We start from the raw sequence: 113722 nt of genomic DNA, 5'->3' as shown, positions 1-113722 counted from the left end.
GCGAGGACGAGGCCGTGCAGTACGCCCTGAAGAAGGGCGTGGTCGTCGTCGCCTCCGCGGGCAACGGCGGCGACAAGGGCGACCACGTCTCCTACCCGGCCGCCTACCCCGGCGTGATCGCCGCCACGGCCGTCGACAAGTACGGCACCCGCGCCTCCTTCTCCACCCGCCGCTGGTACGCCGCGGTCAGCGCGCCCGGGGTGAACGTGGTGATCGCCGACCCCGACCACAAGTACTACGAGGGCTGGGGCACCAGCGCCGCGTCCGCCTTCGTCTCCGGCGCCGCCGCCCTGCTCAAGGCCGCCCACCCGGACCTGACGCCGGTCCAGGTCAAGAAGCTCCTGGAGACCACCGCGAGGAACGCCCCGGTGGGCGGCCGTGACGACTCCCGGGGCTTCGGCATGATCGACCCGGCGGCGGCCCTGGCGGCGGCGGCCCGCCTCAGACCCGAGACCCTGCGCCCTGCGGCCTACGGCGACACGTACTTCGGCCCGGGCCCGGACACCCCGAAGTCCGGCGGCGGCGCGTCCGACTGGGCGGGCCCGCTGGCGGGCGGCCTCGGGGGTGTCCTGCTGGTGGCGGGCGCCGTCCTGTGGCGCGGGCGCAGGCGGCACCTGTAGACCCGCGCCACCCCCTTACGACGCCTGCGCGAAGCCCCGTACCGCCGCCTTCGCCGCCGCCTCCACCAGCGTGATCCCGCGCGCCTGACTGGCCGTCCCCTCGGACAGCACGGCCACCAGGTACACGGCCGAGTCCACCGTCACCCGCCCGATGCTGTTCACATCCCAGAGCCCGGTCGTGCTCCGCGCCAGCCAGCCGTTCTTGAGCGCCCACGAGGACCCCTGCGCCGCCGCGGACACCCCCCACTGCTGGTCCGCCTCGACCCTCTTCATCAGCGACCGCACATACGTCCGCGAGGCCGCGCTCAGCTTCGAGTCCTCCCCGAACACCTGCCGCAGCAGCACCAGTTGGTCCGCAGCCGTGGTCTGCGTCAGCCCCCACAGGCCGTCCGAGCCGCCGGTGGTCGCCGTCATCCCGAACCGCTCGTTCGCCGCGTCGAGACCCTTCGCGCCGCCGATCGCGTGCCACAGCTCGGTCGCCGAGGCGTTGTCGCTGTTCTCGATCATCTTCGTGGCGTACGCCCGCTCCGCCGCCGTCAGCCCCCGCCCCGCGTCCTGCGCCTGGAGCAGCAGCGCGGCCAGGATGTCGACCTTCACGATGCTCGCCGTGTCGAACGCCGCCTGCCCGTACCCGGCGCTCTCGCCCGAGTCCAGGGACAGCACCGCCGCCGACACCCGGGCGCCCGACGGCACGGCCACCTTCTCCAGCACCCGGCGCAGCGACGCCTCCCGGTCCACCGCGGCGGGCTCCGTCACGGGTTCCACCGTCGCCTCCTCACCCGCCCCGGCCGTGGCCGATGCCGAGGGCGACGCCGCCGACGATACGGCCCTCGGACTCCCGTGCGCCTGGGCCTTCACATACACCGTGCCGCCCGCCGTGACCCCGGCCACCGCGACGACGGCGAGCACGGCGTGCAGCGGGGAACGGCGCCGGGGCGGGTGCGCACGGCGCCGGGCGCGACGTGGTCCGGGGAAGTCCATGCCGCGATGCTGGAGGCGCCGACTGTGCGCTCTGTTGGGCGGAGGTGAGAGACGGGTCAGGGAAGACTGAGATTCCCCTGAAAGCGGTGTCACCGGTGTTTCCGGCCCCGCACGAGCGCGGCGGCATCCCCTCGATAGGGTCGGTGACCGTGGCGAACATGAACATCCCCGACCCCGGCTACTCCGACGACGACGGCTCCGCCGACCCCCGGCTGAGCGCGGCCCTCGCCGCCTGGTCCGCGGACCGCACCGCCGTCACTCCCGTGCTGGCGGCGCTCAAGGGCGCCCGCCTGCTGGTGCCCGTCGTCGCCGTGCTCGGCGAGGTCGAGGAGGACGCGAACGGTCTGCGCCGCGAGAAGACCAGCGAGATGGCCGTACCCACGCTGAAGGCCGGCGAGCGCACCGCCCTGCCCGCCTTCACCTCCACCGACTCGCTGGCCCGCTGGGACCCGGGGGCCCGGCCGGTCGCCGTACCGCTGCACCAGGCGCTGGAGGCCGCCGCGCACGAGCGGGCCGACACGGTCGTGCTGGACCTCGCCGGGCCCGTGGCCTTCGAGCTGACCGGACCGGCGCTGCTCGCCCTGGCCGAGGGCCGCACCAGCACCGACCCGCTCGCCGACCCGGCCGTCCGCGCCGCCGTCCGGGCGGCGGTGGCGGCGGAGCCGGCCGTCCTGCGCGCCCACCTCGGTGCCGGGCGGGCCGACGGCACCCTCGCCCTCGTCCTGGACCCGGCCGCCCCGCCCGCCGAGGCCGCCCGCGCGGTCGCCGAGCGCCTGGCGGCCGACGAGACGCTGCGGGCCCGCCTGGTGCGCGGTCTCGACCTGGCACTGCTGCCGGCCGGGACCACGCCTCCGGGCGAGCCCCTGTACGCGAAGGAGTGAGCGGGACGGGTCGGACGGATCAGCCGTAGATCGGGCCCGTGTACTTCTCGCCCGGGCCCTGGCCCGGCTCGTCCGGGACGATCGACGCCTCGCGGAACGCCAGCTGGAGCGACTTCAGGCCGTCGCGCAGCGGCGCGGCGTGGAAGGAGCTGATCTCGGTCGCGCCGCCGTCCAGCAGACCGGCGAGGGCGGTGATCAGCTTGCGGGCCTCGTCCAGGTCCTTGTACTTCTCGCCCTCCTCGCTGAGCCCGAGCTTCACGGCGGCGGCGCTCATCAGGTTGACGGCGACCGTCACGATCACCTCGACGGCGGGGACCTCGGCGATGTCGCGGGTCATCGCGTCGAAGTCGGGGGACTCGGCAGGGGTGTCACTCATGTCCCACACCCTAAGCGGCCCTGGTCCGGGCCGGGCGGACGGCTCCGATTAGCGGTACCCCGGGGTTGCTGCTAACCTTGTGTAACGACCGGCCGGACACGACTGTGCCCGGCCCACAAGTGGAGGCTCCGATCTCCCACCTGACCGTCCTTGGGGGCGGCGGGTCTCCGGTCAGGCGGCCCCCATCGTTCCGTACGGACGATGGAGCCGCCCGATAGCGCCCCGCGGTCATCGCGGCGGTGCTCCGGTAGTCATTGGAGCCCGCCTGTGATCGTCCGGGGCATTTTTTGTGCTTCGGCGCGGTTAGGTCTAACGAACAGAGTTACGCGGCTGTCCGCCAGACCGTCGCGTGGTGCTATCGAGGAGGATCCATCAGCGCCGAGCCCCGCATCAACGACCGGATTCGCGTTCCCGAGGTGCGACTTGTCGGTCCCAGTGGCGAGCAGGTGGGCATCGTCCCGCTCGCCAAGGCACTGGAGCTTGCACAGGAGTACGACCTGGACCTGGTCGAGGTCGCGGCGAACGCCCGTCCGCCCGTGTGCAAGCTCATGGACTACGGGAAGTTCAAGTACGAGTCGGCCATGAAGGCCCGTGAGGCGCGCAAGAACCAGGCGCACACGGTCATCAAGGAGATGAAGCTCCGGCCGAAGATCGACCCGCACGACTATGACACCAAGAAGGGTCACGTCGTCCGGTTCCTCAAGCAGGGCGACAAGGTCAAGATCACGATCATGTTCCGTGGTCGTGAGCAGTCCCGGCCCGAGCTGGGCTACCGACTGCTCCAGCGCCTCGCGGAGGACGTCCAGGACCTCGGGTTCGTCGAGTCGAACCCGAAGCAGGACGGCCGCAACATGATCATGGTCCTCGGTCCGCACAAGAAGAAGACCGAGGCGATGGCCGAGGCCCGTCAGGCGCAGGAGGCCCGCAAGGCCGACGCGAAGGCGAACCCCGGCAAGTCGCAGAACCCCGCCGAGGCTGAGGCGCCGTCCGAGGAGCCGTCCGAGGAGCCCGCCGAGGCGTGATCCCGGGGGACCCCCAGTCCCCAGGATGTAACCGAAACAAGAGAGCGACGCTCCACCGTGCCCGGTTCTCGCGACCGGGCACCGGAGCGCCACTGACGAGGAGAGAACGGCGCTATGCCGAAGAACAAGTCGCACAGCGGTGCCAGCAAGCGCTTCAAGGTCACCGGCTCCGGCAAGGTGCTCCGTGAGCGCGCCGGCAAGCGCCACCTGCTCGAGCACAAGTCGTCCCGCGTCACGCGTCGCCTCACCGGCAACGCCGAGATGGCCCCGGGCGACGCCGCGAAGATCAAGAAGCTTCTCGGCAAGTGACGTACCCGCGCTCACCACGCGTCGAGCGCCGTACGCCCACACCGGGACCCAGTCGTTTCCGGGTCGTGTGAGCACCCACCACGACCCCGCTACAAGGAGTTAACAAGTGGCACGCGTCAAGCGGGCAGTCAACGCCCACAAGAAGCGCCGGGCGATCCTCGAGCAGGCCTCCGGCTACCGCGGTCAGCGTTCGCGCCTGTACCGCAAGGCCAAGGAGCAGGTCACCCACTCGCTGGTCTACAACTACAACGACCGCAAGAAGCGCAAGGGCGACTTCCGTCAGCTGTGGATCCAGCGCATCAACGCCGCTGCCCGCGCCAACGGCATCACCTACAACCGCTTCATCCAGGGTCTGAAGGCCGCGAACGTCGAGGTCGACCGCAAGATCCTGGCCGAGCTGGCCGTGAACGACGCGAACGCGTTCGCCGCGCTCGTCGAGGTCGCGCAGAAGGCGCTGCCGTCGGACGTCAACGCGCCGAAGGCCGCGTGACGCTGCGCTGGCTTTAGCCGACGCTCACTGGGCCCGCAGGCTGTCATGGCTTGCGGGTCCTGTTGTTGGTGTGAGGGGTTCTCGTTCGGCTGCGAATTCGTTGTGGCTGGGCGCGCAGTTCCCCGTGCCCCTGGCGGGGCGCACCCCCCCCTGTCTCGGGAAGTGTGAGGATGGCGTTCGTTTCTCCTGAGTTGATCTCTTCGCGGTCCGCGCGGGTCGTCGCCGCTCGGCGGCTGGCCAAGCGGAACTTCCGGGGGAAGGAGCGGCTGTTCCTCGCCGAGGGGCCGCAGGCCGCCCGGGAGGCCGCCGGGCACCGGGGCGCGGACGGGACCGCGACTCTCGTCGAACTGTTCGCCACCGTCGAGGCCGCGGAGCGGTACGCCGACATCGTCGGGGCGGCCCGCGAGGCCGGCGCCCGGGTGCACCTCGCCTCCGAAGAGGTCATCGCCGACATCTCCACCACCGTGACCCCGCAGGGCCTGGTCGGGGTCTGCCGGTTCCTGGACACCCCGTTCGCCGAGATCATGGCCGCCCGCCCCCGGCTCGTCGCCGTCCTCGCCCATGTGCGCGACCCCGGCAACGCCGGCACCGTGCTGCGCTGCGCCGACGCCGCCGGCGCCGAGGCCGTGATCCTCACCGACGCCTCCGTCGACCTGTACAACCCCAAGGCCGTCCGCGCCTCCGTCGGTTCCCACTTCCACCTGCCCGTCGCCGTCGGCGTCCCCGTCGAACAGGCCGTACGCGAGCTGAAGGACGCCGGGGTGCGCGTCGTCGCCGCCGACGGCGCCGGGGACCGGGACCTGGACGAGGAGCTGGACGAGGGCACCATGGGCTGCCCCACCGCCTGGGTCTTCGGCAACGAGGCGTGGGGCCTGCCGGAGGAGACCCGCGCGCTGGCCGACGCCGTCGTCCGCGTCCCCATCCACGGCCGGGCCGAGAGCCTGAACCTCGCGACCGCCGCGGCCGTATGTCTCTACGCGTCGGCCCGTGCACAGCGCGCCGCCCAAGGGTGCCGGTCCGTCACCCGGAGCTAGTAGGGTGACCAGCTCGGACCCCTGCACCGTAGGAGAGGTGGGGTACGGGGATGACGGTGGCCGGCACCAGCACCACGCCCGATGACAGGGGCGCGCGGCAGGCACCCGCGCACCGGCACGGCGAGGCCGGCCCGGAGGCCGACGCCCACGGACTGCCCGACAGGCTGCGGATCGCCGATGAACTGCCTGACGGGCTGCTGATCGCCGACGAACTGCCCGACGGACTGGTGATCGCCGACGAGCGCGGTCTGGTCGTCCGGTTCAACGCCGCCGCCGCCCGCATCACCGCCGTACCGGCCGAGGCGGCCCTCGGCCGGCCGCTGGAGTGGGCGCTGCCCCTGGAGGACCTGGAGGGGCGCCGCTGGTGGCAGCTCACCGACCCCTACGGCGGCCTCGCCATCCGGGTCCGCCAGCCCGAGCGCAACTTGCTGCTGCCCGGCGGCCGGGAGGTGCTGGTCTGCGCCCGGTACGTGCGCGAGCGGCCCCTCGGACCGGTCCGGCGCGTGATCGTCTCCCTGCGGGACACCGAGGCCCGGCGCCGTACCGAGCGCAGCCACGCCGAGCTGATCGCCACCGTCGCCCACGAGCTGCGCTCCCCGCTGACCTCCGTCAAGGGCTTCACCGCCACCCTGCTGGCCAAGTGGGAGCGCTTCACCGACGACCAGAAGCGGCTCATGCTGGAGACCGTCGACGCCGACGCCGACCGTGTCACCCGGCTCATCGCCGAGCTGCTCGACATCTCCCGGATCGACTCCGGGCGTCTGGAACTGCGCCGGCAGCCCGTCGACATCGGCGCCGCCGTCTCCCGGCACATCCAGGCCTACGTCGCCGCCGGCCAGCCCGCCGACCGCTTCCTGCTCCGCGTCGAGCAGCCGCTGCCCGCCCTGTGGGCCGACCCCGACAAGGTCGACCAGGTGCTCAGCAACCTCATCGAAAATGCCGTGCGGCACGGCGAGGGAACCGTCACCATTGGTGTCACGCCCGCGCCCTCACCGCGCGAGGGCGAGGAAACGGCCACGTCGGTCACGGTGAGCGACGAGGGGCCCGGCATCCCGGAGGAGTCCATGAACCGCGTCTTCACCCGCTTCTGGCGGGGCAGCAAGCGCGGCGGCACCGGCCTCGGGCTCTACATCGTCAAGGGCATCGTGGAGGCCCACGGCGGCACCATCACGGTCGGCCGGGCTCCCGGCGGCGGCGCCGAGTTCCGATTTACGCTGCCCGTGGCGACCCCGGCGTATCTCGCCTGACGGCCCACGGGCTCTTCGTCCACCCCCACCCCGTTAGACTCGGCCTTTGGCACCTTTGTGTCCTTCACGCGGCCCTCACGAGTCGGTGGCTCACGAGTCGATGACTCATCAGTCGGTGACGGGGACCATCCGCCAGCCAATCGGAAGCACGGGAAGAGATGTCGGCACCCAATAAGTCGTACGACCCTGTCGAGGTCGAGGCGTTGAAACCGGAAGAGATCGAGCGCATGCGGGACGAGGCGCTCGCCGCCTTCGCCGCCGCGGGCTCCCTCGACGCGCTCCACGAGGCCAAGGTCGCCCACACCGGCCCGGCCTCCCCGCTGGCCCTCGCCAACCGCGAGATCGGCGCCCTGCCCCCGCACGCCAAGGCCGAGGCCGGCAAGCGGGTCGGCCAGGCCCGCGGCGCCGTCAACAAGGGCCTCGCCGGCCGCCAGGCCGAACTGGAGGCCGACCGGGACGCCCGGGTGCTGGTCGAGGAGGACGTCGACGTCACGCTGCCGTACGACCGCGTCCCGGCCGGCGCCCGGCACCCGCTGACCACGCTCTCGGAGCGCATCGAGGACGTCTTCGTGGCCATGGGCTACGAGGTCGCCGAGGGCCCCGAGGTCGAGGCCGAGTGGTTCAACTTCGACGCCCTCAACATCGGCCCCGACCACCCGGCCCGCGGCGAGGCCGACACCTTCTTCGTGCGGGGGGAGGACGGCACCGCCGACTCCGGCGTCGTGCTGCGCACCCACACCTCGCCCGTGCAGATCCGCTCACTGCTCAACCGCGAGCTGCCGGTCTACGTGATCTGCCCGGGCCGCGTCTACCGCACCGACGAGCTGGACGCGACCCACACCCCCGTCTTCCACCAGGTCGAGCTGCTCGCCGTGGACGAGGGCCTGACCATGGCCGACCTCAAGGGCACCCTGGACCACATGGTCCAGTCGCTGTTCGGCGCGGGCATGAAGACGCGGCTGCGGCCGAACTTCTTCCCGTTCACCGAGCCGTCCGCCGAGATGGACATGGTGTGCTACGTCTGCCGCGGCGAGTCCGTCGGCAACCCCGACCGGCCCTGCCGCACCTGCTCAAGCGAGGGCTGGATCGAGCTGGGCGGCTGCGGCATGGTCAACCCGCGGGTGCTGGCCGCCTGCGGCGTCGACCCGGAGAGGTACAGCGGCTTCGCCTTCGGGTTCGGCATCGAGCGGATGCTGATGTTCCGCCACAACGTCGAGGACATGCGAGACATGGTCGAGGGTGACGTCCGGTTCACCCGGCCGTTCGGGATGGAGATCTGATGCGGGTCCCGCTTTCTTGGCTGCGGGAGTACGTCGACCTGCCGGCCACCGAGACCGGCCGTGACGTCCAGGCCAAGCTCATCTCGGCCGGTCTGGAGGTCGAGACCGTCGAACTGCTCGGCGCCGACCTCAAGGGCCCGCTGGTCGTCGGCCAGGTGCTGACCATCGAGGAGCTGGAGGGCTTCAAGAAGCCGATCCGCTTCTGCACGGTCGACGTCGGTCAGGCCAACAGGACGGGCGAGCCGCAGGAGATCGTCTGCGGCGCCCGCAACTTCGCCGTCGGCGACAAGGTCGTCGTCGTCCTGCCCGGCGCCACGCTGCCCGGTGGCTTCTCCATCGCCGCCCGCAAGACCTACGGCAAGGTCTCGCACGGCATGATCTGCTCCGGCGAGGAGCTGGGCATGGGCGACGACGGCAGCCACGGCATCATCGTGCTGCCGCCGGAGACCGAGGTGGGCAAGGACGCCATCGAGCTGCTGGAGCTGGTGGACGAGGTCCTGGACATCGCCGTCACCGCCAACCGCGGCGACTGCCTGTCCATCCGCGGCGTCGCCCGCGAGACCGCCATCGCCTACGGCCTGCCGCTGCGCGACCCCGCCCTGCTGGACGTGCCGGCCCCGAACGCCTTCGGCTACCCGGTCCAGGTCACCGACCCGGCCGGCTGCGACCGCTTCACCGCCCGCACCGTCACCGGTCTGAGCCCCGAGGCGCGCTCCCCGATCTGGCTGCGGCGCCGCCTCCAGAAGGTCGGCATGCGCCCGATCTCGCTCGCCGTCGACGTCACGAACTACGTGATGACCGAGCTGGGCCAGCCCCTGCACGCCTACGACCGCACGCTGGTCCAGGGCGCCATCGGGGTGCGCCGCGCCGAGGAGGGCGAGAAGCTCGTCACCCTCGACGGCGTCGAGCGGACCCTGCACGCCGAGGACCTGGTCATCACCGACGAGCGCGGCCCGATCGGCCTCGCCGGCGTGATGGGCGGCGCCAACACGGAGATCGCCGACCACGACGACACGGCGAACGCCACGACCGACGTCGTCATCGAGGCGGCCCACTTCAACGCCGTGTCGATCGCGCGGACGGCCCGCCGGCACAAGCTGTCCTCCGAGGCCTCCCGCCGCTTCGAGCGGGGCGTCGACCCGGCCGCCGCCGCTGCCGCCGCCCAGCGCAGCGTGGACCTGCTGGTGCTGCTCGCGGGCGGCACCGCCGAGGCCGGTGTCACCGAGATCATCGCGCCCTCCGCCCCGCACACCATCACCACGGCGGCGGACCACCCGGACCGGGTCGCGGGCGTCACCTACGGCCGGGAGACCGTGGTGCGCCGCCTCCAGGAGATCGGCTGCGACGTCTACGGACAGGACGAGCTGATCGTCACCGCCCCGTCCTGGCGGCCCGACCTCGCCGAGGCCAACGACCTCGCGGAGGAGGTCATCCGCCTGGAGGGTTACGAGAACCTGCCCTCCACGCTGCCCAAGCCCCCCTCCGGCCGCGGCCTCACCCACCGCCAGCGGCTGCACCGCAGGATCGGCCGCGTACTGGCCGGTGCCGGTTACGTCGAGGCGCCGACCTACCCCTTCCTCACCGAGCAGGTCTTCGACCAGCTCGGTCTGGCGGCGGACGACCCGGCCCGCCGCGTGGTGAGGCTCGCCAACCCGCTCAGCGACGAGGAGCCCGCGCTCCGCACCACGCTGCTGCCGGGCCTGCTGGGCGCGCTGCGCCGCAACGACGGCCGCGGCTCGCACGACCTGGCCCTCTTCGAGACCGGCCTGGTCTTCCGCCCCCGCGCGGAGCGGCGTGACGCGGTGCGCCTGCCGGCGGACCGCCGTCCCACCGACGAGGAGATCGCCCGGCTGGACGCCGCGCTGCCCGAGCAGCCGCGCCATGTCGCCGTCGTCCTCACCGGCGCCCGCGAGCAGGCCGGCTGGTGGGGCAGGGGCCGCCCGGCCGACTGGGCCGACGCGGTGGAGGCGGCCCGTGCCGTCGCCCGCGAGGCCGGCGCCGAGCTGGTCGTCCGCAAGGGCCAGTACGGTCCGTGGCACCCCGGCCGCTGCGCCGAGCTGGTACTCGCGGCCGACGGCACCGAGCGGGTCGTCGGCCATGCCGGTGAGCTGCACCCGCGTGTCCTGAAGGCCCTCGGGCTGCCCGAGCGCGCCTGTGCGATGGAGCTGGACCTGGACGCCGTGTCGGCCGCCGGCGACGGTGTCCCGCAGGCGCCGGGCATCTCCACGTTCCCGGTCGCCACGCAGGACGTCGCCCTGGTCGTGGACAAGCCGGTCCCGGCCGCCGAGGTCGAGGCCGCGCTGCGCGAGGGCGCCGGTGAACTGCTGGAGTCCATCCGGCTGTTCGACGTCTACGAGAACGCCGAGCAGCTCGGCGAGGGCCGCAAGTCCCTCGCCTACGCCCTCCGGTTCCGCGCCGGGGACCGCACCCTGACGGTCGACGAGGCCTCGGCGGCCCGCGACGCGGCGGTGGCCCTCGCGGGCGACCGCACCGGGGCGGTGCTGCGCGGCTAGCCCGCGCGTCGCAAGGTCAGGTGGGCGCCCGGCCGGGGATTTCCCGGCCGGGCGCCGCTGTCTGCCTGCATAAATGCGAGCCCGGCCGGGATGTGCTCACTCGTTCGGGTGGGAATCGCGGCCGACCCGGCCCTCCCGGACCATGCCGTGGACAGAATCGGACCGGCCTCTCGGGGCCGGTCCGTCCGCTCTGTCAGGGCCCAGCATGGGGGACCAAGGCATGATCCGTATCAAGGCACGGGCGCCCACCGGGCGGGGCTCCACGCTCCCCGCCCTCTGGGGAGCCGTGGCGGTCGGCTACAAGTTCGGCTGCCCCCTCGCCCAGCAGAACGGGCTCGGCGCCCGCATCGTCACCAGCGTCGTGTTCCTCGTCGTCGGCACCGGGCTGATCTGCCACGTCCGGCACGCCCTGCTCCGTGAGCTGCGGCTCGCCCGCCGGGTGGCGCGGGCCGCGCAGAGCGTGGTCCTGCGTCCGCTGCCGCCCCGCCTGGACGGGCTGGCCGTCGCCGCCGCCCAGCTCTCCGCCGACCGGGGCGCGAGCATCGGCGGCGATCTGTACGAGGCGGTCGTCACCGAGCACGGGGTGCGGGTGGTGATGGGCGACGTGCGCGGACACGGGCTGGCCGCGCTGGGCACCGTCGCCGCCCTCCTCGGCAGCTTCCGCGAGGCCGCCCACGACGAGCCCGAGTCCGCCGGCGTCCTGCGCCGACTGGACCGTGCCCTCGCCCGTCACCTGCGTGAACGCGCCCGCGCCGAGCACCCCGCGCACGCCGGCCGGGAGCCCGACCACCCGGTCGCCGAGGAGTTCGTGACCCTGCTGCTCCTGGAGATCGGCAAGGACGGCTCGCTCACCGCCCTCAACTGCGGTCACCCCTGGCCGTACCTGGTGAGCGGGACGTCCGTGGAACCGCTCGGGTCGGCCGAACCGCTCCCGCCGCTCGGCCTCTTCCCGCTCCCGGCGGACCTGGCGGCCCGGCCCTGCGGACACCTGCTCCCGGGCGAGAGCCTGGTCCTGTTCACCGACGGCGCGGAGGACGCGCGGGACGCCCGGGGCCGGTTCTTCGCCTTGCCGGAGGCGCTGCGCGCCGCCGCCGTACGCGAGCAGCCGGTGTCGCCCCCGTCGGTGCTGCGCACGGTCTTCTCGGCCCTGCTCGCCCACACGGGAGGCCGTCCCACGGACGACGTCGCGGTCCTGGTCCTGCGCAACGACCGGGCCAGACCCGGCACGCCCCGCCCGACGGCCCCGGGCACCGCCCGGACCCCGTCCACCCACCGCCAGCGCGCGGTGGAAGCCGGGCCGCCGCTGTTCGAGGGGGAGCCGACGGCCCGGCCGGCCTCTTGACGAGGCATCTCAGTCAACCGGAACCGGCACACTCCGCGACAGCGCGCACACGCACCGGATGCGGGCACTCCGTTCACACCCCGTGTGATAGCGGACGCACTACGCTGACGGCACCAGGCGACTCGGGGGGCACCCATGCAGCCCAACACTCTGCTCGACGCCATCCTGGACGAGGCGGGGATCTCGCACGCGGGTCTCGCCGCCCATGTGAACCAGGCCGGCCGGAGACGCGGCCTCGCGCTCCGCTACGAACACACCGCCGTGGCGCGGTGGTTGAAGGGCCAGCGGCCCCGCGGCCAGGTACCCGACCTGATCTGCGAGGTGCTGGCCGCCCGCCTGCACCGGCCGGTGACCCTCGACGACATCGGCCTCGGGGTGCCCGGCGAGCCGAGCACCCCGCACGCCGGCTCGCTGAACGGGTTCGTGGAGCGGGCCACCGCCCTGTGGCGCTCCGACGAACAGCAGCGCCCGCACGTGCTCGGCGCGCCCGCCGTCACCGGCACCCCGGCCGTCATGCCGGTGTGGGAGTGGGAGAACCCGCCCGAGGACGTGGACGTCTCGCGCGGCGGCCGGCACCGGGTCACCGCCGCCGACATCCAGATGCTGCGCGCCGCCCGCACGCACTACGAGCAGATGTACCGCAAGGCCGGCGGCATCGCGACCCGCACCCGGATCGTCGGCTTCCTCAACGCCGAGGCCGCGCCCCTGCTGCGGGGCAGCTACACCGACGCCAGCGGACGCCAACTGCACCACGCCACCGGCGGGTTGGTCGCCGTCGCCGGTATCTGCGCCTACGACTCCGACGCCCACGGCCTCGCCCAGCGCTACTTCCACCAGGCGCTGCGGCTGGCCAAGGCCAGCGGGGACCGGGGACTCGGCGCCTACGTGATAGCGCTGCTGGTCAACCAGGCGCTGTTCATGCGGGAGTTCCGGCAGGCCGTCGCCTTCGCCGAGGCCGCGCTGCGCGCCGCCGGCCGGCACATCACCCCGGCGCTCGCCTCCGACCTGTACGCGATGCAGGCCAAGGCGTACGCCCACCTCGGCGACGCGAGCAGCGCGCTGTCCTGTATCCAGCGGGCCGAGAAGGCGGCCGACCGGATCATGCGCGGGCACGAGCCCGACGAGACGGGTTACGTCCAGCCCGGACTGGTCAACGTCCAGGTGGCGGAGGCGCTGCTGAGCCTGGGCGAGCTGGCAGCGGCCCGGGAGCACGCCGCCGCCGCGGTGGACAATCCCGCGCACGACCGGGGGCGGGTGCACCGGCTGGCCATGCTCAGCACCATCGAGCTGCGCCAGGGCAACGCCGACGAGGCGGTCGCCACCGCCGTACGGATGACGGAGCAGGCGCGCGGGATGGAGTCGCAGCGGCTGCGCGACCGGCTCCGGGCGGTGCGTGAGCACCTGGTGCGCTGCGGCTCGGCCGGCACCGCGGAGGCCGCCGAACTCATCGACGGCGCGCTGCGCGTCCCCATGTAGTCCGGGCGGGCCCGGCAGGCCCACTGTGGCTCCACGGTCACTGCTGCGATATTGCCACTTACTCGCAGGAAGGTGGCAGAACCGTGCAGTGGACGAAACAGAACGAACAAACTGTCTATGAAAACCGCTGGTTCAGCGTCAATCTCGCGGATGTCGAGCTGCCGGACGGCCGGCATCTCGACCACTTCCTCATCCGGCTGCGGCCCGTGGCCGTGGCCACCGTCGTCAACGAGGCCAACGAGGTCCTGCTGCTGTGGCGGCACCGCTTCATCACCGACAGCTGGGGCTGGGAACTCGCGGCGGGCGTGGTCGAGGACGGCGAGGACATCGCGTGCGCGGCCGCCAGGGAACTGGAGGAGGAGACCGGCTGGCGGCCGGGACGTCTGCACCACCTGATGAGCGTGGAGCCGTCCAACGGGCTCACCGACGCCCGGCACCACATCTACTGGTCCGACGAGGGCGAGTACATCGGGCACCCCGTGGACGACTTCGAGTCGGACCGCCGGGAATGGGTCCCGCTCAAGCTCGTTCCCGACCTGATCGCCCGTGGGGAGGTCCCGGCCGCCAACATGGCGGCCGCGTTACTGCTGCTGCACCACCTCAGGCTCGCCGAGGGCTAGCGAACCGAGGCCGGCGACATGCGCCTAGTGGGCCGGCAGCACCTGCCAGACCGTCACGACGAGGGCGCCGAGCGCCGTGAGCGCGGCGAGCGAGGGCAGCGGCCAGCGGGCGTGTTCCAGCGAGGCCAGGCGGGTGTTCAGCTCGTCCAGCTCCTTGGCGGTCTCCTCGGTGCGGTGCCGCAGCAGGGCGATGCCGCCCTCGACACGGACGTAGGACACGTCCAGGCGGCGCCGTAACTCTGCGAGTTCACCATGGACCACGGGATGCTGCGGATCGGCGGTCACGGATCCGCTCCTTTCGGTAGTCGGTACGGATGGTTCCGCTTCCCTTGCATGCGCATGCAGAGTCAACTCGCCTGGTGAGCGCGTGGGGAGCGTGTGTGACGGGCATATGCGTGCCCGGCGCGCACACGGTGTGTGAAACGAACGGGCCCGGCTCCGTTTACGGTGCCGGGCCCGCGAGCGTCGCTCTGCGTGAGGGAAGGCGGTGACCGCCGGACGATCAGGCGTAGCTGTAGAAGCCCGAGCCGGTCTTCCGGCCCAGCCGCCCCGCCTCGACCATGCGCTGGAGCAGCGGGGGAGCGGCGTACAGCGGCTCCTTGTACTCGGCGTACATCGAGTTGGCGATGGAGACGATCGTGTCCAGACCGATCAGGTCGGAGAGCCGGAGCGGGCCCATCGGGTGCGCGCAGCCCATCTCCATGCCGTTGTCGATGTCCTCGCGGCTGGCGATGCCCGACTCGAACATTCGGATCGCGGACAGCAGGTAGGGCACCAGCAGCGCGTTCACCACGAACCCGGAGCGGTCCTGGGCGCGGATGGCGTGCTTGCCCAGCACCTTCTCGGCGAAGACCTGGGCGCGGCTGAGCGTGCCCTCGGAGGTGGTGAGCGCCGGGATCAGCTCGACCAGCCGCTGCACCGGGGCCGGGTTGAAGAAGTGGATGCCGACCACGTGGTCGGGGCGGGAGGTGGTGACCGCCAGCTTCACCAGCGGGATCGAGGAGGTGTTGGACGCCAGGATCGCGTCGGGACGGGTCACGACCTGGTCCAGGACCTGGAAGATCTCCGTCTTGACCTGCTCGTTCTCCACGACGGCCTCGATCACCAGATCCCGGTCGGCGAACTCGCCCAGGTCGGTGGTGAAGCCGAGCCGCGCCTGGGTGGCGTCCCGCTCCGCCTCGCTGATCTTGCCGCGCTCGGCGGCCTTGGCCAGGGAGCTGAACAGCCGGGTACGGCCGTACTCCAGAGCCTCGCCGGTGGTCTCGGCGACCTTCACGTCCAGGCCGGCGCGGGCGCACACCTCGGCGATGCCCGCGCCCATCTGGCCGCAGCCCACGACTCCGACGCGCGCAATGTCTCCCCCTGGGATGCCCGTCACATCGTCCCCTTCGCTGGATTCTCCGGCTCGCTGGCAGACCTCCGGGTGCGGCGCCTGCTCCGATCGTGCACGTTACCGCCAAGTATCGATGATCGATCGCGCGGGGCGAGGCATTCTTGGCCGCGGAACGATCCGTGACCCGGCGGATCCGGAGGGTAGGCGGTGCGCGGATGACGCGGATGACCCGGCGGGCCTTCACCCTCACCGCCCTCTCGGCGCTCGGCACGGCGGCCCCCGGCTTCCCGACCGCGCTCCCGGAGCGGCCGGTCACGGCGGCCGCTCCCGGCGGCCTCGCGGGGACGCCCGGCGGGACCGGGATGCGGGGCGTCTGGCTCGCGACCGTCCTCAACCGCGACTGGCCCTCCCGGCCCGGCCTCGCCCCGGCCGCCCAGCGCGCGGAGCTGACCGCCCACCTCGACCGGGCCGTCCGCCGCCGGCTGAACACGGTCTTCCTCCAGGTCCGCCCCACCGCCGACGCCCTGTGGCCCTCGCCGTACGAGCCGTGGTGCGCGTACCTGTCCGGCACCCAGGGCGAGGACCCCGGCTGGGACCCGCTCGGCACCGCCGTCGCGGAGGCGCACGCCCGGGGCCTGGCACTGCACGCCTGGTTCAACCCGTACCGGATCGCGAACCACACCGACCCGGACCGGCTCGCCGCCTCCCACCCCGCCCGCGCGCACCCCGACTGGGTGGTGTCCTACGGCGGCCGGCTCCACTACAACCCCGGCCTGCCCGAGGTGCGGGCCTTCGTCCAGCGGGCGATGCTCGACGCGGTCGCCCGCTACCCGGTCGACGGCGTCCACTTCGACGACTACTTCTACCCCTACCCGGAGGACGGCCAGACCTTCGACGACGACGAGGCCTACGACCGCCACGGAGACGCCTTCACCAGCCGGGCCGCCTGGCGGCGGGACAACATCGACCGACTGGTGCGGGAGACCGCCGCCGGCGTCGCACGGGTACGGCCCGGCACCCCCTTCGGGATCAGCCCCTTCGGGGTGTGGCGCAACGCCTCGTCCGACGCGCGCGGCTCGGACACCCGGGCGGGCGTCCAGACGTACGACGATCTGTACGCGGACACCCGTACCTGGGTCAGGAAGCACTGGATCGACTACGTCGTGCCCCAGCTGTACTGGCACATCGGCGACGCCGACGCGGACTACGCGACCCTGGTCGACTGGTGGGCCGACACCGTCAGCGGCACCGGTACCCGGCTGTACGTCGGCGAGGCGCTGTACAAGGCGGGGGCGGCCGACGAGCCGTCGGCCTGGCAGGACCCGGTCGAGCTGTCCCGGCACCTCACGCTCGCCGCCCGCCGGCCCGAGGTGGACGGGCACGTGTTCTTCGCCGCCAAGGACGTCGCGGAGGACCCGGTGGGGGCGATGGCACGGGTGGCCGCCGACCACTACCGGTGATCGGCTCAGCCACCCCGGCTCAGGGCTCCCGCCGGTCCTGGTACCTGATGTCCTGGTGCCTGACCTGGCAGTCGGGTCCCGGGGACATGATCGCCTCGTGCCCGTCCTCGAACCGGACCCGGTAGGGCGGACTTCCCTCCTGCCCCATCACCTCGACCACTTCGGAGACCTGGTCGTGCTGACCGACCACCCGGCCGTGCTGAACCAGGTGGTCGCCCTTGGACGCGCGCATCTGGGGCCCTCCTCACGATCACGACCGCTGAGTGACGGCGATGCACACGAGCACGGCGACGGCGGTCACGGGAGCGGCCGCCGTGAAGTGCTCGCCCAGCAGCAGCGCCGACCACACCAGTGTGAGCAGCGGCTGAGCCAACTGCAACTGGCTGGCGCGCGGGATGCCGACGGCCGCCAGGCCCCGGTACCAGACGACCAGACCGAGGAACTGCGAGCCCAGCGCCACCCACAGCAGACCGGCGACGCCATGCCCGGTGAGGTGCGCCGGCTCGTACGCCAGCGCCACCGCCGCGCCCGGCAGGCTCAGCGGCAGGCACAGCACCAGCGCCCAGCCGATCACCTGCCAGCCCGGCATCACCCCGGCCAGCCGGCCGCCCTCGGTGTAGCCGGCCGCGCAGACCAGCAGGGCGCCGAACAGACAGCCGTCGGCGGCCGTGAGCGCGCCGCCGCTCTGCGCCACGGTGAAGGCGAGCACGGCCGCCGCGCCCGCCGTCGCCGCCGTCCAGAACCGGCGCGAGGGCCGGTGGCCCGTGCGCAGCGCCGAGCAGGCGGCCGTGGTCAGCGGCAGCAGGCCCACCACCACGGCCGCGTGCGCGGTGCTGGAGGTCTCCAGGGCGAGCGTGGTCAGCAGCGGGAAGCCCAGCACCGTGCCCAGGGCGACGACCGCGAGCCCCGGCAGATGCCGCCGCTCGGGCAGCGGCACGCGCAGGGCGAGCAGACAGCCGCCGGCGACGAGCGCGGCCAGCGCGCTGCGCACTGTCACCAGCGACCAGGGGCCGAAGCTCTCCAGACCCCAGGCGGTGGCCGGGAAGGTCAGCGAGAAGGAGGCGACACCCAGGGCGGCCAGCCCGGTGCCGAGCGTCCGGCGCTCGCGCGGGGCGGTGACCGCTATCGAGGTCGGCAGAGTAGCGCTATTGTCAGTCTTCATGAACGAGCGTAGCAGCGTGGGCGAACTGGCGGAACAGCTCCGCCGGGACCTGAACCGCTACTCACCCGGAGGAAAGCTGCCGTCGAGCCGAGCACTGGTCGAACGGTTCCGCGTGAGTCCGGTGACCGTCTCCCGGGCCCTCGCCCAGCTCTCCGCCGAGGGGCTGGTGGTGACCCGGCCCGGCGCCGGCGCCTTCCGGGCCGACCCGCGCCCGGACACCCCCACCCCGGCCGGCGACACCTCCTGGCAGGAGGTCGCGCTGAGCGCCGACGGCGCCGCCGACCTCGTACCGCGCACCGTCGACGCCTCCGGGGTCACCGTCTCGCTGGCCGCCCCGCCGCCGGGGGTACTGGAGTTCAACGGCGGCTATCCGCACCCCTCGCTACAGCCGGAGCGGGCCATGGCCGCCGCGCTGGCCCGTGCCGGGCGGCGGCCGGGTGCCTGGGGGAGGCCCCCGCTGGAAGGGCTGCCGGAACTGCGGGAGTGGTTCGCGCGCGACATCGGCGGCGCCGTGACGGCCGCCGAGGTGCTGATCGCGGCGGGCGGCCAGGCCGCGCTGGCCACCGCCCTGCGCGCTCTCGCCCCGCCCGGCGCCCCCGTCCTGGTCGAGTCGCCCACCTACCCGGGCATGCTCGCCCTCGCCCGAGCGGCCGGCCTGCGCCCGGTCCCGGTCCCGGTGGACGCCGACGGGGTACGGCCCGGTCTGCTGGCCGACGCCTTCCGGGCCAGCGGCGCCCGGGTGTTCGTCTGCCAGCCGCTGTTCCAGAACCCGACCGGCGCCGTGCTCGCCCCCACCCGGCGCGCCGAGGTGCTGCGGATCGCCCGCGAGGCCGGCGCGTTCGTCGTCGAGGACGACTTCGTACGGCGCCTGGTGCACGCCGACGCGGGCCCGCTGCCCCGGCCGCTGGCCGCCGACGACCCGGACGGCGTGGTCGTGCACGTCGGCTCGCTCACCAAGGCGACCTCGCCCAGCTTCCGGGTGTGCGCCCTCGCCGCGCGCGGCCCGGTGCTGGAACGGCTGCGCGCCATCCAGGTCGTGGACAGCTTCTTCGTGCCCCGCCCGCTCCAGGAGGCCGCCCTGGAACTGGTCGGCTCCCCGGCCTGGCCCCGCCATCTGCGCGCCCTCTCAGTCGAGTTGAAGGCCCGCCGGGACACCATGACCGGCGCCCTCGCGGCCCGGCTGCCCGAACTGGCCCTGCCGCACGTGCCGTCCGGTGGCTACCACCTCTGGCTGCGCCTGCCCGACGGCACCGACGACACGGCCATGGCCGCCGCCGCCCTGCGCACCGGCGTCGCCCTCACCCCCGGCCGCCCCTACTTCAGCGCCGAACCCCCGGCCGCCCACCTCCGCCTGAGCTTCGCGGCGGTCGCCGGCCCCGGGGAGATCACGGAGGGGGTACGACGGCTGCGGGCGGCTTGCGACGAGATGCTGTGAGCGGCCCTTGTGCGGACGCCGAACGCGGCCGGAGGTGCCGGGCGGGGTGTCCGCCCGTGTGCGTGACCGCGTACCGCCGGTAGCTCACAGGCGGCAGCTCTTGACCTGGGCACCCGGGCGGCACACCATCACCGCATGCCACTGAGGGTGACGTTCGTCGCCGCCGCGCGCGGTGCCCCGCTGCTCGCCGAACGCTTCGAGGACGACCGGCCGCTGGACCAGGCGGGGTGGGACGAGGTGCAACAGGTCGTGGGCGGGCTGCTGCCCCTGGCGGCGGCCGAGTTGCGCTACTGTTCGCCGACCCCGCGCAGCCGGGCCACCGGCGACGCCCTGGGGTACGCCCCGTTGGCCCAACTGGCCCTGCGCGACTGTGACATGGGCCGCTGGCGCGGGCTGACCCTGGGCGAGGCGATGGCCCGGGAGCCGGACGCGGTGGACGCCTGGCTCGCCGACCCGCGAGCCGTCCCGCACGGCGGTGAGTCCCTGCTGGCCTTCATCTCCCGGGTGGGCGGCTGGCTCGACACGCGCCCCGGGGACGACACCGGCCGGATCGTGGCGGTCGCCGAGCCGTCGGTGATCCGCGCGGCCCTGGTCTACGCCCTGAAGGCGCCGCCCGCGAGCTACTGGAACATCGACGTCCGCCCGCTGTCCGCGACCACGGTCACCGGCCGCGCGGGCCGCTGGAACCTGTGCCTGGACGGCATACCCGCGCAGCGCTCCCGTACCTGATGCCTAGAGGGCGTCCTCGCGGACGTACGACGTCGTCAGCACCAGGTCCTTCGCCGGTCCGCCGACCCGCCACACCGAGCGCCAGCGGCCGGCGTCGCAGACGGTGAACTCGCCGCGGTAGAGGTCGGCCGCGCAGGGGTGGTCGGCGAGGAAGCGGCCCGCGGAGAGGTCCAGCTCGTGGAAGTGCCGTCCGTCCGCGAACCGCACGTCGGCCGTCCCCGGCGCCCGCCCGGGCAGGAACCGCAGGGTCCGGGTCGCCGGCCGGGCCACCCCCTGCCAGCGGAACGTGCCGGACTCCTCGTGCAGCAGCCCGCCGCCCGCCAGCGCCCCGAAGACGGTCACCCCCTCGAAGCGTCCCTCGTCCCCGCTCGCCAGATCCCGGACGTCCCGCTCGACGCGCCACCGCCCCGCCAGGAACGCCAGCACGTCGGACACCGGCCACACCTCGTCCGTCACCACGCGCTCCGTCACCGTGCCCTCTGTCACCGTGCCCTCCGGGGCCAGCGGCGGGGCCCGTCGGGCGACTCGGCGGGGGACAGGCGCTCGGCCTCGGCCTGAATTTCCTGGTAAGCGGCGTGACCGTAGGCCCGGAACGCCTCCTCGTAGGCCGCCGGCGCCCCGCTCATCCCGCCCCGGCGCCGTATCGCGCGGGCGAGCCAGGTGAGCAGCCCGAGCGCGACGGCGAAGAAACCGAACACGACGACGTACGGCGGCAACCCCTGCATGCCCCGAGCCTACGTGCCGCTCAGGCGGAGGCGTCACCCGCCGGCCGCTCCCCGGTCACCGGCAGCAGCCCGCGCTCGGCGAAGACCTTCTTCGCGACGAACGTCGCGTTGAGCGCCTTGGGGAAGCCGCAGTACCCGGCCGAGTGCAGCAGCGCCTCCACGATCTCCTCGGGCGTCAGCCCCACGTTCAGCGCCGCGTTGACGTGCACCTCCAGCTGGGGCTCGCAACCGCCGAGCGCGGTCAGCATGCCGAGGGTGACCAGCTGGCGGTCCCGGGGCGCCAGGGCGGGCCGGGCGTAGATCTCGCCGAAGCCCCAGGCCACGATCTGGTGCCCCAGCTCGGGGCTGATGTCGGCGAGCGAGTCGATGACCCGCTGCCCGGCCTCCCCGTCCACGGACCGCAGGACCTCCAGGCCGTGGGCGAACCGCTCATCACGTGTGGTGCTCTGCTCGTTGCTCATGCACAAGACCGTAGGAGTTGGAGCACACTCCAGGTCAAGCGCGGCGCGGCCCCGGGCGCGAGGCCGTCTCAGACCCCGAAGTACCGCGCGCGTGGGCGACGAGGCTGATGCCCTCGGTGGTGTTCCGGGTGTAGACCACCTCGTCGTCGGCGGAGCCGATGAACCGGGCGACGGTGTGCCCGGCCCCCTCGTAGGCCTCTGTCGCCTCGCCCGCGAGCTGATGCGCCCCGCAGTGCACGGCCGCGTTGCGGCTGAGGCAGAAGTCCCGTTTCACGCGGCCACGTCGAAGGCCCGGCCAGGTCGACCTGCTGGGCGACACCGAGGCCGCGCACCTGTGGCTGGTCCGGCACGGCCTGCTGTCCGACCGGGTCGCCCTGAACGGCCGGCAGTCCGGCCGGCTCCGCGCCCTGCGCGAGGCGCTGCGCGCCCTGTTCGCGGCCCGGTCCGGCGCCGAACCGCCGCCGCCCGGCGCCCTCAACACCCTCAACACCGCCCTCGCCGCCGCTCCCGCCACACCTCGGCTCGCCTGGGGCGCCGACGGCCCCCACCGGGCCGACGCACCGGACACCGGCAACCCGGCCGCCGCCGCGCTCTCCCAGCTCGCCGAGGACGCCACCGACCTGCTCACCGGCGCCGACGCCGGCCAGCTCACCGAGTGCGCGGCCCAGGGCTGTGCCCGCTGGTTCCTGCGCTCCCACGGCGCGCGCCGCTGGTGCACGACGCGGTGCGGCAACCGGGTGCGCGCGGCCCGCGCCTACGCCGCCCGCAAGGGCGACGCCCCCTGAGGCGCCGTACCGTCGGCCGACGCGCACTCCTCCGGATATGCCACGATCGACACCGCAGCCACCACCCCTCCGAGATGAAGAGCCCCCGATGCCGAGTCGACCGCTGGCCCGCCAGATCGCCACGTTCGCCGCGGTCGGCGTGGTCAACACGGCCGTCTACTACGCCCTTTACCTGCTCTTCCTCACCCGGCTCCCGTATCTCGCCGCGCACGTCCTGGCGTTCGTGCTCAGCATGATCGGCTCCTTCTTCCTGAACGCCCGCTTCACCTACCGGACCCGGCCCACCTGGCGGAAGTTCCTCCTGTTCCCCCTGACCAACGCCACCAACTTCCTGATGACCACGGCCGGCGTCTGGCTCATCGTCGACGTCCTGCACGCCGGCAACCGCTTCGCCCCCCTCCTGGCCTCGGCCGCGGCCATCCCCGTGACCTTCGCGATCTCCCGCTGGGTGATGCTGCCCGGCCGCCCGGCCGCCCGGACGCCGCCACGGCCCGCTAGCCGGCCGGTCGCCGTGGTGGGGCTTGGTCAGCCGGCGCTCAGCCAGGTCACGGCGGCCAGAACGGCCGGGACGGGACAGGCCGTCGCGGCCAGCAGCAGCCGGCGCCCGCCCGGTGTCATGCGGCGCACCGGGGGCGCGAAGGCGAGCGCGGTGAGCAGTCCGGCACCGATGGCCGCGCCCGACGCGTACCCCACGACCAGACCCCCGACGGCCATCTCCGCCGCCGCACCCCACAGCGTCACCAGACCCACCAGAAGCGTCAGCCATGCCATCGACAGCGCGGTGGCCGCGCCGAGCAGGACTGTCAGCAGCGTGACCGCCGGATGTGCCGAGGCCGGCGGGGCCGGTCTCCAGGGGCCGTAGAGCCTCTTGTGTGTCTCGGGATCCATGATCCGATGGTCGTCCGCGGTCCTTCCGTGCGGCATGGGGCGTCCTGCTCAGGCGGGCGCGCAGGCGTACTCACTCCGGGAATGCATTGCATAAAAGTGCATAGCTGCGTATAGTCATGCCCTTCAGAGGAGGGACGGACATGACGGTACGCGCGGCGGTGGCCGGTGCGAGTGGGTATGCGGGTGGAGAGGTCCTGCGGCTGCTCCTCGGGCACCCGGAGGTGGAGATCGGGGCCCTGACCGGCAACTCCAGCGCCGGGCAGCGGCTCGGTGGGCTGCAGCCGCATCTGCTGCCGCTGGCCGACCGGGTCGTCGCCGAGACCACGGCCGAGCACCTCGCCGGTCACGACGTGGTCTTCCTCGCGCTGCCGCACGGGCAGTCCGCGGCCGTCGCCGAGCGGCTCGGGCCGGATGTCCTCGTCATCGACATGGGCGCCGACTTCCGGCTGACGGACCCGGGTGACTGGGAGCGGTTCTACGGTTCCTCGCACGCCGGTAGCTGGCCGTACGGCCTGCCCGAACTCCCGGGTGCCCGCGCCGCGCTGGCGGGGGCCAAGCGCGTCGCGGTGCCCGGTTGCTACCCGACCGCCGCCTCCCTCGCCCTGTTCCCCGCCTACGCGGCCGGCCTAGCCGAGCCCGAGGCGGTGATCGTCGCCGCGTCCGGCACCTCCGGCGCGGGCAAGGCGCCCAAGCCGCACCTGCTGGGCAGCGAGGTCATGGGCTCCATGACGCCCTACGGCGTCGGCGGCGGCCACCGGCACACCCCCGAGATGATCCAGAACCTCAGCGGCGTGGCCGGCGAGCGGATCGCCGTGTCCTTCACACCGACCCTCGCCCCGATGCCGCGCGGCATCCTCGCCACGTGCAGCGCCAAGGCCGTCGGCGGGGTGACCGGCGAGTCCCTGCGCGCCGCGTACGACAAGGCCTACGCCGACGAACCGTTCGTCCACCTGCTCCCCGAGGGCCAGTGGCCGGCCACGGCGTCCGTCCAGGGTTCCAACGCCGTTCAGGTGCAGGTCGCGTGCGACGCCGAAGTGGGCCGCATCATCGCGATCAGCGCCATCGACAACCTGACCAAGGGCACCGCCGGCGGTGCCGTACAGAGCATGAACCTCGCCCTCGGTCTCGACGAGACCACGGGACTTTCCACGATCGGAGTCGCACCGTGAGCGTCACGGCAGCCAAGGGATTCACGGCGGCGGGCATCGCCGCCGGGATCAAGGAGAACGGCAACCCGGACCTGGCCCTCGTGGTCAACGACGGGCCCCGCCGTGCCGCCGCGGGCGTCTTCACCTCCAACCGCGTGAAGGCCGCGCCGGTGCTGTGGTCCGAGCAGGCCCTCAAGGGCGGACAGGTCTCCGCCGTCGTCCTCAACTCGGGCGGCGCCAACGCCTGCACCGGCCCCACGGGCTTCCAGGACACCCACGCCACCGCCGAGAAGGCCGCCGAGGTGCTCGGCCGGGGCGCCATCGAGGTCGCCGTCTGCTCGACCGGTCTCATCGGCGTCCTGCTGCCCATGGACAAGCTGCTCCCGGGCATCGGGACGGCCGCCGCCCAGCTCTCCGAGCACGGCGGTGAGAAGGCCGCCATCGCCATCAAGACCACCGACACCGTCCACAAGACCTCGGTCGTCAGCCGGGACGGCTGGACCGTCGGCGGCATGGCCAAGGGCGCCGGCATGCTCGCCCCCGGCCTCGCCACCATGCTGGTCGTCCTCACCACCGACGCCGACCTCGGCGACGAGACCCTCGACAAGGCCCTGCGCGCCGCGACCCGGGTCACCTTCGACCGCGTCGACTCCGACGGCTGCATGTCCACCAACGACACCGTCCTGCTGCTCGCCTCCGGCGCCTCCGGCGTCACCCCCGGGTACGACGACTTCGCCGAGGCCGTACGGCAGGTCTGCGACGACCTCGGCCAGCAGCTCGTCCGGGACGCCGAGGGCGCCAGCAAGGACATCAAGGTCGAGGTGGTCAACGCGGCGAGCGAGGAGGACGCCGTCGAGGTGGGCCGCTCCATCGCCCGCAACAACCTCCTCAAGTGCGCGATCCACGGCGAGGACCCCAACTGGGGCCGCGTCCTGTCCGCCATCGGCACCACCCGCGCCGTCTTCGAGCCGGACCGGCTGAACGTCGCGATCAACGGCGTGTGGGTCTGTGAGAACGGCTCCGTCGGCGCGGACCGCGACCTGGTCGACATGCGCTACCGCGAGGTGCACATCGTCGCCGACCTGGCCGCCGGCACCGCGACCGCGACGATCTGGACCAACGACCTGACCGCCGACTACGTCCACGAGAACAGCGCCTACTCGTCATGACCTCCACCCGCAAGCACACCGCGCTGCCCAAGGCGCAGACCCTCATCGAGGCGCTGCCCTGGCTCACCCGGCACAACGGCCGCACCGTCGTCATCAAGTTCGGCGGCAACGCCATGGTCGACGCCGAGCTGAAGGCCGCCTTCGCCCAGGACGTGGTCTTCCTCCACCGCGCCGGGCTGAAGCCGGTCGTCGTCCACGGCGGCGGCCCCCAGATCAGCGCCGCCCTCGACCGGCACGGCATCGTCAGCGAGTTCAAGGCCGGCCTGCGCGTCACCACCGAGGACGCCATGGACGTCGTCCGGATGGTGCTCGCCGGACAGGTGCAGCGCGAACTGGTCGGGCTGCTCAACCAGCACGGCCCGCTGGCCGTCGGCCTCACCGGCGAGGACGCGCACACCATGACCGCCACGAAGCACCAGCCCGAGATCGACGGCTCGCCCGTCGACATCGGACGGGTGGGCGAGATCACCGCGATCGACACGGGCGCGATCGAGGCCCTGCTCGCCGACGGCCGCATCCCGGTCGTCTCCTCCATCGCCCGGAGTCAGGACGACGGACATGTCTACAACGTCAATGCTGATACGGCGGCTGCGGCACTCGCTGCGGCACTGGGCGCCGAGACCCTCATGGTCCTCACCGACGTCGAGGGCCTCTACGAGGACTGGCCGCGCTCCGACGAGGTGATCAGCCGCCTCACCGCATCCCAACTGGAGAAACTCCTGCCGGAGCTGAGCGCCGGCATGGTGCCGAAGATGCGGGGCTGCCTGTACGCCGTACGCAACGGCGTGCGCAACGCCCGCGTCATCGACGGCCGGGTCCAGCACTCGATCCTGCTGGAGATCTTCACGGACGACGGGGTCGGCACCATGGTCGTGCCCGACGCCACCGAGGGGGAGCACGCATGACAGGCAAGCAGGGCACTACGGACGTCGAGGGCAACGCGGACCTGACCACGCGCTGGCAGGGCGCGCTCATGAACAACTACGGCACCCCGCGCCTGCCCCTGGTACGCGGCGAGGGCACCCGGGTCCGGGACGCCGCGGGCCGCTCCTACCTCGACTTCGTCGGCGGCATCGCCACCAACGCGCTCGGCCACGCCCACCCGGCGATCGTCGAGGCCGTCAGCACACAGATCGCCTCCCTCGGCCACATCTCCAACTTCTTCATGGCCGAGCCGACCGTCGCCCTCGCCGAACGGCTGCTCCAGCTCTTCGGCCGGGAGGGCCGGGTCTTCTTCTGCAACTCCGGTGCCGAGGCCAACGAGGCCGCCTTCAAGATCGGCCGGCTGACCGGGCGCACCCATGTCGTCGCCACCGAGGGCGGCTTCCACGGCCGCACCATGGGCGCCCTCGCGCTCACCGGCCAGCCCGCCAAGCAGGACCCGTTCCGGCCGCTGCCCGGCGACGTCACGCACGTGCCCTACGGCGACGCGCAGGCGCTGGCCGCGGCCGTCACCGAGGACACGGCGCTCGTCGTACTCGAACCGGTCCAGGGCGAGAACGGCGTCGTCGTACCCCCCGCCGGCTACCTCAAGGCGGCCCGCGCGATCACCGCCGCCACCGGCGCCCTGCTGGTCCTCGACGAGGTGCAGACCGGCGTCGGACGCACCGGGGACTGGTTCGCGTACCAGGCGCACGAGGGCGTGCTGCCCGACATCGTCACCCTCGCCAAGCAGCTCGGCGGCGGACTGCCGCTCGGCGCGACCGTCGCCTTCGGCCGGGCCGCCGAACTGCTCCAGCCCGGCCAGCACGGTACGACCTTCGGCGGCAACCCCGTCGCCTGCGCCGCCGGACTCGCCGTGCTCGACACCATCGCCGGGGACGGGCTGCTGGACAACGTCAAGCGGCAGAGCGCCGCGCTGCGCGACGGGATCGAGGCGCTGGGCCACCCGTTGACCGACCATGTCCGGGGTGCGGGCCTGCTCCTGGGTATCGTGCTCACCGGGCCGCTCGCACCACAGGTGCAGCAGGCGGCCCAGGAGGCCGGGTTCCTGGTGAACGCGCCCGCCCCCGACGTCGTACGGCTGATGCCTCCGCTCAACGTCCGCGACGACGAGGTGGCCGCGCTGCTCCAGGCGCTGCCCGGCATCCTCGACGCAGCGAACGGGGCAGGACGAGCCGGGGAATGACCAACCGGGGAATGAGACGACGATGAGCCAGGCGCAGGACCACGAGCAGGCGGCGGGCGCCGGGCCCGCGGTGCCGCAGACCCGCACCGCTCGGCACCGCCGGATCGTGGACATCCTCAACCGGCAGCCGGTGCGGTCGCAGAGCCAGCTCGCCAAGCTGCTCGCCGACGACGGGCTGAGCGTCACCCAGGCGACGCTCTCCCGGGACCTCGACGAGCTGAACGCGGTGAAGATCCGCAACAACGACGGCGACCTGATCTACGCGGTGCCGAGCGAGGGCGGCTTCCGCACACCGCGCGCGCCGCTGGGGGAGTCGGCGAAGGAGGAGCGGATGCGGCGCCTGTCCCAGGAGCTGCTGATCTCCGCGGAGGCCTCGGCGAACCTGGTCGTCCTGCGCACGCCGCCCGGTGCCGCGCAGTTCCTCGCCTCGGCCATCGACCAGGCCGAGCTCCACGACATCCTGGGCACCATCGCCGGCGACGACACGCTGCTGCTGATCAGCCGCAACCCCACCGGGGGGCAGGCCCTCGCGGACCACCTCCTCCACCTGGCGCAGAACGGCCACTGAGCGCCGACGGCTTTTCGGTTGCCGGGCGCTGGGTCCGGTCGTGGCCGCTTCCGAGCGGGGCACCGGGGGAGCGGCCATCGGCTCGTTGCCGGGCGCGGGTCCGTCGTGGCTTGTCGCGCAGTTCCCCGCGCCCCTGCGGGGCGTTGTCGGCGGGCCGCGTTCAGCCCAGGCGGGTGGCCAGGCCCGCCGTGCAGCGGACCTCGTCGCCCGCCGTGACGAGGAGGGCCTCGGTGTCCGGGAGGGAGTCCAGCCAGGCGAGCCCCGCGCGGGAGCCCATCGCGAAGGCCGCGGTCGCCCAGCAGTCCGCCCAGGTCAGGCGGGGGGCGACGACCGTCACCGACACCAGGTCCGTGACGGCGGTACGGCCGGTGCGCGGGTCGGTGATGTGGGCGCCGCGCTCCGCCGTGCCGGAGGTCGCCACCGCCAGCTCCGGGGCACCGGCCGCGGAGACGACCGCCGCGAGACCGCCGGGCCGGAGCGGATCGGCGACCCCCACCCGCCACGGCCGCCCCGGCTCCGGAGTGCCGAGCAACTGGATGTCGCCGCCCCCGTTGACGCTCACCCCGCACACCCCGTCGACCGAGGCCAGCAGCCGGGCCGCCCGCTCGGCCGCCCAGCCCTTGACGACGCCGGTGGGGTCGACGGACCCCCGGTACCGGGTGCTGAACCACCCGTCGCTCACCCGCTCCGCCTCGGCCCCCAGCTCCAGCACCTCGGCGACCTCGGGAGCGCACGCGGCCACCGTCAGCTCACCGCGCGCCAGCCGGGACACCTCGCTGTCCTCGCGGTAGGTGCTGAACACCGCGTCGGCCCGGTGCAGCCCGGCGACGGCCGCGTCCAGCGCCGCCCGGACGGCCTCCGGCGCCCCGCCGCGCACGTCGAAAGAGAACACCGTCCCCATGACTTCCTCGGCGTGCCGCACGACGCCGGGCGCCTTCGCCGCCCCGGCCACCGCCTCAGCCACCGGCCTGGTCCAGCGCGGACTGGAGGGACTTGAGGTACCCCTCGCTGGTGTACGTCGCTCCGGACACGGTGTCGATCCGCGCGCTCCCCGTGGCCACGGCGGCCTGGTTGAGGCGGGGTACGGCGAGTGCGGTCTTCTGGTCGCTGGTGCCGCCCTTGGGTGCCTGGACGGCTTCGGCCTTGGTGATCTTCCCGCCGCTGACGGTGATCCGCACCTGCACCGGCCCGTACTGGGTCCGCGCCACCTTCCCGGTGAGCACCCGCGAGGCGGACGGAGCGCTCCCGCCCTTCGGCATCCGGTCCAGCGCGGACTGGAGGGACTTGAGGTACCCCTCGCTGGTGTACGTCGCCCCGGACACGGTGTCGATCCGCGCGCTCCCCGTCGCCACGGCGGCCTGGTTGAGGCGGGGTATGGCAAGTGCGGTCTTCTGGTCGCTGGTGCCGCCCTTGGGTGCCTGGACGGCTTCGGCTTTGGTGATCTTCCCGCCGCTGACGGTGATCCGCACCTGCACCGGCCCGTACTGGGTCCGCACCGCGTCGCCGGTCACCGTGCCGGCGGCTGGGGCGCCCGCGCCGCCCTGCGGCTCCTGCTGTCCGGCCGCCGACGGCGGCGGCGCACCGGCCGCCGCGGAGGCAGGGTCGGAGGCCGGCTTCAGCGTCAGCAGCAGTACGACCCCGGAGACGGTCGCGGCGGTGGCCAGCACGACCCGCCGTACCGGATGGCTCTTCCTCATGACTTCCGCTCTCACATCTCGAACGACTCGTGGTGGATACGGCGGGCGGGGACGCCGGCGCCGCGCAGTGCCTCGAACACCGACTGCGCGAACCCGGGCGGCCCGCACATGAAGACGTCGTGGCGGTCGATGTCCGGGATCTTCCGCCGGAGGTTCTCCACGGAGATGTCCGGCCGCTCGCCCTGGGGGCTGTTGACCGCGTACATCAGCCGGGCGCCCCGCGCCTCGGCGATCGCCGCCAGCTCGTCCCACAGGGCCAGGTCCTGGGTGGTGTCGGCCCGGTAGAGCAGCGTGATGTCACCGGCCGCCCCCGGCAGCGTCTCGAACAGCGCCCGCATCGGCGTGATCCCGACCCCGCCCGCCACCAGTAGCACCTTGCCCCGGCTGCGGCGCTGCGCGGTGAGGGCGCCGTAGGGTCCCTCCGCCCACACCTTCGTGCCGGGCGTCAGCTCGCGCAGCCGGGCGCTGTGGTCGCCGATCGCCTTCACGGTGATCCGCAGCATGTCGGGCCGGGGCGCCGCCGACAGCGAGTACGGGTGCGAGCTGAACCGCATCCCCGGCGCGAGGAAGCGCCAGCGGAAGAACTGTCCCGCCTCCGCGCCCATCCGGTGCAGCCGCCGCCCGCCGATCAGCACCGACACGATGCCCGGCGTCTCCTCGACGACCGCTTCCACCCGCATCCGGTGCCGCAGGTTGAGCCGGACCGGCGTCAGCACCCGGTACCAGAGCACCAGGGCGGTGACCGAGCCGTAGAGCGCGTACCAGAAGGTTCTGGCGACCGGCTCGACCGCGAAGTCGTTACCGGTGCTGATCTGGTGCCAGAACGTCAGGAACACCGCCGCGTAGGTGAGCAGGTGGACGTGGTACCAGGTGTCGTAGGGCAGCCGGCGCCGGATCCCGCCGACCGAGATCAGCCCGATGAGCAGGAACAGGCCGGTGCCGATCGCCGCCTTGCCCATGTCCGGCAGCTGCTCGACCGAGTCGACGGTCTGCGCGACGATGTCCCCGAGGGACCGGCCGGCCTGGAGCGCGTAGCCCCACATGATCAGGAAGACGTGCGCGAGGACCAGGCAGAGCGTGTACCGGCCGCTCATCGCGTGCCAGCGGGCCACCCGGTCGGAGCCGACCCGCCGCTCCAGCGCCGGCACCCGCGCCATCTGGAGCACGACGAGCGCCATCAGATAGCCGGCGAGCAGCCCCGTGATCCGGCCGGCGTTCAGAATCCTGCCGCCGTCGTCGGCGATCGACGGCGTGTCGCGCCACCACAGCCACAACACGGCTGCCGCGCCCGCCCAGACCGCCAGCAGCAGCGGAACGGCCGGCGAGCGGCGCGGGCGGATGCGGCGCATCGTCTGGCGGCGGGCGGCGCGTCCGCCCGCGAGCGTCGTGGTCACGGTTCCTCCGTCGGGACTTGACCGGTGGCCCACAGATACGTCCCGCGCCCGCGGAGTGTTCAGTCGCCGGCCGTCACCGCGGTCGTACCGGCCCGGCACCGAGGCCATCAGGCGCGGATCGGCCTCGGCGGGCTCGTCCAGTGGCTCCGGCAGTCCGTCGGTGGCGGGCGCGGCGGGGAGCCGGCGGAAGCCGCGGCCACCGCCGTCCTCAAGGGCGATCCCGACGGCGGCTCTCAGTACCGCGTGATCCCCGTCCCCCCCGACTCCGTCCCGATCGCGATGTGCGGTGCCCGGGCCGGATCCGCCCAGCGCAGGAGCCGCCGCATGGCGTCCCCCGGTACCGACACGCACCCGGCCGTCGCCCCCTCCCCGTTGACGTGCAGGAAGATGCCCGCGCCGCGTCCCCGTACCGGGCGGTCGTAGTTGAAGCCGATGGCCAGGGCGTGGGCGTACTGCGTGGGGTGGTCGGACAGGTGCTCGGACTCGGTGGCGCGGCAGTCGGCGGGCAGCGGGTCGGTCCAGCGGTTGTAGGAGGCGGAGTCGTTGTCCTGGCACCACCAGGCGGCCGGCGTCACCGCGCGGTACTCGGCGCGGGTGCCGGCCGGTGCCGGGGCGTTGCCGAAGGCGAAGGGGAGGTCGTAGAGGCCGGCCGGGGTGGTGTTCGTGCCCTGGGTGCGTGCGGTGCCCTCGACCAGGCCGCCCGCGCCGAAGCGGGTCGGGGCCGAGCCGGTCGCGGACCACTCGCCGCCGCGCAGGTCCCACCAGGTGACCGTGCCCGTGGTCGAGGCGGTGGCCGGGGCCTGCGCCGTGATGAGCTGGGTGCCGCCACCCGTGTCGGCCATACGGGCCGGCAGCGGGGCCGGTGCCAGGCCGAGCAGGGCGAGGGAGGCCAGGGACACGAGGGCGAGGGCGGCACCGGGGCGCATGGCTCAGACGGTAGAGGGCGGCAGCGGCAAGGGCAGTCCGGGCAGGCCGTCCAGGCTCGTCGCGATGTGCTCCTTCTTGGTGAAGTAGGCGCTCAGCGAGGCGTCGTCCTCGCGGGAGAAGCGCCTGCCGTGCAGCTCGCGGTCCTCCTCGTACGCCATGTGGGGGACGGCGTATCCGCAGCTGTCCCGCACCACCTCGGCGTGCACCACGATGATCGCGCGCAGCCCGTGCCGGGTGTGGTCGATGTCCGGGAACCGGGCGAGCAGCCCCGGGAAGCGCGGGTCGTCGCGGAAGACCGGTTCGCCCCGGCCGTGCACACGGACGATGTTCGGCGGGCCCTGGAAGGCGCACCACATCAGGGTGATCCGTCCGTTCTCCCTGAGGTGGGCGATGGTCTCGGCGTTGGAGCCGGCGAAGTCCAGGTAGGCCAGGGTGAGTTCGTCGAGCACGGCGAACGATCCCCTGAGGCCCTTGGGGGAGAGGTTGACCGTGCCGTCGGCGGTGAGCGGCGCGGTGGCGGTGAAGAAGACGGGCTGTTCCTCGATGAAGGCGCGGAGGCGGCCGTCGATGCGCTCGTAGGTCTTTCCCATGTCCGTCGAGTATTGCCGCGATTCGTTCGCCTGTCTAACGATTTGCCGCCCAGGGGTCGCCCAGGGGTCGCCCAGGGGCCGCCCAGAGGCCGCCCGGAGACCGCCCAGAGACCGCCCGGAGTGCAGGCCCGCGCGCTTCATCCGGAGGGGTGATTGACGAATCATGCGGAACCCTGCATACTCATGCATGTCAGCGAATGCACTGTGAGGAGAAACCCGTGACCGAGCGCGTCGTACTCGCCTACTCAGGCGGTCTGGACACCTCCGTCGCCATCGGCTGGATCGCCGAGGAGACGGGCGCCGAGGTCATCGCCGTTGCGGTCGACGTCGGCCAGGGCGGCGAGGACCTGGACGTCATCCGCAAGCGCGCCCTCGCGTGCGGCGCCGTCGAGGCCGAGGTCGCCGACGCCAAGGACGAGTTCGCCGACGAGTACTGCCTCCCGGCGATCAAGGCCAACGCCCTCTACATGGACCGCTATCCGCTGGTCTCCGCCCTCTCCCGGCCGACGATCGTCAAGCACCTCGTCGCCGCCGCCAAGAAGCACGGCGCCACCACGGTCGCCCACGGCTGCACCGGCAAGGGCAACGACCAGGTCCGCTTCGAGGCCGGCATCGTCGCCCTCGCCCCCGACCTGAAGTGCATCGCCCCGGTCCGCGACTACGCGATGACCCGGGACAAGGCGATCGCCTTCTGCGAGGCCAAGCAGCTCCCGATCGCCACCACCAAGAAGTCCCCGTACTCCATCGACCAGAACGTCTTCGGGCGCGCCGTCGAGACGGGCTTCCTGGAGGACATCTGGAACGCCCCGATCGAGGACATCTACGAGTACACCTCCAACCCGGCCACCCCCCGCGAGGCCGACGAGGTCGTCATCACCTTCAAGGAGGGCGTCCCGGTCGCCCTCGACGGCAAGCCCGTCTCCGTCCTCCAGGCCATCCAGCAGCTCAACGAGCGCGCCGGCGGCCAGGGCATCGGCCGGATCGACATGGTCGAGGACCGCCTCGTCGGCATCAAGTCCCGCGAGGTCTACGAAGCGCCGGGCGCCATCGCCCTCATCACCGCCCACCAGGAGCTGGAGAACGTCACCGTCGAGCGCGAACTGGCCCGCTACAAGCGGCAGGTCGAGCAGCGCTGGGGCGAGCTGGTCTACGACGGCCAGTGGTTCTCCCCGCTCAAGCGCGCCCTGGACGGCTTCATCGACGAGGCCAACCAGCACGTCTCCGGTGACGTCCGGATGACCCTGCACGGCGGCCGCGCGGTCGTCACCGGCCGGCGCTCGGAGTCGTCCCTGTACGACTTCAACCTCGCCACCTACGACACCGGCGACACCTTCGACCAGGCGGCGGCCAAGGGCTTCATCGACCTCTACAGCCTGTCCTCGAAGATCGCCGCCAAGCGCGACCTGGCCTGACCCCTCCGGTCACCTCGCCCGCATCCGCCTGACAGCCGCCTCCTCACCTGCAAGGGTGGGGAGGCGGTCGCACAGAGACACCTCCCGAGGAGCAACGCAGTGAGCAGCAACAGCGGTGACGTACGGCTCTGGGGCGGCCGTTTCGCCGACGGTCCCGCCGAGGCCCTGGCGAAGCTGTCCGCGTCCGTCCACTTCGACTGGCGGCTCGCCCCCTACGACATCGCCGGCTCGCGTGCCCACGCGCGCGTGCTGCACAAGGCGGGCCTGCTCACCGAGGACGAGCTGAGCCGGATGACCGACGGCCTCGACCGGCTGGAGGCCGACGTCGCCGACGGCTCCTTCACCGGCACCATCGCCGACGAGGACGTCCACACCGCGCTGGAGCGCGGTCTGCTGGAGCGCCTCGGTGCCGACCTCGGCGGCAAGCTGCGCGCCGGCCGGTCCCGGAACGACCAGGTCGCGACCCTGTTCCGGATGTACCTGCGGGACCACGCCCGGATCATCGGCGGCCTGATCGCCGACCTCCAGGACGCCCTGATCGGCCTCGCCGAGGCCCACCCGGACGTGGCGATGCCCGGCCGCACCCACCTCCAGCACGCCCAGCCGGTGCTCTTCGCCCACCACGTCCTCGCCCATGCGCAGTCCCTGTCCCGGGACGCGGAGCGGCTGCGCCAGTGGGACGAGCGCACGGCCGTGTCGCCGTACGGCTCCGGCGCCCTGGCCGGCTCCTCGCTGGGCCTGGACCCGGAGGCGGTCGCCCGGGACCTCGGCTTCGAGCGCGGCAGCGCCGGCAACTCCATCGACGGCACGGCCTCCCGTGACTTCGCCGCCGAGTTCGCCTTCGTCACCGCGATGATGGGCGTGAACCTCTCCCGGATCGCCGAGGAGATCATCATCTGGAATACGAAGGAGTTCTCCTTCGTCACCCTGCACGACGCGTTCTCCACGGGCTCGTCGATCATGCCGCAGAAGAAGAACCCGGACATCGCCGAGCTGGCCCGGGGCAAGTCCGGCCGTCTGATCGGCAACCTGACCGGTCTCATGGCCACGCTCAAGGCGCTGCCGCTCGCCTACAACCGCGACCTCCAGGAGGACAAGGAGCCGGTCTTCGACTCCTGCGACCAGTTGGAGGTGCTGCTCCCGGCCTTCACCGGCATGGTCGCCACCCTCACGGTCCACCGCGAGCGCATGGCGGAGCTGGCCCCGGCCGGCTTCTCGCTCGCCACCGACATCGCCGAGTGGCTGGTCAAGCAGGGCGTGCCGTTCCGGGTGGCGCACGAGGTCGCGGGGGAGTGCGTCAAGGTCGCCGAGTCCGAGGGCAAGGAGCTGGACGAGCTGACGGACGAGCAGTTCGCGAAGATCTCGGCCCACCTCACGCCCGAGGTGCGCAGCGTCCTCGACGTCCCCGGCGCCCTCGCCTCCCGCGACGGACGCGGCGGTACGGCGCCCAGTGCGGTGGCCGTTCAGCTCGCCGAGGTCAAGGCGGACGTGGCCGGGCAGCACACCTGGGCGGCGGCGAAGAAGGCGGGCTGAGGGCGGCGTCCTGAGGCGAAGGTCGTCTCGGGTTAGGTTGGTCGCAAGCCGGACCTGACCGACCGAACGGAGCCCGAGATGCCCTTCGCCCGTCTCGCGAGCGCGACGACCCCCACCTGCCACATCGGACTGGGTCTCGCCGCCGTCGGCCGCCCCGGCTACATCAACCTCGGCCGGGACCAGGACCTCGGCGCCGACCGCAGCGTCGACGCCCTGCGCACTCGCACCCACGAACTGCTCGACGCCGCCTACGCCCAGGGGGTGCGGTATTTCGACGCGGCCCGCTCCTACGGCCGCTCGGAGGAGTTCCTCGCCGACTGGCTGTGCGCCCGCCCCGGCCTCGACGACCTCGTGGTCGGCAGCAAGTGGGGCTACACGTACACCGCCGACTGGTCCACCGATGCCGAGCGGCACGAGGTCAAGGACCACGGCCTGGCGACCTACGAGCGCCAGCGCGCCGAGACCGACGCCCTGCTCGGCGACCGGCTCGACCTCTACCAGATCCACTCGGTGACCCCGGACAGCCCCGCCCTCACCGACGAGGAACTGCACGCCCGGCTCGCCGAGGCCGCCGCCGGGGGCCTCACCGTCGGCTTCTCCACCAGCGGGCCCGCCCAGGCCGACGCCATCCGCGCCGCCCTCGCCGTGACCGTGGACGGCGCGCCCCTGTTCCGCACCGTCCAGTCGACGTACAACGCGCTGGAGACCTCCGCCGGGCCCGCGCTCGCCGAGGCGCACGACGCCGGGCTCACCGTGATCGTCAAGGAGGGCATGGCCAACGGCCGGCTGGCCGGCCCGGGCGCCCCCGAGGCGCTGCGGGCGGTGGCCGCCGAGACCGGCCTCGGCTGCGACGCCGTGGCCCTCGCCTGGATCCTTCGCCAACCGTGGGCCGGCGTGGTCCTGTCCGGCGCCGCGACTCTCCCGCAGCTCGCCTCCAACCTGCACGCCCCCGCCGTCGACCTCGACGTGGACCAGCTCACCCGCCTCGCCACCCTGAAGGAAGACCCCCGCGCCTACTGGGAGACGCGCGGGCAGCTGCCCTGGCACTGATCCCGCACCCCCGCCGACCAGCGGAAATGAGTCACGTATGCCCAGAGTGAGACAATCGTGTCTCACGTGGGTTACCCTTGTTTCATGGCCCTCGACCGTGACCACGTGCTGCGCAGCGCAGCCGCCCTGCTGACCCGCAAGTCCACCGCGACCATGGACGAGGTCGCCAAGGCCGCCGGGATCAGCCGTGCCACCCTGCACCGGCACTTCGCCGGCCGTGACGCGCTGGTCCGAGCCCTGGAGGCGTTGGGCATCGCCGAGTGCGAGGCGGCGCTGGAGCGGGCCCGGCCCGAGGAGGGGTCCGCGACCGACGCCGTCCGCAGGCTGGTCCGCGAGATCCAGCCGGCCGCGGGCCTGCTCGCCTTCCTGTACGGCGAGAGCCAGCTCTGGGAGGGCGACCGGCAGAACGCCGGCTGGCAGCGCCTCGACACCCGGATCGGCGCCCTGTTCCAACGCGGCCAGCAGAGCGGTGAGTTCCGTATCGACCTCACCCCGGTCTGGCTCACCGAGGCGCTGTACGGCCTGACCGCCTCCTGCGCCTGGGCCACCCTGGACGGCCGCGTGGCCGCCCGCGACTTCCCGACCATGGTCGCCGAGCTGCTGCTCGGCGGCGCGCTCCGAAGAGAGGAATCATGACCAGCACCCTGCGGCCGGCTCGCGTGACGGAGACGGAGAGGCGTCCGGGCCGCTGGCTCGCGCTCTCGGTCCTCGTCCTGGCCGTGCTGCTGGTGGCCGTCGACGCCACCGTGCTCGGCCTGGCGACCCCCTACATCAGCGAGGACCTGCACCCCACCGGCACCCAGCTGCTGTGGATCGGTGACGTCTACTCCTTCGTCATCGCCGGTCTGCTCGTCTCCATGGGCAGCCTCGGCGACCGCATCGGCCGCAAGCGCATCCTGCTGGTCGGCGCGACGGCGTTCGGCGCGGTCTCCGTGCTCAACGCCTACGCGACGACACCCGAGCTGATGATCCTCGCGCGCGCCCTGCTCGGCGTCGCGGGCGCCACCCTGATGCCGGCCACGCTGGCACTGATCCGCAACCTCTTCCACGACCCGCGCGAGCGCAGCCTCGCCGTCGGCATCTGGGGCGCGACCGCCTCCGCCGGCACGGCCGTCGGCCCGATCGCGGGCGGCTTCCTGCTGGAGCACTTCTGGTGGGGCTCGGTCTTCCTGATCAACCTGCCGGTGATGGCGGTCCTGGTCCTCGTCGGCATCCGGACGCTGCCGGAGTCCCGCAACCCGCACCCCGGGCCCTGGGACCTGGCCAGTGTCGTACTGTCCCTGGTCGGCATGATCGCGGTCGTGTACGCGGTGAAGGAGGCCGCGTCCCACGGGTTCACCTGGGCCACGCTCGGCGCGGGCCTGCTGGGCGCGGCGGCCCTCTACGGCTTCGCGCACCGCCAGCTCACCATGCCGGTCCCGCTGCTGGACATGCGGCTGTTCAGGCGCCGCGGCTTCAGCGGGGCGGTCCTCGCCGACCTGCTGACCGTGCTCGGCATGTCCGGCCTGGTGTTCTTCCTCTCCCAGTTCCTGCAACTCGTGCAGGGCAGGCACCCCTTCGAGGCGGGCCTGGCCGAACTGCCCGCCGCCGTCGGTGCCGTGGCCGCCGGCCTGGTCGCGGGGCGCGCGGCCCGGCGCTACTCGGTCCGCGCGGTCGTCTCGGGCGGTCTGGCCGCCGTGGGGCTGGCGCTGGCCGTGCTGACCACGGTCGGCCGGTCCACCGGCTACCCGGTGCTCGGCGCCGCCCTGCTGGTGGTGGGCGTCGGCGCGGGCTTCTCCTTCACCGTCACCGCCGACGTGATCCTCTCCAGCGTGCCCAAGGAGCAGGCCGGCGCCGCCTCGGCGGTCTCCGAGACGGCGTACGAACTCGGCGCGGCCCTCGGCATCGCCCTGCTCGGCTCCATCGTGACCGGCGTCTACCGCGACTTCGCCGGCCCGGCCGGCACCCCGGCCGGCGCCCACGAATCGCTGGGCGCGGCGGTCGAGGCCTCGGCCCACCTGCCCGCGCACCAGTCCGAGGCCCTGCTGGAGGCCGCCCGCACGTCCTTCGTGCACGGTCTGCACCTGGCCTCGGGCGCGGGCGCGGCGGTCCTGCTCGGCACCGCGGCGGCGGCCTGGTTCCTGCTGCGGGGCCAGAAGCTGGAGAGCGCCGGGTGAGCGGGCCCGCTCACCCGCCCGCTCACCCCGGCGGCGCTCACCCCGGCGGCGCTCACCGCCGGTAGCCGAGGACCGTCATCATCCCGCTCTCCGAGTGGTACTGGTTGTGGCAGTGCAGCATCCACAGGCCCGGGTTGTCGGCGTCGAAGTCGATGACCAGCTTGCGGTGCGGCAGCACGATCGCGGTGTCCTTGCGCGCGCCCACGGCGTCCAGCCCGGTCATCGCGAACGTGTGCCCGTGCAGGTGGACCGGGTGCCACATGTCGGTCGCGTTGATGACGGTCATCCGCACCCGCTCGCCCGCTCGCACGTCGTAGCGTTGCCGTACCGAGTAGGTGCGGTGGTCGATGCCCCAGTCGTACTTCCGCATGCCACCGGTGAGCTTGATGCGCATCTGGCGGTCGGGCCTGCGCTTGTCGAGGGCGACGGAGTCGTGGGGGAGGAGCCGGCGCGCGGGGATGATCCTGCCGTCCAGCTCGTCGGGGCGGACGTCCGGCGCGGGCAGGTTCCTCCCCTTGTCCGTGCGCAGGACGGCGAGCGCCCGGCCCTTCTTCCCCTCGGGCAGCGCGACCAGCGGGAAGACGCCGTCCCGGGCGGTGACCAGCACGTCGTACCGCTCGGCCATGCCGACGAGCAGGGCGTCCGTCCGGTGGTGCTTCACGGGGTAGCCGTCGGTGTGCGTGACCATCATCTCGTGGTCGCCCAGCGCCACCCGGAAGGCGGTCTCCGAACCGGCGTTGATGATGCGCAGCCGCACCCGGTCGCCGGGACGGCAGCGGAACACCGAGGGGTTGGCGGGCACCCGGCCGTTGACCAGGTAGTGCGGGTAGGCCACGCTGCCGGCCATGCCGTGCAGCAGGCGGCTGTGCGAGTCGTGCAGCACCCGGTCCGGGCCCAGGGACGACTTGGCGGACTTGGGGGGCTTCGCGGACCCGGTCGGTGACGGGTGCGCGTGCGGGCTCGCGCCGCCGTGCTCCGGCCCCATGCCCATGTGCGCCATGTTCGCGGACGCGCCCGGCTTGAGCTGGTCCAGCACGTGTTCCGGCGTCGAGCCCGCCACGCCGTCGACCCAGTCGTCCAGGACGACGATCCACTCGTGGTCGTAGGAGAGGGGTTCCTTCGGGTCGTCCACGACGAACGGCGCGTACAGGGCCCGGTCGGGCTGCATGCCCACGTGCGAGTGGAGCAGGTAGGTGCCCGGGTGGGGGACGGTGAAGCGGTAGCCGAAGTCGGACCCCGCGGCGATGGCACGTTGGGTCAGTTCCGGCGCGCCGTCCATGTCGCAGCGCAGCCGCACCCCGTGGGAGTGCAGCGTGGTGGTGGTGTCCGGCAGCCGGTTCGCGAGCGTCAGATCGAGGGTGTCACCCGCCGTCACGCGCACCAGCGGACCCGGCAGCGACTCGTTGTACGCCCAGCTGCGCACGGTGTGCCCGCCCAGGTCCAGCGTGCTCTCGGCGGCCGTGATCCGGAACGTGCGCACGGGCCCGGAGCCGCGCCTGCGCTCGGCCGCCAGCACCTCGGGGTCCGACGGGTTGACGTACCCCCGAGGCCCTTCCGGGACGAACTTCTCCGGTCCCCCCGCGCCTTGGGGCCCGGAGCGGGGCTCGGAGCCGGAGCCGGTGCAGGCGGCCAGGAATCCCGCGCCCGCGGCGGCGATCGGGGCACGAAGCAGGGTACGCCGAGAAGGATTGAACATGCCTAAATAAGACATGTTGTGTGCTGGTACGGCCTTCCGGTACGGCCAAACGATCTATCGAGCGGCGGCAGATTCCACCGGCAGGCGGATGGACCGGCCCTACGCGGCCTTCGCCTTGGTGGCGTACATGTCCACGTACTCCTGGCCCGACAGCCGCATGACCTCGGCCATCACGGAGTCGGTCACCGCGCGCAGCACGTAGCGGTCGCGGTCCATGCCCTCGTAGCGGGAGAACTCCATCGGCTCACCGAAGCGGACGGTCACCCGGCCGGGCCGCGGGATGCCGGCGCCGCCCGGCTGGAGCTTGTCCGTGCCGATCATCGCGAACGGCACCACCGGGGCGCCGGTCATCAGCGTCAGCCGCGCGATACCCGTACGGCCCCGGTACAGCCGGCCGTCGGGGGAGCGGGTGCCCTCCGGGTAGATGCCGAAGATCCGGCCCTCCTCCAGGATGCGGCGCCCGGTCATCAGCGCGGCCACACCGCCGCTCGCCCCGTCCCGGTCCACCGGGATCATGCCGACACCGGTGAAGAACCACGCCATCAGGCGGCCCTTGAGGGACTTGCCGGTGACGTACTCGTCCTTGCCGATGAAGAACACCTGCCGCTTGGTGACGATGGGCAGCACGAACGAGTCGATGAACGTGAGGTGATTACCGGCCAGGATGACCGGGCCCTCCCCGGGGATGTTCTCCACGCCCTCCACCCGTGGGCGGAACATCAGACGCATGAGCGGTCCGAGCACTGCCTTGATGAGCGCGAAGCGGGACAACGGGTCCTCCGATGTCGAGGGAGCGGTATGAGCTTGTGCGGGTCTGCGCAGGTGAGGACATTACTCGCGGCGCACTGGCGAACGCACATCGGGACCACCCGGTTCACCGAGGTCTTACGAAGTGTTGACGCGGGTTTACCTGCGGTGGCGGGCCGGGGGCGGTCCGCCGTCCGGCGCCGCCGGTGTGACGGACATTGCGCGCGCAGCCCTCACCCTCCGGATGCCCGGACCGCGTCCGCCGATGCCGACGGCAGGTCACATCCCGCCGGACAGCGGACATCCGGCGGCACCCGCGTGTTCGCGCCGGGGACTCCCGTCCGTCATGTGCACGCCCTTACGATCGGCGCGCACCGACAGACACAGGGACGGCAGGAGGGGCGCTGATGGGCGGCGACCAGGCGCACGCGCAGGACCAGGGCGGTACCGGACGGCGGGCGGTCCTCGGCGCCGCGGTGCTCGGCGCGGGCGGAGCGGTCCTCGGGCTGCCCGGCACGGCCGGCGCGGCGGGGAACCGGACGGCCGGTCAGGCCGGCCGCGGCGGGCGCGGACTGAAGAGCCTGCCGAAGCCGACGGTCATCGGCCACCGCGGCGCCAGCGGCTACCGGCCCGAGCACACCTTCGGCTCCTACGAGCTCGCCCTCGACCTGGGCGCCGACGTCGTCGAGGCCGGTGACCTGGTGCCCACCCGGGACGGGCACCTGGTCTGCCGTCACGAACCGGAGATCGGCGGCACCACGGACGTCGCCGACCACCCCGAGTTCGCCGGGCGCAAGACCACCAAGGTGCTCGACGGGGTGCCCACCACCGGCTGGTTCACCGAGGACTTCACCCTCGCCGAGCTGAAGAGGCTGCGCGCGGTCGAGCGCATCCCGGCCAACCGGCCGCACAACACCCTCTACAACGGGCGCTGGGAGATCCCCACCTTCGAAGAAGTCCTCAGGTGGCAGGACGAGCAGACCCGCAGGCGCGGCCGGCAGGTCTGGATCTACCCCGAGACCAAGCACCCCACCTACTTCCGGGGGCTCGGCCTCGGCCTGGAGGAGCGGGTCGCCAAGCTGCTGCGCAAGCACGGCAAGGACGGCCGGAACTCGCCGGTCATCCTCCAGTCCTTCGAGCCGACCAGCATCCAGCGGCTCCAGCGGCTCGTGGACAACCCGCTCGTCGTGCTGCTCTCCACGGCCGACAGCCGCCCCTGGGACTTCGTGGCGACGGGCGACCCGCGCACGGTCGCCGACCTGATCACCCCCAAGGGCCTGCGGGAGATCGCCGGCTACGCCCAGGGCATCGGCCCCACCCTGGACCTGGTGATCCCCCGCAAGGCGGACGGCACCCTCGCCGAGCCGACCACCCTGGTCGCCGACGCGCACAAGGTGGGCCTGGTCCTGCACCCCTACACCATGCGCAACGAGAACCCCTTCCTGCCGGCCGAGTTCCGCAAGGGCAGTGCGGCCGACGGCTACGGCGACCCCTTCGGCGCCTTCAAGGCCTACTTCGCCACCGGCATCGACGGCGTCTTCACGGACAACGCCGACACCGGTGTGCTGGCCCGCGCCGACTTCCTGGCGGACTGACCGCGAACCCGGCACGCGGCGCTCCGCGTCAACGCGCCGCCTCGCGAACACCCCGTCCGGGGTGTCTACGGGCCGCCCCGGCAACCCTTCGCCGGGGCGGTTCGTCGTTTCGCATATGACGCACGACCTGGTGTCCGCGCTGCACCCGTTGCTGACCGCCGAGGCCGCCGCGGAGGCGTATGCCGCGGGGGGTGAGCCGGGCGATCTCGAACAGGCCGTCTGGCTCCGGCTGCTGGAGCGTCTGGAGGAGGAGGGGCCCCCGCCGGACCCGCAGGGCTGGCTGCGCCGGGCCGTCCGCGCCGAGGCCCGCCGCAGCCGTCGTACCACCCGCCTCGAACGCCCCTACGGCACCGAGCCCGCCGACGACCTCCGGCGCGGCCCCGAGCAACTCGCCCTCTCCGCCGCCCGGTACCGGGACCTGTGGGACGCGGTCCGCCGGCTGCCCGGCCGCTGCCCCGGGCTCGTCGCGGCACTGCTCTCGCCGCGGGACCCCACCTACCGGGAGATCGCGGGGGAGTTGGGTATCTCACAGGGCAGTCTTGGGCCGGAACGTTCCCGATGTCTGGGATGTCTTCGGCGGCTGCTCGCACCGGAGGTTGCTTCGCGCTGAGGGCGGGGATAGGAGTGGGGGAGACAGGCGATCAGGTGAGCGGGAGGCATGCGCACATGGGCATGAGCGTGACCATCTCGGTGGCGACCGAGCAGGACGCGGAGCAGATCTTCAGACTCCAGTACCTGTGCTTCCAGAGCGAGGCGGCGCTGTACGGCAACTACCGCATCGACCCGCTCGTCCAGTCCCTGGACTCCGTCCGCGAGGAGGTCGTCTCGGACTGCGTCTTCGTCGCCCGGCTCGGTGACGAGGTGGTCGGCTCGGTGCGCGGCAAGCTCGGCGAGGACGGCGCCGCGGCCATCGGCAAGCTCTGCGTCCACCCCCGCCTCCAGGGCCACGGCATCGGCGCCCGGCTGCTGCGCGCGGCCGAGGCGACCCTGGCCGAGGAGCGCGGCGCCAAGCGGTTCCGCCTGCACACCGGCCACCGCAGCGAGGGCAACCTCCGCCTCTACCGCCGCTCGGGCTACGAGACGGTGGGCCGCTCCCGGGGAGCCGACGGGGTGGAGCTGATCGTCCTGGAGAAGCAGGCGGGGGTCTACGCGCAGACGGCGTGAGCACGCCAGAACGCGCGGGAGTGAAGGGCGCGGGACTCGACGTACCGCGCCCGGCCGGACGACTCAGGCGGTCCGGTCGGCCGGTGCCTTCCTCCGCAGCCAGTACAGCGCGGTCAGCGGCAGCAGGACCGGGATGAAGACATAGCCCATGCCGTAGTCGGACCACACGGTCGAGTCCGGGAACGCGGACGGCTCGACCAGCGTCCACGTCCCCACGATCAGGACACCCGCCAGCTCGGCCGCGCAGCAGACCTGCGCCGCCCGCCGGGCCGTCTCGCCGCCCCGGACCAGCGTGTACGTGATGAACCCGTACACCACCCCGGCCAGCGCCGAGAGCGTGTACGCCAGCGGTGCCCGGCCGAAGTCGGTGGCGATCTGGTACGCCGAGCGCGACACCGCGCCGACCACCATCACACCGTAGAACCAGACCAGCAGCATGCCCGGCCCGCTGATGAGGCGCGTCGGCCTCTCCTCCGCCGCCGTCACGTCAGCCTCCCCAGATGTCGTAGAGCCGTACTTCCAGCACGGCCAGCACCACACCGGCCGCCGCGACCGTCACCGAGCCCCAGCGGGTGCGCTCGCTCAGGGACATCAGCCCCGCCGCCGGGACGCACGCGAAGGCGCCCAGCAGATACGCCACGAAGATCGTCGTGCCCTGCTCCGGCTTCTCGCCCCGCGCCAGCAGCACGATCCCGGTCACCAACTGGACCAGGGCCGCCACCAGCACCACGGCCATGCCGATGAAGTGCCAGTCCTTGGTCGGCTGGTCACGGTACGCCGCCCAGCCGCACCAGGCGGCGAGCAACAGCGCGGCGACGCCGGTGACCAGCATCAGGACAGTGAGCATGCCGAGACCCTATTACGGGCGAAGCGTCCCTTGGCCCCCGGCCCCGGAGTCCGCCGAGCGGCCCGGGCTGCCCGCGTCCGCACCGTGGCGTTGGCCACAGCCCGCCGACCGGGGAGCCGGACGCCGCCCTGGTCGCCGGGGCGCTCCCGGCCTTGTCCGCACTGGTCACCGGCGAACACGTGCAGTGCCCCGGCCGGAGCCGAAACCGCCGGTCAGGGTGTCCGCCGCTGTCCAGCATGCGGACAGCGGCCGACGGCCGGACCTGTGCGTCTGCTTTACTGACCGCATGACCACGACGAGCTGCCGCACCCTTGCGACCGAGGCGACCATGACGCCCGGTGCTCGTTGTATGTGTCGCCTGATGTGTCGAATGTGCGCCTGCTAGAGGGCCCCCGCATCAGCTGAGCCTCGCGCCCCGAAGCGAGAGCCGTGGCATGTCCGTGCGCCGTGAAGAGCGCCCGGGACGTATCCACCCTCCATGCCGAACCGCATGCACCCGTGCCCGGGCACACCCACGCCCGCGCACTCGACAGTGACGGAAACCCACGTGATCACCACCTCGGGCCTGACCAAGGTCTACCGCTCCCGCGGCCGTGAGGTCACCGCCCTCGACGGCGTCGATCTGCACGTCCGCGAAGGCGAGGTCTACGGCGTCATCGGCCAGTCCGGCGCCGGCAAGTCCTCCCTCATCCGCTGTGTCAACCTGCTGGAACGCCCCACCGCCGGCACCGTGACCGTCGCCGGGCAGGACCTGACCGCCCTCGCCGGCCGCGGACCGCGCGCGGGCAGGGAACTGCGCCGGGCCCGCAGCCACATCGGCATGGTCTTCCAGCACTTCAACCTGCTGTCCACGCGGACCGTCCAGGACAACGTCGAACTGCCCCTGGAGATCCTCGGCAGGTCCGGCAAGGACCGCTCCCGCAAGGCCCTGGAACTGCTGGACCTGGTCGGCCTCGCCGACAAGGCCAAGTCCTACCCCGCCCAGCTCTCCGGCGGCCAGAAGCAGCGCGTCGGCATCGCCCGCGCCCTGGCCGGCGACCCCAAGGTGCTGCTCTCCGACGAGGCCACCAGCGCCCTCGACCCCGAGACCACCCGCTCCATCCTCCAGCTGCTGCGCGACCTGAACCGGCAACTGGGCCTGACCGTCCTGCTCATCACCCACGAGATGGACGTCGTGAAGTCGGTCTGCGACTCCGCCGCCCTCATGGAGCGCGGCCGGATCGTGGAGTCCGGCACCGTCACCGAACTGCTCGCCACCCCCGGCTCCGAGCTGGCCGCCGCGCTGTTCCCGGTCAGCGGCGAGCGCACCGGCGACGACCGCACCGTCCTCGACATCACCTTCCACGGCGAGGCCGCCACCCAGCCGGTCGTCTCCCAGCTGTCGCGCACCTACAACATCGACATCTCGATCCTCGGCGCCGCCATCGACACCGTCGGCGGCCTCCAGATCGGCCGTATGCGCATCGAACTGCCCGGCCGCTACGAGGACAACGTGGTGCCGATCGGCTTCCTGCGGGAGCGGGGACTCCAGATCGACGTGGTGGGCCAGGAGGCCCTGCTGGTGAAGGAAGGTGCCAAGTGACCTGGTCCGAGATGCAGCCGCTGCTGTCGCAGGCGTGTAGCGAGACGTTCCAGATGGTCCTCTGGTCCACCCTGATAGCCGTCGCCGCAGGCCTTCCGCTCGGCATCCTCCTCGTCCTCACCGACCGGGGCGGGCTGCTCCAGAACGTCGTCGCCAACAAGGTGATCGGCCAGGTCGTGAACGTCGGCCGGTCGATGCCGTTCATCATCCTGATGGTCGCCCTGATGACCTTCACCCGCTGGGTCACCGGCACGACGATCGGCACCACGGCCGCCATCGTGCCGCTGGCCATCGGCGGCATCCCGTTCTTCGCGCGGCTGGTCGAGACGGCCGTCCGCGAGGTGGACGGGGGACTGGTCGAGGCCGTGCAGTCCATGGGCGGCAACACCTGGACCATCGTCCGCAAGGTCCTGGTCCCCGAGGCGCTGCCCTCGCTGATCGCCAGCACCACCACCACCGTCATCGCCCTCATCGGCTACTCCGCCATGGCCGGCACGGTCGGCGGCGGCGGCCTCGGCGACCTCGCCGTCCGCTACGGCTACCAGCGTTTCGAGACCGAGCTGATGTGGATCACCGTCGGGATCCTCGCCGTCGTCATCTCCCTCATCCAGTTCGCCGGCGACTTCGCGGCCCGCTCCCTGCACGGCCGCGGCGGACGCTCCGGACCCGGCCCCCGGCTCCGCCTGCTCAAGGCCAAGGAGACCGGCGCGGCCGACGTCGGCAAGGTCGCCTGAGCGACACCCCCCCAAGACTCCCCGTACCCGGGGTCGCACCACCCTTAAGGAAAGGCACTTTTCGTGCGTAACACCGCCAAGTTCACCACCGCCGTCCTCGCCGCCGGAGCCCTCACCCTCGGCCTCTCCGCCTGCGGCTCGGACAAGGACTCCGGCTCCTCCGACACCAGCGGCCCGCTGATCGTCGCCGCGAGCCCGACCCCGCACGCCGAGATCCTCAACTTCGTCAAGAAGAACCTGGCGAAGAAGGCCGGACTCGACCTGGAGGTCAAGGAGTTCACCGACTACATCGCCCCCAACACGGCGACCGAGGACGGCAGTGTCGGTGCCAACTACTTCCAGAACCAGCCGTACCTGGACGACTTCAACAAGAAGCGCGGCACCCACATCGTGCCCGTCGTCACGGTGCACCTGGAGCCGCTCGGCCTCTACTCCCACAAGGTCAAGAAGGCCGACGCGCTGAAGAGCGGTGCGACCGTCGCCGTCCCGAACGACTCCGTCAACGAGGCCCGCGCCCTCAAGCTGCTCGCCGCCAACGGGCTCATCACCCTCAAGGACGGCGTCGGCAACGAGGCCACCCCGCAGGACATCGCCAAGAACCCCAAGAACCTGAAGTTCAAGGAGGTCGAGGCGGCCCAGACCCCGCGCTCCCTGGACGACGTGGACGCGGCCGTGGTCAACGGCAACTACGCCATCTCCTCCGGCCTCAAGCCCGCCAAGGACGCCCTCGTCCTGGAGTCCGCGAAGAACAACCCCTACGGCAACTTCCTCGCCGTGAAGAAGGGCAACGAGGACGACCCGCGCGTGAAGAAGCTCGCCAAGCTCCTCACCTCGCCCGAGGTCAAGAAGTTCATCGAGGACAAGTACCAGGGCTCGGTCATCCCGTCCTTCTGATCCCCGCTTCGGGAGGAGCCCACCGATGCGCAAGTCCGTCGTCGCCGTGGCGGCCCTGGCCCTCGGCCTCACCGCCTGCGGCACCGGCACGGACTCCGGCAAGGGCGGTGACGCGGACGGCACCCTCGTCGTCGGCGCCACCGCCGTCCCGGCCGGCGAGGTCCTCACCTATGTGAAGGACCACCTCGCCGCCAAGGCCGGACTCAAGCTGGAGGTCAGGGAGTTCACGGACTACGTCCTGCCGAACACCGCCCTCCAGGAGGGTGACCTGGACGCCAACCTCTACCAGAACCAGCCCTTCCTGGACGACTTCAACAAGTCCAAGGGCACGGACCTGGTGTCGGTCGTCAAGCCCTACCTGCCGCCCATGGGGGTCTACTCCAAGAAGGTCCGCGAGCCCGGGGCACTCGCCGACGGAGCCACCGTCGCCGTACCCAACGACACCACCAACGAGGGCCGCGCGCTCCGACTCCTCGCCACCGCGGGCCTGATCCGGCTCAAGGCGGGCGCGGGCACCGACGCGTCCCCCGCGGACGTCACCTCCAACCCCCGGCACCTGAGGTTCCGGGAACTGGAAGCGGCCCAGCTGCCCCGCTCGCTGGACGACGTGGACGCGGCCGTGATCAACAACAACTACGCCCAGGACGCGGGCCTGAGCCCCACGAAGGACGCCGTCCTCCTGGAGTCGGCGAAGGACAACCCCTACGCCAACCTCCTCGCCGTGAAACGCGGCGACGAGGACGACCCCGGGGTCAAGAAGCTCGCCCGGCTGCTCGTCTCGCCCGAGGTCGCCACGTTCATCCGGGACAAGTACCACGGCTCCGTCCTGCCGGTGACCCAGAGCTGACACCACCCGCACACGGCGTTCCGCGACGCACGGGGTCCACTCCGGCACGGTGAGTGGACCCCGTCGTGCGGTCCGGTGGTTTCATGCTGCATGCTGGGCAGTTCAGCAGGGCCCTGAAGTCTTCCGAAGCACTGGAGCGGCGCATGACCGGCACCTTTCCCCACGTCTCCATCAGTACGGAGCGGCTGGTGCTGCGCCCTTTCGAGGAGTCGGACGCCGAGGCCCTCGCCGAGATGATGAATGACGAACTGGTCACCACCTGGACCTCGGCGCCGCAGCCCTACACCCTGGCCGACGCCCGCGCCTGGATCACCGCCCGCGCCCCCGCCGAACGCACCGAGGGCCGCGGCATCGTCTTCGCCGTCGACGAGTTCCTCACCCAGCGGCTGGTCGGCACCGTCCACCTCAGCCGCACCGACTGGCGGGTGCGCGCCACCGAGATCGCCTACGTCACCGCACCCTGGGCCCGCGGCGAGGGCTACGCCTGCGAAGCCGTCCTCGCCACCGCGCGGTGGCTCTTCCACGACCAGGGCTTCGAACGCCTCGAACTGCGCACCGCCGCCGACAACGCCGCCGCCCAGCAGGTCGCCCAGAAGATCGGCTGCATCAGCGAGGGCGTGCTGCGCGGCGCCTGGATAGCCCGGAGCAGGACCGCTCACGGCACCTGGACCGACGTCCGCACCGACGTCATCGTCTGGAGCCTGCTGCCCGAGGACCTGGCCGGGGTGAGCGAACAGCGCGCCGACAGCGGTTACACCTCCTACGCGGACTGGAACTGAGCCCCCGGGCGCCCCCCACGACACACCGGGTACGCTCACGGAGCCCGCACCACGGGCACGCCCCCCTGACGACCCGCGCGAACCTGGAGATACACGACGATGGCCGACCGGGTCACGGTGATCGGCTGGGACGGCTCGCCGCTGACCGACGCGGCACGCTCCGCCCTCGGCGCCGCCACCCTCGTGGCGGGCGCGGCCCACCACCTGGCACTGCCCGAGGTCCCGCCCACCGCCGAACGCATCCGCCTCGGCAGCCTCGCGCTCGCCGCCCGCCGCATCGCCGCCCACCGCGGCACCGCCGTGGTCCTCGCCGACGGCGACCCCGGCTTCTTCGGCGTCGTCCGCACCCTGCGCGACCCGGAGTTCGGCCTGGAGGTCGAGGTCGTACCCGCCGTCTCCGCCGTCGCCGCCGCCTTCGCCCGCGCCGGCATGCCCTGGGACGACGCCCAGGTCGTCGTCGCCCACCCGCGCACCCTGCGCCGCGCCGTGAACGTCTGCCGCGCCCACACCAAGGTCGCCGTCCTCACCGCACCGGGCGCCGGACCGGCCGAACTCGGGCTGCTGCTGGAGGGCGTGCACCGCACCTTCGTCATCTGCGAGGAACTGGGTACCGAACGCGAGCGGGTCAGCGTCGTCACCTCCGACAACGCCGCCGACCACAGCTGGCGCGACCCCAACGTGGTCATCGTCATCGGCGGCCCCGCCGGACCCGTCGGACCGGGCGGCACCGGGGAGGGCGGCGGCTGGATCGCCGGCCGCGACCCGGGCACCGGCCCGCGCGGCTGGGTCCAGCCCGACACGTCGTACGGCGACGGCGCGCCCCTCGGCGAGGGCGAGACGGAACTGCTGCGCGCCGCCCAACTCGCCCGGCTCGGCCCCCGCGTCGGCGACCTCGTCTGGGACATCGGCTGCGGCGCCGGCGCCTTCGCCGCCGAGGCAGCGCGCGCCGGCGCCGCCGTCATCGCCGTCGACCGCGACCCCGGGGCCTGCGCCCGCACCGACGCCGCCGCCCGCCGCTACGGCGTCCAGCTCCAGGTGGTGCACGGCGACGCGCCACACGTCCTGGAGAACCTGCCCGAACCCGACGTCGTCCGGATCGGCGGCGGGGGAGTGGCCGTGGTCTCCGCCGTGGCCGACCGGCGTCCGCAGCGCATCGTCACCCACGCCGGCACCCGCGACGCCGCCGAACTCGTCGGCCGTGACCTCACCGAGCACGGATACCGGGTCGAGTGCGCCCTGGTGCAGTCCGTCGAACTCGACACCCGGGCCTGGACGGAGACCGAGCGGAGCGTGGCGTTCCTGCTCACCGGGGTGCTGCCCGACCGCGCCCCGTGATCCGGTTGTCGTACCGCGCGCGGTAGGCTGGCCGATCGTTGTACCGCACCGGCGGCCCGGAACTTCGTTCGCCAATGTCCGGAACGCACGCCCTTTTTGGGGGTGGGTGTGGTACTGCGGAACCGGAGGACGCGCAACGTGGCGCAGTCCACAGCGGACAGTGGCGGATCTTGCTGTCGCGACGGCGTCCCGGCCGGGACAATGCCACTGAATGGCTTTGTCGCCTTTTTTGGGCGGGCCGCTCGTGCCGCTGGGCACGGACGCTCGTTCTTCACTACGGGGCGGTCGGTGCGCCGTTCCGGGTGAGCTGGTCGTAGGAGCACTAACCGATGGGCGAGGGGTACGCATGACGGACACCGGCCAGATCCCGGGCGAGGGACAGCCGGAGAGCGCAGGCATGGTGGAACAGCCGGGCGCCCCCGCGCACAGCACGTTCACCTACCTCTCCGAGGCACCCGCCGAGGACGAGGACCTGCTGCTGCCGGGCGCTCAGGGCGCGTGGGGCAACGAGGTGCCGCCGCCCGCTCCCGAGCCGGTGGTCGAGACCGTCCACGCGCCGGGACCGCACGAGACGGCCGGCCGCGACAGCGGCTCGGTCGACCTCAGCGGCGTCCGCCTGCCCGGCGCGACCCCGGCGTCCGTGCCGCCCTCGCCCATCCTGTCGGCCCCGCAGGACCCCTCGGCCGCCCCGCAGCCGCCGCGCCGCCCGCTCCACCTCGGCCCGCCGATCCCCAACACCTCCGCAGGCCCGGTCCGCTCCCTCGCCGACCGGGGCCCGGCCGGAGCACCGGTCCGCCAGCCGGGCCCCGCGCCCGCCGGCCCCGAGTACCTGGACGCGCAGCCGCTCGGCGAGATGGCTCCGGGGGCCGCGGCTCCCTGGGGCGCGGTTCCGGGTGCGGTTCCGTCCGACGCGCCGGTGCCGGCTGCCGAAACGGTTGACCCGGGCGTCGCTCCCGTGACCGAGGCCGCCGTGGATTCCTCCGGTGCCGCGCAGGCGACGCTCGCCCGTCTGGTGATCCAGGCCGGCGCGCAGGCCCCGGCCCAAGTGGTGCACGGCCACGACGGCGTGCAGCCCGCACAGGGGCACGACGGGGTGTACGCGCCTCCCGCCGACGGTGCCGAACCGGTTCCGGTGGACGATCCGGAGCCGGTCGCGGTGCACGACGCGGCGCCGGGTGCCGTGGACACCGGGGCCGGTGCCGAGACCCAGCCCGGTGCGGCCGGGGCCGAGCCGGCGGAGGGCGCTGCCGAGCCCGTCGCGGCCGAGGCTCCGGCCGATGACGTGGCGGTCCAGCCTGTCGAGCCGGTCACCGAGACGCAGCCCGCCGTGGCGGCTCGCGCCGGTGAAGCGGTGCCGCAGCCGGCGCCTGAGGCCGCGCCCGTCGACGAACCTCAGGCTGTGCCGGTCGAGGAGGCGCGGTCGGCCCCGGTCGCTCCGGTCGCAGAGGTCCCGCCCGCGCCGGCCGAGAGCGCCGAACCCGTCGTGCCCCAGGCCGTGCCCGCCGAGCCACTGCCGGTGGCCGCCGACGAGACACCGAGCGCGCAGGCCCAGCCGGTCGCCGCCCCGCAGCCCCCGGCGACCGTCGAGGAGACCGCGCCCGCCGCCGAGGCCGAGCCCGTCCCGGACCCCGCCGACGCGACGCCCGCCGTGGCAACCGAGGCGGACCCGGAGACCGAGGCCCCCGCCGCCGTCGTACCGGAGGCGACCACACCCGACGCGTCCGCCCCCGAGGAGTTCGCGTACCCGGCGCAGGGCCCTCAGCAGGTCACGCCCGCCGCCGAGGACGCCCCGCTGCCGTCCAGCGTGTCCTCGCAGGCGATGCCGGGTCAGTCGGTCGGGCAGTTCGTGCCGGTGGAGGGACAGGTGCCGACCACTCCGCATCTGGCCCCCACCCCGCCCCAGCCGCTGATCCTGCCCGCGCAGGACGCCCAGCACCCCCAGCCGGCCGGCCCCGAGCAGCCCGAACCGGTGGCCACCGTGCCCGCGCCCCGCGAGGCCGAGCCGGCCGCGGCCCCCGAGGCCGTACCGCATGCCGTCGACGCCACCGACGCCGCCGACGCCACCGAGGACGAGGTCGTGCACGACGACGTCGTACAGAGCGCGGACGCCGTCGTACAGAGCGCGGACGACGTCGTGCAGAACGCGGACGACCTGCGGACCACGGCCGCCGACCAGGACGAGATCCCGGCGCGGCAGGCCCGGCCGTCCCACGGCCCCGCCGCCCCCGGCTACGCCGACGCCGAGCGCGAGGCCGTCCTCAAGGTCATGCGCGAGCGTCGCGACATCCGCAACGGCTTCCGTGGCGACCCCATCCCGCACGAGGTGCTGCTGCGCGTCCTGGAGGCCGCCCACACCGCCCCCTCGGTGGGTCACTCGCAGCCCTGGGACTTCGTCGTCATCCGCTCCGCCGAGACCCGGCGGACCATGCACGAACTGGCGATGCGCCAGCGCGAGGCCTACGCCAAGTCGCTGCCCAAGGGCCGGGCCAAGCAGTTCAAGGAACTGAAGATCGAGGCCATCCTCGACACCCCGGTCAACATCGTCGTCACCGCCGACCCCACCCGCGGCGGTCGGCACACCCTCGGCCGGCACACCCAGCCGCAGATGGCGCCCTACTCCTCGGCGCTCGCGGTGGAGAACCTCTGGCTCGCCGCCCGCGCCGAAGGCCTCGGCGTCGGCTGGGTCAGCTTCTTCGACGAGCGGGAGATGGTCCGCGCGCTCGGCCTGCCCGAGCACCTGGAGGTCGTGGCGTACCTGTGCGTCGGGTACGTCGACGAGTTCCCGGACGAGCCGGAGCTGATGCAGGTCGGCTGGTCCAAGCGGCGCCCCCTGTCCTGGGTGGTGCACGAGGAGACGTACGGCCGACGCGCCCTGCCCGGAGAGGACCCCCACGACCTGCTTGCCGAGACCGTCGCACAGATCCGCCCGCTCGACGCCAAGGCGCTCGGCGAGGCGTGGGAGCGACAGAAGCGCATGACCAAGCCGGCGGGCGCGCTCGGCATGCTGGAGATCATCTCCGCGCAGCTGTCCGGCCTGTCCCGGCAGTGCCCGCCGCCGATCCCGGAACCCGCCGCCGTCGCGATCTTCGCCGGCGACCACGGGGTGCACGCCCAGGGCGTCACCCCCTGGCCGCAGGAGGTCACCTCCCAGATGGTGGCCAACTTCCTCGGCGGGGGCGCGGTCTGCAACGCCTTCGCCGCCCAGGTCGGCGCCGAGGTGTGCGTCGTGGACGTCGGCGTGGCCGCCGACCTGCCCGCCACGCCGGGTCTGCTGCCCCGCAAGATCCGCGGCGGCACCTCCGACATGACCACCGGCCCGGCGATGACCCGCGAGGAGGCCAAGGCCGCGATCGAGGTCGGCATCGAGACCGCCCGTGACCTGGTGGCGGCCGGCAACAAGGCGCTGCTGACCGGCGAGATGGGCATCGCCAACACCACCGCGTCCGCCGCGCTGATCTCCGTCTTCACCGGCGCGGACCCGGCCGACGTCACCGGCCGCGGCACCGGCATCAACGACGAGACGCTGGCCCGTAAGACCGAGGTCGTCCGCCGGGCTCTGGAACTGCACCAGCCGGACCCGGCCGACCCCGTCGGCGTCCTCGCGGCCATCGGCGGCTTCGAACACGCGGCCATGGTCGGCCTGCTCCTCGGCGGCGCGTCCCTGCGTACGCCGGTGATCCTGGACGGCGTCAGCGCGGGTGCCGCGGCCCTGGTGGCCCGCGCCATCGCCCCCGAGGTCCTCGCGGCCTGCATCGCCGGGCACCGCAGCGCCGAGCCCGGGCACGTGGCCGCCCTCAACAAGCTGGGCCTGCGCCCCCTGGTCGACCTGGACCTGCGCCTGGGCGAGGGCACCGGCGCCCTGCTGGCCCTGCCGCTGGTCCAGAGCACGGCCCGCGCCATGCACGAGGTGGCGACCTTCGACTCGGCCGGAGTCACCGAGAAGTAGGCGACGGGCCCCCGCGACGATCGGGCGGTGGCCCCGGCGCCCCACTCCGACGGACTCACCCTCCGACGGACCAGGGCGCCGGGGCCCCGACGCGTGGGTACCCGAGCAGTGGCCCACGTCCGCACGTCTCCCGGCCCCCGGGGCCGGCCGCAGGACTGGGCACCCGGCGTCGGCGCCCAGCCACCGGACACCTGTCCCGGGTCTCCCGCCGCCCACGTAAAATCCGCACGTCAGGGCCCCACACAGCCACCGGAGGACCGCCCCCATGGCCGAACACCCCGCCTACCCCGTAGGCCTCCGCCTCTCCGGCCGGCGCGTGGTCGTCCTCGGCGCCGGTCAGGTCGCCCAGCGCCGGCTGCCCGCGCTGATCGCGGCCGGCGCGGACATCGTCCTCGTGTCCCCGGAGGCGACCCCGTCCGTCGAGGCCATGGCGGACGCGGGCGAGATCGCCTGGTCGCGGCGGTGCTACGCGGACGGTGACCTCGCCGAGGCCTGGTACGCGCTCATCGCCACCAGCGACCCCGAGGCCAACACCCGGGCCTCCGCCGAGGGGGAGCGGTGCCGCGTCTGGTGCGTGCGCGCCGACGACGCCGACGAGGCCACCGCCTGGACGCCGGCGACCGGCCACAGCGAGGGCGTCACCGTCGCCGTGCTCACCACCGACGCGCCCGGCCGGGATCCCCGCCACACCGCGGCCGTCCGGGACGCGGTCGTCGAGGGCCTGCGCGACGGCACCCTGGTCGCCCCGCACTACCGCAACCGCACCCCTGGCGTCGCCCTCGTCGGCGGCGGCCCGGGCGACCCCGACCTGATCACCGTGCGCGGGCGCCGGCTGCTCGCCGAGGCGGACGTCGTCATCGCGGACCGGCTCGGCCCCCGGGACCTGCTCGCCGAACTCCCGCCGCACGTCGAGGTGATCGACGCCGCGAAGATTCCGTACGGCCGTTTCATGGCCCAGGAGGCCATCAACAACGCGCTGATCGAACACGCCAAACAGGGCAGGTCGGTGGTCCGGCTCAAGGGCGGCGACCCCTTCGTCTTCGGCCGTGGCATGGAGGAGGTGCACGCGCTCGCCGAGGCCGGCATCCCCTGCACCGTCGTCCCCGGCATCTCCAGCTCCATCTCGGTGCCGGGCGCCGCGGGCATCCCGGTCACGCACCGCGGTGTCGCCCATGAGTTCACGGTCGTCAGCGGCCATGTCGCCCCCGACGACGAGCGCTCCCTGGTCGACTGGGTCTCGCTCGCGAAGCTCACCGGCACCCTGGTGATCCTGATGGGCGTCGACAAGATAGGGCGGATCGCCGAGACGCTCGTCGCGCACGGCAGGCCGCCCGAGACGCCGGTCGCGCTGGTCCAGGAGGGCACGACGGCCGCGCAGCGCCGGGTGGACGCCACGCTCGCCACCGTCGCCGAGGCCGTACGGGCCGAGGACGTCCGGCCCCCCGCGGTCATCGTCGTCGGCGAGGTGGTGCACGCCGGCCTGCCCCGACCGTAAGCAGCACCTTCCTCCCCACCTCTCAGGACAAGGCAGCATCACCCCGTGGCCGATCTCATCACCGTCGAGGACCCCGACGACCCCCGCCTCACCGACTACACGGGCCTGACCGACGTCGAGCTGCGCCGCCGGCGCGAGCCCGCCGAGGGCCTGTTCATCGCCGAGGGCGAGAAGGTCATCCGCCGGGCCAGGGAAGCGGGCTACGCGATGCGGTCCATGCTGCTCTCGGCCAAGTGGGTCGACGTCATGCGCGACGTCATCGACGAGGTGCCGGCCCCGGTGTACGCGGTCGACCCGGAACTCGCCGAGCGCGTCACCGGCTACCACGTGCACCGCGGCGCCCTCGCCTCCATGCAGCGCAAGCCGCTGCCCACCGCCGCCGAGCTGCTCGGCGGCGCCCGTCGGGTGGTGGTGCTGGAGTCGGTCAACGACCACACGAACATCGGCGCGATCTTCCGCTCGGCCGCGGCCCTCGGCATGGACGCGGTCCTGCTGTCACCGGACTGCGCCGATCCCCTGTACCGCCGTAGCGTCAAGGTCTCCATGGGTGCGGTGTTCTCGGTGCCCTACGCCCGCCTGGAGACCTGGCCGAAGGGACTGGAGTCGGTCCGCGAGGCGGGCTTCACGCTCCTCGCCCTCACCCCCGACGACAAGGCCCGCTCCCTGGACGAGACCGCCCCGCACACCATGGACCGGGTCGCGCTCATGCTCGGTGCCGAGGGGGACGGCCTCTCCCGGCAGGCCCTGATGGCCGCCGACGAATGGGTCCGCATCCCGATGTCCCACGGCGTCGACTCCCTCAACGTGGGCGCTGCGGCGGCCGTCTCCTTCTACGCGGTGACAACCGGCCGCCCGACCCCCTGACCCCCGGTCCTCAGAACGCCGGAAGAGGCGGCCCCGGCCGACGCCGTCAGCCGGCCCTGCGGCTCCCGAACGCGCGGCCGGTCACAGGAACGGCCTGCCTGCACGGCCCGTGCCTCGACAGTCCGGTGTCGCCGGCCTCCCGGCCCACGCCCCTACGGCCCCTGCCCCCAGCGCTGCCGCTCACTCGGCGTCGGATTCCCGGGGTCACCAAGTCCGGTAGCGCCGCCCCGGGCACGCCTCCCTCAAACCCCGGATTCCCCCCGACCCGCTCAGTTCCCGAAGTCCTGGCTGGGCGCCGACCCGCGCCCGTCCGGAGCCGTAGGGGTGAAGCTGGGCTGGGCGTGCCGGCGGCCGCCGCTGTCGTCGCCGAGCCCGCGCGCCGGGCCCTGGCAGCCCTGCGCGACCGCGATGCCGAGCGCCACCAGCAGCGTCACCACCACGAACACGAACAGCCGCTGCCGCAGGAGCCGGGGATTGGCCGGCCGCCGCCCGGTCCCCGTCGTCCGCGGACCCGGCCGCCCGGAGCCGCTGCGCGGAGCGGGCCGCCCGCCGCTGCCGGAACGCGCCGAGCCCCCGCGTGGCGGGGTCGGCCGTCCGGCACCTGGGCGGGAGGGCACTCCGGAGCCCCGGGAGGCGTTGCCGCCCCGCGCGGGGGCGGCGCCGCGTGCCGGCCCACCGCCCCGGGAGGGGGTGCCGCCACGCGGCGGCGGGGTACCGGGGGCGCCGCGCCGCTGGACCCGCTGCGGTTCGGGGTAGGTGTCGACGAGCCGCCCGGTGGGCCGGTCCGCCTCGGCGGCACGCGGGGCCGGTGGCCGCGCCTCGGTCATGCCCTGGGCCTCGCGGGCGGCGATCTCCTTGAGTCGCAGCGACAGCTGCAACGTGCTCGGCCGGTCCTCGGGCACCTTGGCCAGACAGGCCCGGACCAGCGGGGCGAGCGCGTCGGGTACGCCGTACAGCTGCGGCTCCTCGTGCACCACCCGGTACAGCATGATCTCGGAACTGCCGTGCCCGAAGGGGGAGTCGCCGGTCGAGGCGTACGCGAGGGTGGCGCCGAGCGAGAAGACGTCCGTCGCCGGGGTGACCGCGGCGCCGCGTACCTGCTCCGGGGCGAGGAAGCCGGGCGAGCCGACCGCGGTGCCCACATGGGTGAGCGTGGAGGCGCCGGTGGCCCAGGCGATGCCGAAGTCGATGATCCGCGGCCCCTTGGGGGACAGCAGGATGTTGGAGGGCTTCAGATCCCGGTGGACGACCCCGGCCTCGTGCACGGCGACCAGTCCCTCGGACAGCGCCGCGCCGACCGCGGCCGTGTCCGCCGCGCCGAGCGGGCCCTCGTCGGCGACCTTGTCGTGCAGGGAGGGGCCGGGGACGTACTGCGTGGCGAACCAGGGCCGCTCGGCCTCCAGGTCGGCGGCGACCAGCCGGGCCGTACACCCGCCCCTGATCCGCCGGGCCGCCGAGACCTCGCGCGCGAACCGGGACCGGAACTCCTGGTCCTCCGCGAGGTCGGGCCGGATCACCTTGAGCGCGACCCGCTGGCCCTTCTTGTCGGAGCCGAGGTAGACCACGCCCATCCCGCCCGCGCCGAGCCGTCGGTGAAGCCTGAACGAGCCGACGACGCGCGGGTCCTCGCGCCTCAGGCGCATCATCGCCATGTTCATCCCCGCTGCCCGGTCCCTGTGACGTGGCACAGCTTACGATTCCCCGGCCGCCTGCGCGCAGAGGCCGCGCCCTCCGGGGCCGATCGGATTGTGCGGGCGGCGCATGACAGGTGAAAGCGAGTCAGGAACCGGTCCACTACGGCACCTTTGAATCACGTTCAGGGTCAACAGGACGGCTGAAAGCGGCTGTTGAGCACGCGGGTGGCGCCCCAAACGACAGCCGCGGCCTTCCCGGCCCGCCCGCGTGGACGTCCGCCGCCACCACCCCCGGAGTGGATCACCACCGGAACCAGGACCCCCTTCCCGAGTGATCGAAGTCACCCCACCCGGTGCACAGGGCGGATCTTCCGGCGCATCGGACAGTTCCGATATGCGGGGATACGGCTGACACCCCCTCCGGGAAGACCCCGAGACGTAGGTCCACGTCTCCACCCTGGGGAGTACTCCGCGGCCGACGGCTCATCCTCCTGGAGGCCCGGCAATCGGTACGAAGGCATGACGCCCGCGGACCGCCCCGCGCCTAGATTTGAGGTCAAGCGGCGGGTGACAGCACTCGTCCCCCGAGGTCAGACACCCGCCGCTCCGAGAACCACCGAGAACGACTCATCGAGAACCACCGAGAACGACAGAGACGGTCAGGAGAGGGACCATGGCCTTCACGGCACCGCGACGGACGACGTTCGCACCCCGCCGTACCGGCCGCCGCCACCCCCTGGTGGCGACGCTCATGGCCCTTCCCCTGGCGGCCCTGCTCCTGCTCGTCTTCGACGGCTGGGAGACGGTGGCCACACAGGCGTCGTCCGTGGGTGCGATGCTGGGGCGCTGAGCGGCGACCCCAGGCCCGGAAGAGCGGTCCGGGCGGGGACATCCATCCATGAAACCCCGTGGGGACGGGGGTGCGGCGGACGGCACGAATGCCGGCGCAGCTGGGGAGCTGCGCCGGCATTGGCCGTTCCCGGCGGGGCCGTGGCGTCCGTGTTGTCGGTGCCGGATGCGAGACTGCGCCGCATGACCCTCGCCGACCTCACCCTCGACCGGTGGCGCACGGCCGACGCGGCGACCGCACACCGCGTCGCCCGCGCGGTGGCGGCCGCGGTGGGCGGCCGCGTCGTCCACGTGGACACGCCGGACGCCTCGGCGGCCACGGACGCGACCGTCCCGCACCGGGTGCGCGTCGAGCGCGGTGGCCGGGAGTTCGCGCTGATACCGGGCGGCCGGGTGTCCGTCGGATTCGACCTCGGCGCCTGGCGGCCGACGCCCGGGCAGAGCGCCGACTACGCGGCGAGCGTCGCGCGGGGCTTCGGCCACGGCGACGATCTGCGGGCCCATCTCGCGCAGGTGCTCAGCCCCCGCCGCGAGGTCGTGCTGCCGGCCCTGCTGATGGCCGTCGAGGACGAGGCCCTGACCGCTCCCCCTGCCGACATGCCCGCCGTCCTCGCGGACCGGGGCCTGCGCCTGCCGACGCCCGACGAGTGGGAGCACGCCTGCGGCGCGGGCGCCGGCACGCTCTTCCGCTGGGGCGACGAGTGCCCGCTGGACCGGGACCCGTACGAGGACCGCACCGGCCCGCACCGGGACCCGAACGCCTTCGGCCTGCGCATCGCGTACGACACCTACCGCGCCGAGCTGACCTCGGACACCACCGCGGTCCACGGCGGGGACGGCGGCGAGTCGGTCTGCGGTGGCTACGGCGCCCTGCTGGCCTGGCTGCCCCTCGCGACCAGCAACCGCAACCCCGCCATGGCCGACTTCCTGCGCGGCCCCGACGGCGAGGGCATGTACGAGGAGTTCGGCACCAGACCGGTCCTGCCCCTGTGACCGCCCCCACCGCCGACCGCCCCGCACCCTGAGACCCCCACCCTGAGACCCGTCTGAGACCCCCACCCTGAGACCCCCACCCGAGCACCCACCTCCCACCTCCCCTCCCTCCGAGGCCCCGTGACCCTCCTCCCCGCCCTCACCGAGCAGGCCAGGACCGCCGCCCACCCCCGGCCCGGCACCGCCTCCTGCGGCTGCGGCACCGCCGCCCTCGCCGACCGCCCCGACGCCACGGTCGTCCGGCACGCCGACACCGTCGCCAAGGCCCACGCCCCCGGCACCGACCCGGCCCACCTGGCCCTCCGCGTCGCCACGGCCGCCCGCCTCCCCGACATCCTGCTGCCCCCGCTCACCCCCGATGCCGTCCCCCTGCACGACCGACTGGTGACCTTCTGGCCCTACGGCGCCCCCGTGGACCCGGACGACCCGGACGCGGCACCCTGGGAGGCCGCGGCCACCCTGCTCGCCCGCCTCCACGCCGGCGCGCCCCCGGCCGGGCTGCCTCCGATGCGCGGCCCGGCCAAGGCCGCCCGTGCCCTCGCCCGCCTGCACGCGGCCCTGCGCACCGCGCCCGACGAGCGGACGCACCCGGTCGTCCTCCGGGCCTGGGCCGCACTGCCCCCCTGGGCCAGGGGAGAGGCCCCGATGCCCGGCCCACCCGCCCTCTGCCACGGCGACCTGCACCTCGGCCAGCTCGTCCGCCACCCGGCACCCGAGGGCCGCTGGCTCCTGATCGACGTCGACGACCTCGGCCTCGGCGTCCCGGCCTGGGACCTCGCCCGCCCCGCCGCCTGGTACGCCTGCGGCCTCCTGCCGCCCGACGAGTGGACCCGCTTCCTCACCGCCTACCAGCGCGCCGGCGGCCCCGCCGTACCCGCCGACGGCGACCCCTGGTCCGTACTGGACATCCCGGCCCGCGCCCTCACCGTGCAGACGGCCGCGCTGGCGATCGTCCGGGCCCTCGCCGCCCACCGGCCGCTGGACGAGGTGGAACAGGCCCTGATCGACGCCTGTGCCCGGATGACCGCCCCGTAAGGGCCCCCGGCCGGGACGCCCCCGATTCCCCGGGCTAGCCTGCAACCGCCCACCCCCCGGACGGAGTCTGTCCAGGGGAAGTACGAAGCAGGATCTGACGGCGAGGAGTTGAGCCGAGCATGCAGTGTCCGAAGTGCCACGCGCCGATGCACACCTACAACCGCAACGGCATCCAGATCGAGCAGTGCAGCGGCTGTCGCGGCATCTTCCTCGACTACGGCGAGCTGGAGGCGCTGACCCGCCTGGAGTCCCAGTGGTCCCAGCCCGGGCCCCCGCCCCCGGCGGCTCCGCAGGCGTACCCCGCCGCGCCGGCCGCGCCCGCGTGGGGCGCCCCGCACGGCGGCGGCCACCACGGGGGCGGTCACGGCCACTACGGCCACCACCGGCACAAGAGCTTCGGGCACATGCTGTTCTCCAGCTGACCGGCACGACGAAGCCCCCGGCCGTTCGAGACGGCCGGGGGCTTCGTGAGGTGTGGACGATACTGGGATTGAACCAGTGACCTCTTCCGTGTCAGGGAAGCGCTCTCCCGCTGAGCTAATCGTCCGCGGACCGTGACCCGAGAGTCACAGGCAGTGCGCGATACTGGGATTGAACCAGTGACCTCTTCCGTGTCAGGGAAGCGCTCTCCCGCTGAGCTAATCGCGCGGGTGTGGATCTTCGAGGAGACCCGGGGACCCTCGGGGAGGATCCAGTGGACGATACTGGGATTGAACCAGTGACCTCTTCCGTGTCAGGGAAGCGCTCTCCCGCTGAGCTAATCGTCCTTGGAGGTGGAGACGGGATTTGAACCCGTGTAGACGGCTTTGCAGGCCGTTGCCTCGCCTCTCGGCCACTCCACCAGGAGTGTAGGGGATCGGGAAGACCCCTTCTTCCTTCGAGCGGACGACGAGGCTCGAACTCGCGACCTCAACCTTGGCAAGGTTGCGCTCTACCAACTGAGCTACGTCCGCTTGTCGTTTCGGTCGGCTTCCGCATCCCGGCGACGTGTTGAACTCTAGCGGATTCCCGGGCCAGTACAAAAACGCGTTTGCGCAGCGTGCTGCGGTGCGCTCGGCGGAGCCGGCGCTCGGGGTCCGCTCCGGGACATCCCCAGGTCACCCCTGGGACACCCACCCTAGACTCGACCATGTGCTCCACCACCCGTCCGGCCGTGCGTCCGGCCTCCCTCCCCTGGCCCGCTTCGGCGACCGCGTCGCCACCGGCCTGCTCGACGTCACCAGCGACCCGGCCGCCCTGGACTCCACCGGCTTCTGGGCCGTCTGCGCGGACTTCGAGGGCCGGCTGACCTGCGCGCGCTTCGCCGAGGTGCGCGCGGAGCCGGTGCCCGCGCCGGTGCCGGGCCGCTGGCGGGGCCCGGCGGTGGGGGAGTGGACCTCCTCCCTGGACCGCGCCGCCTACACGGCCGCCGTCCACCGGATCCGCGCGCACATCGCGGCCGGCGAGGTCTACCAGGCCAACCTCTGCCGGGTGCTGAGCGCACCCGTGGCACAGGACGCCGACGTGGACGCCCTGACCGCGCTGCTGGCCCGCGGCAACCCGGCGCCCTACGGCGGAACGATCCGCCTGCCGGAGCACGGCGTGGAGATAGCCACCGCCTCGCCCGAGCTGTTCCTGCGCCGCGCCGGCCGGACCGTGGAGTCGGGGCCCATCAAGGGCACCGGCCGCACCGAGGCGGACCTCCTGGAGAAGGACTACGCCGAGAACGTGATGATCGTGGACCTCGTCCGCAACGACCTCGGCCGGGTCTGCGCGACCGGCACGGTGACGGTCCCCGACCTGTGCGCCGTCGAGAAGCACCCCGGCCTCGTGCACCTGGTGTCGACGGTCCGCGGCGAGCTGCGCGCGGGCGCCGGATGGCCGGAACTGCTCGCCGCCGCGTTCCCGCCGGGCTCGGTGACCGGCGCGCCGAAGTCGAGTGCGCTGCGGATCATCGAGGCCCTGGAGACCGCCCCCCGCGGGCCGTACTGCGGGGGCATCGGCTGGGTGGACGCCGACCGGGGCACCGGCGAGCTGGCCGTGGGCATCCGCACCTTCTGGATCGACCGTGCCGCGGGCGCCCTGCGCTTCGGCACCGGAGCCGGCATCACCTGGGGGTCCGACCCGGAGGGGGAGTGGCGGGAGACCGAGCTGAAGGCGGCCCGGCTGCTCGCGGTAGCGTCGGGGGCGTACGAGGACAGCGGAAGGGCGTTCGCATGAGGATCTGGCTGGACGGCGGGCTGAAGGACCTGGAGTCCGCCCGTGTCTCCGTGTTCGACCACGGCCTGACGGTCGGGGACGGCATCTTCGAGACGGTCAAGGCGGCCGACGGCAGGCCGTTCGCGCTCACCCGCCACCTCGACCGGCTCACCCGCTCGGCCCGTGGCCTCGGCCTGCCCGACCCCGACCACGACGAGGTCCGGCGCGCCTGCGCGGCCGTCCTGGAGGCCAACCCGATGCCGCTCGGCCGGCTGCGGATCACCTACACCGGCGGCCACGGCCCGCTCGGCTCCGACCGGGGCGAGCACGGGCCCACCCTGGTCGTCGCCCTCGGCGAGACCGCCCGCCGCCCGGACACCACCGCCGTGATCACCGTGCCCTGGACCCGCAACGAACGCGGCGCCCTGACCGGCCTGAAGACCACCTCGTACGCCGAGAACGTCGTCGCCCTGGACCGCGCCCACCGGCACGGCGCCTCCGAGGCGCTGTTCGGCAACACGGTCGGCCGGCTCTGCGAGGGCACCGGCTCCAACGTCTTCGTGGTCCTGGACGGCGAGATCCACACCCCGCCGGTCGCCTCGGGCTGTCTGCCCGGCATCACCCGCGCCCTCGCCGTCGAGTGGACCGGAGCCAGGGAGACCGACCTGCCGCTGGACGTGCTGGAGCGGGCCGACGAGGTCTTCCTGACCTCCACGCTGCGGGACGTGCAGGCGGTGCACCGCGTCGACGAGCGGGAACTGACCGGCGCCCCGGGGCCGGTGACCGCCAAGGCGATGCGGATCTTCGACGAGCGCTCCGGACAGGACCTGGACCCCTGAGCGGACCGGGCGAGAGGCTGCGGACAGGTCAACTCCCTTGCGTTCGGGGTGCGTCGGAGACGGGCGCGGACCGGCCGACCCCCACACCCCCGGCGCATGTCGGGGGCGAAATGAGGCTGACGACCGCGTCCGCCGGGGGTAGAACACCTGGATGACCACCACCCTGCGGCCGGTCGAGCCGCTCCGGCAGCATCCCGACGGCACCCGTGCGCGCCGCTACCAGGTGTGCGTGAACAGCCGCCCCGTAGGGGAACTGCACCTCACCACCTCACCCGCCCACGGCACCTCGGTCGCGCGGGTACAGGAACTCTGGATCGCCGAGGCCGACCGGCGGCGCGGCCGGGGCACGGTGGCCGCCCTGGCCGCGGAGGAGGTGGCGCGCGGCTGGGGCTGCGCCGCCGTCGAGACGGCTGTGCCCGCCACGGCGGACGCGGCGCTACGGCTCTTCGCCGCCCTCGGCTACACCCCGCGCAACCGCCACATGGAGAAGCGCCTCGGCACCACCCCGCCCGAACTGCCGCCCGGCAGCCGGGCCCGGCCCATGACGGAGGCGGAGTACGCCGCCTGGTACGCGCGGGAGAGCGAGCGGTACACGCGCTCCTGGATCGAGCGGGGCGTCCCGGAGCTGGCGGCCCGGGCCAAGGCGGCCGAGGACCACGCGCGGCTGCTGCCCGACGGGCTCGGCACCGCGCGCATGCTCTTCAGCGTCGTGGAGCACGAGGACGTCCCCGTCGGCACCCTCTGGCTGGCCCTGGAAGCGGAGCGCGCCTACGTGTACGACGTCGAGACCCACGCGGCCCACCGCGGCCGGGGGCACGGCCGGGCGCTCATGCTGGCGGCGGAGCGCCAGGCGACCGAGGCCGGCCTGCCGGTCCTCGGCCTCAACGTGTCCGCGGGCAACACCCCGGCCGAGCGGCTCTACACGTCACTCGGCTACCGGACGACGACCCACTTCCTCGCCAAGCCCCTGTTGTAGGACGGGTGTCCCGGCCCGGGCTTCCCGGCTCAGGCCTCCCGCTCGGCGAGCAGCCGGTCGGCGGTCTCCTCGATTCGTTCCCGCAGGCCCTCCTGGCTCTTGCCGCCGTCCAGGCGCTCCCCGCCGATGACGTAGGTCGGGGTGCCGGTCACCCCGATGGCCTTGCCCTCGGCCTGGTCGGCGTCGACGATCAGGATGTGCCGGCCGTCGATCAGCGCGGTGTCGAACTCCTCGGCGTCCAGGCCGAGTTCCCCGGCGACCTCGACCAGGAAGGGTTCTCCCTCACGGTCCAGTTCCTCGACCCGGCCGAGCACCGCCTCGACGTACGGCCAGCCCTGCCCCTGCGCGAAGGCCTCCTCCGCGGCCTGGGCGGCGGCGAAGGCGTGCTTGTGCTTCTCCAGCGGGAAGTGCCGCAGCCGCAGCTCCAGCCGGTCGCCGTAGCGGGCGCGCAGGGCGCGGACGTCGTCCAGGGCGGTGCGGCAGTCGGGGCACTGCAGTTCGCACCAGACGTCGAGGACGGGGGCGTCGGGGCGCGCGGGGGAGGAGTCGCTCATGTGCCCCAGTCTCCCAGGCCGGGCGCGGGCGGCCCAACCGGGCTGCTGTGGGCGGCGCCGCAGGCCCGGGCGGGTGCGCGCGGCACCGGCACCCCGGGAGGAGGCAACCCGGAGATCTCCCTGATGTCCGCCCGTGGGCATGGCCTCGGCGGGACCGGCCGGTGCAGGATGGAGGGGACGAGACGCACCTCGCCGAGGCGGCACACGTCGCCGCCGGCCGACCGAGCCCGCCAGGAGGACCGGATGATTGCCGAGACCGTCTGCTCCGCCGTGTCCGCCGCGGGCCTGGGCATCGCGGTGGTCACGGCCTACCGCAAGCGGTACCTGGCGGCGGCGCGCATCGCCGCCTACGCGCTGGTGCCGGTCGGCCTGGTGATGACCGGGGTCGTGGGCTGGCTCGCCGACACCGCCCTCAGCCCCACGGCGTGGGCGGGCTTCGGGGTGCTCGGCGGCGCCTGGTTGCTGTTCGCCGGCACCCGCGCCGTGGAGCGGCGCCGCGGCGGCACCCGGGCCGAGCGCAGAGCGGCCGGGAAGGCGGGCGGCGAGGCGGTGGCTCCCGGCGCCTCGGCGCCCTCCCTCGGCCAGGGCGCGCGTCCCGCCGCCCGGCCGGCCGCGGCGCCCCGCCCGGCCGACTCCGCCGACGACTTCAGCGACATCGAGGCCATCCTCAAGAAGCACGGCATATGACAGTCACACGATTCGGGCGAAACGACACAGTGAGTCCCGGGACGCCCGGAAACGATCACCGGGCGAACGAGAGATCACGGTAACCGGCGGACACCCGGAAGATCCCCTGGTGCTGATCGCGTCCGGCGCCCGGCGTGGGCCATCATCGGCCCCGAGATGCTGGACACACAACAGAGCGAGGCCGCGCCGCCGAAGGACGAGCCGCGCGGGTGCCTCTTCGCCCTATCCCAGCCACCGCTGATGATCTTCCTTGCGGTGATCGGGTGTCTGCTCCTCATGGCTGCGCTGCACGACCTGCTGTTGCTGTGAGCCGTACACGTCCGTCCCGGCGCCACCCGCCGGGACCGACGTCGCCCCCGGAGCCGGCGCCGGCCCGCTCAGCCCGCCGCCTCCTTGCGCCGGGCCCGGTAGGCGGCGACGTGCAGCCGGTTGCCGCAGGTGCGGCTGTCGCAGTAGCGGCGCGAGCGGTTGCGGGAGAGGTCCACGAAGGCGCGCCGGCAGTCCGGTGCCTCGCAGCGCCGCAGCCGCTCCTGCTCACCGGCCACCACGAAGAAGGCCAGTGCCATCCCGCAGTCGGCGGCCAGGTGGTCGGCCACGGAGGCGCCGGGCGCGAAGTAGTGCACATGCCAGTCGTAGCCGTCGTGGTCGGTGAGCCGGGGCGTGGTGCCGGCCGCCGCGACCAGATCGTTGATCATCAGGGCCGCGGACCGGGCGTCCGGCGCCGCGAAGATCCCCGCGAACCGGCCCCGCACCTTGCGCACCGCCGACAGGTCGAACTCCGACAGCACGCCGACGTCGCTGATCGCGTGGCCGCGCACGAAGTCGACGAGCGCCGCCACGTCCGGCAGCCCGTCCGTCGCGGTGTCGTCCTCCGGGGCGGTGTTCACCAGATCGACCACGGTGTCCAGCGCGCACCGGGTGTCGTGGGTGATCAGCACGTTTCGCTCCCTGGCCTGGGGGGTCGGGCGGGCGCCCGCCGATGCTGGCCGATGGTAGCGACAACCGCGCCCACCACACCGGTCCGCGCCCGACCGGGCCTGCCATGAGAACGTCCCCGGACCCCGGCGGGTTCCCGGCACCGCGATGCGGGGAGCGGCCGGCGCACGGGCCGACGCCGTCCCGTGGACACCCACGGTGACGGCGCCGGACTGTGCCGTATGCAATTGTCTTGGCCCGAGCCGTCTCCCCGAGTGGACGGCGCCGGGCTGCTTCGAGGGGCCGCGGCCTAGCTCTCCGCCAGGATGTGTGACAGTTCCTGGTCCAGATCGAAGTGCCGGTGCTCCGTGCCGGGCGGCACGGCGGCGTCGGTTCGCTTCAGGAAGGACTCCAGGGCCCGCGCCGGGGCCTCCAGCAGGGCTTCCCCCTCCGGGGAGCTGAGGGCGATGCACACGACGCCCTGACCATGACTACGGGATGGCCAGACGCGGACGTCGCCGGTTCCGGTGGGCCGGTGCAGCCCCTCGGCGAGGAGGTCGCGGGCGAACACCCACTCGACGGTCTCCTCGGCTCCGGTGTGGAAGGTGGCGTGCACGGCGTAGGGGTCGGCCGTGTCGTACCGCAGGCCTGCGGGGACAGGCAGGGAGGACTCGCTCGACACAACGAGGCGCAGGTGCAGCTCGCAGCTGACCGTGGTGTTCATAAGCGCCAGGGCCTTTCGCTCAGTGTGCGCTCGGGGATTCGCACGTCGGCGAAATCGACATGCCACCTACGGTGCCGTTGTAAACCCCTCTGAGGGTTTTGCGTGTGTTTACGTAACTCTTCCGGCCGAGAACTCGTACCAGATCTACGACCATTCCGGTGACTGGATTCACTCGGGTAGGGTTTGTCTGTATGAATACGGGGAGTGACCAGCCGGGTGAGCGCGCCGTGGCGGTGGACGCGGTGGCCGGGACGTACGAGGCGGAGGCGGACGGAGTGGTGGGCGAGGAGAACGCCGAGCGTGGCCTCGGCTCCCGCGCGCCGGAGTTCGTCAAGGCCCGCCGGGCCCTGCACCTGAGCTGGCAGGTCGGCGTCTTCGTGGTCGGCCTCGCGGTGGTCGTGGCCGGTGTGATCATGCTCCCGCTGCCCGGACCTGGCTGGGTGGTGATCTTCGGCGGCATGGCGATCTGGGCGACCGAGTTCGTCTGGGCCCAGCTGGTGCTCCGCTGGACCAAGCGCAAGGTCACCGAGGCCGCCCAGCGGGCCCTCGACCCCGAGGTGCGCCGCCGCAACATCACCCTGACCGTGATCGGGCTGGTGATCGTCGGGGTGCTCGCCGGGATCTACCTGTGGAAGTTCGGCCTCGTCATGCCGTGGAAGATCAGGGACCAGTGACCGGGCACCTGGTCGGAGGCACCCCCTGACATGGGGTAATGTTCTTCCTGCGCCCGGGCGATTAGCTCAGTGGGAGAGCGCTTCGTTCACACCGAAGAGGTCACTGGTTCGAACCCAGTATCGCCCACCCGGACCGACGGCCCACCTGCCACCGCAGGTGGGCCGTCGGCGTTGTCGGCGGCGCCTTGTGCGGGACCGTCGCAATTCGCCGCGACGGAAATACCCTCACCTTTTCCGGAATGCCGTCGGCCACTTCGTAAGTACGACAAGAGCGGAATTCCGTGGGCACTCAACCGCCCGGCGGGAGCCGATATCTGAGTGCGACTCACATCTGTCGGGCCGTCACTCTCCTCCGCGTCCAGGAGACTCGCCCCATGAACTTGAACCACTACCGCTTCCTCAGCCTGTGGCCGCTGCCCGCCCCGCCGGTCGCCGTCTACGACGTGCTGGCGCGGCCCGAGGACTACCCCCGCTGGTGGCCCCAGGTGCGCGCCGTGACCCGGCTCGACGACCGCACCGGCGTCCTCACCATCCGCTCCCTGCTGCCGTACGACATGAGCTTCACCGCCCGCGAGACGCGCCGCGACCCGGACGCCGGCGTGCTGGAGATCGCCGTGTCCGGTGACATCGAGGGCTGGGCCCGCTGGACGGTCACCGCCGAGGGCGCCGGCACGCTCGCCCGCTACGAGCAGGTCGTGGACGTCACGAAACCCTTGCTCAGACGGCTGGCGCTGCCCGGACGGCCGGTCTTCCGCGCCAACCACCGGCTGATGATGGCCGCCGGGAGGCGCGGGCTGCGCCGCCACCTGGCAGCGGTTTGAAGTAACCCTGTCGGGACCTGTATTGTTCAGTGCGTTCCCGGGCGATTAGCTCAGTGGGAGAGCGCTTCGTTCACACCGAAGAGGTCACTGGTTCGAACCCAGTATCGCCCACCGGGACAGAGCCGGTCCGCACACAGCGGGCCGGCTCTTCCGTTGTCAGGCCGCCGCCGGCAGCTCCGGACGTAGCGGCCACTCCGTACTCACGATCTCCTGCGAGCCGCTGCGCGCGAACCACGCCTGGAGCCCCCGCGCCTGCGCCGCGTGCCAGTCGGTCTGCAACGCGTGCAGCTCGGCCGGGGACAGCCGCTCCAGACGCGCCGCGAACCGGCGGCCGACCGCCCGTACGACGTCCAGGGCCGCCAGCGCGTCCGCCGCCGCGTCGTGCGCGCCGTCCAGCGTCACGCCGTAGTGGTCGCACAGGTCGGTCAGGGTGCGCCGGCCCTTGCGGTAGCGGTCCAGGTGCTTGTCCAGCACCCGCGGGTCCAGCACCCGCAGCGGCACCGAGTCGAGCCAGCCGTCCAGCGACGCCGCCCGGTGCCGGCGCAGCTCCCGGTCCAGCAGTGTCAGGTCGAAGGGCGCGTTCATCACCACCAGCGGCCGGCCCATCGCCGCGTGCTCCGCGAGCTGCTCCGCTATCTCGTACACCACCGGCGCCGGCCAGCGGCCGTTGCGCTGCAGGTGCTCCTCCGTCAGACCGTGCACCGCCGTCGCCGCCTCCGGCACCGGCACCCCCGGGTTCACCAGCCAGCGGCTGACCCGCGGCCGGGTGCCCGGCGCGTCCTGGACGACGACGGCGGCCGACACGATCCGGTCGGTCTCCACGTCCACGCCTGTCGTCTCCGTGTCGAAGGCGGCCAGCGGCCCCTCGTACCAGATCGTCATCCCCACACAACTCCTCGGTCACTCCCGGCAGATGACGATCCGTCTTCTGCCCGTTTGGTGATACCCGGGCTGTTTGCGCCGTACGCCGCGAGGACACAACAGAGATACGGGTCTTTGCAGTTCAGCGGCCCGTCACGGGGAAACCCATTGCCTGGAAGGCTGTTGGCCATGGCCGTTGCGCAGCCCGAGCGGGGCGGGCTGCTGCCCGCCCGCCCGGGCCCCCTTCGCGGCACGCTCGCCGTCACCGCGTGCATGGAGACCCTGCAGGTCGGCTATCTGCACGCGGTCGCCGCCGCGGCCGGCTGCTCGCTGTCCCAGCCCTTCCCGGACAACGGCATCGACTGGCACGTCAGCCACGGCGCGCCCGGCCACACCGTCGACGACGAGGTCACCGTCAAGGTGCAGCTCAAATGCACCTACCAGGTCGCGCCCCACCCGCCCGGCCGCTCCTTCTCCTTCACCCTGGACAACGCCCATCTGCGCAAGCTCGCCCGCACCCCCGTCTCGGTGCACAAGATCCTGGTCGTCATGCTCGTCCCGCGCTCCCAGGACGACTGGCTGCGCGCGAGCCACGACCGGCTCGACCTCCGGCACTGCTGCTACTGGATCAACCTCGCCGGACACCCCGTCACCGGCCGGCACCGCACCACCGTGCGGATACCGACCTCGCGGATCTTCGACGACCGGGCGCTCTGCGAGATCATGACGCGGGTCGGAACGGGAGGCAGACCATGACCAGCCGCCCCCACGAGAAGCCGGTCCGGCCGCTGCCGCCGCACCCCGACGACGCGGCCTGGAACCGCGCACCACGGCCCGACGAGGTCGACCCCGCCGTGCTCGGCGCCCTGCTGCGCCGGCACGGCTGGCAGCGGCGCGGCGGAGCCGCCGGGCGCTACGGCCGCTGGACCCCGCCGGGGCCGGGCAGCGCCGGGACGAGTCTCCTGGTGCCCGAGAGCCGTGCCTTCCCCGACAGCGACGACCTGCTCGGCGAGGCCCTCGACGCCCTCGCCCGCAGCGCCACCCCCGCCGCCCGCGAACTGCTGATCTCCCTCGCCGTGCCCAGCGACGAGATCCGCTGGTGGCGGGACGCCCCCGACGGACCCGGCGGCGCCGCCCCCTGGAGCGCCGACGAGCAACTGCGCGGCGCCGCACGGCAGATGCTCCTCGCCGCCGCCCTCGCCACCCGCGCCCGGGCCGGCTACCACGGCGCCCGCCACCGCCGCCCGGCCGCCGCCCTCCTCCAGGACGTCCTCGTCGGACCCGCCGCCGAGGGCCGGGCCCTCACCGCCTTCGCGCCCGTGCCCGCCGGCCGCGCCCTCGCCGTCACCCTCCACCACGCCCTGCACGCCGCCCGCGAGGCCGTCGACTACCAGCGGGCCACCGGCGGCATGGACGCCTTCGACGGCGCCGTCGAGGCCGGCGTCAGCCGCGAGCTGACCGAGGCGCTCACCGCGCTCGTCCGGGGCACCGAGGGCGCCCGCGTCGCCGTCGCCTGGGCCCCCGCCGCCGGCATCCCCGAGGGCTGCGCCCCCGCCGCCGAACCGGTCGAGTTCTCGCCCGGCGACCTGCCCGCCCTGCGCGCCGCCGCCGCCCGCTACCTGCGCGCGGAACCCTCCGTCCCGGTCCAGGTCACCGGCACCGTCGACCGGCTGCGCCGCTCCGGACCCGGCGGCGAGGGCACCGTACGGCTGCGGGTGCTGGCCGGTGCCGAGGTCCCGCACGTCCGGGTCACCCTCGGGGAGGAGGACTACCGCGTCGCCGGCCACGCCCACCTCGTCGGAGTGCCGGTGCGCGTGCGGGGCAGGCTGGAGCGGCGCGGCGGCTTCCGCAGGCTCACCGGCGCTCGCGGGGTCGTACCCGTGCGGGTGGACGACGCCGAGCGGGAGCGGCTGACGAAGGCCCTCCAGGAGAACCTCGACTGCTTCGAGGAGGACCCCGGGCAGGGGCCGCCGGAGGCGTACCGGGACGGGGACCGAGGGTAACCGTTTCGCGGTCGGTGCCGTCGGGTCGGTACGATCGCCAGTGCGCGCGCTCCGGGTATGGCGCCGCACCCACCTTCAGTCAGGAGAGACCGGTGTCAGACGTCCGTGTGATCATCCAACGCGATTCCGAGCGGGAAGAACGCGTGGTGACGACGGGCACTACGGCCGCCGACCTCTTCGCGGGCGAGCGCGCGGTCATCGCCGCGCGCGTGGGCGGCGAGCTGCGGGAACTCGGCCACGAACTGTCCGACGGCGACGAGGTCGAGGGCGTCGAGATCTCCTCCGAGGACGGTCTGAACATCCTGCGCCACTCCACCGCGCACGTCATGGCGCAGGCCGTGCAGGAGCTGTTCCCCGAGGCCAAGCTGGGCATCGGCCCGCCCGTCAAGGACGGCTTCTACTACGACTTCGACGTCGAGAAGCCGTTCACGCCCGAGGATCTCAAGGCCATCGAGAAGAAGATGCAGGAGATCCAGAAGCGCGGGCAGCGCTTCTCCCGCCGCGTCGTCACCGACGAGGACGCCCGCGCGGAGCTGGCCGCCGAGCCGTACAAGCTGGAGCTGATCGGCCTCAAGGGCTCGGCCTCCAGCGACGACGGCGCGGACGTCGAGGTCGGGGCCGGCGAGCTGACGATCTACGACAACCTGGACGCCAAGACCGGCGAGCTGTGCTGGAAGGACCTCTGCCGCGGTCCCCACCTGCCCACCACCCGCAATATCCCGGCGTTCAAGCTGATGCGCAACGCCGCCGCCTACTGGCGCGGCAGCGAGAAGAACCCGATGCTCCAGCGCATCTACGGCACCGCCTGGCCCTCCAAGGACGAGCTGAAGGCGCACCTGGAGTTCCTCGCCGAGGCCGAGAAGCGCGACCACCGCAAGCTCGGCAGCGAGCTGGACCTCTTCTCCATCCCCGAGCAGATCGGCTCCGGCCTCGCCGTCTTCCACCCTAAGGGCGGCGTCATCCGCCGGGCCATGGAGGACTACTCGCGCCGCCGGCACGAGGAGGAGGGCTACGAGTTCGTCTACACCCCGCACGCGACGAAGGGGAAGCTCTTCGAGACCTCGGGCCACCTGGACTGGTACGCCGACGGCATGTACCCGCCCATGCAGCTCGACGAGGGCGTGGACTACTACCTCAAGCCCATGAACTGCCCGATGCACAACCTGATCTTCGACGCGCGCGGTCGTTCCTACCGTGAACTGCCGCTGCGCCTCTTCGAGTTCGGGACCGTGTACCGGTACGAGAAGTCGGGCGTCGTGCACGGCCTGACCCGGGCCCGCGGCTTCACGCAGGACGACGCGCACATCTACTGCACCCGTGAGCAGATGTCCGAGGAGCTGGACAAGACGCTCACCTTCGTCCTCGGCCTGCTGCGCGACTACGGCCTGACCGACTTCTACCTGGAGCTGTCCACCAAGGACCCGGAGAAGTTCGTCGGCTCCGACGAGGCCTGGGAGGAGGCGACCGAGACGCTGCGCCAGGTCGCCGAGAAGCAGGGCCTGCCCCTGGTCCCGGACCCGGGCGGCGCCGCCTTCTACGGCCCGAAGATCTCGGTCCAGGCCAAGGACGCCATCGGCCGCACCTGGCAGATGTCGACCATCCAGCTCGACTTCAACCTGCCCGAGCGGTTCGACCTGGAGTACACCGGACCGGACGGCGCCAAGCAGCGTCCGGTCATGATCCACCGCGCGCTGTTCGGCTCCATCGAGCGGTTCTTCGCCGTGCTGCTGGAGCACTACGCGGGCGCGTTCCCCGCGTGGCTCGCCCCGGTCCAGGCGATCGGCATCCCGATCGGGGACGCGCACGTGGAGTACCTGGAGAAGTTCGCCGCGGCGGCCCGCCGCAAGGGCCTGCGCGTCGAGGTGGACTCCTCCTCGGACCGGATGCAGAAGAAGATCCGCAACGCGCAGAAGCAGAAGGTGCCGTTCATGGTCATCGCGGGCGACGAGGACATGTCGAACGACTCGGTGTCCTTCCGCTACCGCGACGGCTCCCAGGAGAACGGCATCCCGTTCGAGGACGCCCTCGCCAAGATCGCGCAGGTCGTGGCGGAGCGGGCCCAGGTCTGACCGAGGCCGGTCAGACGCCCGTGCCGGGCCCCCGGGGAGCACCGCCCCGGGGGCCCTCCGCGTCCTCCTCCCGGGCGGCGAACGCCTGGAGCAGCCAGCCGGAGAACGAGCCGGTGACCGCGCCGAGCAGCGCGAGACCGCCGGCCATCATCACCGCCGCGATCACCCGGCCCCCCGTGGTCACCGGCACGACATCGCCGTAGCCGACCGTGGACAGCGTCGACACCGCCCACCACACGGCGTCGCCGAAGCCGTGCATCTCGGTGCCCGGCGCGCCCTTCTCCTGCTGATAGACCGCGAGCGCCCCGGTGAAGCCGAGCAGGACGGTGGACAGCCCGGCGTAACAGACCACCCGCGCGTACAGCGGCAGCCGGGGCAGGCCCCGCCGGCGCTTGAGGGACTCGTACACCCGCACGATCCGCAGCGGACGCAGCAGCGGCAGCGCCAGGACCAGGGTGTCCAGCAGGTGGGCGCGGACGAAACCGGGGCCGCGCCCGCTGAACCGCCAGCGCACCGCGTAGTCCACGGCGAAGGCCAGCCAGCAGAGCACGAGCACGGCCAGCCACATGTCGTCCCAGGCCGTGCCCGGCCGGGGCGCGAGCACCAGGGCCGCGTAGGCGGCGAGGAAGGCCAGCGACGCCAGCGAGAGGGGAATCTCGACGGCGCGCTCCCAGCGGGCCTCGGGGGTGTCGTCGTCCACCGGCCAAGCTTGGCCGGAGAACGCCTCGGGGGCGCCCCGGCGACACGCCGCGAACGGGCGAAGCCATATGCTGCCTAGCATGACGAGCGAGCCGGAACAGCAGATCGGAGTGGGGACGCAGGACGCGTTCCAGCGCCTGTGGACGCCCCACCGGATGGCCTACATCCAGGGCGAGAACAAGCCGACCGGGCCGGGATCCGGCGACGGCTGCCCCTTCTGCTCGATCCCGGCGAAGTCCGACGAGGACGGGCTGGTGGTGCGGCGCGGCGAGCACGTGTACGCGGTGCTCAACCTCTACCCGTACAACGGCGGGCACCTGATGACCGTGCCCTACCGGCACGTGGCCGACTACACCGACCTCACCGGCCCGGAGACCACCGAGCTGGCCGAGCTGACCAAGCAGGCGATGCGAGCCCTGCGCACGGCGTCCGGGGCGCACGGCTTCAACATCGGCATGAACCAGGGCACGGTGGCCGGCGCCGGCATCGCCGCGCACCTGCACCAGCACATCGTCCCCCGCTGGGGCGGCGACACCAACTTCATGCCGGTCGTCGGCCACACCAGGGTGCTGCCCCAGCTGCTGGCCGACACCCGCAAGATGCTCGCCGAGGCCTGGCCCACGGCGTGACCCGGCCGGGCCCGCCGCTCAGGCGTCGTACACGTCGGCCTTCCTGGGCGTCGGGTCCTGCACGTTGCCGCTGAGGAACGCCGAGCGGGCACCGAACTTCTCGGTGTTCACGCCGTGCTCCCGCAGCACCTTGATGGCCGCCGAGTGCACCACGCGCAGCACCGGGGTGGCCGCGCGCAGCGCGTCGTCCGCCATGAAGCGGTGCCGCCAGGGCTGGTCCGCCCAGGCGTGCCGCAGGCCGAAGGGCTCGGGCAGGCCGAGCGAGCCGCCCAGCCACTTCAGCAGCGGCGGGTACCAGGTCAGCGGGGCGCGCACGGCGAGCCGCACCACCTCGTCGGTGCCGACCAGCGGCAGCTTGATCGTGCGGTTCTCCCAGGGCTTGAGGGACTTGGCGACCTCCTTGACCGGTGCCGCCGGCTTCGTCGTGAACAGCGGGTTCACCGGCCCCAGGGCGTGTCCGGTGACCTCGATGCGCAGCGTCTCGTGCAGCACGGTCACCGTGATCAGCATGGTGATGACCAACTGGCCGTCCCACAGCGTCCACTGCACGCCGAGGTAGTGCCGGTCGCCGCTGCCGAACTGCTGCTTGTTGCAGATCTCCTGTATGGCGTGCGGCTTGACCTGGAACGCCTCCACGTCGGTGCCCGAGGGACGGGACACCGAGCCGGCCTTCTCGCCGATGGGCGTGACGACCCAGTGGCGTATCGACGGCTTCGGGAAACCGCCGGTGTTCAGCGGGCCGCGCTCCAGCAGGGTCAGCTGGTCGTGGATCGCGCGGATCACGTCCCAGCTGCGGAAGGGGTGGATCTCCCGGCCCGAGTCCGCCGGCACCAGGTCCTCCGCGAGCTGCCAGGCGCCCCAGCGGGTGCCCATGCCGAGTATGCCCTTGGGCCCGGCGTAGAAGACCGAGTTGGACTGCTGCTCGGCGCTGAGCCGGGCCAGCGACTGGCGCAGGTCCTCGGCGGCGGTCTGGCCGGGTCCCCGCGGCACGGCCTCGGGGATCTTGGCGCCGACGCTGGTGCCCGACAGCAGGCCGTCCCAGCGCACCCGCAGGTCCTTGGCGGTGCTCTCGCAGACTCGCTTGGCCCAGAACCAGCCGAGGACGGGCAGTACGAGGCACGCGCGCGCGTACCAGGCCCAGAAGCCGCCGAACGGCATCTTGAGGAAGAAGAGCGCGGCGAGGATGCCGAAGCCGGCCAGCAGCGCGGTGGCCAGCGGCCCGGCCCGCTTGTCGTCGCGCCGGGCGACCAGCGTGCGCAGCTGGAACACGAGCAGCCAGGCGAGCATCCCGGGCAGGAAGAGCAGCCCGCACAGGACCGTGGCGGCGGCGAGACGGGTGTCGCGCTCGCGGCGGATGTTGTTGGCCGCCAGGCAGTGCTCGACCACGAACTGGGGCTCGGAGCCGAAGGACTGGATGAGCGCCGCGCGGCCCGGCGCGAGCATCCGGTCGACCACCGCCCGCGAGAACGCCTCACCCAGGTTGGGCCGGAACATCTTCATCCGGCCGGCCTTGACGGTCGACTGGTGCCATTCGTTGTCGGCCTTGATGATCTCCTCGATCGGGCTGTCCCGGTACGCCGCGGAGGCCAGCGCGGCGGTCGCCGCCTGCCCTCCGTCGCCCGCGACGGGCACCTGAGGCCCGTCCCACTCCGTTCCCAACGACATTCCCGCCCCCACTCACCGCCGGCGTCGCTCCTGCGGCCTTCCCGACTTCCCTGCCCCGCACACCTGTTGCCCGGTCGTCGTGCCGAATTCCGGCACCAGGTGATCAGCGTATCGGCCGCCACCGACAACCGGTGGGCGGACGGCCGAAGCCGCCCGCCCACCGCTCCCCGCAGGCGTGAACTACGCGCTGCCGCCTGCCTGTTCGCGCACCCGTTCGGCGACCTGCGGCGGCATCGGCTCGTGCCGGGCGTAGGCGCGGTCGAAGCGGGCCGTGCCGTGCGAGAGGGAGCGCAGGTCGACGGCGTACCGGCCGATCTCGAACTCCGGCACCTCGGCCCGGATCAGGGTGCGTCCGGAGCCCACCTGCTCGGTGCCGAGGACCCGGCCGCGCCGGCCCGACAGGTCGCTCATCACGGCGCCCACGTACTCGTCGCCGACCAGGACGCCCACCTCGGCCACCGGCTCCAGCAGATGGATCCTGGCGTCCGCGGCGGCCTCGCGCAGCGCCAGGGCGCCGGCGGTCTGGAACGCGGCGTCGGAGGAGTCCACCGAGTGGGCCTTGCCGTCCACCAGCGTGACCCGGACGTCGATGAGCGGATACCCGGCGGCGACGCCCCGGGCGGCCTGCGCCCGTACGCCCTTCTCCACGGAGGGGATGAACTGCCGGGGCACCGCGCCGCCGACCACCTTGTCCACGAACTCGATGCCCGAGCCGCCCGGCAGCGGCTCCACCTCGATCTCGCAGATCGCGTACTGTCCGTGGCCGCCGGACTGTTTGACGTGCCGGCCGCGACCGCCGGCCTTCGCCGCGAACGTCTCCCGCAGTGACACCCGGTGCGGGACCACGTCGACCTGGACGCCGTAGCGGCTGCGCAGCCGCTCCAGGGCGACGTCCGCGTGGGCCTCGCCCAGGCACCACAGGACCACCTGGTGGGTGTCCTGGTTCTGCTCCAGGCGCATCGTCGGGTCCTCGGCGACCAGCCGGGCGAGGCCCTGCGAGAGCTTGTCCTCGTCGGCCTTGCTGTGCGCCTCGATGGCCAGCGGCAGCAGCGGGTCCGGCATCCGCCAGGGCTCCATCAGCAGCGGGTCGTCCTTCGCGGAGAGCGTGTCGCCGGTCTCCGCGCGGCTCAGCTTGGCCACGCACACCAGATCGCCGGCGACGGCGTGCGGCACCGGGCGCTGCTGCTTGCCGAAGGGCATGGACAGGGCGCCGACCTTCTCGTCCACGTCGTGGTCCTCGTGGCCGCGGTCGGCCAGACCGTGCCCGGAGACGTGCACCGTCAGGTCGGGGCGCAGGGTGCCGGAGAAGACCCGGACCAGGGAGACCCGGCCGACGTACGGGTCGGAGGCGGTCTTGACGACCTCCGCGACCAGCGGCCCCTCGGTGTCGCACGGCTTCAGCTCGCGCGGCTCGCCGCCGACCGCGGCGACCCGGGGCAGGGGGTGTTCGAACGGGGTCGGGAACCCGCCCGTGACCAGCTCCAGCAGCTCGATCGTGCCCAGGCCCTGCCGGGCGCCCTCGGCGGCGGGCGCGGCGGCCAGCACCGGGAAGAAGCTGCCGCGCGCGACGGCCCGCTCCAGGTCCTGGACGAGCGTCTTGACGTCGACCCGCTCACCGCCCAGGTAGCGGTCCATGAGGGTCTCGTCCTCGCTCTCGGCGATGATCCCCTCGATGAGCCGGTCGCGGGCCGCGTCGAGGTCCGGGAGCCGGTCGGCGCCGGGCTCGGACTCCTTGCGCTCGCCGGTCGAGTAGTCGTACAGCTTCCGGGACAGCAGCCCGACCAGGCCGGTCACGGGCGCGTGCCCGTCGGCGCCCTCGGGGCCGCGCAGCGGCAGGTACAGGGGCAGGACGGCGTCGGGGTCGTCCGCGCCGAAGGCCTCCGCGCAGATCCGGGTCATCTCCTCGAAGTCGGACCGCGCGGCCTCCAGATGCGTGATCACGATCGCGCGGGGCATGCCGACGGCCGCGCACTCCTCCCAGAGCATGCGCGTGGCGCCGTCCACCCCGTCCGAGGCCGAGACGACGAAGAGGGCCGCGTCCGCGGCGCGCAGACCGGCCCTCAGCTCCCCGACGAAGTCCGCGTACCCCGGGGTGTCGAGGAGGTTGACCTTGATGCCGTCCCATTCGACCGGGACCAGCGAGAGCTGTACCGAGCGGTGCTGGCGGTGCTCGATGTCGTCGTAGTCGGAGACGGTGCCGCCGTCCTCCACGCGGCCCGCCCGGTTCACCGCCCCCGCAGTCAGCGCGAGAGCCTCCACCAGGGTGGTCTTGCCCGCTCCGCTGTGGCCGACCAGCGCCACGTTCCGTACGGACGTGGGGCGGTCGGCCGCCAGAGCCCTGCCGGCGGCCCCGGGGTGTGTGTGCTGCTTGTCGCCCATGATCCTGCCTCCCGTGCACGGTGAGGTCATGTGTGGGCGCGGACACCCGGGACCCGCGTGCACTGGCGGCTCCGGCGAAGCCCGCGGTCTTTCGAGCTTTCCACTCCCGTCACGCCGCGTCCATACGAACGACCACGAACGCCGCGTACAGGCACTGATCCGGCCACATCGGCCCCGCGCGCGGGCGCGCGCACCGGTGCCCGGCGCCGGCCTCGGGTGCCCGCCCGCCGCGCGCCCGCGCGCGTGGCTACGATGGGCCAGCCGACGGCCACCAAGGCCGCGGCGACACCGACCGTCGGGAAGGCCATGCTGAACAAGTACGCGCGTGCATTCTTCACGCGTGTCCTCACACCGTTCGCCGCGTTTCTCATCCGGCGGGGCGTGAGCCCCGACACGGTCACGCTCCTCGGAACCGCGGGCGTGGTCGCGGGTGCGCTGGTCTTCTACCCCCGGGGCGAGTTCTTCTGGGGCACGGTCGTGATCACCCTGTTCGTCTTCTCCGACCTGGTCGACGGCAACATGGCCCGTCAGCTGGGCCGCTCCAGCCGCTGGGGCGCCTTCCTCGACTCCACGCTGGACCGCGTCGCCGACGGCGCGATCTTCGGCGGCTTCGCCCTCTGGTACGCGGGCGGCGGCGACGACAATGTGCTGTGCGCGGTGTCGATCTTCTGCCTCGCCAGCGGCCAGGTGGTGTCGTACACCAAGGCGCGCGGCGAGGCGATCGGGCTGCCGGTCGCCGTCAACGGGCTCGTCGAGCGGGCCGAGCGGCTGGTGATCTCGCTCGTCGCGGCCGGCTTCGCCGGACTGCACAAGTTCGGGGTCCCGGGCATCCAGTGGCTGCTGCCGATCGCCCTGTGGGTGGTCGCCGCGGGCAGCCTCGTCACGCTGATCCAGCGCGTCGTCACCGTCCGCCGCGAGTCCGCCGAGGCGGAGGCCGCGGCCGCCGGTCCCGGCGCGGCCCAGGGGAGCGAGGCGGCCAAGTGAGCGCCGCGGAACGGCTCACCGACACCCTGTACGGGCTCGGCTGGAGCACGGTCAAGACGCTTCCGGAGCCCGTCGCGGTCCGCCTCGGCCGCAGCATCGCCGACCTCGCCTGGAAGCAGCGCGGCAAGGGCGTGCTGCGGCTGGAGTCGAACTACGCGCGCGTGCTGCCCGACGCCACCCCGCAGCGCCTCGCCGAACTCTCCCGCGCGGGCATGCGGTCGTACCTGCGCTACTGGATGGAGTCCTTCCGGCTCCCGGCCTGGAGCCCCGAGCGGATACGGGGCGGTTTCGACCCCAAGGACGTGCACCATCTGACCGACGGGCTCGCCGCCGGCAAGGGCGTCGTCCTCGCCCTGCCGCACCTGGCCAACTGGGACCTGGCCGGCGCCTGGGTGACCACCGCGCTGGAGACGCCGTTCACCACCGTCGCCGAGCGCCTCAAGCCCGAGACGCTGTACGACCGCTTCGTCGCCTACCGCGAGGGCCTCGGCATGGAGGTGCTGCCGCACAGCGGCGGCTCCGCCTTCGGCACCCTCGCCCGCCGGCTGCGCGACGGCGGCCTGGTCTGCCTGGTCGCCGACCGCGACCTGTCCTCCTCCGGCGTCGAGGTCGACTTCTTCGGCGCCCGCGCGCGGATGCCCGCCGGGCCGGCGCTGCTCGCCCAGCAGACCGGCGCCCTGCTGCTGCCGGTGACGCTCTGGTACGACGACTCGCCCGTCATGCGCGGCCGGGTGCACCCGCCGGTCGAGGCGCCCGAGTCGGGTACCCGGGCCGAGAAGACGTCCGTCATGACCCAGGCGCTGGCCGACGCCTTCGCCACCGGGATCGCCGAACACCCGGAGGACTGGCACATGCTCCAGCGGCTGTGGCTCGCCGACCTCGACCCCGCGAAGGGACCCGCGTGAGAATCGGGATCGTCTGCCCGTACTCCTGGGACGTGCCCGGTGGCGTCCAGTTCCACATCCGCGACCTCGCCGAGTACTTCATCCGGCTCGGCCACGAGGTGTCCGTCCTCGCACCGGCCGACGACGACACCCCGCTGCCGCCGTACGTCGTCTCGGCCGGCCGCGCGGTCCCGGTGCCGTACAACGGCTCGGTGGCCCGGCTGAACTTCGGCTTCCTGTCGGCCGCGCGGGTGCGGCGCTGGCTGCACGACGGCGCCTTCGACGTGGTGCACATCCACGAGCCGACGTCCCCCTCGCTCGGCCTGCTGACCTGCTGGGCGGCGTCCGGGCCGATCGTGGCCACGTTCCACACCTCCAACCCGCGCTCGCGCGCCATGATCGCCGCGTACGCCATCCTCCAGGCCGCGCTGGAGAAGATCAGCGCCCGGATCGCGGTCAGCGAGTACGCCCGGCGCACCCTGGTCGAGCACCTGGGCGGGGACGCGGTGGTCATCCCCAACGGCGTCGACGTGGACTTCTTCGCCGAGGCCGAGCCGAAGCCGGAGTGGCGGGGCGGCACCCTCGGCTTCATCGGCCGTATCGACGAGCCCCGCAAGGGCCTGCCCGTGCTGATGAGGGCCCTGCCGAAGATCCTCGCCGCCCGCCCGGAGACCCGGCTGCTGGTCGCGGGACGCGGCGACGAGGAGGCGGCCGTCGAGGACCTGCCGGCCGAGCTGCGCTCCCGCGTCGAGTTCCTCGGCATGGTCAGCGACCAGGACAAGGCGCGCCTGCTGCGCAGCGTCGACGTGTACGTCGCGCCCAACACCGGCGGCGAGAGCTTCGGCATCATCCTGGTGGAGGCCATGTCGGCGGGCGCCCCCGTGCTCGCCTCCGACCTCGACGCCTTCGTCCAGGTCCTCGACCAGGGCAAGGCCGGCGAGGTCTTCGCCAACGAGGACGCCGACGCGCTCGCCGACGCCGCGCTGCGGCTGCTCGGGGACCCGGAGCGCCGGGCCGAGCTGCGCGAGGCCGGCAGCACGCACGTACGGCGCTTCGACTGGTCCACCGTCGGCGCGGACATCCTGTCGGTCTACGAGACGGTGACGGCCGGCGCCGCGGCGGTCGGCGCCGACGAGCGGACGACGGGACTGCGGGCGCGGTTCGGACTGGCCCGCGACTGAGCCGCCCGCCCCGGCCAGGAGACCCCGGACCGGCCAGGAGACCCCGCCCCGGCCAGGAGACCCCGCCCCGGCCAGGAGACCCCGGACCGGCCACCGGAGTGACCGGTCCCAGCCGATAGCCTTCCGGTCGTGACCGCAACCCTCATCTGGATCCTCGTCGCCCTCGTGGTGATCGGCGTGTACCTGAGCTGGACGGCCGGGCGCCTCGACCGGCTGCACGTGCGGATGGACGCGGCCCGCGCCGCGCTCGACGCCCAGTTGCTGCGGCGCGCCTCCGTGGCCCAGGAACTGGCGACCTCGGGGGTGCTGGACCCGGCCGCCTCGATCGTGCTCTACGAGGCCGCGCACGCCGCCCGGCAGGCCGAGGAGGAGCAGCGGGAGGTCGCCGAGAGCGAGCTGAGCCAGGCCCTGCGCGCGGTCTTCGAGGACCCGGCCCAGGTGGAGGCCGTACGGGAGGCGCCGGGCGGCGAGGAGGCGGCCCGGGAGCTGGCCGAGGCGGTACGGCGGGTGCCGATGGCGCGCCGGTTCCACAACGACGCCGTGGGGGCTGCCCGCAGGCTCCGCGAGCACCGCAAGGTCCGGTGGTTCCGGCTGGCCGGACACGCGCCGTTCCCGCTGGCCTTCGAGATGGACGACGAGTCCCCGGCGGCCCTGGTCGAGCGGGTCGCCTGACCGCCCGCCGGCGCAAAACGATCCACCGGCTTCGCATTGGCCCTTGCTGTGGCCTGGCCCGTTCCCGTTTCCTCGGTGCAGCAGCAACCCTCTTTCCCTTCAGTGAGGTCACCCGTGTCCACCACCGAGAACCAGGCTCCCGAGACCGGCACCGCCCGCGTGAAGCGCGGCATGGCGGAGCAGCTCAAGGGCGGCGTGATCATGGACGTCGTCACGCCGGAGCAGGCGAAGATCGCCGAGGACGCGGGCGCCGTCGCCGTCATGGCCCTGGAGCGGGTCCCGGCCGACATCCGCAAGGACGGCGGCGTGGCCCGCATGTCCGACCCGGACATGATCGAGGGCATCATCGACGCCGTCTCCATCCCGGTGATGGCCAAGTCCCGCATCGGCCACTTCGTCGAGGCCCAGGTCCTGCAGTCCCTCGGCGTCGACTACATCGACGAGTCCGAGGTCCTCACCCCGGCCGACGAGGTCAACCACTCCGACAAGTGGTCCTTCACCACCCCCTTCGTCTGCGGTGCCACCAACCTGGGCGAGGCCCTGCGCCGTATCGCCGAGGGCGCCGCGATGATCCGCTCCAAGGGCGAGGCCGGCACCGGCAACGTCGTCGAGGCGGTCCGGCACCTGCGCCAGATCAAGAACGAGATCGCCCGCCTGCGCGGCTTCGACAACCACGAGCTGTACGCCGCCGCCAAGGAACTGCGCGCCCCCTACGAGCTGGTCAAGGAGGTCGCCGAGCTGGGCAAGCTGCCGGTCGTCCTCTTCTCCGCCGGCGGCGTGGCCACCCCGGCCGACGCGGCCCTGATGCGCCAGCTCGGCGCCGAGGGCGTCTTCGTCGGCTCCGGCATCTTCAAGTCCGGCGACCCGGCCAAGCGCGCCGCCGCCATCGTCAAGGCCACCACCTTCTACGACGACCCGAAGATCATCGCGGACGCGTCCCGCAACCTCGGCGAGGCCATGGTCGGCATCAACTGCGACACCCTCCCCGAGACCGAGCGGTACGCCAACCGCGGCTGGTAAGCACTCAGGTATCCGAACCCCATGAACACTCCTGTCATAGGCGTCCTGGCACTCCAGGGCGACGTACGGGAACACCTCATCGCCCTGGCCGCGGCGGACGCCGTGGCCAGGCCGGTGCGGCGCCCCGAGGAACTCGCCGAGGTCGACGGCCTCGTGCTGCCCGGCGGCGAGTCCACCACCATCTCCAAGCTGGCCGTCCTCTTCGGAGTGATGGAGCCCCTACGCGCGCGCGTGCGCGCCGGAATGCCCGTCTACGGCACCTGCGCCGGCATGATCATGCTCGCCGACAAGATCCTCGACCCGCGCTCGGGCCAGGAGACCATCGGCGGCATCGACATGATCGTGCGCCGCAACGCCTTCGGCCGGCAGAACGAGTCCTTCGAGGCCGCGGTCGACGTCACGGGTGTCCCGGGCGATCCTGTGGAGGGCGTCTTCATCCGCGCCCCCTGGGTCGAGTCCGTCGGCGCAGGCGCCGAGGTGCTGGCCGAGCACGAGGGCCACATCGTCGCCGTACGCCAGGGCAACGCGCTCGCCACGTCGTTCCACCCGGAGCTGACCGGCGACCACCGCGTGCACTCCCTGTTCGTCGACATGGTGCGCGCGAACCGGACACCCGAGTCCTTGTAGGATTCCTGGCGTTCGTTACAGAGATGGGTTACGCGAAGGAGACAGGCAGATGTCCGGCCACTCTAAATGGGCCACGACGAAGCACAAGAAGGCCGTCATCGACGCCAAGCGCGGCAAGCTCTTCGCGAAGCTGATCAAGAACATCGAGGTCGCCGCGCGGATGGGCGGCGTCGACCTCGAGGGCAACCCGACGCTCTACGACGCCGTCCAGAAGGCCAAGAAGCAGTCGGTCCCGAACAAGAACATCGACTCCGCGATCAAGCGCGGCGGCGGTCTCGAAGCCGGTGGCGCCGACTACGAGACGATCATGTACGAGGGCTACGGCCCCAACGGTGTCGCCGTGCTGATCGAGTGCCTCACCGACAACCGCAACCGCGCCGCCTCCGACGTCCGCGTCGCCATGACCCGCAACGGCGGCAACATGGCCGACCCCGGCTCGGTGTCGTACATGTTCAGCCGCAAGGGTGTCGTCATCGTCCCCAAGGGCGAGCTGAGCGAGGACGACGTGCTCGGCGCCGTCCTGGACGCCGGCGCGGAGGAGGTCAACGACCTCGGCGAGACCTTCGAGGTCATCAGCGAGGCCACCGACCTGGTCGCGGTCCGCACCGCTCTCCAGGAGGCCGGCATCGACTACGACTCCGCCGACTCCAGCTTCGTCCCCTCCGTCCAGGTCGAACTGGACGAGGACGGCGCCCGCAAGATCTTCAAGCTGATCGACGCCCTGGAGGACAGCGACGACGTGCAGAACGTCTTCGCCAACTTCGACGTGAGCGACGAGGTCATGGAGAAGGTCGACGCCTGACCTCGCCAGGCCTGAGCGCATGAGAACGGCCCGCCGAAGAGTCTTCGGTGGGCCGTTCGTCGTTCAGAGCGTCAGCGGTCAGCCGTCGATGCTCTTCACCGAGCCGGTGTGCTTCAGGTGGCCCTTGCCGTCGGCCGCGACGGTGGCGGCGCGCATGTCCTCGAACTGGCCGTCCTTCCACCAGATGTTGATCGTCGCCTTGGTCTTGCAGACGTTGTGGAAGTAGACGGTCGTCGTGGAGATGCCGTCGGCGTACGACCAGTTGAAACAGCCGCTGTGGCCGGTGTGCTTGGAGGCGGCAGCGGACGTGGTGGCGGCCTGCGCGGGCGTCGCTACGGCCATGCCGGCCAGCAGCACGGAAGCGGTGATGGCGGCCTTCGCTATGGAGCGCATGGGTTCCCCGATTTCTCTTGTGATGTGATCACCCGAAGAGTGGTCGTTCTTCGGGCCGTTCGGGAAGCTATAAGCGATCATGTGTGCGAAGCAATGGACTTCTGGCCGCGATGTCCGACTCGTAGTGGTTACGCCCGGCAAATCCGGCCGATCGGCCATGATCTTTTACTTGTGCTTTGATCACCGTGGCGGGTGACGCGGTGTCGGTGCCGCCGGATAGCCTGGCGCGGCAGCAGCAGGACGAGGGCAGCAGGTACGAGACGGGGGCGAGGAGCGAGGTGCGGGTACTCGGTGTGGACCCCGGCCTGACACGGTGCGGTGTCGGGGTGGTCGAGGGGGTCGCGGGCCGGCCGCTCACCATGATCGGCGTCGGTGTCGTACGGACGCCGGCGGACGCCGAGCTCGCCCAGCGGCTGCTCGCCGTCGAGACCGGCATCGAGCGGTGGCTGGACGAGCACCGGCCCGAATTCGTGGCCGTAGAGCGCGTCTTCAGCCAGCACAACGTGCGCACCGTCATGGGCACCGCCCAGGCCAGCGCCGTCGCCATGCTGTGCGCCGCCCGGCGCGGCATCCCCGTCGCGCTGCACACCCCCAGCGAGGTCAAGGCCGCCGTCACCGGCAGCGGTCGCGCCGACAAGGCCCAGGTCGGGGCCATGGTCACCCGGCTGCTCCGGCTCAGCGCACCGCCCAAGCCCGCCGACGCCGCCGACGCCCTCGCGCTCGCCATCTGCCACATCTGGCGCGCCCCCGCCCAGAACCGGCTCCAGCAGGCAGTCGCCCTGCACACCGCCCACGCAACGAAAGGCCGGACGGCATGATCGCCTTCGTCAGCGGCACGGTCGCCGCGCTCGCCCCCGACACCGCGGTCGTCGAGGTCGGCGGCGTCGGCATGGCCGTCCAGTGCACCCCCGACACCCTCGCGACGCTCCGCCTGGGACAGCCCGCCAAGCTGCACACCTCCCTCGTCGTCCGCGAGGACTCCCTCACCCTGTACGGCTTCACCGACGACGACGCCCGCCAGGTCTTCGAACTCCTCCAGACCGCCAGCGGCGTCGGCCCCCGCCTCGCCCAGGCCATGCTCGCCGTGCACACCCCGGACGCGCTGCGCCGCGCCGTCGCCACCGCCGACGAGAAGGCGCTCACCGCCGTGCCCGGCATCGGCAAGAAGGGCGCCCAGAAGCTGCTGCTGGAGCTGAAGGACCGCCTCGGCGCCCCCGTCGGCAGCGCCCCCGCGGTCGGCGCCCCGGTCACCCAGGGCTGGCGCGACCAACTGCACGCGGCCCTGATCGGCCTCGGCTACGCCACCCGCGAGGCCGACGAGGCCGTGACCGCCGTGGCCCCCCAGGCCGAGGCCGCGGGCGGCACCCCCCAGGTCGGCCACTTGCTCAAGGCCGCCCTCCAGACCCTGAACCGCGCCCGCTGACCCGCGCCACCCCGCTAGGAGAACCCCGTGACCGGGTACGACCCGACCGACACCCCCGCCGAGGAGCGGCTGGTGGGCTCCGGTGCCGACCGGGAGGACCAGGCCGTCGAGGTCGCGCTGCGTCCCAAGGACCTCGGCGAGTTCATCGGCCAGGAGAAGGTCCGCGAACAGCTCGACCTCGTCCTGCGCGCCGCCCGCGCGCGGGGCGCCACCGCCGACCACGTCCTGCTCTCCGGCGCGCCCGGCCTCGGCAAGACCACCCTGTCGATGATCATCGCCGCCGAGATGGGCGCCCCCATCCGCATCACCTCGGGCCCCGCCATCCAGCACGCCGGCGACCTCGCCGCGATCCTCTCCTCCCTCCAGGAGGGCGAGGTCCTCTTCCTGGACGAGATCCACCGCATGTCCCGGCCCGCCGAGGAGATGCTCTACATGGCGATGGAGGACTTCCGCGTCGACGTCATCGTCGGCAAGGGCCCCGGCGCCACCGCCATCCCCCTCGAACTGCCGCCCTTCACCCTGGTCGGCGCCACCACGCGCGCGGGCCTGCTACCGCCCCCGCTGCGCGACCGCTTCGGCTTCACCGCCCACATGGAGTTCTACGAGCCGCACGAGCTGAAGCGGGTCGTGCACCGCTCCGCCCACCTGCTCGACGTGGAGATCGACCCGGCCGGCGCCGCCGAGATCGCCGGCCGCTCCCGCGGCACCCCCCGGATCGCCAACCGCCTGCTGCGCCGCGTCCGCGACTACGCGCAGGTCAAGGCGGACGGCCTGATCACCCGGGAGATCGCGGGCGCCGCCCTGGCCGTCTACGAGGTCGACGCCCGCGGCCTCGACCGGCTCGACCGCGCCGTGCTGGAGGCCCTGCTGAAGCTGTTCGGCGGCGGTCCGGTCGGCCTGTCCACGCTCGCCGTCGCGGTGGGGGAGGAGCGTGAGACCGTGGAGGAGGTCGCCGAACCCTTCCTGGTCCGCGAGGGGCTGCTGGCCCGCACCCCGCGCGGCCGGGTCGCCACCCCGGCCGCCTGGGCGCATCTCGGCCTCACCGCGCCGGGCTCGGCCCCCGGCGGCGCCGGAAACGGAAACGGACAACAGGACCTCTTCGGGGCCTGAGGCCCGTGATCACATCGTGACGGCGCGGGCATTGGCCGGGTCAGGAACCCAGGTGCCATGCTGAGCGTTGTTCCATGCGAGCGGACTCGCTTAGACTCCGCCGATGCCGCCCTCGCGGGTGGCGCAGACCACACCCCCATCAAGGCCGCTCTCCGTCGCGGTCGCGCGAAGGAAACCCCGTCCCGTGAATCCCATTACCCTTCTTCCCTTCATCGTGCTCATCGCGGCCATGTTCCTGATGACGCGCTCGGCCAAGAAGAAGCAGCAGCAGGCCGCCCAGATGCGCAACGAGATGCAGCCGGGCTCCGGCATCCGCACGATCGGGGGCATGTACGCGACGGTCAAGGAGGTCCACGAGGACACCATCCTCGTCGACGCCGGCCCCGGTGTGGAACTCCTCTTCGCCAAGAACGCGATCGGCGCCGTCCTCACCGACGACGAGTACAACCGCATCGTCCACGGCATCGAGCACGACCTGAAGTCCGAGCACGAGATCGTCCCGGACGACGCCTCCTCCCTCACCGAGACCGACGCGACCGACGGGCCCTCCGCCGCTGCTGCCGCCGACGACAAGATCGACCTCGGTAAGAAGGAAACCGCCGAGCACGGCGACGACGCCATCCGGGCCGCCGAGGACAAGGCCGACGCCGCCGAGGCCAAGGCGGAGACCGAGCCGAAGAAGACCGACGGCGACGCCGACACGAAGTAGTCACGCCCCGGGGCGTGCGGCGGCGGCATGACGACGCCCCGCGCACCCCGGGCGCGTCTGTTTCCCGCACGGGAGCCCGACACCATGTCATGGCCGACCGCGCCGACCGGGCGCGGGGCGGCCCGAGAGGGAGTTCGAGAAGGTGGCAGCACCTAAGAAGGGCCGGAGCGCGAGTGCCCAGAGCAAGCCGGGGCGCTCGCTGGCCCTCATCCTGATCGCCATCGCGGCACTGACCGGGGGGATGTTCGCCTCCGGACACCACACCCCGCGTCTCGGCATCGATCTCGCCGGCGGCACCAGCATCACGCTGACGGCGGTCAACCAGCCGGGACAGCCCAACGCGATCAACAAGACCAACATGGACACCGCGGTCGACATCATGAACCGCCGGGTCAACGGTCTGGGTGTGTCGGAGACCGAGGTCCAGACACAGGGCGATCGCAACATCATCGTCAACATCCCGCGGGGTTCGAACTCCAAGGAGGCGCAGCAGCAGGTCGGCACCACCGCCAAGCTGTACTTCCGCCCGGTTCTGCAGACGGAGCAGTCCGGCGCCGTAGGCCAGGCCACGCCGAGCACCGGCTCCATCTCCTCGCCCAGCGCGACCGGCACGCCCTCGCCGAGCGCGTCGAAGACCGGCGGTCAGCAGGCGACCGGCTCCGGCAGCCCGTCGGCCTCCGCGACCACTCAGGGCCGCCCCGTCACCGCCGGTCTGCAGAAGGCTTCCTCCACGCCGTCCCCGAGCGGTTCCACGACGCCCAAGGCGTCCACCAGCCCCTCCCCGTCATCGAGCAGCGGGGACGCCGCTCTCCAGGCCCGCTATGCCGCCCTCGACTGCAGCAAGCCCGGCCAGCAAGCCACCGCGGGCAAGGGCGCCAAGCCGAGTGAGTCCACCGTCGCCTGCGGCAAGGACGGCAAGGTCTGGAGCAAGTTCCTGCTCGGCCCGGTCGCGGTCGACGGCACGGAGGTGAAGAAGGCCCAGGCCGTCTTCGACACCCAGGGGGCCTCCGGCTGGCAGGTCCAGATGACCTTCACCTCCAAGGGCTCCGGCAAGTTCGCCGACATCACCGGACAGCTCGCTCAGAAGACCGAGCCGCAGAACCAGTTCGCGATCGTCCTCGACGACGAGGTGGTCTCCCACCCGTACGTGCAGACGGCCATCACCGGCGGCAACGCGGAGATCTCCGGCAGCTTCACCCAGGAGGAGGCCCAGAGCCTCTCCAACATGCTCTCGTACGGCGCGCTTCCGCTGTCCTTCAAGGAGTCAAGCGTCACCACGGTGACCGCCGCACTCGGCGGCGAGCAGCTGCATGCCGGACTGATTGCCGGCGCCATCGGCCTCGCGCTGGTCGTCATCTACTTGGTGGCGTACTACCGCGGCCTGTCACTCATCGCGGTGGCGTCCCTGCTGGTCTCCGCTGCCCTGACCTACGTGATCATGACGCTGCTCGGCCCGACCATCCACTTCGCGCTGAACCTGCCGGCCGTCTGCGGTGCGATCGTCGCCATCGGTATCACCGCCGACTCGTTCATCGTGTACTTCGAACGCATCCGGGACGAGATCCGCGAGGGCCGCACGCTGCGTCCCGCCGTCGAGCGCGCCTGGCCGCGCGCCCGGCGCACCATCCTGGTCTCCGACTTCGTGTCGTTCCTCGCCGCCGCGGTGCTGTTCATCGTTACCGTCGGCAAGGTGCAGGGCTTCGCGTTCACCCTCGGTCTGACCACCCTGCTCGACGTCGTCGTGGTCTTCTTCTTCACCAAGCCGCTGATGACGCTCCTCGCCCGCCGCAAGTTCTTCGCGGACGGCCACAAGTGGTCCGGGCTTGACCCCAAGGGCCTGGGCGCCAAGCCGCCGCTGCGCCGCACCCGCCGTCCCGGTGGCCCCGCCGCCGGCCCTGTCGACCCGAAGGAGGCCTGAGCCATGTCGAAACTCGGCAACCTCGGCGCTCGACTGCACCGCGGCGAGATCTCGTACGACTTCGTCGGCAAGCGCAAGATCTGGTACGGCGTCTCGATCCTGATCACCATCACGGCCATCGTCGGCCTGGCGGTGCGCGGCCTCAACATGGGCATCGAGTTCCAGGGCGGCGCGGTCTTCACCACGCCGAAGACCAGCGTCTCGGTGGCCGACGCCGAGCGCTACGCCGAGCAGGCGTCCGGCCATGACGCCGTGGTGCAGAAACTCGGCACCGGCGCGCTGCGCATCCAGATCGCCGGCATCGACACCGGCAAGTCCGACCAGATCAAGGACACGCTGGCCAAGGATCTCAAGGTCGGTCCGGAGCAGATCAACGCCGACCTGGTCGGCCCCAGCTGGGGAGAGCAGGTCGCCAACAAGGCCTGGGAGGGCCTGGCGATCTTCATGGTCCTCGTCGTGATCTACCTGGCGATCGCCTTCGAGTGGCGGATGGCCGTCGCCGCGCTGGTCGCGCTGATCCACGACATCACCATCACCACCGGTATCTACGCCCTCGTCGGCTTCGAGGTCACCCCCGGTACGGTGATCGGTCTGCTGACCATCCTCGGTTACTCGCTCTATGACACGGTCGTCGTCTTCGACAGCCTCAAGGAGCAGACGAAGGACATCACCAAGCAGACCCGCTTCACCTACAGCGAGATCGCCAACCGGTCGATCAACGGCACGCTGGTGCGGTCCATCAACACCACGGTCGTCGCCCTGCTGCCGGTCGCCGGTCTGCTCTTCATCGGCGGTGGCTTCCTCGGGGCCGGCACGCTGAACGACATTTCGCTGTCGCTGTTCGTCGGTCTCGCGGCCGGTGCGTACTCCTCGATCTTCATCGCCACGCCGCTGGTGGCGGATCTCAAGGAGCGCGAGCCGGCGATGAAGGCGCTCACCAAGCGGGTGCTCGCCAAGCGCGCCCAGTCGGCCGCCGGCGAGGGCGTGGCGGACGGCCCGGCCGGTGACGACGCCGACGAGGCCACGCCCGCCGTGGTCGGCCCGCGCAACCAGCCCGCCTCCCGCACCCGGGGCCGCGGCCGACCCTCGGGGAAGCGGCGATGACGGGCATCCAGGAGCTGCTGCTCAGCCGGATCCGAGACGTCGCCGACTACCCGGAGCCGGGGGTGATGTTCAAGGACATCACCCCGCTGCTGGCGGACCCGGCCGCGTTCACGGCGCTCACGGACACGCTGTCCGAGATCGCCACGAACACCGGCGCCACCAAGGTCGTCGGCCTGGAGGCCCGGGGCTTCATCCTCGGCGCGCCGGTCGCCCTCCGCGCGGGCCTGGGCTTCATCCCGGTCCGCAAGGCCGGCAAGCTGCCCGGCGCGACCCTGCGGCAGGCCTACGACCTGGAGTACGGCTCGGCCGAGATCGAGGTCCACGCGGAGGACCTGGCGGCCGGTGACCGCGTCCTGATCGTCGACGACGTCCTGGCCACGGGCGGCACGGCCGAGGCCGCGATCCACCTGATCCAGCGGGCCGGCGCGGAGGTCTCGGGCCTGGCGGTCCTCATGGAGCTCGGGTTCCTCCAGGGCCGCGCCCGCCTGACCCCGGCCCTGGACGGCGCCCCCCTGGAGGCCCTCCTCACGGTCTGACCCACACCCGCTCGACGGCCGTCCCCGACACCACGGAGGACGGCCGTCGGCATTCCCGGCGGGAGCCGGAGCAAGCCGGCCTCCGTGCCGTACGACAGCGCGGCCGAACCCCGATGGAATCCCGCGGAGACGCCCCGCGTTTCAGGGGTAGACGGTCCTGGAGGCGATGACAAGGCACAGGATCGCTACCATGGGGTCTCCGGAGCCTGACCGGGGGACCCGGATCGCGCACGAGGAGTCCTCTTGCCAGACGAGGCCCAGCCACTGACCGCCGCCAAGCCCGAGCCCGCCTCGGCCCCCGCGGCCAAGCCCGCGCCGAACGCGTCGCACGCGAAGGACGCGAAGAACGACACGCGCGGGCCGGTCGAGCACGCCCAGGCGGCCCCCGTCGAGAAGGACGCGGAAGCATCCCGCCCCAAGCCGGCCCCGGCCGAGCGCCCGGCCCAGCCCCCGGTGGTGCGCCAGCCCGCCCAGCCGGCCCGCACCGGCTCCTCCAACCGCGTCCGCGCCCGCCTCGCGCGCCTCGGCGTCCAGCGCGCGAACCCGTACAACCCGGTCCTGGAGCCCCTGCTGCGGATAGTCCGCAGCAACGACCCCAAGACCGAGAACGCCACGCTCCGCCAGATCGAGCGCGCCTACCAGGTCGCCGAGCGCTGGCACCGCGGCCAGAAGCGCAAGAGCGGCGACCCGTACATCACGCATCCGCTCGCCGTCACCACCATCCTCGCCGAGCTGGGCATGGACCCGGCCACCCTCATGGCGGGCCTGCTGCACGACACCGTCGAGGACACCGAGTACGGCCTCGAAGACCTGCGCCGCGACTTCGGCGACGTCGTCGCGCTGCTCGTGGACGGCGTCACCAAGCTGGACAAGGTCAAGTTCGGCGAGGCCGCGCAGGCCGAGACCGTGCGCAAGATGGTCGTCGCCATGGCCAAGGACCCCCGCGTCCTGGTCATCAAGCTCGCCGACCGCCTGCACAACATGCGCACCATGCGCTACCTCAAGCGCGAGAAGCAGGAGAAGAAGGCGCGCGAGACGCTGGAGATCTACGCGCCGCTCGCCCACCGCCTCGGCATGAACACCATCAAGTGGGAGCTCGAGGACCTCGCGTTCGCGATCCTCTACCCCAAGATGTACGACGAGATCGTACGGCTGGTGGCCGAGCGGGCACCGAAGCGTGACGAGTACCTGGCCATAGTGACCGACGAGGTCCAGGCCGACCTGCGCGCCGCCCGCATCAAGGCGACCGTCACCGGCCGCCCGAAGCACTACTACAGCGTCTACCAGAAGATGATCGTCCGCGGCCGGGACTTCGCGGAGATCTACGACCTGGTCGGCATCCGTGTCCTGGTCGACACGGTCCGCGACTGCTACGCCGCCCTCGGCACCGTGCACGCGCGATGGAACCCGGTACCCGGCCGGTTCAAGGACTACATCGCGATGCCCAAGTTCAACATGTACCAGTCGCTGCACACGACGGTCATCGGCCCCAACGGCAAGCCGGTCGAACTCCAGATCCGCACCTTCGACATGCACCGCCGCGCCGAGTACGGCATCGCCGCGCACTGGAAGTACAAGCAGGAGGCCGTCGCCGGCGCCTCCAAGGTCCGCACGGACGTGCCGAAGGCCTCCGGCAAGGACAAGGACGCCATCAACGACATGGCGTGGCTGCGGCAGCTGCTCGACTGGCAGAAGGAGACCGAGGACCCCGGCGAGTTCCTGGAGTCCCTGCGCTTCGACCTGTCCCGCAACGAGGTCTTCGTCTTCACACCCAAGGGCGACGTCATCGCGCTGCCGGCCGGCGCGACACCGGTGGACTTCGCGTACGCGGTGCACACCGAGGTCGGCCACCGCACCATAGGAGCCCGCGTCAACGGCAGGCTCGTACCGCTGGAGTCCACCCTGGACAACGGCGACCTGGTGGAGGTCTTCACCTCCAAGGCGGCCGGCGCCGGCCCCTCCCGCGACTGGCTCGGCTTCGTCAAGTCGCCCCGGGCGCGCAACAAGATCCGGGCCTGGTTCTCCAAGGAGCGCCGGGACGAGGCGATCGAGCAGGGCAAGGACGCCATCGTGCGGGCCATGCGCAAGCAGAACCTGCCGATCCAGCGCATCCTCACCGGCGACTCGCTCGTCACGCTCGCGCACGAGATGCGCTACTCCGACATCTCCGCGCTGTACGCGGCGATCGGCGAGGGCCATGTCTCCGCGCAGAACATCGTGCAGAAGCTGGTGCAGGCCCTCGGCGGCGAGGAGGCCGCGACCGAGGAGATCGACGAGTCGGTCCCGCCGTCGCGCACCCGCAGCCGTAAGCGCCGCTCCAGCGCCGACCCGGGTGTCGTGGTCAAGGGCGTGGACGACGTGTGGGTGAAGCTGGCCCGCTGCTGCACCCCGGTACCGGGTGACCCGATCATCGGGTTCGTCACGCGCGGCAGCGGCGTATCGGTTCACCGCAGCGACTGCGTCAACGTGGACTCGCTGTCCCGGGAGCCGGAGCGGATCCTGGACGTCGAGTGGGCGCCCACCCAGTCCTCGGTCTTCCTGGTCGCCATACAGGTCGAGGCGCTGGACCGCTCCCGGCTGCTGTCGGACGTCACCCGCGTCCTGTCCGACCAGCACGTCAACATCCTCTCGGCGGCCGTGCAGACCTCCCGGGACCGGGTGGCCACCTCCCGCTTCACCTTCGAGATGGGCGACCCCAAGCACCTGGGCCACGTCCTGAAGGCCGTCCGGGGTGTGGAGGGCGTGTACGACGTCTACCGCGTGACGTCGGGACGCAGCCGCTCGTAGAAACGACCGGGCGGCCCGGGGCTGGAGAGCCTCCGGGCCGCCCGCGCGGGGACGTGCGGTCCCGTCTAGCCGCCGAACTCGTGGAGGCCCTTCAGAGCCTGGTCCAGCAGTGCCTGACGGCCCTCCAGCTCGCGCTCCAGCTTGTCGGCCCGGGAGGTGTTGCCCTGGGCGCGCGCCTGCTCGATCTGCGTGCGCAGCTTGTCCACGGCGGCCTGGAGCTGACCGGTCAGACCCTCGGCACGCGCGCGTGCCTCCGGGTTCGTCCGGCGCCACTCGGTCTCCTCGGCCTCCTGGATCGCCCGCTCCACGGCGTGCATCCGGCCCTCGACCTTGGGACGCGCGTCCCGTGGCACATGACCGATGCCCTCCCAGCGCTCGTTGATCGAGCGGAAGGCGGCCCGCGCGGCCTTCAGATCCGAGACCGGCAGGAGTTTCTCGGCCTCCTCGGCCAGCTCCTCCTTCAGCTTCAGGTTCTCGGTCTGCTCCGCGTCCCGCTCGGCGAACACCGAGCTGCGGGCGGCGAAGAAAACGTCCTGGGCGCCGCGGAAGCGGTTCCACAGGTCGTCCTCGTGCTCGCGCTGGGCGCGGCCCGCGGCCTTCCAGTCCGCCATCAGCTCGCGGTAGCGCGCCGCCGTCGGACCCCAGTCCGTCGAACCGGACAGCGACTCGGCCTCGGCGACCAGCCGCTCCTTGATCCGCCGGGCGTCCTCGCGCTGCGAGTCCAGCTGCGCGAAGTGCGCCTTGCGCCGCTTGGAGAACGCCGACCGGGCGTGCGAGAACCGGTGCCACAGTTCGTCGTCCGACTTGCGGTCAAGGCGCGGCAGGCCCTTCCAGGTGTCCACCAGGGCCCGCAGCCGCTCACCGGCCGCCCGCCACTGGTCGGACTGCGCCAGCTGCTCCGCCTCGGCGACCAGGTCCTCCTTGGCCTTGCGGGCCTCGTCGGACTGCTTCGCCCGCTGCGCCTTGCGCTCCTCGCGCCGCGCCTCGACCGTCGCCACGAGCTTGTCGAGGCGGGTGCGCAGGGCGGCCAGGTCACCGACCGCGTGATGGGCGTCGACCTGCTCCCGGATGTGGTCGATCGCGGTCTGCGCGTCCTTCGCCGACAGGTCGGTCGTCTTCACACGCTTCTCGAGGAGGCCGATCTCGACAACCAGGCCCTCGTACTTGCGCTCGAAGTAGGCCAGCGCCTCCTCGGGGGAGCCGGCCGCCCAGGAACCGACGACCTGCTCGCCGTCGGCCGTACGCACGTACACGGTCCCCGTCTCGTCGACGCGGCCCCACGGGTCGCTGCTCACAGCGCCTCCTCCACATGATGCCTGCGGGGGGCCTCAGCACCCCCGGGCATCGTCCACAGTTTCGTCACGGCCAACATAGGCGACCAGCGGGTTGCCTGTCCGCATCCAGCGCGACCGAAAATGCCGCCACCCGCCGCCGGGGCCGTCAGGACTTCGTCACCGTCGCCTTGTTGATCACCACGGTCGCGTTCGGAGCGGTGTTGCCCGTGGTCGCGTCGGCCGGCTGCGCACCCGCCTTCGCGATCTTCTGGAGCACCTTCATCCCGGCCGCGTCCACCGTGCCGAACGGCGTGTAGTTCGGCGGGAGCTGGCTGTCCTGGTACACCAGGAAGAACTGGCTTCCGTTGGTGTTCGCACCGGAGTTGGCCATCGCCACCGTGCCCGCCGGGTAGACGTTGTTCTTCAGGCTCTTGTCCTTCAGGTTCTCGTCCTTGAACTTGTACCCCGGATCGCCCGAGCCGGTCGCCGACGGGTCGCCGCACTGGAGCACGTAGATACCGCTCGTGACCAGACGGTGGCACTTCGTGTGGTCGAAGTAGCCCTTGCCCGCAAGGAAGTTGAACGAGTTCACGGTGTGCGGGGCCGCCGAGGCCTTCATCGCGACACCGATCGCGCCGCACGTGGTGTCCAGCTTCAGCGTGTACTTCGCCGACGTGTCGATCGACATCGCCGGCTCCTTGGCGAACGTCTCCTTCTTCACCGACCCGGCCGCCGGCTTCGCGCACGGGTCCGGCGCCTTGCTCGTCGGGGACGCGCTCGGCGTGCTCTGCGCGCTCGTGTCGGACTTCTTGTCGTCGTCGTTCTTCAGCACCCCGGTCGTGTAGAGCGCGACGCTGCCGATCACGACCACGCCGAGGACCGACGCGATCGCGGAGTTGCGCAGACGGGACTTGCGCCGCGACTCGGTACGCCGCTGCTGCTGCCGCAAGAACTTCTCCCGGGCGAGCTGACGCCGCCGCTGCTCCTGGCTGACCACCGGGTTATCTCCTCATGCGTGTCATGTGTCGGGCGGTACGCGTGCGTCCTGTGAGCCGACCGCCGCGTGTAGCCCCGTACCGTATATGGGTTCGCTGAGGAAACGGCAGCGCCGGTAGGCTCTGACTGCTGTCGAAGCCGCCCGTAACCAGACACAACGAAGGACGATCGTGCTCATTGCCGGGTTCCCCGCCGGGGCCTGGGGGACGAACTGCTATCTCGTCGCCCCCGCCGCCGGTGAGGAGTGCGTGATCATCGACCCCGGCCACCAGGCCGCCGAAGGCGTCGAGGAAGCACTGCGGAAGCATCGCCTCAAGCCCGTCGCCGTCGTCCTCACCCACGGCCACATCGACCACGTCGCCTCGGTCGTCCCGGTCTGCGGCGCGCACGACGTACCGGCCTGGATCCACCCCGAGGACCGCTACATGATGAGCGACCCCGAGAAGGCGCTCGGCCGGTCCATCGGGATGCCGCTCATGGGCGAGCTGACCGTGGGGGAGCCGGACGACGTCCGGGAGCTGGCCGACGGCGCCACCCTCGACCTGGCGGGCCTCTCGTTCTCCGTCGCGCACGCGCCCGGCCATACCAAGGGGTCGGTGACGTTCCGGATGCCCGAGGGCGCCGACATCCCGTCGGTGTTCTTCTCCGGGGATCTGCTCTTCGCCGGCTCCATCGGACGCACCGATCTGCCCGGGGGGTCCATGGACGACATGCTGGAGTCGCTGGCCCGCGTCTGCCTGCCGCTCGACGACTCCACCGTGGTGCTGTCCGGCCACGGCCCCCAGACGACCATCGGCCAGGAGCGCACCACCAACGCCTATCTGCGACAGGTGGCCGCCGGCCAGGGAGCCTCGCCGGCTCCCCGACGAGGAATGTGACGAGAGAGCCTTCCGTGAGCACCTTCAAGGCCCCTAAGGGCACCTACGACCTGATCCCGCCGGACTCCGCCACCTACCTGGCCGTCCGCGAGGCCATCGCGGCCCCGCTGCGCAACTCCGGTTACGGCTACGTCGAGACCCCCGGCTTCGAGAACGTCGAGCTGTTCGCCCGCGGTGTCGGCGAGTCCACCGACATCGTGACCAAGGAGATGTACGCCTTCGAGACCAAGGGCGGCGACCGGCTCGCCCTGCGCCCCGAGGGCACCGCCTCCGTGCTGCGCGCGGCCCTGGAGGCCAACCTGCACAAGACGGGCAACCTCCCGGTCAAGCTCTGGTACTCCGGCTCCTACTACCGCTACGAGCGCCCGCAGAAGGGCCGCTACCGCCACTTCTCGCAGGTCGGCGCCGAGGCGATCGGCGCCGAGGACCCGGCGCTGGACGCCGAGCTGATCATCCTGGCCGACCAGGCCTACCGCACCCTGGGCCTGCGGAACTTCCGCATCCTGCTCAACAGCCTGGGCGACCGGGAGTGCCGGCCCGTGTACCGGTCCGCGCTCCAGGAGTTCCTGGGCCGTCTGGACCTCGACGAGGACACCCGGCGGCGCGCGGAGATCAACCCGCTGCGCATCCTCGACGACAAGCGCGAGTCGGTCCAGAAGCAGCTCACGGGCGCGCCGCTGCTGCGCGACCACCTGTGCGACGCCTGCAAGGCCTACCACGAGGAGGTCCGCGAGCTGATCACGGCGGCGGGCGTGGCCTTCGAGGACGACCCGAAGCTGGTGCGCGGCCTGGACTACTACACGCGCACCACCTTCGAGTTCGTGCACGACGGCCTGGGCTCGCAGTCCGCGGTGGGCGGCGGCGGCCGCTACGACGGCCTGTCGGAGATGATCGGCGGCCCCGCGCTGCCGTCCGTCGGCTGGGCCCTCGGCGTCGACCGCACAGTCCTCGCCCTGGAGGCCGAGGGCGTCGAGCTGGACATCCCGGCCGCGACCAGCGTCTACGCCGTCCCGCTCGGCGAGGAGGCCCGCCGTGTGCTGTTCGCGAAGGTCACCGAACTGCGCAAGCAGGGGGTGGCGGCGGACTTCTCCTACGGCTCCAAGGGGCTGAAGGGCGCGATGAAAAACGCCAACCGCAGCGGCGCGCGCTTCACGATCGTCGCCGGCGAACGCGACCTCGCCGAGGGCGTCGTCCAGCTCAAGGACATGGAGTCCGGCGAGCAGACGGCGATCGGCGTGAACGAGGTCGTGGCGGAACTGGAGTCGCGGCTCGGCTAGGACCAGGACTGCGGCAGGGGCGCCGGGGCGACCCGGCGCCCTTTTCCGTACCCCCCGCCTGTCCGGGACCGTCAACCCGGCGCACGCCGATTCGCCCTGCCGTCCCTTTCCCGCCCCGGACCCCCGCCACCTCGCCCTATCGCGGCCGGAAGTGAGCCCACCGTGACCGTCGCGCGTATCTCCTTATGCTTATCGAACGGTGGACCCACCCGTGCGTGCGGCACAATGAGCCCTGCCCGAAGATGGTCCAACTCTCAAGTGACGGAATCGGCGTGATGAGCAAGACGACAGTGCACGACGTCTCCGCGGAGCCCGGTCCCGAGCGTTCCGCCGACGCCCCGCGCGCGGTGGGCGGCAGCCGCGCCCTCGCCCTGCTGCTGGTGATCACCGGTGCGGCCGGACTGCTCGCCGCCTGGGTCATCACGATCGACAAGTTCAAGCTGCTGGAGGCGAAGGCCGAGGGCAAGACCTTCACGCCCGGGTGCAGCCTCAACCCGGTCGTCTCCTGCGGCAGCGTGATGGAGAGCAAGCAGGCCGCCGCCTTCGGTTTCCCGAACCCGATGCTCGGCCTGGTCTGCTACGGCATCGTCATCTGCGTCGGCATGAGCCTGCTCGGCCGCGCCCGCTTCCCGCGCTGGTACTGGCTGACCTTCAACTTCGGCACCCTCTTCGGCGTCGGCTTCTGCACCTGGCTCCAGTTCCAGTCCCTGTACCGGATCAACGCGCTGTGCCTGTGGTGCTCGCTGGCCTGGGTCGCCACGATCGTCATGTTCTGGTACGTCACCTCGTTCAACGTCCGCAACGGCTTCCTGCCGGCCCCGCGCCCGCTGAAGACCTTCTTCGGCGAGTTCACCTGGGTGGTACCGGTCCTGCACGTCGGGATCATCGGCATGCTGATCCTGACCCGCTGGTGGGACTTCTGGACCAGCTGACGGCCGCCTGAGGGGCCCCGGCCGACGGCCCCGCCCCGGTTGTCAGTGCCGTGTCTTAGGGTTTCAGCGTGGAACCCGACCTCTTCACCGCCGCAGCCGAAGAACGCCAGGAGAAGGACCCGGCGGCCAGCCCCCTGGCCGTGCGCATGCGCCCGCGCGCGCTCGACGAGGTCGTCGGCCAGCAGCACCTCCTGGGACCCGGCTCCCCGCTGCGCCGCCTCGTGGGGGAGAGCGGCGGCGGCCCCGCCGGACCGTCCTCGGTGATCCTCTGGGGCCCGCCCGGCACCGGCAAGACCACCCTCGCCTACGTCGTCTCCAAGGCCACCGACAAGCGGTTCGTGGAGCTGTCCGCGATCACCGCGGGCGTCAAGGAGGTCCGCGCGGTCATCGACGGCGCCCGCCGCGCCACCGGCGGCTTCGGCAAGGAGACCGTCCTCTTCCTGGACGAGATCCACCGCTTCAGCAAGGCCCAGCAGGACTCCCTGCTGCCGGCCGTCGAGAACCGCTGGGTCACCCTGATCGCGGCCACCACCGAGAACCCCTACTTCTCGGTGATCTCCCCGCTGCTCTCCCGCTCCCTCCTGCTCACCCTCGAACCGCTCACCGACGACGACGTCCGCGGCCTGCTGCGCCGAGCACTGGCCGACGAACGCGGCCTGAAGGACGCCGTCGCCCTGCCCGAGGACACCGAGGACCACCTGCTGCGGATCGCCGGCGGCGACGCCCGCCGCGCCCTGACCGCCTTGGAGGCCGCCGCCGGGGCCGCCCTCGACCAGGGCGAGAGCGAGATCACCCTCGCCACCCTGGAGCAGACCGTCGACCGGGCGGCGGTGAAGTACGACCGCGACGGAGACCAGCACTACGACGTCGCCAGCGCCCTCATCAAGTCCATTCGCGGCTCCGACGTCGACGCCGCCCTGCACTACCTGGCCCGCATGATCGAGGCCGGCGAGGACCCCCGGTTCATCGCCCGCCGCCTGATGATCTCCGCCAGCGAGGACATCGGCCTGGCCGACCCCACCGCCCTGACCGTCGCGGTCGCCGCCGCCCAGGCCGTCGCGATGATCGGCTTCCCCGAGGCCGCGCTCACCCTCAGCCACGCCACCATCGCCCTCGCGCTCGCCCCCAAGTCCAACTCCGCGACCACCGCGATCGGCGGCGCCCTGGAGGACGTACGCAAGGGGCTGGCCGGGCCGGTGCCGGCCCATCTGCGCGACGGCCACTACAAGGGCGCCGCCAAGCTCGGCCACGCGCAGGGCTACGTGTACCCGCACGACCTGCCCGAGGGCATCGCCGAGCAGCAGTACGCGCCGGACGAGATCAAGGGCCGCGAGTACTACACCCCGACCCGGCACGGCGCCGAGGCCAGATACGCCGACGCCGTGGAATGGACCAGGAAACACCTCGGTCGCAAGCGGTCCTGACCACCCTGTAGACTCCTCCGCAGTGCTGAGTCCCGCGCTGTCAGAGCGGGACGGCCAGCCGGAGACCCGGTCCCTCGCGGATCGGCTCCAGGAGCGTCGCGCACCGTCGATCGGTGTCGCGGGCAGCCCACCACCACCCGGAGTCCCGGGAACGGCCGGTGGGCATCTCGCGTGCTGCACGTATGTGCCCAGACCAGGGAAGCGGCTGCCCGGCAGGTCCCTCGCGGACCCGGCGGGTTTTCCCGGCTGCGGATGCGACCTCCGTAACCCTGACGAGCCGAACACTACGAAACGAGATTGAGACAGTGGCGAACCAGTCCCGCCCCAAGGTCAAGAAGTCGCGTGCCCTCGGCATCGCGCTGACCCCGAAGGCCGTCAAGTACTTCGAGGCCCGCCCCTACCCGCCGGGCGAGCACGGCCGTGGCCGCAAGCAGAACTCGGACTACAAGGTCCGTCTGCTGGAGAAGCAGCGTCTGCGCGCGCAGTACGACGTGTCCGAGCGCCAGCTCGTCCGCGCCTACGAGCGTGCCTCCAAGGTCCAGGGCAAGACCGGTGAGGCCCTGATCATCGAGCTGGAGCGCCGTCTCGACGCGCTGGTCCTGCGTTCGGGCATCGCCCGCACGATCTACCAGGCCCGCCAGATGGTCGTCCACGGCCACATCCAGGTCAACGGCCAGAAGGTCGACAAGCCGTCCTTCCGGGTCCGTCCGGACGACGTCGTGCAGGTCCGCGACCGCTCCAAGGAGAAGACCCTCTTCACGATCGCTCGTGAGGGTGGCTTCGCCCCCGAGGGTGAGACCCCGCGCTACCTCCAGGTGAACCTCAAGGCCCTGGCGTTCCGCCTGGACCGCGAGCCGAACCGCAAGGAGATCCCGGTGATCTGCGACGAGCAGCTCGTCGTCGAGTACTACGCCCGCTGACCCCAGCCCCGGCGCAGCACCCCGACCCGCCGTCTCCCGCCCTCCAGGGCGGCGAGGCGGCGGGTCCGCGTTTTCCCCCGACAAGCCGCCGCTTCAGGGGACCCGTGGCTCCCGCCCCTCGTGGTCTGCCTCCGCGTGCCTGCCGGTGTCTCCCGGGCCCGCTCGGTCCGGGCCGGCTCCGGGTTCGACGGTGCTCTCTCCGGTCGGTGCGAGGCGTTGGGCCGGGAGCGCGTCCAGGGGGACTCGCGTCAGGGCGCGGGCCACCGCCGTCTCCGGATCCAGTGCGCGGCCGGCGCGTACGCACTCCTCGTAGCGGGTGTCGCCCAGGGCCTCGCGGGCGACGGACTCGCACCGCTCGTGCGGGGCGTTGTAGTGGGCCGAGCCGAACAGGGGCAGGCCCACCGAGGACCACAGCCGGTCCGCCGCGCCCTGGAGCAGGGCAGCCTCGGCGGGATCTCCCTCGGTCGCCGTCAGCAGGGCCAGCAGTTCGATCGCCAGGACCGTGCCCAGCAGGTCGTGGAAGGCGTGCGCGTGGCCCAGGCAGTCGCCGAGCAGCTCCCGGGCCCGCTCCGGCGTGCCGTCCAGCCAGGCCGCGTAGGCCAGCACGTACAGCGCGTACGACCGCGTCCAGCGCTCCCCGTGGTCCTCGCACACCCGGCAGACGTCCTCGCACAGCCGTACCGCGTCCGCCAGGTCCCCCTGGAAGGCCCGGCTCATCGCCAGCTCGACCTGGCCCATCAGCACGTTGCTGTTCAGCTCGCCGATCTCCCGGTAGCGCTCCAGCGCCGACCGCAGCAGCGTTTCTGCACCCGCCATGTCGTCCGTGACCAGCGCCAGACAGCCGGTGCGGTGCTCCGCGTACGCCACCGCCGTCGCGTCGCCCGAGCGCTCCGCCTGCTCCCGGCACTCCCGCAGCGTCCGCAGCGCGGCCACCGTGTCGCCCTGCAGGACCGCCACGTATCCGAGCACCCACAGCGTCTTCAGCCGGGCCCGCTCGTACGCCGAGTCCAGCGCCACCGCCCGCTCCAGCCAGCGCCGCCCCTCCCCGAGCCGCCCGCAGCCGACCCAGCAGAACCACAGCGAGCCCGCGAGATGCTGCCCGAGGTGCGCCTCCTCCGGCTCGGTGAGACAGCACTCCAGCGCGGCCCGCAGATTGGGCAGCTCCGCCTCGATCCGGGCGGCCACCTCCCGTTGTCGGGGCGAGAACCACTCCAGCTCGCACCAGGTGGCCAGGCCCAGGTACCAGTCGCGGTGTCGTCGGCGCAGCCGCACCGCGTCCCCGGCGGCCTCCAGCCAGCCGGCGCCGTAGGCCCGCACGGTGTCCAGCATCCGGTAGCGCGGGCCGGCCGGACTCTCCTCACGGGCCACGACCGACTGGGCGACCAGCTCCGACAGCACGTCCAGGACGTCCTCGGCGGGCAGTCCGTGCCCGCCGCACACGTACTCGGCGGCCTCCAGGTCGAAGGTGTGCGCGAACACCGAAAGCCGCGCCCACAGCAGCCGTTCGGCAGGCGTGCACAGCTCGTGGCTCCAGCCGATCGCGGTACGCAGCGCCCGGTGCCGTGGCGGCGGACCACCCGGCATCGGGGCGGCGGCCGTGTCCCGGCCGGTGGCCAGCAGCCGGAACCGGTCGTCCAGCCGTCGCAGCACCTGCGCGGGCGACAGCGTCCGCAGCCGCCCCGCCGCCAGCTCCAGGGCCAGCGGGATGCCGTCCAGGCGACGGCAGAGCTCCCGCACCTCGGGGCCGTCGGCGACCTCGACGCCCTGGGCCGCCGCCCGGTCGACGAACAGCTCCGCCGCCTCGTCCTCGCCGAGCGGCGCCAGCGGGAACAGCCGCTCGCCGGCCAGCCCCAGCGGCCGCCGCCCCACCGCCAGCACCCGCAGCTCGGGCAGCCTGCGCAGCAGCTCCGCCGTCAGTTCCGCACAGGCCGGCGCCAGGTGCTCGAACCCGTCCAGGACCAGCAGGACCCGGCGCCCCGCCAGCTGCTCCAGCAGCACCTCGCGCGGGGTGCGTGACGTGTGGTCGGTCAGTCCCAGCGCCTCGACCACCGCGTACTCGGTGAACTGCGGATCCCGTACCGGCGCCAGCTCCACCCGGGCCCGGCGCTCCCCGCGCGGCCGGTCCGCCGCCGCGCGAGCCGCGAGCCGCGACTTGCCGACCCCGCCGGCCCCGGTCACCGTCACCAGCCGGGACCGGTCCAGGGCCGCCGCCAGCTCGGCGAGTTCGGCCGCGCGCCCGACGAAGGCGGTCAGTTCGAGGGGCGGATCGGCGTCCGCCCAGGAGCCCGGGCTGTGAGGACCTCGCATGGGACACGGAGCGTACTGAAGTGTGTTCATTCCGTACAATCGCTTCCCGCAACTCCGTTCCGCCGACCCGGGAATCGGGTACGGAGCCCCGGCCCCGGCGCGATAGGCTCGGGGGAGACGTTTTCTATGCTCAGGCACGTTTCAGGGGAGCGGGTGCACACAGTGTCCGGTGGAGAGGTGGCCGGGATCCTGGTGGCCGTCTTCTGGGCGATCCTGGTGTCCTTCCTCGCCGTCGCACTGGCGAGGCTGGCCCAGACGCTCAAGGCGACCACCAAGCTCGTCGCGGACGTGACCGAGCAGGCGGTCCCGCTGCTCGCGGACGCCTCCTCGGCCGTGCGCTCCGCGCAGACCCAGATCGACCGCGTCGACGCGATCGCCACCGACGTCCAGGAGGTCACGTCGAACGCCTCCGCGCTGTCGAGCACCGTCGCCTCCACCTTCGGCGGTCCCCTGGTCAAGGTCGCCGCCTTCGGATACGGCGTGCGCCGGGCCCTCGCCGGCCGCGGCGAGGGCGCGCCCGCGAAGGCGCCCCGGCGTACCGTGATCGTGGGCCGCACGGTTCCCGCCGCACGACGCAAGCGGAAGTAAGGACGGAGACCGAGCGATGTTCCGCCGTACGTTCTGGTTCAGCACGGGCGTCGCCGCCGGTGTGTGGGCCACCACCAAGGTCAACCGCAAGCTCAGGCAGCTGACCCCGGAGAGCCTGGCCGCCGGCGCGGCGAACAAGGCCCTGGAGACCGGTCACCGCCTGAAGGACCGCGCGGTGGGCTTCGCGCACGACGTCCGCGACAACATGGCCCGGCGGGAGGCGGAGCTGGAGGAGGCCCTCGGCATCGAGGCCGGCCCCGAACTCCCCGCGCCCCGGCGGCTCGCCGCCATCGAGAACGCACCCGACGCGACGTACCCGTACAACGCGACCAACACGACGTACCCGCACAACTCGTACAACCGGAATGAGGATCACTGATGGAGTCGGCCGAGATTCGCCGCCGCTGGCTGAGCTTCTTCGAGGAGCGCGGGCACACCGTCGTCCCTTCGGCGTCGCTCATCGCGGACGACCCGACTCTGCTCCTCGTCCCCGCCGGCATGGTGCCCTTCAAGCCGTACTTCCTGGGTGAGGTCAAGCCCCCCTTCCCGCGCGCCACCAGCGTGCAGAAGTGCGTGCGCACGCCCGACATCGAAGAGGTCGGCAAGACCACGCGGCACGGCACCTTCTTCCAGATGTGCGGCAACTTCTCCTTCGGCGACTACTTCAAGGAAGGCGCCGTCAAGCTCGCCTGGGAGCTGCTCACCGCGCCCCAGGACAAGGGCGGTTACGGCCTCGACCCCGAGCGCCTGTGGATCACCGTCTACCAGGACGACGACGAGGCCGAGCGGATCTGGCACGAGGTCGTCGGCGTGCCCAAGGAGCGCATCCAGCGCCTGGGCATGAAGGACAACTTCTGGTCCATGGGCGTCCCCGGCCCCTGCGGCCCCTGCTCCGAGATCAACTACGACCGCGGCCCCGAGTTCGGCGTCGAGGGCGGCCCCGCCGTCAACGACGAGCGGTACGTGGAGATCTGGAACCTCGTCTTCATGCAGTTCGAGCGGGGCGAGGGCATCGGCAAGGACAACTTCGAGATCCTCGGCGACCTGCCCAGCAAGAACATCGACACGGGCCTCGGCCTGGAACGCCTCGCCATGATTCTGCAGGGCGTGCGGAACATGTACGAGATCGACACCTCCATGGCCGTCATCGAGAAGGCCACCGAGCTGACCGGCGTCCGCTACGGCGACGCCCACGCCTCGGACGTGTCCCTGCGCGTCGTCACCGACCACATGCGCACCGCCACCATGCTCATCGGCGACGGCGTCACCCCCGGCAACGAGGGCCGCGGCTACGTGCTGCGCCGCATCATGCGCCGCGCCATCCGCAACATGCGCCTGCTCGGCGCCACCGGCCCGGTCGTCCGGGACCTCATCGAGGTCGTGATCGGCATGATGGGCCAGCAGTACCCGGAGCTGATCACCGACCGCGAGCGCATCGAGAAGGTCGCCCTCGCCGAGGAGAACGCCTTCCTGAAGACGCTCAAGGCCGGCACCAACATCCTGGACACCGCCGTCACCGAGACCAAGCAGTCCGGCGGCACCGTCCTCGCCGGCGACAAGGCGTTCCTGCTCCACGACACCTGGGGCTTCCCGATCGACCTCACCCTGGAGATGGCCGCCGAGCAGGGGCTGTCCGTGGACGAGGACGGCTTCCGCCGCCTGATGAAGGAGCAGCGGGAGCGCGCCAAGGCCGACGCCCAGGCCAAGAAGACCGGCCACGCCGACCTCGGCGCCTACCGCGAGATCGCCGACGCCGCCGGCGCGACCGACTTCGCCGGCTACACCGACACCGAGACCGAGTCCACCGTCGTCGGCATCCTGGTCGACGGCGCCTCCTCGCCGGCCGCCTCCGAGGGCGACGAGGTCGAGATCGTCCTGGACCGCACCCCCTTCTACGCCGAGGGCGGCGGCCAGATCGGCGACACCGGCCGGATCAGGGTCGACACCGGTGCCGTCATCGAGGTCCGCGACACCCAGAAGCCGGTCCCCGGGGTCTACGTCCACAAGGGCGTCGTCCAGGTCGGCGAGGTCACCGTCGGCGCCAAGGCGCACGCCTCCATCGACGGCCGCCGCCGCACCGCCATCGCCCGCGCCCACTCGGCCACCCACCTGACCCACCAGGCGCTGCGCGACGCCCTCGGCCCGACGGCCGCCCAGGCCGGTTCCGAGAACCAGCCCGGCCGCTTCCGCTTCGACTTCGGCTCGCCGTCCGCCGTCCCGACGGCCGTCATGACCGACGTCGAGCAGAAGATCAACGAGGTGCTGGCCCGCGATCTCGACGTGCACGCCGAGGTCATGGGCATCGACGAGGCCAAGAAGCAGGGAGCCATCGCCGAGTTCGGCGAGAAGTACGGCGAGCGGGTCCGCGTGGTCACCATCGGCGACTTCTCCAAGGAACTGTGCGGTGGCACCCACGTGCACAACACCGCCCAGCTCGGCCTGGTGAAGCTGCTCGGCGAGTCCTCCATCGGCTCGGGTGTGCGCCGCATCGAGGCCCTCGTCGGAGTGGACGCCTACAACTTCCTCGCCCGGGAGCACACGGTCGTCGCCCAGCTCCAGGAGCTGGTCAAGGGCCGCGCGGAGGAACTGCCGGAGAAGGTCGCCGCCATGCTCGGCAAGCTGAAGGACGCCGAGAAGGAGATCGAGCGGTTCCGCGCCGAGAAGGTGCTCCAGGCCGCCGCCGGTCTCGCCGAGTCCGCCAAGGACGTGCGCGGGGTGGCCGTCGTCACCGGGCAGGTCCCGGACGGCACCACGCCGGACGACCTGCGCAAGCTGGTCCTCGACGTGCGCGGCCGGATCCAGGGCGGCCGAGCTGCGGTCGTGGCCCTCTTCACGGTCAACAACGGCAAGCCGCTGACGGTCATCGCCACCAACGACGCCGCCCGGGACCGCGGCCTCAAGGCCGGTGACCTGGTCCGGACCGCCGCCAAGACCCTCGGCGGCGGCGGTGGCGGCAAGCCGGACGTGGCCCAGGGCGGCGGCCAGAACCCGGCCGCCGTCGGTGAGGCCGTCGAGGCCGTCGAGCGTCTCGTCGCCGAGACCGCCAAGTAGAGGCGCGAGTAAGAGACGGTCGAGAAGATGCGCAGAGGACGTCGGCTCGCGATCGACGTCGGGGACGCCCGGATCGGGGTCGCCTCGTGCGACCCCGACGGGATCCTCGCCACCCCGGTGGAGACCGTCCCCGGCCGGGACATCCCCGCCGCCCACCGCCGGTTGCGTCACCTGGTGGCGGAGTACGAACCGATCGAGGTCGTCGTCGGCCTCCCGCGCTCCCTCAAGGGGGGTGAGGGCCCGGCCGCGGTCAAGGTCCGGGCCTTCGCCCAGGAACTGGCCAAGGGCGTCAAGCCGGTGCCGGTCCGGCTGGTCGACGAACGGATGACGACCGTGACGGCCACGCAGGGGCTGCGGGCCTCGGGGGTGCGGTCCAAGAAGGGCCGCGCGGTCATCGACCAGGCGGCGGCCGTCGTCATCCTCCAGCAGGCCCTGGAATCCGAACGGGTGTCAGGCAGACCACCCGGTGAGGGCGTCGAAGTGGTCATCTGATCGCGATACGGTAACGTTCCGCGCGATGCGGCGGTGTTCGAACAGTCGCCGCACAGCAAGAGGCGGAGCGGAAGCAGGCCCACCGGCCGGGCGACCGTCGGCCTCGCGGCTCTAGGGGATCGATGACTGAGTATGGCCGGGGCCCAGGCTCCGAACCGTGGCATCCGCAGGACCCGGTGTACGGGGACGGCGGATGGGAAGGGCAGCAGGCGCACCTCGCGCAACACGCTGCCTACGGCGGCCAGCCGCAGCAGAACCACCCGCAGCAGCCGCAGCCGCAGTACGGCGACTGGAACCACGGGCAGAAGCCCGGTTACGGCCAGCAGCAGCACCCGTACTACGAAGGTCAGGGCCACCCCCCGTACGACCAGCAGTACGCCGGACACCCCCAGCAGCAGTACCAGCAGGGCACCTGGGACGCGAACAGCGGCACCCACGGTCACGTCCCCTACGCGGCCGACCCCGGTGACCCCTACAACCAGCAGCCCGCGGCCTTCGGCGAGCAGCCGGACGACTACGGCACCGAGCACGCCTACCCGCCCCCGCAGCCGCCCGGCCGCAGACGCCCCGACCCGGAGCCGCGGCCGGAGCCCGGGGCCGAGGAGGAGGAGCACGCCTTCTTCGCGGGCGGCGGAACGGACGAGGACGAGGAGCACGAGCTCCGGACCCGGCGGGAGCGCCGCGGACGCAAGCCCGAGAAGAAGGGCAAGAAGCGCCGCACGGGCTGTGCCTGCATGGTCGTCGTCGTGGTCTTCGGCGGCGGCCTCGGCGGTGTCGGGTATTTCGGCTACAAGTTCTACCAAAATCGTTTCGGCGCGGCCGCGGACTACGCGGGCAGCGGCAACGGCCAGCAGGTCACCGTCGCCATCCCCAAGGGCGCGGGCGGCTGGGCCATCGGCCAGAAGCTCAAGGAGTCCGGCGTCGTCGAGAGCGCGGCGGCGTTCGTCTCCGCGCTCCAGGCCAACCCCCGGGGCAAGTCCCTCCAGGACGGCGTCTACACGCTGGAGAAGGAGATGTCCGCCGCGAGCGCGGTGGAGCTGATGCTCAGCCCCAAGAGCCGCAGCAACCTGATCATCGCCGAGGGTCTGCGCAACACGGCCGTCTACAGCCTCATCGACAAACGTCTCGAAGTCTCGGTGGGCACCACCGCGAAGATCGCGAAGAAGGACTACCAGCACCTCGGCCTGCCGGCCTGGGCGCTGAACCACGTCGGCCTCAAGGACCCGCTGGAAGGCTTCCTCTACCCCTCCAGCTACGCGGTCACCAAGGGCCAGAAGCCCGAGGCCGTCCTGAAGAACATGGTCTCGCAGGCCGCCGCCAAGTACCGCGAGATGGGCCTGGAGCCGAAGGCCAAGGCCCTCGGCCTGGAGAGCCCCTGGCAGGTGCTCACCGTGGCGAGCCTGGTGCAGGCGGAGGGCACCAGCCACGACGACTTCCGCAAGATGGCCGAGGTCGTCTACAACCGCCTCCAGCCCGACAACCCGCAGACCGCCGGACGCCTGGAGTTCGACTCCACGTACAACTACGTGAAGAACCAGAGCAAGATCGACCTGAGCATCGCCGAACTGCGCCGCTACAACAACCCGTACAACACGTACTACTCCAAGGGCCTGCCGCCGGGACCGATCGGCAACCCCGGCGAGGAGGCGCTGCGGGGCGCGCTCGATCCGACGCACGACGGCTGGTACTACTTCATCTCGATGGACGGCAAGACCAGCAAGTTCACCAAGACGCTCGAAGACCACGAGAAGCTCGTCAACGAGTGGAACGCCTCCAGGAACAAGAACTGATGACCGTGACCCGCCGGGCGGCCGTGCTCGGTTCGCCCATCACCCACTCCCTCTCCCCGGTGCTGCACCGCGCCGCGTACGACGAACTCGGGCTCACGGACTGGTCGTACGACCGCTTCGAGGTGGACGAGGCCGCGCTGCCCGGCTTCCTCGACGGGCTGGGACCGGAGTGGGCGGGGCTGTCGCTGACCATGCCGCTGAAGCGGGCGGTCATCCCGCTGCTGGACGAGATCAGCGACACGGCCGCCGCCGTGGACGCCGTCAACACGGTCGTCCTCACCGAGGACGGCCGCCGCCTCGGCGACAACACCGACATCCCGGGCATGGTGGCCGCGCTGCGCGAACACGGCGTCGAGGAGGTCGGCTCCGCCGCCGTCCTGGGCGCCGGCGCCACCGCGTCCTCCGCGCTCGCCGCCCTGTCCCGGATCTGCACCGGCGAGGTCGTCGCCTACGTGCGCAGCGAGACCCGCGCCGCCGAGATGCGCGCCTGGGGCGAGCGCCTCGACCTGGACGTGCGCACCGCCGACTGGTCGGACGCCGCCGAGGCCCTGCGCGCCCCCTTGGTCATCGCCACCACCCCGGCCGGCACCGCCGACGCGCTCGCCGCCGCCGTACCCGAACGCCCCGCCACCCTCTTCGACGTCCTGTACGACCCCTGGCCCACCGAGCTGGCCGCCCGCTGGTCCATGTTCGGCGGCGCCGTGGTCGGCGGCCTGGACCTGCTGGTCCACCAGGCCGTCCTCCAGGTCGAGCGGATCACCGGGCGCTCCCCGGCCCCGCTGGAGGCCATGCGGCACGCCGGCGAGAAGGCGCTCGCCGCCCGCTGAACCGCCCCCGGGGCGTCCGTCTGCTGGACCGGCGGCCGGACACCGGCCCCGGACGTGGGAGGATCGGAGGTGGCGTGCCGGGATCGCGCACTCGGTCGCGCCGTCGCCGTACGCACGCGGACGCCTGCGGCGGGCAGTACCGGGCGCGAACACTGAGGAGCACCGT

At 72.5% G+C, this 113722-nt stretch carries 110 protein-coding genes, 7 tRNA genes and 1 pseudogene (1 of these 118 cut by a window edge); 82 read left to right on the top strand and 36 right to left on the bottom strand.

Going from position 1 to position 113722, the window contains the following annotated elements; translation table 11 throughout:
- On the top strand, positions 1–620 hold the 3' portion of the coding sequence (gene mycP / locus NX794_RS11930; RefSeq protein ID WP_258778395.1) for a type VII secretion-associated serine protease mycosin. Its footprint begins 571 nt before the window's first position; only the last 620 of its 1191 coding nucleotides appear in the window; the start codon falls outside the window, past its left edge; the stop codon is at positions 618–620.
- A gap of 15 nt (positions 621–635) precedes the next feature.
- On the opposite strand, the gene NX794_RS11925 is transcribed toward mycP, so the two are convergent.
- Positions 636–1601, bottom strand: coding sequence for a serine hydrolase (locus NX794_RS11925; protein ID WP_258778394.1), 966 nt, complete (start codon positions 1599–1601; stop codon positions 636–638).
- A gap of 149 nt (positions 1602–1750) precedes the next feature.
- On the opposite strand from NX794_RS11925, the gene NX794_RS11920 reads away from it, so the two are divergent.
- The gene (locus tag NX794_RS11920; RefSeq protein ID WP_258778600.1) at positions 1751–2482 is read left to right on the top strand and encodes an SseB family protein; all 732 of its coding nucleotides are present in this window, start codon (positions 1751–1753) and stop codon (positions 2480–2482) included.
- Positions 2483–2501: 19 nt separating this feature from the next.
- Here the strand turns inward: NX794_RS11920 and NX794_RS11915 are convergent, their stop codons facing one another.
- On the bottom strand, positions 2502–2858 hold the full coding sequence (locus tag NX794_RS11915; RefSeq protein ID WP_258778393.1) for a DUF1844 domain-containing protein: 357 nt from the start codon (positions 2856–2858) through the stop codon (positions 2502–2504).
- Positions 2859–3229: 371 nt separating this feature from the next.
- On the opposite strand from NX794_RS11915, the gene infC reads away from it, so the two are divergent.
- The 10 genes from infC to NX794_RS11865 all read left to right on the top strand — a co-directional run bounded on the left by infC (position 3230) and on the right by NX794_RS11865 (position 14191).
- Complete coding sequence (gene infC / locus NX794_RS11910; RefSeq protein WP_258778599.1) at positions 3230–3880, top strand: translation initiation factor IF-3; 651 nt, start codon at positions 3230–3232, stop codon at positions 3878–3880.
- A gap of 114 nt (positions 3881–3994) precedes the next feature.
- Positions 3995–4189 (top strand): 50S ribosomal protein L35, encoded by a 195-nt coding sequence (gene rpmI / locus NX794_RS11905; protein ID WP_004933563.1) that lies wholly within the window; start codon positions 3995–3997, stop codon positions 4187–4189.
- Positions 4190–4295: 106 nt separating this feature from the next.
- Positions 4296–4679 (top strand): 50S ribosomal protein L20, encoded by a 384-nt coding sequence (rplT, locus tag NX794_RS11900; protein WP_006141703.1) that lies wholly within the window; start codon positions 4296–4298, stop codon positions 4677–4679.
- A 170-nt stretch (positions 4680–4849) separates the two neighbouring features.
- Positions 4850–5713 (top strand): TrmH family RNA methyltransferase, encoded by an 864-nt coding sequence (locus NX794_RS11895; RefSeq protein WP_258778391.1) that lies wholly within the window; start codon positions 4850–4852, stop codon positions 5711–5713.
- Between the two features lie 50 nt (positions 5714–5763).
- Complete coding sequence (locus NX794_RS11890; protein ID WP_258778390.1) at positions 5764–6960, top strand: sensor histidine kinase; 1197 nt, start codon at positions 5764–5766, stop codon at positions 6958–6960.
- Between the two features lie 158 nt (positions 6961–7118).
- The gene (gene pheS / locus NX794_RS11885; RefSeq protein ID WP_258778389.1) at positions 7119–8240 is read left to right on the top strand and encodes a phenylalanine--tRNA ligase subunit alpha; all 1122 of its coding nucleotides are present in this window, start codon (positions 7119–7121) and stop codon (positions 8238–8240) included.
- Positions 8240–10753, top strand: coding sequence for a phenylalanine--tRNA ligase subunit beta (pheT, locus tag NX794_RS11880; RefSeq protein ID WP_258778388.1), 2514 nt, complete (start codon positions 8240–8242; stop codon positions 10751–10753). Before pheS ends, pheT begins: the two co-directional genes overlap by 1 nt.
- A gap of 220 nt (positions 10754–10973) precedes the next feature.
- On the top strand, positions 10974–12095 hold the full coding sequence (locus NX794_RS11875) for a PP2C family protein-serine/threonine phosphatase (protein WP_258778387.1): 1122 nt from the start codon (positions 10974–10976) through the stop codon (positions 12093–12095).
- Positions 12096–12230: 135 nt separating this feature from the next.
- Positions 12231–13571: an NsdA family TPR-like regulatory protein gene (locus NX794_RS11870; protein ID WP_258778385.1), complete on the top strand. Its 1341-nt coding sequence runs from the start codon at positions 12231–12233 to the stop codon at positions 13569–13571.
- Positions 13572–13654: 83 nt separating this feature from the next.
- Entirely contained in the window at positions 13655–14191 is a 537-nt protein-coding gene (locus NX794_RS11865; RefSeq protein WP_258778384.1) for an NUDIX hydrolase, read from the top strand.
- A 24-nt stretch (positions 14192–14215) separates the two neighbouring features.
- Here the strand turns inward: NX794_RS11865 and NX794_RS11860 are convergent, their stop codons facing one another.
- Complete coding sequence (locus NX794_RS11860) at positions 14216–14476, bottom strand: hypothetical protein (RefSeq protein WP_258778382.1); 261 nt, start codon at positions 14474–14476, stop codon at positions 14216–14218.
- A 217-nt stretch (positions 14477–14693) separates the two neighbouring features.
- Positions 14694–15569: a 3-hydroxybutyryl-CoA dehydrogenase gene (locus NX794_RS11855; RefSeq protein WP_309505981.1), complete on the bottom strand. Its 876-nt coding sequence runs from the start codon at positions 15567–15569 to the stop codon at positions 14694–14696.
- A gap of 170 nt (positions 15570–15739) precedes the next feature.
- Between NX794_RS11855 and NX794_RS11850 the strand changes: the two genes are divergently transcribed.
- A complete protein-coding gene (locus tag NX794_RS11850; RefSeq protein ID WP_428985891.1) occupies positions 15740–16984 on the top strand; it encodes a glycoside hydrolase family 10-like protein in 1245 nt (414 codons plus the stop codon).
- A gap of 19 nt (positions 16985–17003) precedes the next feature.
- Here the strand turns inward: NX794_RS11850 and NX794_RS11845 are convergent, their stop codons facing one another.
- Both NX794_RS11845 and NX794_RS11840 read right to left on the bottom strand, forming a co-directional pair.
- Positions 17004–17216 (bottom strand): DUF1918 domain-containing protein, encoded by a 213-nt coding sequence (locus NX794_RS11845; RefSeq protein ID WP_258778380.1) that lies wholly within the window; start codon positions 17214–17216, stop codon positions 17004–17006.
- Between the two features lie 18 nt (positions 17217–17234).
- The gene (locus NX794_RS11840) at positions 17235–18146 is read right to left on the bottom strand and encodes a DMT family transporter (protein WP_258778379.1); all 912 of its coding nucleotides are present in this window, start codon (positions 18144–18146) and stop codon (positions 17235–17237) included.
- On the opposite strand from NX794_RS11840, the gene NX794_RS11835 reads away from it, so the two are divergent.
- Positions 18145–19581 carry an aminotransferase-like domain-containing protein gene (locus tag NX794_RS11835; protein WP_258778378.1) on the top strand — a complete coding sequence of 479 codons (1437 nt, stop codon included), beginning with the start codon at positions 18145–18147 and terminating at the stop codon, positions 19579–19581. The genes NX794_RS11840 and NX794_RS11835 overlap by 2 nt on opposite strands.
- 135 nt (positions 19582–19716) lie before the next feature.
- Positions 19717–20310, top strand: coding sequence for a histidine phosphatase family protein (locus NX794_RS11830; protein WP_258778377.1), 594 nt, complete (start codon positions 19717–19719; stop codon positions 20308–20310).
- 3 nt (positions 20311–20313) lie between these two features.
- Here the strand turns inward: NX794_RS11830 and NX794_RS11825 are convergent, their stop codons facing one another.
- Genes NX794_RS11825 through NX794_RS11810 form a run of 4 tightly spaced genes read right to left on the bottom strand, consistent with a single transcriptional unit; the run spans position 20314 to position 21770 of the window.
- The gene (locus NX794_RS11825) at positions 20314–20796 is read right to left on the bottom strand and encodes a DUF6314 family protein (RefSeq protein WP_258778375.1); all 483 of its coding nucleotides are present in this window, start codon (positions 20794–20796) and stop codon (positions 20314–20316) included.
- Entirely contained in the window at positions 20793–21035 is a 243-nt protein-coding gene (locus tag NX794_RS11820) for a hypothetical protein (protein ID WP_258778374.1), read from the bottom strand. Before NX794_RS11820 ends, NX794_RS11825 begins: the two co-directional genes overlap by 4 nt.
- Before the next feature lie 20 nt (positions 21036–21055).
- Positions 21056–21496, bottom strand: coding sequence for a carboxymuconolactone decarboxylase family protein (locus NX794_RS11815; RefSeq protein WP_258778373.1), 441 nt, complete (start codon positions 21494–21496; stop codon positions 21056–21058).
- Positions 21497–21530: 34 nt separating this feature from the next.
- The gene (locus tag NX794_RS11810) at positions 21531–21770 is read right to left on the bottom strand and encodes an aminotransferase class V-fold PLP-dependent enzyme (RefSeq protein ID WP_258778371.1); all 240 of its coding nucleotides are present in this window, start codon (positions 21768–21770) and stop codon (positions 21531–21533) included.
- Between NX794_RS11810 and NX794_RS11805 the strand changes: the two genes are divergently transcribed.
- The 7 genes and pseudogenes from NX794_RS11805 (at position 21742) to NX794_RS11775 (ending at position 28182) form a co-directional block, all read left to right on the top strand.
- Positions 21742–22281, top strand: coding sequence for a CGNR zinc finger domain-containing protein (locus NX794_RS11805; RefSeq protein WP_258778370.1), 540 nt, complete (start codon positions 21742–21744; stop codon positions 22279–22281). The genes NX794_RS11810 and NX794_RS11805 overlap by 29 nt on opposite strands.
- An 88-nt stretch (positions 22282–22369) precedes the next feature.
- A pseudogene (locus tag NX794_RS11800) lies at positions 22370–22756 on the top strand (GtrA family protein); the annotation flags it as partial.
- A 553-nt stretch (positions 22757–23309) separates the two neighbouring features.
- On the top strand, positions 23310–24338 hold the full coding sequence (gene argC, locus NX794_RS11795) for an N-acetyl-gamma-glutamyl-phosphate reductase (RefSeq protein ID WP_258778369.1): 1029 nt from the start codon (positions 23310–23312) through the stop codon (positions 24336–24338).
- Positions 24335–25486, top strand: a complete 1152-nt coding sequence (gene argJ, locus NX794_RS11790; protein WP_258778368.1) for a bifunctional glutamate N-acetyltransferase/amino-acid acetyltransferase ArgJ — start codon at positions 24335–24337, stop codon at positions 25484–25486. Before argC ends, argJ begins: the two co-directional genes overlap by 4 nt.
- Complete coding sequence (argB, locus tag NX794_RS11785) at positions 25483–26391, top strand: acetylglutamate kinase (protein WP_258778367.1); 909 nt, start codon at positions 25483–25485, stop codon at positions 26389–26391. The genes argJ and argB overlap by 4 nt, the downstream gene beginning before the upstream one ends.
- Entirely contained in the window at positions 26388–27614 is a 1227-nt protein-coding gene (locus NX794_RS11780) for an acetylornithine transaminase (RefSeq protein ID WP_258778366.1), read from the top strand. The genes argB and NX794_RS11780 overlap by 4 nt, the downstream gene beginning before the upstream one ends.
- A 22-nt stretch (positions 27615–27636) precedes the next feature.
- The gene (locus tag NX794_RS11775) at positions 27637–28182 is read left to right on the top strand and encodes an arginine repressor (RefSeq protein WP_258778365.1); all 546 of its coding nucleotides are present in this window, start codon (positions 27637–27639) and stop codon (positions 28180–28182) included.
- Positions 28183–28342: 160 nt separating this feature from the next.
- Here the strand turns inward: NX794_RS11775 and NX794_RS11770 are convergent, their stop codons facing one another.
- The 5 genes from NX794_RS11770 to NX794_RS11750 form a co-directional block, all read right to left on the bottom strand.
- The gene (locus NX794_RS11770) at positions 28343–29083 is read right to left on the bottom strand and encodes an FAD:protein FMN transferase (RefSeq protein WP_258778596.1); all 741 of its coding nucleotides are present in this window, start codon (positions 29081–29083) and stop codon (positions 28343–28345) included.
- Positions 29084–29138: 55 nt separating this feature from the next.
- Positions 29139–29879: an FMN-binding protein gene (locus tag NX794_RS11765; RefSeq protein ID WP_258778363.1), complete on the bottom strand. Its 741-nt coding sequence runs from the start codon at positions 29877–29879 to the stop codon at positions 29139–29141.
- An 11-nt stretch (positions 29880–29890) separates the two neighbouring features.
- A complete protein-coding gene (locus tag NX794_RS11760) occupies positions 29891–31273 on the bottom strand; it encodes a ferredoxin reductase family protein (protein ID WP_258778361.1) in 1383 nt (460 codons plus the stop codon).
- A gap of 233 nt (positions 31274–31506) precedes the next feature.
- Positions 31507–32199: a L,D-transpeptidase family protein gene (locus NX794_RS11755; RefSeq protein WP_258778359.1), complete on the bottom strand. Its 693-nt coding sequence runs from the start codon at positions 32197–32199 to the stop codon at positions 31507–31509.
- Between the two features lie 3 nt (positions 32200–32202).
- The gene (locus NX794_RS11750) at positions 32203–32790 is read right to left on the bottom strand and encodes a pyridoxamine 5'-phosphate oxidase family protein (protein ID WP_258778357.1); all 588 of its coding nucleotides are present in this window, start codon (positions 32788–32790) and stop codon (positions 32203–32205) included.
- A gap of 218 nt (positions 32791–33008) precedes the next feature.
- On the opposite strand from NX794_RS11750, the gene NX794_RS11745 reads away from it, so the two are divergent.
- The 5 genes from NX794_RS11745 (at position 33009) to NX794_RS11725 (ending at position 38941) form a co-directional block, all read left to right on the top strand.
- Positions 33009–34202: an argininosuccinate synthase gene (locus NX794_RS11745; RefSeq protein ID WP_258778356.1), complete on the top strand. Its 1194-nt coding sequence runs from the start codon at positions 33009–33011 to the stop codon at positions 34200–34202.
- A gap of 99 nt (positions 34203–34301) precedes the next feature.
- Positions 34302–35735, top strand: a complete 1434-nt coding sequence (gene argH, locus NX794_RS11740; protein ID WP_258778355.1) for an argininosuccinate lyase — start codon at positions 34302–34304, stop codon at positions 35733–35735.
- A 78-nt stretch (positions 35736–35813) separates the two neighbouring features.
- On the top strand, positions 35814–36785 hold the full coding sequence (locus NX794_RS11735; protein WP_258778354.1) for an aldo/keto reductase: 972 nt from the start codon (positions 35814–35816) through the stop codon (positions 36783–36785).
- An 84-nt stretch (positions 36786–36869) separates the two neighbouring features.
- Positions 36870–37421 (top strand): TetR/AcrR family transcriptional regulator, encoded by a 552-nt coding sequence (locus NX794_RS11730; RefSeq protein ID WP_258778353.1) that lies wholly within the window; start codon positions 36870–36872, stop codon positions 37419–37421.
- The gene (locus NX794_RS11725) at positions 37418–38941 is read left to right on the top strand and encodes an MFS transporter (protein ID WP_258778352.1); all 1524 of its coding nucleotides are present in this window, start codon (positions 37418–37420) and stop codon (positions 38939–38941) included. Before NX794_RS11730 ends, NX794_RS11725 begins: the two co-directional genes overlap by 4 nt.
- A gap of 52 nt (positions 38942–38993) precedes the next feature.
- Here NX794_RS11725 and NX794_RS11720 read toward each other — a convergent pair whose 3' ends face one another.
- Both NX794_RS11720 and NX794_RS11715 read right to left on the bottom strand, forming a co-directional pair.
- Entirely contained in the window at positions 38994–40637 is a 1644-nt protein-coding gene (locus NX794_RS11720) for a multicopper oxidase family protein (protein WP_258778350.1), read from the bottom strand.
- Between the two features lie 99 nt (positions 40638–40736).
- Positions 40737–41366 carry a lysophospholipid acyltransferase family protein gene (locus NX794_RS11715; RefSeq protein ID WP_428985895.1) on the bottom strand — a complete coding sequence of 210 codons (630 nt, stop codon included), beginning with the start codon at positions 41364–41366 and terminating at the stop codon, positions 40737–40739.
- A gap of 425 nt (positions 41367–41791) precedes the next feature.
- On the opposite strand from NX794_RS11715, the gene NX794_RS11710 reads away from it, so the two are divergent.
- The 3 genes from NX794_RS11710 (at position 41792) to NX794_RS11700 (ending at position 44143) form a co-directional block, all read left to right on the top strand.
- The gene (locus NX794_RS11710) at positions 41792–42979 is read left to right on the top strand and encodes a glycerophosphodiester phosphodiesterase (protein ID WP_258778349.1); all 1188 of its coding nucleotides are present in this window, start codon (positions 41792–41794) and stop codon (positions 42977–42979) included.
- Between the two features lie 115 nt (positions 42980–43094).
- On the top strand, positions 43095–43589 hold the full coding sequence (locus tag NX794_RS11705) for a sigma-70 RNA polymerase sigma factor region 4 domain-containing protein (protein WP_258778347.1): 495 nt from the start codon (positions 43095–43097) through the stop codon (positions 43587–43589).
- 56 nt (positions 43590–43645) lie between these two features.
- A complete protein-coding gene (locus NX794_RS11700) occupies positions 43646–44143 on the top strand; it encodes a GNAT family N-acetyltransferase (RefSeq protein WP_258778346.1) in 498 nt (165 codons plus the stop codon).
- Positions 44144–44206: 63 nt separating this feature from the next.
- Here the strand turns inward: NX794_RS11700 and NX794_RS11695 are convergent, their stop codons facing one another.
- Both NX794_RS11695 and NX794_RS11690 read right to left on the bottom strand, forming a co-directional pair.
- Complete coding sequence (locus NX794_RS11695) at positions 44207–44629, bottom strand: hypothetical protein (RefSeq protein WP_258778345.1); 423 nt, start codon at positions 44627–44629, stop codon at positions 44207–44209.
- A gap of 1 nt (position 44630) precedes the next feature.
- Entirely contained in the window at positions 44631–44990 is a 360-nt protein-coding gene (locus NX794_RS11690; RefSeq protein ID WP_258778344.1) for a hypothetical protein, read from the bottom strand.
- 547 nt (positions 44991–45537) lie between these two features.
- Here NX794_RS11690 and NX794_RS11685 point away from each other — a divergent pair.
- From NX794_RS11685 to NX794_RS11645, 9 genes are all read left to right on the top strand, one after another.
- Positions 45538–46572: a methionine ABC transporter ATP-binding protein gene (locus tag NX794_RS11685; RefSeq protein WP_258778343.1), complete on the top strand. Its 1035-nt coding sequence runs from the start codon at positions 45538–45540 to the stop codon at positions 46570–46572.
- Positions 46569–47306, top strand: coding sequence for a methionine ABC transporter permease (locus tag NX794_RS11680; protein WP_258778341.1), 738 nt, complete (start codon positions 46569–46571; stop codon positions 47304–47306). Before NX794_RS11685 ends, NX794_RS11680 begins: the two co-directional genes overlap by 4 nt.
- A gap of 63 nt (positions 47307–47369) precedes the next feature.
- The gene (locus tag NX794_RS11675) at positions 47370–48200 is read left to right on the top strand and encodes a MetQ/NlpA family ABC transporter substrate-binding protein (protein ID WP_258778339.1); all 831 of its coding nucleotides are present in this window, start codon (positions 47370–47372) and stop codon (positions 48198–48200) included.
- Positions 48201–48225: 25 nt separating this feature from the next.
- A complete protein-coding gene (locus NX794_RS11670) occupies positions 48226–49047 on the top strand; it encodes a MetQ/NlpA family ABC transporter substrate-binding protein (RefSeq protein WP_258778337.1) in 822 nt (273 codons plus the stop codon).
- 143 nt (positions 49048–49190) lie between these two features.
- The gene (locus tag NX794_RS11665; RefSeq protein ID WP_258778336.1) at positions 49191–49826 is read left to right on the top strand and encodes a GNAT family N-acetyltransferase; all 636 of its coding nucleotides are present in this window, start codon (positions 49191–49193) and stop codon (positions 49824–49826) included.
- A gap of 99 nt (positions 49827–49925) precedes the next feature.
- Positions 49926–51161, top strand: a complete 1236-nt coding sequence (gene cbiE / locus NX794_RS11660) for a precorrin-6y C5,15-methyltransferase (decarboxylating) subunit CbiE (RefSeq protein WP_258778335.1) — start codon at positions 49926–49928, stop codon at positions 51159–51161.
- A gap of 346 nt (positions 51162–51507) precedes the next feature.
- Positions 51508–55107, top strand: a complete 3600-nt coding sequence (gene cobT, locus NX794_RS11655) for a nicotinate-nucleotide--dimethylbenzimidazole phosphoribosyltransferase (RefSeq protein ID WP_258778334.1) — start codon at positions 51508–51510, stop codon at positions 55105–55107.
- 265 nt (positions 55108–55372) lie between these two features.
- Positions 55373–56602 (top strand): uroporphyrinogen-III C-methyltransferase, encoded by a 1230-nt coding sequence (gene cobA, locus NX794_RS11650; RefSeq protein WP_258778332.1) that lies wholly within the window; start codon positions 55373–55375, stop codon positions 56600–56602.
- A 45-nt stretch (positions 56603–56647) separates the two neighbouring features.
- Complete coding sequence (locus NX794_RS11645) at positions 56648–57466, top strand: TrmH family RNA methyltransferase (RefSeq protein WP_258778331.1); 819 nt, start codon at positions 56648–56650, stop codon at positions 57464–57466.
- Between the two features lie 269 nt (positions 57467–57735).
- On the opposite strand, the gene NX794_RS11640 is transcribed toward NX794_RS11645, so the two are convergent.
- The gene (locus NX794_RS11640; protein WP_258778329.1) at positions 57736–59124 is read right to left on the bottom strand and encodes a serine/threonine-protein kinase; all 1389 of its coding nucleotides are present in this window, start codon (positions 59122–59124) and stop codon (positions 57736–57738) included.
- A 649-nt stretch (positions 59125–59773) separates the two neighbouring features.
- Between NX794_RS11640 and NX794_RS11635 the strand changes: the two genes are divergently transcribed.
- The 4 genes from NX794_RS11635 (at position 59774) to NX794_RS11620 (ending at position 62399) form a co-directional block, all read left to right on the top strand.
- A complete protein-coding gene (locus tag NX794_RS11635) occupies positions 59774–59950 on the top strand; it encodes a hypothetical protein (protein ID WP_258778328.1) in 177 nt (58 codons plus the stop codon).
- Positions 59951–60132: 182 nt separating this feature from the next.
- Positions 60133–60942 (top strand): formylglycine-generating enzyme family protein, encoded by an 810-nt coding sequence (locus tag NX794_RS11630; protein ID WP_258778326.1) that lies wholly within the window; start codon positions 60133–60135, stop codon positions 60940–60942.
- A gap of 120 nt (positions 60943–61062) precedes the next feature.
- Entirely contained in the window at positions 61063–61977 is a 915-nt protein-coding gene (locus NX794_RS11625) for a phosphotransferase family protein (protein ID WP_258778324.1), read from the top strand.
- Positions 61978–62096: 119 nt separating this feature from the next.
- A complete protein-coding gene (locus NX794_RS11620; RefSeq protein WP_258778323.1) occupies positions 62097–62399 on the top strand; it encodes a TFIIB-type zinc ribbon-containing protein in 303 nt (100 codons plus the stop codon).
- A 53-nt stretch (positions 62400–62452) separates the two neighbouring features.
- Here the strand turns inward: NX794_RS11620 and NX794_RS11615 are convergent.
- The 5 genes from NX794_RS11615 to NX794_RS11595 form a co-directional block, all read right to left on the bottom strand.
- Positions 62453–62524 (bottom strand) — tRNA-Val (locus tag NX794_RS11615).
- 29 nt (positions 62525–62553) lie between these two features.
- Positions 62554–62625: transfer RNA gene (locus tag NX794_RS11610), tRNA-Val, on the bottom strand.
- Between the two features lie 47 nt (positions 62626–62672).
- Positions 62673–62744, bottom strand: a tRNA-Val gene (locus NX794_RS11605).
- A gap of 1 nt (position 62745) precedes the next feature.
- Positions 62746–62819: transfer RNA gene (locus NX794_RS11600), tRNA-Cys, on the bottom strand.
- A gap of 38 nt (positions 62820–62857) precedes the next feature.
- A tRNA-Gly gene (locus tag NX794_RS11595) sits at positions 62858–62930 on the bottom strand.
- Positions 62931–63108: 178 nt separating this feature from the next.
- Between NX794_RS11595 and NX794_RS11590 the strand changes: the two genes are divergently transcribed.
- The 3 genes from NX794_RS11590 (at position 63109) to NX794_RS11580 (ending at position 65970) form a co-directional block, all read left to right on the top strand.
- Positions 63109–64176 carry a chorismate-binding protein gene (locus NX794_RS11590; protein ID WP_258778321.1) on the top strand — a complete coding sequence of 356 codons (1068 nt, stop codon included), beginning with the start codon at positions 63109–63111 and terminating at the stop codon, positions 64174–64176.
- Positions 64173–64994: an aminotransferase class IV gene (locus tag NX794_RS11585; RefSeq protein WP_258778320.1), complete on the top strand. Its 822-nt coding sequence runs from the start codon at positions 64173–64175 to the stop codon at positions 64992–64994. The genes NX794_RS11590 and NX794_RS11585 overlap by 4 nt, the downstream gene beginning before the upstream one ends.
- A 151-nt stretch (positions 64995–65145) precedes the next feature.
- Positions 65146–65970 carry a GNAT family N-acetyltransferase gene (locus NX794_RS11580; RefSeq protein ID WP_258778319.1) on the top strand — a complete coding sequence of 275 codons (825 nt, stop codon included), beginning with the start codon at positions 65146–65148 and terminating at the stop codon, positions 65968–65970.
- A 29-nt stretch (positions 65971–65999) separates the two neighbouring features.
- Here the strand turns inward: NX794_RS11580 and NX794_RS11575 are convergent, their stop codons facing one another.
- Complete coding sequence (locus NX794_RS11575) at positions 66000–66524, bottom strand: DsbA family protein (RefSeq protein WP_258778317.1); 525 nt, start codon at positions 66522–66524, stop codon at positions 66000–66002.
- A gap of 243 nt (positions 66525–66767) precedes the next feature.
- Here NX794_RS11575 and NX794_RS11570 point away from each other — a divergent pair, with 243 nt between their 5' ends.
- The gene (locus NX794_RS11570; protein WP_258778316.1) at positions 66768–67211 is read left to right on the top strand and encodes a hypothetical protein; all 444 of its coding nucleotides are present in this window, start codon (positions 66768–66770) and stop codon (positions 67209–67211) included.
- A 156-nt stretch (positions 67212–67367) separates the two neighbouring features.
- Positions 67368–67520 carry a hypothetical protein gene (locus NX794_RS11565; RefSeq protein ID WP_014671572.1) on the top strand — a complete coding sequence of 51 codons (153 nt, stop codon included), beginning with the start codon at positions 67368–67370 and terminating at the stop codon, positions 67518–67520.
- A 68-nt stretch (positions 67521–67588) separates the two neighbouring features.
- On the opposite strand, the gene NX794_RS11560 is transcribed toward NX794_RS11565, so the two are convergent.
- Together NX794_RS11560 and NX794_RS11555 are read right to left on the bottom strand one after the other, a co-directional pair.
- Positions 67589–68149 carry a CGNR zinc finger domain-containing protein gene (locus NX794_RS11560; protein ID WP_258778314.1) on the bottom strand — a complete coding sequence of 187 codons (561 nt, stop codon included), beginning with the start codon at positions 68147–68149 and terminating at the stop codon, positions 67589–67591.
- A gap of 287 nt (positions 68150–68436) precedes the next feature.
- Entirely contained in the window at positions 68437–68850 is a 414-nt protein-coding gene (locus tag NX794_RS11555) for an SsgA family sporulation/cell division regulator (RefSeq protein WP_004002642.1), read from the bottom strand.
- A 191-nt stretch (positions 68851–69041) separates the two neighbouring features.
- Here NX794_RS11555 and NX794_RS11550 point away from each other — a divergent pair, with 191 nt between their 5' ends.
- The 4 genes from NX794_RS11550 to NX794_RS11535 all read left to right on the top strand — a co-directional run bounded on the left by NX794_RS11550 (position 69042) and on the right by NX794_RS11535 (position 70456).
- Positions 69042–69524 carry a TIGR02611 family protein gene (locus NX794_RS11550; RefSeq protein ID WP_258778311.1) on the top strand — a complete coding sequence of 161 codons (483 nt, stop codon included), beginning with the start codon at positions 69042–69044 and terminating at the stop codon, positions 69522–69524.
- 55 nt (positions 69525–69579) lie between these two features.
- Positions 69580–69651, top strand: a tRNA-Val gene (locus NX794_RS11545).
- Between the two features lie 247 nt (positions 69652–69898).
- Entirely contained in the window at positions 69899–70345 is a 447-nt protein-coding gene (locus NX794_RS11540) for an SRPBCC family protein (protein ID WP_258778310.1), read from the top strand.
- Positions 70346–70384: 39 nt separating this feature from the next.
- Positions 70385–70456 (top strand) — tRNA-Val (locus NX794_RS11535).
- Between the two features lie 45 nt (positions 70457–70501).
- Here the strand turns inward: NX794_RS11535 and NX794_RS11530 are convergent.
- Complete coding sequence (locus tag NX794_RS11530; protein WP_258778309.1) at positions 70502–71227, bottom strand: 3'-5' exonuclease; 726 nt, start codon at positions 71225–71227, stop codon at positions 70502–70504.
- 168 nt (positions 71228–71395) lie between these two features.
- Here NX794_RS11530 and NX794_RS11525 point away from each other — a divergent pair, with 168 nt between their 5' ends.
- From NX794_RS11525 to thrS, 3 genes are all read left to right on the top strand, one after another.
- A complete protein-coding gene (locus NX794_RS11525) occupies positions 71396–71962 on the top strand; it encodes a DUF4365 domain-containing protein (protein ID WP_258778308.1) in 567 nt (188 codons plus the stop codon).
- Positions 71959–73209 carry a hypothetical protein gene (locus NX794_RS11520; protein WP_258778307.1) on the top strand — a complete coding sequence of 417 codons (1251 nt, stop codon included), beginning with the start codon at positions 71959–71961 and terminating at the stop codon, positions 73207–73209. Before NX794_RS11525 ends, NX794_RS11520 begins: the two co-directional genes overlap by 4 nt.
- Positions 73210–73301: 92 nt before the next feature.
- Complete coding sequence (gene thrS / locus NX794_RS11515; protein WP_258778306.1) at positions 73302–75278, top strand: threonine--tRNA ligase; 1977 nt, start codon at positions 73302–73304, stop codon at positions 75276–75278.
- Positions 75279–75288: 10 nt separating this feature from the next.
- Here thrS and NX794_RS11510 read toward each other — a convergent pair whose 3' ends face one another.
- Positions 75289–75978: a potassium channel family protein gene (locus NX794_RS11510; RefSeq protein ID WP_258778305.1), complete on the bottom strand. Its 690-nt coding sequence runs from the start codon at positions 75976–75978 to the stop codon at positions 75289–75291.
- A gap of 67 nt (positions 75979–76045) precedes the next feature.
- On the opposite strand from NX794_RS11510, the gene NX794_RS11505 reads away from it, so the two are divergent.
- Positions 76046–76606: an HIT family protein gene (locus NX794_RS11505; protein ID WP_258778304.1), complete on the top strand. Its 561-nt coding sequence runs from the start codon at positions 76046–76048 to the stop codon at positions 76604–76606.
- An 18-nt stretch (positions 76607–76624) separates the two neighbouring features.
- On the opposite strand, the gene NX794_RS11500 is transcribed toward NX794_RS11505, so the two are convergent.
- Both NX794_RS11500 and NX794_RS11495 read right to left on the bottom strand, forming a co-directional pair.
- On the bottom strand, positions 76625–78271 hold the full coding sequence (locus NX794_RS11500; RefSeq protein ID WP_258778303.1) for a hypothetical protein: 1647 nt from the start codon (positions 78269–78271) through the stop codon (positions 76625–76627).
- A 180-nt stretch (positions 78272–78451) separates the two neighbouring features.
- A complete protein-coding gene (locus NX794_RS11495) occupies positions 78452–80650 on the bottom strand; it encodes an elongation factor G-like protein EF-G2 (protein ID WP_258778302.1) in 2199 nt (732 codons plus the stop codon).
- Positions 80651–80902: 252 nt separating this feature from the next.
- On the opposite strand from NX794_RS11495, the gene pgsA reads away from it, so the two are divergent.
- The 7 genes from pgsA to NX794_RS11460 all read left to right on the top strand — a co-directional run bounded on the left by pgsA (position 80903) and on the right by NX794_RS11460 (position 86820).
- Positions 80903–81634, top strand: coding sequence for a phosphatidylinositol phosphate synthase (pgsA, locus tag NX794_RS11490; protein WP_258778301.1), 732 nt, complete (start codon positions 80903–80905; stop codon positions 81632–81634).
- A complete protein-coding gene (locus NX794_RS11485; RefSeq protein ID WP_258778300.1) occupies positions 81631–82539 on the top strand; it encodes a phosphatidylinositol mannoside acyltransferase in 909 nt (302 codons plus the stop codon). The genes pgsA and NX794_RS11485 overlap by 4 nt, the downstream gene beginning before the upstream one ends.
- Positions 82536–83699: a glycosyltransferase family 4 protein gene (locus tag NX794_RS11480; protein WP_258778298.1), complete on the top strand. Its 1164-nt coding sequence runs from the start codon at positions 82536–82538 to the stop codon at positions 83697–83699. The genes NX794_RS11485 and NX794_RS11480 overlap by 4 nt, the downstream gene beginning before the upstream one ends.
- Before the next feature lie 129 nt (positions 83700–83828).
- The gene (locus NX794_RS11475; RefSeq protein ID WP_258778297.1) at positions 83829–84371 is read left to right on the top strand and encodes a LemA family protein; all 543 of its coding nucleotides are present in this window, start codon (positions 83829–83831) and stop codon (positions 84369–84371) included.
- Between the two features lie 114 nt (positions 84372–84485).
- Positions 84486–85391, top strand: a complete 906-nt coding sequence (gene pdxS / locus NX794_RS11470; protein WP_258778295.1) for a pyridoxal 5'-phosphate synthase lyase subunit PdxS — start codon at positions 84486–84488, stop codon at positions 85389–85391.
- Positions 85392–85412: 21 nt separating this feature from the next.
- Complete coding sequence (gene pdxT / locus NX794_RS11465) at positions 85413–86018, top strand: pyridoxal 5'-phosphate synthase glutaminase subunit PdxT (protein ID WP_258778293.1); 606 nt, start codon at positions 85413–85415, stop codon at positions 86016–86018.
- Positions 86019–86067: 49 nt separating this feature from the next.
- Positions 86068–86820: a YebC/PmpR family DNA-binding transcriptional regulator gene (locus tag NX794_RS11460; RefSeq protein ID WP_258778292.1), complete on the top strand. Its 753-nt coding sequence runs from the start codon at positions 86068–86070 to the stop codon at positions 86818–86820.
- Between the two features lie 78 nt (positions 86821–86898).
- On the opposite strand, the gene NX794_RS11455 is transcribed toward NX794_RS11460, so the two are convergent.
- The gene (locus NX794_RS11455) at positions 86899–87213 is read right to left on the bottom strand and encodes a hypothetical protein (RefSeq protein WP_258778291.1); all 315 of its coding nucleotides are present in this window, start codon (positions 87211–87213) and stop codon (positions 86899–86901) included.
- A 278-nt stretch (positions 87214–87491) separates the two neighbouring features.
- Between NX794_RS11455 and ruvC the strand changes: the two genes are divergently transcribed.
- From ruvC to relA, 8 genes are all read left to right on the top strand, one after another.
- Positions 87492–88031 (top strand): crossover junction endodeoxyribonuclease RuvC, encoded by a 540-nt coding sequence (gene ruvC, locus NX794_RS11450; protein ID WP_258778595.1) that lies wholly within the window; start codon positions 87492–87494, stop codon positions 88029–88031.
- A complete protein-coding gene (gene ruvA, locus NX794_RS11445; protein WP_258778289.1) occupies positions 88028–88636 on the top strand; it encodes a Holliday junction branch migration protein RuvA in 609 nt (202 codons plus the stop codon). Before ruvC ends, ruvA begins: the two co-directional genes overlap by 4 nt.
- Positions 88637–88663: 27 nt before the next feature.
- Positions 88664–89746, top strand: a complete 1083-nt coding sequence (ruvB, locus tag NX794_RS11440; protein WP_258778287.1) for a Holliday junction branch migration DNA helicase RuvB — start codon at positions 88664–88666, stop codon at positions 89744–89746.
- Between the two features lie 184 nt (positions 89747–89930).
- Complete coding sequence (gene yajC / locus NX794_RS11435; protein ID WP_258778286.1) at positions 89931–90455, top strand: preprotein translocase subunit YajC; 525 nt, start codon at positions 89931–89933, stop codon at positions 90453–90455.
- Between the two features lie 142 nt (positions 90456–90597).
- Positions 90598–92373 carry a protein translocase subunit SecD gene (gene secD / locus NX794_RS11430; protein WP_258778284.1) on the top strand — a complete coding sequence of 592 codons (1776 nt, stop codon included), beginning with the start codon at positions 90598–90600 and terminating at the stop codon, positions 92371–92373.
- A gap of 3 nt (positions 92374–92376) precedes the next feature.
- Entirely contained in the window at positions 92377–93477 is a 1101-nt protein-coding gene (gene secF / locus NX794_RS11425; RefSeq protein WP_258778283.1) for a protein translocase subunit SecF, read from the top strand.
- A complete protein-coding gene (locus NX794_RS11420; protein WP_258778282.1) occupies positions 93474–94013 on the top strand; it encodes an adenine phosphoribosyltransferase in 540 nt (179 codons plus the stop codon). The genes secF and NX794_RS11420 overlap by 4 nt, the downstream gene beginning before the upstream one ends.
- A gap of 243 nt (positions 94014–94256) precedes the next feature.
- Complete coding sequence (gene relA / locus NX794_RS11415; protein ID WP_258778281.1) at positions 94257–96800, top strand: GTP pyrophosphokinase; 2544 nt, start codon at positions 94257–94259, stop codon at positions 96798–96800.
- A 65-nt stretch (positions 96801–96865) separates the two neighbouring features.
- Here the strand turns inward: relA and NX794_RS11410 are convergent, their stop codons facing one another.
- Positions 96866–98095, bottom strand: a complete 1230-nt coding sequence (locus NX794_RS11410) for a DUF349 domain-containing protein (protein WP_258778280.1) — start codon at positions 98093–98095, stop codon at positions 96866–96868.
- A gap of 145 nt (positions 98096–98240) precedes the next feature.
- On the bottom strand, positions 98241–99071 hold the full coding sequence (locus NX794_RS11405) for a peptidylprolyl isomerase (protein WP_258778278.1): 831 nt from the start codon (positions 99069–99071) through the stop codon (positions 98241–98243).
- 169 nt (positions 99072–99240) lie between these two features.
- Between NX794_RS11405 and NX794_RS11400 the strand changes: the two genes are divergently transcribed.
- The 5 genes from NX794_RS11400 to rpsD all read left to right on the top strand — a co-directional run bounded on the left by NX794_RS11400 (position 99241) and on the right by rpsD (position 104501).
- Positions 99241–99948 (top strand): MBL fold metallo-hydrolase, encoded by a 708-nt coding sequence (locus NX794_RS11400; RefSeq protein ID WP_258778276.1) that lies wholly within the window; start codon positions 99241–99243, stop codon positions 99946–99948.
- A 14-nt stretch (positions 99949–99962) separates the two neighbouring features.
- A complete protein-coding gene (hisS, locus tag NX794_RS11395) occupies positions 99963–101225 on the top strand; it encodes a histidine--tRNA ligase (protein ID WP_258778275.1) in 1263 nt (420 codons plus the stop codon).
- Between the two features lie 275 nt (positions 101226–101500).
- A complete protein-coding gene (locus NX794_RS11390; protein ID WP_258778274.1) occupies positions 101501–102157 on the top strand; it encodes a vitamin K epoxide reductase family protein in 657 nt (218 codons plus the stop codon).
- Between the two features lie 68 nt (positions 102158–102225).
- Positions 102226–103581 (top strand): replication-associated recombination protein A, encoded by a 1356-nt coding sequence (locus NX794_RS11385; protein ID WP_258778273.1) that lies wholly within the window; start codon positions 102226–102228, stop codon positions 103579–103581.
- A 305-nt stretch (positions 103582–103886) separates the two neighbouring features.
- Positions 103887–104501, top strand: a complete 615-nt coding sequence (rpsD, locus tag NX794_RS11380) for a 30S ribosomal protein S4 (protein ID WP_018570215.1) — start codon at positions 103887–103889, stop codon at positions 104499–104501.
- A gap of 93 nt (positions 104502–104594) precedes the next feature.
- Here the strand turns inward: rpsD and NX794_RS11375 are convergent, their stop codons facing one another.
- On the bottom strand, positions 104595–106808 hold the full coding sequence (locus tag NX794_RS11375; protein WP_258778271.1) for an ATP-binding protein: 2214 nt from the start codon (positions 106806–106808) through the stop codon (positions 104595–104597).
- Between the two features lie 153 nt (positions 106809–106961).
- On the opposite strand from NX794_RS11375, the gene NX794_RS11370 reads away from it, so the two are divergent.
- The 6 genes from NX794_RS11370 to NX794_RS11345 all read left to right on the top strand — a co-directional run bounded on the left by NX794_RS11370 (position 106962) and on the right by NX794_RS11345 (position 113556).
- Positions 106962–107396: a DUF948 domain-containing protein gene (locus tag NX794_RS11370; protein ID WP_258778270.1), complete on the top strand. Its 435-nt coding sequence runs from the start codon at positions 106962–106964 to the stop codon at positions 107394–107396.
- A gap of 16 nt (positions 107397–107412) precedes the next feature.
- The gene (locus NX794_RS11365; RefSeq protein ID WP_258778268.1) at positions 107413–107775 is read left to right on the top strand and encodes a hypothetical protein; all 363 of its coding nucleotides are present in this window, start codon (positions 107413–107415) and stop codon (positions 107773–107775) included.
- The gene (gene alaS / locus NX794_RS11360; RefSeq protein ID WP_258778266.1) at positions 107775–110447 is read left to right on the top strand and encodes an alanine--tRNA ligase; all 2673 of its coding nucleotides are present in this window, start codon (positions 107775–107777) and stop codon (positions 110445–110447) included. Before NX794_RS11365 ends, alaS begins: the two co-directional genes overlap by 1 nt.
- A 27-nt stretch (positions 110448–110474) precedes the next feature.
- Positions 110475–110939: a Holliday junction resolvase RuvX gene (ruvX, locus tag NX794_RS11355; protein ID WP_258778264.1), complete on the top strand. Its 465-nt coding sequence runs from the start codon at positions 110475–110477 to the stop codon at positions 110937–110939.
- 122 nt (positions 110940–111061) lie between these two features.
- Positions 111062–112729, top strand: coding sequence for an endolytic transglycosylase MltG (gene mltG / locus NX794_RS11350; RefSeq protein ID WP_258778263.1), 1668 nt, complete (start codon positions 111062–111064; stop codon positions 112727–112729).
- The gene (locus tag NX794_RS11345; RefSeq protein ID WP_258778261.1) at positions 112729–113556 is read left to right on the top strand and encodes a shikimate dehydrogenase; all 828 of its coding nucleotides are present in this window, start codon (positions 112729–112731) and stop codon (positions 113554–113556) included. The genes mltG and NX794_RS11345 overlap by 1 nt, the downstream gene beginning before the upstream one ends.
- The last annotated feature ends 166 nt before the right edge of the window (positions 113557–113722 follow it).

The sequence above is a fragment of the Streptomyces pyxinicus genome (assembly GCF_024753135.1).
GTDB classification, from domain to species: domain Bacteria; phylum Actinomycetota; class Actinomycetes; order Streptomycetales; family Streptomycetaceae; genus Streptomyces; species Streptomyces pyxinicus.
Note: the sequence above shows the minus strand (reverse complement) of the source record. Positions and strands in the feature narration are given on the sequence as shown.

Coding starts and splice junctions, on each gene's coding strand:
- NX794_RS11540 (WP_258778310.1), top strand. CDS start 69,899: ATGAACTTGAACCACTACCGCTTCCTCAGCCTGTGGCCGCTGCCCGCC.
- NX794_RS11460 (WP_258778292.1), top strand. CDS start 86,068: ATGTCCGGCCACTCTAAATGGGCCACGACGAAGCACAAGAAGGCCGTC.
- mltG (WP_258778263.1), top strand. CDS start 111,062: ATGACTGAGTATGGCCGGGGCCCAGGCTCCGAACCGTGGCATCCGCAG.
- pdxT (WP_258778293.1), top strand. CDS start 85,413: ATGAACACTCCTGTCATAGGCGTCCTGGCACTCCAGGGCGACGTACGG.
- ruvA (WP_258778289.1), top strand. CDS start 88,028: ATGATCGCCTTCGTCAGCGGCACGGTCGCCGCGCTCGCCCCCGACACC.
- NX794_RS11580 (WP_258778319.1), top strand. CDS start 65,146: ATGACCACCACCCTGCGGCCGGTCGAGCCGCTCCGGCAGCATCCCGAC.
- NX794_RS11835 (WP_258778378.1), top strand. CDS start 18,145: ATGAACGAGCGTAGCAGCGTGGGCGAACTGGCGGAACAGCTCCGCCGG.
- NX794_RS11850 (WP_428985891.1), top strand. CDS start 15,740: ATGACGCGGATGACCCGGCGGGCCTTCACCCTCACCGCCCTCTCGGCG.
- NX794_RS11845 (WP_258778380.1), bottom strand. CDS start 17,216: ATGCGCGCGTCCAAGGGCGACCACCTGGTTCAGCACGGCCGGGTGGTC.
- NX794_RS11565 (WP_014671572.1), top strand. CDS start 67,368: ATGCTGGACACACAACAGAGCGAGGCCGCGCCGCCGAAGGACGAGCCG.
- NX794_RS11715 (WP_428985895.1), bottom strand. CDS start 41,366: ATGCGTCTGATGTTCCGCCCACGGGTGGAGGGCGTGGAGAACATCCCC.
- NX794_RS11420 (WP_258778282.1), top strand. CDS start 93,474: ATGACGGGCATCCAGGAGCTGCTGCTCAGCCGGATCCGAGACGTCGCC.
- secF (WP_258778283.1), top strand. CDS start 92,377: ATGTCGAAACTCGGCAACCTCGGCGCTCGACTGCACCGCGGCGAGATC.
- NX794_RS11710 (WP_258778349.1), top strand. CDS start 41,792: ATGGGCGGCGACCAGGCGCACGCGCAGGACCAGGGCGGTACCGGACGG.
- NX794_RS11815 (WP_258778373.1), bottom strand. CDS start 21,496: ATGAGCAACGAGCAGAGCACCACACGTGATGAGCGGTTCGCCCACGGC.
- NX794_RS11725 (WP_258778352.1), top strand. CDS start 37,418: ATGACCAGCACCCTGCGGCCGGCTCGCGTGACGGAGACGGAGAGGCGT.
- NX794_RS11550 (WP_258778311.1), top strand. CDS start 69,042: ATGAATACGGGGAGTGACCAGCCGGGTGAGCGCGCCGTGGCGGTGGAC.
- NX794_RS11585 (WP_258778320.1), top strand. CDS start 64,173: ATGAGGATCTGGCTGGACGGCGGGCTGAAGGACCTGGAGTCCGCCCGT.
- NX794_RS11735 (WP_258778354.1), top strand. CDS start 35,814: ATGCCCTTCGCCCGTCTCGCGAGCGCGACGACCCCCACCTGCCACATC.
- NX794_RS11345 (WP_258778261.1), top strand. CDS start 112,729: ATGACCGTGACCCGCCGGGCGGCCGTGCTCGGTTCGCCCATCACCCAC.
- NX794_RS11780 (WP_258778366.1), top strand. CDS start 26,388: ATGACAGGCAAGCAGGGCACTACGGACGTCGAGGGCAACGCGGACCTG.
- NX794_RS11915 (WP_258778393.1), bottom strand. CDS start 2,858: ATGAGTGACACCCCTGCCGAGTCCCCCGACTTCGACGCGATGACCCGC.
- NX794_RS11665 (WP_258778336.1), top strand. CDS start 49,191: ATGACCGGCACCTTTCCCCACGTCTCCATCAGTACGGAGCGGCTGGTG.
- cobT (WP_258778334.1), top strand. CDS start 51,508: ATGACGGACACCGGCCAGATCCCGGGCGAGGGACAGCCGGAGAGCGCA.
- NX794_RS11755 (WP_258778359.1), bottom strand. CDS start 32,199: ATGCGCCCCGGTGCCGCCCTCGCCCTCGTGTCCCTGGCCTCCCTCGCC.
- NX794_RS11500 (WP_258778303.1), bottom strand. CDS start 78,271: ATGTCGTTGGGAACGGAGTGGGACGGGCCTCAGGTGCCCGTCGCGGGC.
- NX794_RS11775 (WP_258778365.1), top strand. CDS start 27,637: ATGAGCCAGGCGCAGGACCACGAGCAGGCGGCGGGCGCCGGGCCCGCG.
- NX794_RS11870 (WP_258778385.1), top strand. CDS start 12,231: ATGCAGCCCAACACTCTGCTCGACGCCATCCTGGACGAGGCGGGGATC.
- NX794_RS11390 (WP_258778274.1), top strand. CDS start 101,501: ATGAGCAAGACGACAGTGCACGACGTCTCCGCGGAGCCCGGTCCCGAG.
- rpmI (WP_004933563.1), top strand. CDS start 3,995: ATGCCGAAGAACAAGTCGCACAGCGGTGCCAGCAAGCGCTTCAAGGTC.
- NX794_RS11720 (WP_258778350.1), bottom strand. CDS start 40,637: ATGTTCAATCCTTCTCGGCGTACCCTGCTTCGTGCCCCGATCGCCGCC.
- NX794_RS11770 (WP_258778596.1), bottom strand. CDS start 29,083: ATGGGGACGGTGTTCTCTTTCGACGTGCGCGGCGGGGCGCCGGAGGCC.
- NX794_RS11820 (WP_258778374.1), bottom strand. CDS start 21,035: ATGCAGGGGTTGCCGCCGTACGTCGTCGTGTTCGGTTTCTTCGCCGTC.
- NX794_RS11555 (WP_004002642.1), bottom strand. CDS start 68,850: ATGAACACCACGGTCAGCTGCGAGCTGCACCTGCGCCTCGTTGTGTCG.
- NX794_RS11365 (WP_258778268.1), top strand. CDS start 107,413: ATGTTCCGCCGTACGTTCTGGTTCAGCACGGGCGTCGCCGCCGGTGTG.
- NX794_RS11620 (WP_258778323.1), top strand. CDS start 62,097: ATGCAGTGTCCGAAGTGCCACGCGCCGATGCACACCTACAACCGCAAC.
- NX794_RS11830 (WP_258778377.1), top strand. CDS start 19,717: ATGCCACTGAGGGTGACGTTCGTCGCCGCCGCGCGCGGTGCCCCGCTG.
- NX794_RS11925 (WP_258778394.1), bottom strand. CDS start 1,601: ATGGACTTCCCCGGACCACGTCGCGCCCGGCGCCGTGCGCACCCGCCC.
- NX794_RS11575 (WP_258778317.1), bottom strand. CDS start 66,524: ATGAGCGACTCCTCCCCCGCGCGCCCCGACGCCCCCGTCCTCGACGTC.
- argC (WP_258778369.1), top strand. CDS start 23,310: ATGACGGTACGCGCGGCGGTGGCCGGTGCGAGTGGGTATGCGGGTGGA.
- alaS (WP_258778266.1), top strand. CDS start 107,775: ATGGAGTCGGCCGAGATTCGCCGCCGCTGGCTGAGCTTCTTCGAGGAG.
- NX794_RS11635 (WP_258778328.1), top strand. CDS start 59,774: ATGGCCTTCACGGCACCGCGACGGACGACGTTCGCACCCCGCCGTACC.
- pheS (WP_258778389.1), top strand. CDS start 7,119: ATGTCGGCACCCAATAAGTCGTACGACCCTGTCGAGGTCGAGGCGTTG.
- NX794_RS11875 (WP_258778387.1), top strand. CDS start 10,974: ATGATCCGTATCAAGGCACGGGCGCCCACCGGGCGGGGCTCCACGCTC.
- NX794_RS11495 (WP_258778302.1), bottom strand. CDS start 80,650: ATGGGCGACAAGCAGCACACACACCCCGGGGCCGCCGGCAGGGCTCTG.
- NX794_RS11750 (WP_258778357.1), bottom strand. CDS start 32,790: ATGGGAAAGACCTACGAGCGCATCGACGGCCGCCTCCGCGCCTTCATC.
- NX794_RS11700 (WP_258778346.1), top strand. CDS start 43,646: ATGGGCATGAGCGTGACCATCTCGGTGGCGACCGAGCAGGACGCGGAG.
- cobA (WP_258778332.1), top strand. CDS start 55,373: ATGGCCGAACACCCCGCCTACCCCGTAGGCCTCCGCCTCTCCGGCCGG.
- NX794_RS11525 (WP_258778308.1), top strand. CDS start 71,396: ATGGCCGTTGCGCAGCCCGAGCGGGGCGGGCTGCTGCCCGCCCGCCCG.
- NX794_RS11520 (WP_258778307.1), top strand. CDS start 71,959: ATGACCAGCCGCCCCCACGAGAAGCCGGTCCGGCCGCTGCCGCCGCAC.
- NX794_RS11570 (WP_258778316.1), top strand. CDS start 66,768: ATGATTGCCGAGACCGTCTGCTCCGCCGTGTCCGCCGCGGGCCTGGGC.
- ruvX (WP_258778264.1), top strand. CDS start 110,475: ATGCGCAGAGGACGTCGGCTCGCGATCGACGTCGGGGACGCCCGGATC.
- NX794_RS11705 (WP_258778347.1), top strand. CDS start 43,095: ATGACGCACGACCTGGTGTCCGCGCTGCACCCGTTGCTGACCGCCGAG.
- NX794_RS11640 (WP_258778329.1), bottom strand. CDS start 59,124: ATGAACATGGCGATGATGCGCCTGAGGCGCGAGGACCCGCGCGTCGTC.
- NX794_RS11375 (WP_258778271.1), bottom strand. CDS start 106,808: ATGCGAGGTCCTCACAGCCCGGGCTCCTGGGCGGACGCCGATCCGCCC.
- argB (WP_258778367.1), top strand. CDS start 25,483: ATGACCTCCACCCGCAAGCACACCGCGCTGCCCAAGGCGCAGACCCTC.
- NX794_RS11895 (WP_258778391.1), top strand. CDS start 4,850: ATGGCGTTCGTTTCTCCTGAGTTGATCTCTTCGCGGTCCGCGCGGGTC.
- NX794_RS11690 (WP_258778344.1), bottom strand. CDS start 44,990: ATGCTCACTGTCCTGATGCTGGTCACCGGCGTCGCCGCGCTGTTGCTC.
- NX794_RS11530 (WP_258778309.1), bottom strand. CDS start 71,227: ATGACGATCTGGTACGAGGGGCCGCTGGCCGCCTTCGACACGGAGACG.
- NX794_RS11765 (WP_258778363.1), bottom strand. CDS start 29,879: ATGAGGAAGAGCCATCCGGTACGGCGGGTCGTGCTGGCCACCGCCGCG.
- NX794_RS11670 (WP_258778337.1), top strand. CDS start 48,226: ATGCGCAAGTCCGTCGTCGCCGTGGCGGCCCTGGCCCTCGGCCTCACC.
- pgsA (WP_258778301.1), top strand. CDS start 80,903: ATGGGCCAGCCGACGGCCACCAAGGCCGCGGCGACACCGACCGTCGGG.
- NX794_RS11840 (WP_258778379.1), bottom strand. CDS start 18,146: ATGAAGACTGACAATAGCGCTACTCTGCCGACCTCGATAGCGGTCACC.
- NX794_RS11505 (WP_258778304.1), top strand. CDS start 76,046: ATGCTGCCTAGCATGACGAGCGAGCCGGAACAGCAGATCGGAGTGGGG.
- cbiE (WP_258778335.1), top strand. CDS start 49,926: ATGGCCGACCGGGTCACGGTGATCGGCTGGGACGGCTCGCCGCTGACC.
- NX794_RS11630 (WP_258778326.1), top strand. CDS start 60,133: ATGACCCTCGCCGACCTCACCCTCGACCGGTGGCGCACGGCCGACGCG.
- pheT (WP_258778388.1), top strand. CDS start 8,240: ATGCGGGTCCCGCTTTCTTGGCTGCGGGAGTACGTCGACCTGCCGGCC.
- NX794_RS11455 (WP_258778291.1), bottom strand. CDS start 87,213: ATGCGCTCCATAGCGAAGGCCGCCATCACCGCTTCCGTGCTGCTGGCC.
- NX794_RS11730 (WP_258778353.1), top strand. CDS start 36,870: ATGGCCCTCGACCGTGACCACGTGCTGCGCAGCGCAGCCGCCCTGCTG.
- NX794_RS11890 (WP_258778390.1), top strand. CDS start 5,764: ATGACGGTGGCCGGCACCAGCACCACGCCCGATGACAGGGGCGCGCGG.